Origin of the sequence: Flavobacterium sp. RSSB_23 (assembly GCF_051547145.1) — a bacterium.
Lineage (GTDB): Bacteria > Bacteroidota > Bacteroidia > Flavobacteriales > Flavobacteriaceae > Flavobacterium.
Genome location: NZ_JBPTTO010000010.1, coordinates 1 through 108,955, shown reverse-complemented (window position 1 = coordinate 108,955; position 108,955 = coordinate 1). Strand labels below are relative to the sequence as shown.

At 35.6% G+C, this 108,955-nt stretch carries 86 protein-coding genes and 2 tRNA genes; 63 read left to right on the top strand and 25 right to left on the bottom strand.

What is annotated here, in order from left to right:
• The first annotated feature begins 125 nt into the window (after positions 1–125).
• Positions 126–767: an endonuclease III domain-containing protein gene (locus ACSVH9_RS13955; protein ID WP_438064246.1), complete on the top strand. Its 642-nt coding sequence runs from the start codon at positions 126–128 to the stop codon at positions 765–767.
• A gap of 79 nt (positions 768–846) precedes the next feature.
• Here ACSVH9_RS13955 and ACSVH9_RS13950 read toward each other — a convergent pair whose 3' ends face one another.
• From ACSVH9_RS13950 to ACSVH9_RS13935, 4 genes are read right to left on the bottom strand one after another with little or no spacing between them, the layout of a single operon-like run.
• A complete protein-coding gene (locus ACSVH9_RS13950) occupies positions 847–1,680 on the bottom strand; it encodes an IS3 family transposase (RefSeq protein ID WP_438064249.1) in 834 nt (277 codons plus the stop codon).
• The gene (locus ACSVH9_RS13945; RefSeq protein ID WP_438064245.1) at positions 1,680–2,213 is read right to left on the bottom strand and encodes a transposase; all 534 of its coding nucleotides are present in this window, start codon (positions 2,211–2,213) and stop codon (positions 1,680–1,682) included. The genes ACSVH9_RS13950 and ACSVH9_RS13945 overlap by 1 nt, the downstream gene beginning before the upstream one ends.
• 60 nt (positions 2,214–2,273) lie before the next feature.
• A complete protein-coding gene (locus ACSVH9_RS13940; RefSeq protein ID WP_438064244.1) occupies positions 2,274–5,030 on the bottom strand; it encodes a hypothetical protein in 2,757 nt (918 codons plus the stop codon).
• A 21-nt stretch (positions 5,031–5,051) separates the two neighbouring features.
• Positions 5,052–5,633 carry a tRNA-(ms[2]io[6]A)-hydroxylase gene (locus ACSVH9_RS13935; protein ID WP_438064248.1) on the bottom strand — a complete coding sequence of 194 codons (582 nt, stop codon included), beginning with the start codon at positions 5,631–5,633 and terminating at the stop codon, positions 5,052–5,054.
• Positions 5,634–5,735: 102 nt separating this feature from the next.
• Between ACSVH9_RS13935 and ACSVH9_RS13930 the strand changes: the two genes are divergently transcribed.
• Positions 5,736–6,977: a glycosyltransferase gene (locus tag ACSVH9_RS13930; protein WP_438064247.1), complete on the top strand. Its 1,242-nt coding sequence runs from the start codon at positions 5,736–5,738 to the stop codon at positions 6,975–6,977.
• 56 nt (positions 6,978–7,033) lie between these two features.
• On the opposite strand, the gene ACSVH9_RS13925 is transcribed toward ACSVH9_RS13930, so the two are convergent.
• The 5 genes from ACSVH9_RS13925 to porU form a co-directional block, all read right to left on the bottom strand.
• Positions 7,034–8,671, bottom strand: a complete 1,638-nt coding sequence (locus tag ACSVH9_RS13925) for a 2-oxo acid dehydrogenase subunit E2 (protein WP_438064243.1) — start codon at positions 8,669–8,671, stop codon at positions 7,034–7,036.
• A 6-nt stretch (positions 8,672–8,677) separates the two neighbouring features.
• On the bottom strand, positions 8,678–9,676 hold the full coding sequence (pdhA, locus tag ACSVH9_RS13920; protein ID WP_438064242.1) for a pyruvate dehydrogenase (acetyl-transferring) E1 component subunit alpha: 999 nt from the start codon (positions 9,674–9,676) through the stop codon (positions 8,678–8,680).
• Positions 9,677–9,845: 169 nt separating this feature from the next.
• A complete protein-coding gene (gene cdd, locus ACSVH9_RS13915) occupies positions 9,846–10,328 on the bottom strand; it encodes a cytidine deaminase (protein ID WP_438064241.1) in 483 nt (160 codons plus the stop codon).
• Between the two features lie 145 nt (positions 10,329–10,473).
• Positions 10,474–11,619 (bottom strand): type IX secretion system outer membrane channel protein PorV, encoded by a 1,146-nt coding sequence (gene porV, locus ACSVH9_RS13910; protein WP_438064240.1) that lies wholly within the window; start codon positions 11,617–11,619, stop codon positions 10,474–10,476.
• Between the two features lie 35 nt (positions 11,620–11,654).
• Positions 11,655–15,488, bottom strand: coding sequence for a type IX secretion system sortase PorU (porU, locus tag ACSVH9_RS13905; RefSeq protein WP_438064239.1), 3,834 nt, complete (start codon positions 15,486–15,488; stop codon positions 11,655–11,657).
• Between the two features lie 208 nt (positions 15,489–15,696).
• Here porU and gldJ point away from each other — a divergent pair, with 208 nt between their 5' ends.
• Positions 15,697–17,382, top strand: a complete 1,686-nt coding sequence (gene gldJ, locus ACSVH9_RS13900) for a gliding motility lipoprotein GldJ (RefSeq protein ID WP_438064238.1) — start codon at positions 15,697–15,699, stop codon at positions 17,380–17,382.
• A gap of 67 nt (positions 17,383–17,449) precedes the next feature.
• Positions 17,450–18,733 carry a UDP-N-acetylmuramoyl-tripeptide--D-alanyl-D-alanine ligase gene (locus ACSVH9_RS13895; protein WP_438064237.1) on the top strand — a complete coding sequence of 428 codons (1,284 nt, stop codon included), beginning with the start codon at positions 17,450–17,452 and terminating at the stop codon, positions 18,731–18,733.
• Between the two features lie 38 nt (positions 18,734–18,771).
• Here ACSVH9_RS13895 and ACSVH9_RS13890 read toward each other — a convergent pair whose 3' ends face one another.
• Positions 18,772–21,645, bottom strand: a complete 2,874-nt coding sequence (locus tag ACSVH9_RS13890) for a ligand-binding sensor domain-containing protein (RefSeq protein WP_438064236.1) — start codon at positions 21,643–21,645, stop codon at positions 18,772–18,774.
• A 344-nt stretch (positions 21,646–21,989) separates the two neighbouring features.
• On the opposite strand from ACSVH9_RS13890, the gene ACSVH9_RS13885 reads away from it, so the two are divergent.
• The 12 genes from ACSVH9_RS13885 to ACSVH9_RS13830 all read left to right on the top strand — a co-directional run bounded on the left by ACSVH9_RS13885 (position 21,990) and on the right by ACSVH9_RS13830 (position 41,367).
• Complete coding sequence (locus ACSVH9_RS13885; protein WP_438064235.1) at positions 21,990–25,097, top strand: SusC/RagA family TonB-linked outer membrane protein; 3,108 nt, start codon at positions 21,990–21,992, stop codon at positions 25,095–25,097.
• Between the two features lie 14 nt (positions 25,098–25,111).
• Entirely contained in the window at positions 25,112–26,626 is a 1,515-nt protein-coding gene (locus tag ACSVH9_RS13880; RefSeq protein WP_438064234.1) for a RagB/SusD family nutrient uptake outer membrane protein, read from the top strand.
• A 16-nt stretch (positions 26,627–26,642) separates the two neighbouring features.
• Positions 26,643–27,524 carry a hypothetical protein gene (locus ACSVH9_RS13875; protein WP_438064233.1) on the top strand — a complete coding sequence of 294 codons (882 nt, stop codon included), beginning with the start codon at positions 26,643–26,645 and terminating at the stop codon, positions 27,522–27,524.
• A 138-nt stretch (positions 27,525–27,662) separates the two neighbouring features.
• On the top strand, positions 27,663–29,123 hold the full coding sequence (locus ACSVH9_RS13870) for a glycoside hydrolase family 30 protein (RefSeq protein WP_438064232.1): 1,461 nt from the start codon (positions 27,663–27,665) through the stop codon (positions 29,121–29,123).
• A 210-nt stretch (positions 29,124–29,333) separates the two neighbouring features.
• Positions 29,334–30,803 carry a glycoside hydrolase family 30 protein gene (locus ACSVH9_RS13865; RefSeq protein ID WP_438064231.1) on the top strand — a complete coding sequence of 490 codons (1,470 nt, stop codon included), beginning with the start codon at positions 29,334–29,336 and terminating at the stop codon, positions 30,801–30,803.
• 62 nt (positions 30,804–30,865) lie between these two features.
• Positions 30,866–32,599, top strand: coding sequence for a cellulase family glycosylhydrolase (locus ACSVH9_RS13860; protein ID WP_438064230.1), 1,734 nt, complete (start codon positions 30,866–30,868; stop codon positions 32,597–32,599).
• A 2-nt stretch (positions 32,600–32,601) separates the two neighbouring features.
• Complete coding sequence (locus ACSVH9_RS13855) at positions 32,602–33,672, top strand: glycoside hydrolase family 16 protein (RefSeq protein ID WP_438064229.1); 1,071 nt, start codon at positions 32,602–32,604, stop codon at positions 33,670–33,672.
• 22 nt (positions 33,673–33,694) lie between these two features.
• On the top strand, positions 33,695–34,549 hold the full coding sequence (locus tag ACSVH9_RS13850; protein ID WP_438064228.1) for an endonuclease/exonuclease/phosphatase family protein: 855 nt from the start codon (positions 33,695–33,697) through the stop codon (positions 34,547–34,549).
• Positions 34,550–34,551: 2 nt separating this feature from the next.
• Positions 34,552–35,910 (top strand): ADP-ribosylglycohydrolase family protein, encoded by a 1,359-nt coding sequence (locus ACSVH9_RS13845; RefSeq protein ID WP_438064227.1) that lies wholly within the window; start codon positions 34,552–34,554, stop codon positions 35,908–35,910.
• A gap of 5 nt (positions 35,911–35,915) precedes the next feature.
• The gene (locus tag ACSVH9_RS13840) at positions 35,916–38,141 is read left to right on the top strand and encodes a glycoside hydrolase family 3 N-terminal domain-containing protein (protein WP_438064226.1); all 2,226 of its coding nucleotides are present in this window, start codon (positions 35,916–35,918) and stop codon (positions 38,139–38,141) included.
• Positions 38,142–38,152: 11 nt separating this feature from the next.
• Entirely contained in the window at positions 38,153–39,085 is a 933-nt protein-coding gene (locus ACSVH9_RS13835; RefSeq protein WP_438064225.1) for a sialate O-acetylesterase, read from the top strand.
• Positions 39,086–39,207: 122 nt separating this feature from the next.
• Positions 39,208–41,367 carry a beta-glucosidase gene (locus ACSVH9_RS13830; RefSeq protein ID WP_438064224.1) on the top strand — a complete coding sequence of 720 codons (2,160 nt, stop codon included), beginning with the start codon at positions 39,208–39,210 and terminating at the stop codon, positions 41,365–41,367.
• Positions 41,368–41,705: 338 nt separating this feature from the next.
• Here the strand turns inward: ACSVH9_RS13830 and ACSVH9_RS13825 are convergent, their stop codons facing one another.
• Positions 41,706–42,818: an acyltransferase family protein gene (locus tag ACSVH9_RS13825; protein WP_438064223.1), complete on the bottom strand. Its 1,113-nt coding sequence runs from the start codon at positions 42,816–42,818 to the stop codon at positions 41,706–41,708.
• Between the two features lie 93 nt (positions 42,819–42,911).
• Positions 42,912–45,242, bottom strand: coding sequence for a glycoside hydrolase family 3 C-terminal domain-containing protein (locus ACSVH9_RS13820; RefSeq protein WP_438064222.1), 2,331 nt, complete (start codon positions 45,240–45,242; stop codon positions 42,912–42,914).
• 539 nt (positions 45,243–45,781) lie between these two features.
• On the opposite strand from ACSVH9_RS13820, the gene ACSVH9_RS13815 reads away from it, so the two are divergent.
• From ACSVH9_RS13815 to ACSVH9_RS13670, 30 genes are all read left to right on the top strand, one after another.
• Positions 45,782–46,537, top strand: a complete 756-nt coding sequence (locus ACSVH9_RS13815; protein ID WP_438064221.1) for an NUDIX hydrolase — start codon at positions 45,782–45,784, stop codon at positions 46,535–46,537.
• A 631-nt stretch (positions 46,538–47,168) separates the two neighbouring features.
• On the top strand, positions 47,169–48,731 hold the full coding sequence (locus tag ACSVH9_RS13810) for an ATP-dependent nuclease (RefSeq protein ID WP_438064220.1): 1,563 nt from the start codon (positions 47,169–47,171) through the stop codon (positions 48,729–48,731).
• The gene (locus ACSVH9_RS13805) at positions 48,713–49,735 is read left to right on the top strand and encodes a DNA helicase UvrD (RefSeq protein ID WP_438064219.1); all 1,023 of its coding nucleotides are present in this window, start codon (positions 48,713–48,715) and stop codon (positions 49,733–49,735) included. Before ACSVH9_RS13810 ends, ACSVH9_RS13805 begins: the two co-directional genes overlap by 19 nt.
• A 165-nt stretch (positions 49,736–49,900) precedes the next feature.
• Positions 49,901–50,407 (top strand): hypothetical protein, encoded by a 507-nt coding sequence (locus tag ACSVH9_RS13800; RefSeq protein ID WP_438064218.1) that lies wholly within the window; start codon positions 49,901–49,903, stop codon positions 50,405–50,407.
• Between the two features lie 84 nt (positions 50,408–50,491).
• Positions 50,492–50,962 carry a hypothetical protein gene (locus ACSVH9_RS13795; protein ID WP_438064217.1) on the top strand — a complete coding sequence of 157 codons (471 nt, stop codon included), beginning with the start codon at positions 50,492–50,494 and terminating at the stop codon, positions 50,960–50,962.
• Positions 50,963–51,115: 153 nt separating this feature from the next.
• Positions 51,116–51,526 carry a hypothetical protein gene (locus ACSVH9_RS13790; RefSeq protein WP_438064216.1) on the top strand — a complete coding sequence of 137 codons (411 nt, stop codon included), beginning with the start codon at positions 51,116–51,118 and terminating at the stop codon, positions 51,524–51,526.
• Positions 51,527–51,620: 94 nt separating this feature from the next.
• Entirely contained in the window at positions 51,621–52,016 is a 396-nt protein-coding gene (locus tag ACSVH9_RS13785; RefSeq protein ID WP_438064215.1) for a hypothetical protein, read from the top strand.
• 238 nt (positions 52,017–52,254) lie between these two features.
• Positions 52,255–53,214, top strand: a complete 960-nt coding sequence (locus ACSVH9_RS13780; RefSeq protein WP_438064214.1) for an OmpA family protein — start codon at positions 52,255–52,257, stop codon at positions 53,212–53,214.
• A gap of 250 nt (positions 53,215–53,464) precedes the next feature.
• Positions 53,465–54,532, top strand: coding sequence for a serine hydrolase domain-containing protein (locus ACSVH9_RS13775; protein WP_438064213.1), 1,068 nt, complete (start codon positions 53,465–53,467; stop codon positions 54,530–54,532).
• Positions 54,533–55,127: 595 nt separating this feature from the next.
• Complete coding sequence (locus ACSVH9_RS13770; RefSeq protein WP_438064212.1) at positions 55,128–56,453, top strand: UDP-glucose dehydrogenase family protein; 1,326 nt, start codon at positions 55,128–55,130, stop codon at positions 56,451–56,453.
• 49 nt (positions 56,454–56,502) lie between these two features.
• Positions 56,503–57,435: a UDP-glucuronic acid decarboxylase family protein gene (locus tag ACSVH9_RS13765; RefSeq protein WP_438064211.1), complete on the top strand. Its 933-nt coding sequence runs from the start codon at positions 56,503–56,505 to the stop codon at positions 57,433–57,435.
• A gap of 33 nt (positions 57,436–57,468) precedes the next feature.
• Positions 57,469–57,819 carry an Hpt domain-containing protein gene (locus tag ACSVH9_RS13760; RefSeq protein WP_438064210.1) on the top strand — a complete coding sequence of 117 codons (351 nt, stop codon included), beginning with the start codon at positions 57,469–57,471 and terminating at the stop codon, positions 57,817–57,819.
• A 4-nt stretch (positions 57,820–57,823) separates the two neighbouring features.
• Positions 57,824–58,210, top strand: coding sequence for a response regulator (locus ACSVH9_RS13755; RefSeq protein ID WP_438064209.1), 387 nt, complete (start codon positions 57,824–57,826; stop codon positions 58,208–58,210).
• Between the two features lie 37 nt (positions 58,211–58,247).
• Positions 58,248–59,450, top strand: coding sequence for a sugar transferase (locus ACSVH9_RS13750; RefSeq protein ID WP_438064208.1), 1,203 nt, complete (start codon positions 58,248–58,250; stop codon positions 59,448–59,450).
• Between the two features lie 27 nt (positions 59,451–59,477).
• Complete coding sequence (locus ACSVH9_RS13745) at positions 59,478–60,227, top strand: TolC family protein (RefSeq protein ID WP_438064207.1); 750 nt, start codon at positions 59,478–59,480, stop codon at positions 60,225–60,227.
• 4 nt (positions 60,228–60,231) lie between these two features.
• A complete protein-coding gene (locus ACSVH9_RS13740) occupies positions 60,232–62,613 on the top strand; it encodes a GumC family protein (protein WP_438064206.1) in 2,382 nt (793 codons plus the stop codon).
• A 9-nt stretch (positions 62,614–62,622) separates the two neighbouring features.
• The gene (locus tag ACSVH9_RS13735) at positions 62,623–63,987 is read left to right on the top strand and encodes a lipopolysaccharide biosynthesis protein (protein WP_438064205.1); all 1,365 of its coding nucleotides are present in this window, start codon (positions 62,623–62,625) and stop codon (positions 63,985–63,987) included.
• Positions 63,988–64,110: 123 nt separating this feature from the next.
• Positions 64,111–65,496 (top strand): O-antigen ligase family protein, encoded by a 1,386-nt coding sequence (locus ACSVH9_RS13730; RefSeq protein WP_438064204.1) that lies wholly within the window; start codon positions 64,111–64,113, stop codon positions 65,494–65,496.
• A gap of 53 nt (positions 65,497–65,549) precedes the next feature.
• Positions 65,550–66,488 (top strand): phosphoribosyltransferase family protein, encoded by a 939-nt coding sequence (locus ACSVH9_RS13725; RefSeq protein ID WP_438064203.1) that lies wholly within the window; start codon positions 65,550–65,552, stop codon positions 66,486–66,488.
• A 46-nt stretch (positions 66,489–66,534) separates the two neighbouring features.
• Positions 66,535–67,725 (top strand): glycosyltransferase, encoded by a 1,191-nt coding sequence (locus ACSVH9_RS13720; RefSeq protein WP_438064202.1) that lies wholly within the window; start codon positions 66,535–66,537, stop codon positions 67,723–67,725.
• Positions 67,726–67,761: 36 nt separating this feature from the next.
• Positions 67,762–68,865, top strand: a complete 1,104-nt coding sequence (locus ACSVH9_RS13715) for an acyltransferase family protein (protein WP_438064201.1) — start codon at positions 67,762–67,764, stop codon at positions 68,863–68,865.
• A complete protein-coding gene (locus ACSVH9_RS13710; RefSeq protein ID WP_438064200.1) occupies positions 68,862–70,031 on the top strand; it encodes a glycosyltransferase family 4 protein in 1,170 nt (389 codons plus the stop codon). The genes ACSVH9_RS13715 and ACSVH9_RS13710 overlap by 4 nt, the downstream gene beginning before the upstream one ends.
• The gene (locus tag ACSVH9_RS13705) at positions 70,028–71,242 is read left to right on the top strand and encodes a glycosyltransferase (protein ID WP_438064199.1); all 1,215 of its coding nucleotides are present in this window, start codon (positions 70,028–70,030) and stop codon (positions 71,240–71,242) included. Before ACSVH9_RS13710 ends, ACSVH9_RS13705 begins: the two co-directional genes overlap by 4 nt.
• Positions 71,233–71,847, top strand: coding sequence for an acyltransferase (locus ACSVH9_RS13700; protein ID WP_438064198.1), 615 nt, complete (start codon positions 71,233–71,235; stop codon positions 71,845–71,847). The genes ACSVH9_RS13705 and ACSVH9_RS13700 overlap by 10 nt, the downstream gene beginning before the upstream one ends.
• Positions 71,848–71,875: 28 nt before the next feature.
• On the top strand, positions 71,876–73,066 hold the full coding sequence (locus ACSVH9_RS13695; protein ID WP_438064197.1) for a glycosyltransferase family 2 protein: 1,191 nt from the start codon (positions 71,876–71,878) through the stop codon (positions 73,064–73,066).
• Positions 73,067–73,116: 50 nt separating this feature from the next.
• On the top strand, positions 73,117–73,683 hold the full coding sequence (locus ACSVH9_RS13690) for a gluconate 2-dehydrogenase subunit 3 family protein (protein ID WP_438064196.1): 567 nt from the start codon (positions 73,117–73,119) through the stop codon (positions 73,681–73,683).
• A 7-nt stretch (positions 73,684–73,690) separates the two neighbouring features.
• Complete coding sequence (locus tag ACSVH9_RS13685) at positions 73,691–75,376, top strand: GMC oxidoreductase (protein ID WP_438064195.1); 1,686 nt, start codon at positions 73,691–73,693, stop codon at positions 75,374–75,376.
• Positions 75,373–76,419, top strand: a complete 1,047-nt coding sequence (locus ACSVH9_RS13680; protein WP_438064194.1) for a hypothetical protein — start codon at positions 75,373–75,375, stop codon at positions 76,417–76,419. The genes ACSVH9_RS13685 and ACSVH9_RS13680 overlap by 4 nt, the downstream gene beginning before the upstream one ends.
• An 8-nt stretch (positions 76,420–76,427) precedes the next feature.
• On the top strand, positions 76,428–77,474 hold the full coding sequence (locus tag ACSVH9_RS13675) for a YncE family protein (protein WP_438064193.1): 1,047 nt from the start codon (positions 76,428–76,430) through the stop codon (positions 77,472–77,474).
• 240 nt (positions 77,475–77,714) lie between these two features.
• A complete protein-coding gene (locus ACSVH9_RS13670; protein WP_438064192.1) occupies positions 77,715–79,808 on the top strand; it encodes an LruC domain-containing protein in 2,094 nt (697 codons plus the stop codon).
• Between the two features lie 425 nt (positions 79,809–80,233).
• Here ACSVH9_RS13670 and ACSVH9_RS13665 read toward each other — a convergent pair.
• From ACSVH9_RS13665 to ACSVH9_RS13655, 3 genes are all read right to left on the bottom strand, one after another.
• Positions 80,234–80,303: transfer RNA gene (locus ACSVH9_RS13665), tRNA-Ala, on the bottom strand.
• A gap of 87 nt (positions 80,304–80,390) precedes the next feature.
• Positions 80,391–80,468 (bottom strand) — tRNA-Val (locus ACSVH9_RS13660).
• A gap of 85 nt (positions 80,469–80,553) precedes the next feature.
• Complete coding sequence (locus ACSVH9_RS13655) at positions 80,554–81,798, bottom strand: bifunctional folylpolyglutamate synthase/dihydrofolate synthase (RefSeq protein WP_438064191.1); 1,245 nt, start codon at positions 81,796–81,798, stop codon at positions 80,554–80,556.
• A 128-nt stretch (positions 81,799–81,926) separates the two neighbouring features.
• Here ACSVH9_RS13655 and ACSVH9_RS13650 point away from each other — a divergent pair, with 128 nt between their 5' ends.
• Together ACSVH9_RS13650 and ACSVH9_RS13645 are read left to right on the top strand one after the other, a co-directional pair.
• Positions 81,927–82,622: a MotA/TolQ/ExbB proton channel family protein gene (locus ACSVH9_RS13650; RefSeq protein ID WP_298297686.1), complete on the top strand. Its 696-nt coding sequence runs from the start codon at positions 81,927–81,929 to the stop codon at positions 82,620–82,622.
• Positions 82,623–82,624: 2 nt separating this feature from the next.
• On the top strand, positions 82,625–83,020 hold the full coding sequence (locus ACSVH9_RS13645; protein ID WP_298297689.1) for an ExbD/TolR family protein: 396 nt from the start codon (positions 82,625–82,627) through the stop codon (positions 83,018–83,020).
• Between the two features lie 457 nt (positions 83,021–83,477).
• Here the strand turns inward: ACSVH9_RS13645 and ACSVH9_RS13640 are convergent, their stop codons facing one another.
• Together ACSVH9_RS13640 and ACSVH9_RS13635 are read right to left on the bottom strand one after the other, a co-directional pair.
• Positions 83,478–84,371, bottom strand: a complete 894-nt coding sequence (locus ACSVH9_RS13640; RefSeq protein ID WP_438064190.1) for an energy transducer TonB — start codon at positions 84,369–84,371, stop codon at positions 83,478–83,480.
• 289 nt (positions 84,372–84,660) lie between these two features.
• Complete coding sequence (locus tag ACSVH9_RS13635) at positions 84,661–85,887, bottom strand: Glu/Leu/Phe/Val dehydrogenase dimerization domain-containing protein (protein ID WP_438064189.1); 1,227 nt, start codon at positions 85,885–85,887, stop codon at positions 84,661–84,663.
• Between the two features lie 104 nt (positions 85,888–85,991).
• On the opposite strand from ACSVH9_RS13635, the gene ACSVH9_RS13630 reads away from it, so the two are divergent.
• Both ACSVH9_RS13630 and ACSVH9_RS13625 read left to right on the top strand, forming a co-directional pair.
• Positions 85,992–86,585, top strand: a complete 594-nt coding sequence (locus tag ACSVH9_RS13630) for a TetR/AcrR family transcriptional regulator (protein WP_438064188.1) — start codon at positions 85,992–85,994, stop codon at positions 86,583–86,585.
• 50 nt (positions 86,586–86,635) lie between these two features.
• Positions 86,636–87,469 carry an alpha/beta hydrolase gene (locus tag ACSVH9_RS13625; protein ID WP_438064187.1) on the top strand — a complete coding sequence of 278 codons (834 nt, stop codon included), beginning with the start codon at positions 86,636–86,638 and terminating at the stop codon, positions 87,467–87,469.
• Positions 87,470–87,558: 89 nt separating this feature from the next.
• Here the strand turns inward: ACSVH9_RS13625 and ACSVH9_RS13620 are convergent, their stop codons facing one another.
• Positions 87,559–88,149, bottom strand: a complete 591-nt coding sequence (locus ACSVH9_RS13620) for a chalcone isomerase family protein (RefSeq protein ID WP_438064186.1) — start codon at positions 88,147–88,149, stop codon at positions 87,559–87,561.
• A gap of 484 nt (positions 88,150–88,633) precedes the next feature.
• On the opposite strand from ACSVH9_RS13620, the gene ACSVH9_RS13615 reads away from it, so the two are divergent.
• The 9 genes from ACSVH9_RS13615 (at position 88,634) to ACSVH9_RS13575 (ending at position 97,114) form a co-directional block, all read left to right on the top strand.
• Positions 88,634–89,773: an acyl-CoA dehydrogenase family protein gene (locus ACSVH9_RS13615; protein WP_159687255.1), complete on the top strand. Its 1,140-nt coding sequence runs from the start codon at positions 88,634–88,636 to the stop codon at positions 89,771–89,773.
• Positions 89,774–89,960: 187 nt separating this feature from the next.
• Positions 89,961–90,926: a sensor histidine kinase gene (locus ACSVH9_RS13610; protein WP_438064185.1), complete on the top strand. Its 966-nt coding sequence runs from the start codon at positions 89,961–89,963 to the stop codon at positions 90,924–90,926.
• 28 nt (positions 90,927–90,954) lie between these two features.
• On the top strand, positions 90,955–91,722 hold the full coding sequence (locus tag ACSVH9_RS13605; protein WP_438064184.1) for a LytR/AlgR family response regulator transcription factor: 768 nt from the start codon (positions 90,955–90,957) through the stop codon (positions 91,720–91,722).
• A 190-nt stretch (positions 91,723–91,912) separates the two neighbouring features.
• Complete coding sequence (locus ACSVH9_RS13600) at positions 91,913–92,299, top strand: hypothetical protein (RefSeq protein ID WP_438064183.1); 387 nt, start codon at positions 91,913–91,915, stop codon at positions 92,297–92,299.
• Between the two features lie 5 nt (positions 92,300–92,304).
• Complete coding sequence (locus tag ACSVH9_RS13595; RefSeq protein ID WP_438064182.1) at positions 92,305–93,591, top strand: TolC family protein; 1,287 nt, start codon at positions 92,305–92,307, stop codon at positions 93,589–93,591.
• Position 93,592: 1 nt separating this feature from the next.
• A complete protein-coding gene (locus ACSVH9_RS13590) occupies positions 93,593–94,735 on the top strand; it encodes an efflux RND transporter periplasmic adaptor subunit (RefSeq protein WP_438064181.1) in 1,143 nt (380 codons plus the stop codon).
• A gap of 4 nt (positions 94,736–94,739) precedes the next feature.
• On the top strand, positions 94,740–95,975 hold the full coding sequence (locus ACSVH9_RS13585) for an ABC transporter permease (RefSeq protein WP_438064180.1): 1,236 nt from the start codon (positions 94,740–94,742) through the stop codon (positions 95,973–95,975).
• Between the two features lie 2 nt (positions 95,976–95,977).
• On the top strand, positions 95,978–96,661 hold the full coding sequence (locus tag ACSVH9_RS13580) for an ABC transporter ATP-binding protein (protein WP_438064179.1): 684 nt from the start codon (positions 95,978–95,980) through the stop codon (positions 96,659–96,661).
• Between the two features lie 258 nt (positions 96,662–96,919).
• Positions 96,920–97,114, top strand: coding sequence for a hypothetical protein (locus tag ACSVH9_RS13575; protein ID WP_438064178.1), 195 nt, complete (start codon positions 96,920–96,922; stop codon positions 97,112–97,114).
• A gap of 94 nt (positions 97,115–97,208) precedes the next feature.
• Here the strand turns inward: ACSVH9_RS13575 and ACSVH9_RS13570 are convergent, their stop codons facing one another.
• Positions 97,209–97,775 (bottom strand): N-acetyltransferase family protein, encoded by a 567-nt coding sequence (locus ACSVH9_RS13570; protein ID WP_438064177.1) that lies wholly within the window; start codon positions 97,773–97,775, stop codon positions 97,209–97,211.
• A 112-nt stretch (positions 97,776–97,887) separates the two neighbouring features.
• Between ACSVH9_RS13570 and ACSVH9_RS13565 the strand changes: the two genes are divergently transcribed.
• Genes ACSVH9_RS13565 through ACSVH9_RS13555 form a run of 3 tightly spaced genes read left to right on the top strand, consistent with a single transcriptional unit; the run spans position 97,888 to position 100,300 of the window.
• Positions 97,888–98,565, top strand: a complete 678-nt coding sequence (locus ACSVH9_RS13565; RefSeq protein ID WP_438064176.1) for an SDR family NAD(P)-dependent oxidoreductase — start codon at positions 97,888–97,890, stop codon at positions 98,563–98,565.
• Between the two features lie 29 nt (positions 98,566–98,594).
• The gene (locus ACSVH9_RS13560) at positions 98,595–99,194 is read left to right on the top strand and encodes a SprT-like domain-containing protein (protein WP_438064175.1); all 600 of its coding nucleotides are present in this window, start codon (positions 98,595–98,597) and stop codon (positions 99,192–99,194) included.
• Between the two features lie 47 nt (positions 99,195–99,241).
• Entirely contained in the window at positions 99,242–100,300 is a 1,059-nt protein-coding gene (locus tag ACSVH9_RS13555) for a mannose-1-phosphate guanylyltransferase (RefSeq protein ID WP_438064174.1), read from the top strand.
• Between the two features lie 36 nt (positions 100,301–100,336).
• On the opposite strand, the gene ACSVH9_RS13550 is transcribed toward ACSVH9_RS13555, so the two are convergent.
• The 6 genes from ACSVH9_RS13550 to gcvP all read right to left on the bottom strand — a co-directional run bounded on the left by ACSVH9_RS13550 (position 100,337) and on the right by gcvP (position 107,836).
• Positions 100,337–101,098, bottom strand: a complete 762-nt coding sequence (locus ACSVH9_RS13550) for an ABC transporter ATP-binding protein (protein WP_438064173.1) — start codon at positions 101,096–101,098, stop codon at positions 100,337–100,339.
• Positions 101,095–101,844 (bottom strand): MlaE family ABC transporter permease, encoded by a 750-nt coding sequence (locus tag ACSVH9_RS13545; protein ID WP_438064172.1) that lies wholly within the window; start codon positions 101,842–101,844, stop codon positions 101,095–101,097. Before ACSVH9_RS13545 ends, ACSVH9_RS13550 begins: the two co-directional genes overlap by 4 nt.
• Positions 101,845–101,891: 47 nt before the next feature.
• The gene (locus tag ACSVH9_RS13540; RefSeq protein ID WP_438064171.1) at positions 101,892–102,740 is read right to left on the bottom strand and encodes a glycosyltransferase; all 849 of its coding nucleotides are present in this window, start codon (positions 102,738–102,740) and stop codon (positions 101,892–101,894) included.
• A 94-nt stretch (positions 102,741–102,834) separates the two neighbouring features.
• Entirely contained in the window at positions 102,835–103,356 is a 522-nt protein-coding gene (locus tag ACSVH9_RS13535) for a methyltransferase (RefSeq protein WP_438064170.1), read from the bottom strand.
• A gap of 300 nt (positions 103,357–103,656) precedes the next feature.
• On the bottom strand, positions 103,657–104,715 hold the full coding sequence (locus tag ACSVH9_RS13530; protein ID WP_438064169.1) for a 3-oxoacyl-ACP synthase III family protein: 1,059 nt from the start codon (positions 104,713–104,715) through the stop codon (positions 103,657–103,659).
• A gap of 271 nt (positions 104,716–104,986) precedes the next feature.
• Positions 104,987–107,836: an aminomethyl-transferring glycine dehydrogenase gene (gcvP, locus tag ACSVH9_RS13525; RefSeq protein ID WP_438064168.1), complete on the bottom strand. Its 2,850-nt coding sequence runs from the start codon at positions 107,834–107,836 to the stop codon at positions 104,987–104,989.
• Between the two features lie 236 nt (positions 107,837–108,072).
• Between gcvP and ACSVH9_RS13520 the strand changes: the two genes are divergently transcribed.
• A complete protein-coding gene (locus ACSVH9_RS13520; protein ID WP_438064167.1) occupies positions 108,073–108,876 on the top strand; it encodes a hypothetical protein in 804 nt (267 codons plus the stop codon).
• The last annotated feature ends 79 nt before the right edge of the window (positions 108,877–108,955 follow it).

Genomic DNA, 108,955 nt, shown 5'->3' with positions numbered 1-108,955 from the left:
AAAATGAAGGGTTTTTTTGTGCGTTCTTGTTTCTACCAGTAAGCTATTTTAAAGAAAATAGTGGATGTAAAAGATTTTAGTTTATCTTACTAATGTTTTTTATCATTGACTTAAAGAATGTGTTTATGGATTTATTTGACAATCGTAATTGGTCTATTCTTTTAGAACCATTACTTTTTAATTATAAAGGGAAACCACATCCTTTGCATTATAAGAATAGCTATCAACTTATTGTTATGGTTATTCTTGCTGCTCAGGATTCGGATGAAAATATTAATCGTTTAACTATCCCTTTTTTTGAAAAGTATCCTAATTGGTTCTCTTTAACGTCCATTAATGCAGCTGATTTGTATCCACTTTTGGATTCTATTACTAATTTTAAGAATAAAGCAAACTGGATTATTGATTTAGCAAAACAATTTTATGATAAAGAATTGCCAACAACACTATCGGGTTTTACAAGGTATAGAGGAATTGGAAGAAAATCGGCACATGTAATTCTAAAGGAATTAGGCTATAATCCTAATGGTATTATGGTTGATTTGCATGTTTTGAGGGTTACACCAAGATTGGGTATTGTATCTGATTTTAAAGATGCGGATAAAATGGAACAACAGTTACTTTCAAAATTAGATTCTTCAATTTGGTTAGAAATAGGAATGGCTATTTCTTTTCATGGGAGATTAATTTGTAGACCCATTCCTAATTGTAAGTCTTGTCAAATGAATACAATTTGTGATTATTTTATAAATGAGGGGAAAGTTTAAATGTCTTATTGGAGAATCCCATAAAATACAAAAGCCAATAGTATTTAGACTGCACCCAAAAGTTTAGACAAATTTATAATTAATTTTTATAATAGTGAGCTCGATATTTTATCGGGCTCATTTTGTTTAGATTTGATTTAATTCTTTCGTTATTGTAATAGATTATATACCTATTAATTTCTTTTTTTAATTGTTCTATTGATTTGAATTTTTGGGTATAAAACATTTCAGATTTTAATATTCCAAAGAAGTTTTCAATAATTGCATTATCTAAGCAGTTTCCTTTTCTTGACATGCTTTGTACAATACCTTTTTGTTTTAATAAATGTTGATAATGACTCATCTGGTATTGCCAACCTTGATCAGAATGAAGCATTAAATTTGTGTTATTTGGTATTTTCCTAAATGCTTTTTTTAGCATCATAACTACTTGATTAAACACTGGCTTCTCTGTGAGTTCATAGCTGATTATTTCTTGATTAAACAGGTCAATTATTGGTGATAGGTATAATTTGTTTCCAGCTACATTAAACTCTGTTATATCTGTTGCCCATTTTTGATTTGGACCTTCTGCTTTAAAATTTCGCTCTAGTATATTGGGAGCAATTTTACCATTTTCACCTTTATAAGATTTATACTTTTTTACTCTAATAATGCTTTTTAACCCTAATAGATTCATTAATCTAAGAACTGTTTTATGGTTGATAATTAGTCCTCTATTTTGCAGTTCATCGGTTATTCTTCTGTAACCATAACGTCCTTTATGTCTTTGATAAATGACTTTGATTAACTCTTTTGTTTCTTTATATTTATCAGGTAATTTACTTTGCTTTTGATGATAATAAAAGCTACTACGTGCCATATTTGTAAGATCTAGAAGCAGATCTAAATCAAATTTATGCCTTAACTCGATTATGGCTTGGGATTTCTCCTGGCTTGAATTAAGGCTTGTAACTTTTTTAGCAATTCATTCTCACAACGAAGTCTTTCGTTTTCTTTTAGTAGTTCTTCCTCTCTTGTTAGAGGCTTGTTTGATTTGCTTTTTTTGCCTTTCTGATCACTCATAGATACCGGTCTACCTCTTTGTTTTGGTTGCAATCCTTCTACTCCAAAATTAGCAAAATCTTTTTTCCATTTTAAAATTATGGCAATATTGGGAATATTAAATCTTATACCAGCTTGCATCAAGGAAAGAGATTCCTTTTCTATGTTTTTGAGTACTTTTAGCTTAAAGGCGGCCGAATAGCTTTGATTTATTTTTGGCAATAAACCAATTTCACCATATGTATTATAAAAACTGACCCACTTGCGAATATTCCATCTTGGAATCTGCTTCAATCTTGAAACATATCCATCTGAATAATGCTTCTTTAAAACCAATTCTACACATTCTAGTTTAAATGCATAGTCATACTTTTTTTTTTCTTTCCATAAAAAATGCCCCAAATAGTGTCTAACTTTTTGGGGCATGTTCAATTAGTACTATTGGCTTTTATTTTTAATTGTTTATTCAGTTTCCTTATCTTCAGTTTCTTCTAAATCTTGGGTTTCTCTTCCGACTTTAATTTTTGGATTATCTTTATTGCCAGTAACGGTTATTGGTATTCCAAATATTCCCAATGGAGGAAGTCCCAACCTCATTTTTAGATTTAGTCTACCATCCAAACTTGTGGTTCCTTCTATTCTCGGTCTAAAGCCTGCGAATTTGAATTTGAAACGTTCGATGGTCATTATGTTATTTTTAATCGAACTTTTAATATCAACTTTAGAAAGTTCAGGATTCTTCATTTTATCGTGATTGGTTTGGCTTCCAACTACATTAAACATCTTCATTCCATAGAGTTTAATGTCTTTTACGGATAAAACTCCGTTCCCTACTAATGATGGGAATACTGGCTCCATATTTGCGTTTAAACGGCCTTTAAGTTTGTAATCTAAAGAAACTATTCCTTGTGCTTTTTCTGCGGCACTTGCCATTTCTCGGAAAATTTTAACTTCTTTATAGGCTCTTTTAATATCAAAGTCTGTGGCTTTAATTTGATACTCAAATAGTGCTTTTTTAGCAGTTAAGCTTTCGTATAGAGCATTCATTCCTACTTGGCATCCAATAAGGTTGAAATTGGTGTTTTGAAGGTATAATTTACCATTTTTCATTTTCAAATTTCCATTGGCTTTAGTAAGATGTAATTCTTGAAAATCTACTTTTTGAGCAATTGCTTTGAATTGCAAATCAAGATTTTTAGGTATAATTATGACTCCGGTACTAGTTGTTGACTTAGTAGGGTTCTCTTTAGTTGAGTTTGCTGCAGCTGTGTTAGTTGTTTCTGAACTCATAAATTCATCCGCATTAATGTACTTTGATTGTAAAGTAAAAGCACCTTTAAGTGTCCCTTTTCTTGGGCTTAGAAAGTTAAACACATTTTTTAAATAACCTTTTAACTTAAAATCAGATTGACTGTAACTTCCTATGAAGGTATTGAAGGACATTTTGTCTTGATTGAATTTGAATATCCCTTCTTTGATTAATAGTTTTTTCGGAAGATAAGTAGAGGCTACTGCAATATTTCTGATTTCAAGTGTGCCTTTGCTGTTGAGTTTACTATAATTTCCTTTTTCAGCATCACTTTGTTTACCTTTAAGGGCTAAGTCCGTTTTAATGTAGCCATCGACATCTAATCCTTTTTGTGAAAAGACTTTGTATATTTTGCTGATATTTAAAACACCTTTTGCCTTTACATCGTAAGTCAAATCTTTGAAGTTTTCTAGATTAGCTTCAACTGTAAAGGGTTCTTGTTCAAAAGTAAAACTTGCGGGTTGTAGTTTTACTTTTAAATCATCAATAGTTCCTTTTTGATTTTTTATAGTAGCATTACAATTGATGTTGGTTATTGGATTTGGATAATATTCTGTTTGAATAAAACCATTTTTAAGCTCCAAAGCAATGTAAGCTATGGGGAAACTATTATTTTTTGCATTGTACGTTCCATTCATTGTGCCTTTTCCAGTTAAAAGCCCTTTTACGGTTAGATTCGGAATCCCTAATGCATTATTTAGTTTTTCTAAATCAATGAAACTGAATAATTCCCCATTTAATTCAATGTTTTCCACTCCTTTAGAGTGCCATTTTGCTTTTAAATATTCTTTCTCAATATTTAAAGAAATGCCATTTACATCCAATACTAATTGGTTTGGGTCAAGAGATTGTAATTTTGCGCTAAAATCTAAGTTTAAATTAGAAACAGGAAATTTACTTTTGTTGTAGTTTACAAAACCGTCTTTTATTTTTAAGTCTAAATGTAAGTCTGGTGCTATTTTTTGAGAAGCAATGTATTTTCCTTTTAGGGTTAAAAGCAGGTCGGTTTTTCCTTTAATTTCTGTTTTTTCTAGCCAAGTGATAAATTTAGGTGGAAAAGCATTAATCAAATCATAGAGTTCGCTATCATTTGATTTAATGTTAAAATCAATATTATATCCGTCTTTTAGGAAATCAAATTTACCTTTGAAATCCACTAATAATTTGTTTATGTTCAGATTATTTTCTTCAAAAACAAAAGACAAAGAGTTTACATTAACTTTCGTAATTAAATCACCTTCTACTTTTTTATCCATCAAATACGGTTCGTTTTCGTAGATGAAATTCATTTTGGAAATGTTAATGTTAGAATATAAATCAAATAAGTCTGAACTTAAATCTCCTTTTCCTGTATAATTGAAATCAAATAAATCAAGATGAATTGCCGTTGATTGGTCATCATAAACTACTTTGCTGTTTACGATTTCGATTTTCTCAAGTTGTAATGCAGTGCTGCTTTTATCATCATTTTCCTTGGTTGCTTCTTCACTTCCTTTATACACATTGTAATTGGCTTGACCATTTTTATCAACTTTTACGTTGATATTTCCTTCGGTTACAATAATTTGGTCAATGTCTACTGCCTTGCCAAAAAGTAAACTTGTTACATCGATACCAAAAGCGATTTCTTTGGCAGTTACAAATTTTTCTTTTTCAAAAGGAATGGAACCATTTAAATTGACATCGTTTAAAGTCAACGTCAATGATGGGAAATGTTTAAAAAACGATAGATTAGCGTCTCCGTAATTAAGGTCACCTTCTAGTTTGGTATTCGCATATTTTTTTACTTCTTCTTTTATTGTATCAGAAAAAATAATGGGTGTAAGAAATAGTACAACCAAAATACTACCGAATGCTATTCCTAAATATTTTACTGTTTTTAAGAAGATGTTTTTTTTATCTATCGTCATTTTAAGGAAAGTGTTTGTTATTTATCCGTGTACCGTTTCTGATTTTCCATAATTTCCAATGATGGAGCTTTCAAAATCTATCCATTCTTGCCAACGTTTGTCTACATCTGTTTTTTCTGTATATTGTCTAGCAAACTTCAAAAATGTTGTATAATGACCTGCTTCACTCACCATTAAATCATGATAGAATTTTGCTAATTCTAGGTCTTTTATGTTTTGTGAAAGCACTCTAAAGCGTTCACAGCTGCGTGCTTCAATCATAGCTGCAAAAAGTAATCTTTCTACCAAAGCATCGTTACGGCTACCGTCTTTTTTAGCAAACTTAACTAAGTCATTAACATAATTGTCTTTTCGTTCTCTGCCTAAGGTTAATCCTTTTTCTTTAATGATGTTATGAACCATTTGGAAATGTTCCATTTCTTCTAAAGCAATTCTGGTCATTTCGGTCACTAATTCTTCTTTTTCTGAATTATTAATGATAATATATATGGCATTAGAAGCCGCTTTTTGTTCGCACCAAGCATGATCGGTGAGAATCTCTTCAATATTTGATTCTACGATAGTAACCCATCGTGGGTCAGTAGCTAATTTTAATCCTAACATGATATTATTCAATTTATTGACTACAAATTTAGCTTTTTAGTTTTGATTTTTCTTTCAAAAAGCTAGAATCAGAATGAAATAGTATTATTTTGTACCCACAATATATTTGAAATGAAAAAACTATTGGTAATTGGTTTTGTTTGGCCAGAGCCTAATTCTTCGGCTGCAGGAAGTAGAATGATGCAACTCATTGATTTGTTTCAAAAGCAAGGATATGAAGTAACTTTTGCCAGTGCAGCTCTAGATAGTGAATTTATGATTGATTTATTAGAGTTTGGTATTCATAAAGTTGCTATAAAGCTAAATGATTCTAGTTTTGATGAGTTTGTAGGGTCTTTACAGCCCAATGTGGTTTTGTTTGATAGATTTATGATTGAAGAACAGTTTGGGTGGCGAGTTATTGAAAATTGTCCTAATGCGTTTAGAATTTTAGATACTGAAGATTTGCATTGTTTGCGATTGGCCAGACAAAAAGCTTTTAAACAAAACAGACCGTTTTCTCTGGAAGATTTATTGGTTGAAGAAGTAGCAAAGCGAGAGATTGCAAGCATTTTAAGATGTGATTTGACTTTAATGGTGTCCGAATTTGAAATAGATATTCTGCAGAATGTTTTTAAAATAGATGCTTCTTTATTGTTTTATTTACCCATTCTTTCGGATGCATTCGAAGCTTCTTTTGTAAATGAATTGCCTTCGTTTGAAGAACGAGATGGTTTCGTTTTTATCGGTAATTTTCTTCATGAGCCTAATTGCAATGCCGTTCAATATTTGAAAGAGACGATTTGGCCTAAAATTCTTCAAAAATTACCAAACGCAACTTTAAAAATTTACGGAGCCTATCCTTCTCAAAAAGTGCTACAATTGCATCATCCTAAAATGAACTTTTTTATTATGGGACGTGCTGAAGACGCTCAGAAAGTAGTTCAACAATCAAAAGTAGTTTTGGCTCCTTTGCGTTTTGGAGCGGGTATAAAAGGGAAATTATTAGAAGCGATGCAAACAGGTACGCCGAGTGTAACCACTACTATTGGTGCAGAATCTATGCAGGGAGATTTGCCGTGGAATGGTTTTGCTAATGATGCTGTAGAGGATTTTGTGGATGCAGCAGTGCAATTGTATACTGATAAATCCAGCTGGCTTACATCACAACAAAATGGGTTTGCTATCCTGAATCAAAGATATCAAAAAGGGCTTTTTGAAAATATTTTTGTAGAGCGATTGCAGTATTTGTTTTCTACCATTGAGGAGCATCGGTTGAATAATTTTTACGGTGCTCTTTTGCAACATCATACGCTCGCCAGCACAAAATATATGTCCAAGTGGATTGAAGCCAAGAATAAGTAAAAAAAAATCCCGTTTTGAAAGTTCAAAACGGGATTTTATGATAAAGAAAACTTTTGTTATGCTAACATAGTTACTGGGTTTTCTATGTATTGTTTTAATGTTTGTAAAAACTGAGCGCCTGTCGCTCCATCAATAGTTCTATGGTCACATGCTAACGATAACATCATAGTGTTACCAACTACAATTTGTCCATTTTTCACTACAGGTTTTTCAACAATTGCTCCTACAGAAAGAATAGCTGAATTTGGTTGATTGATGATAGAGTTGAATTCAGTAATTCCAAACATACCTAAGTTAGAAATGGTAAAAGTACTTCCTTCCATTTCAGTAGGTAATAATTTTTTGTTTTTTGCTCTTCCTGCTAAATCTCTTACACTTGCACCAATTTGTGATAAACTCATACCGTCAGTAAAAGGTAATACAGGAACAACTAAACCATCTTCAACAGCTACTGCTACACCAATATTTACGTGATAGTTTATAGTGATAGCATCCTCTTTCCACTGTGAATTGATTTTTGGATGTTTTTTTAATGCCAAAGCACTTGCTTTAATAACCATATCGTTAAAAGAAACTTTGGTATCTGGCACAGTATTGATTACGGCTCTTGATTTCATAGCTTCGTCCATACTCACTTCAATTACCAAATTGTAATGAGGTGCTGTGAACAAAGATTCTGATAAACGTTTTGCGATAATCTTTCGCATTTGCGAATTCTTAATTTCTTCTGTTGCTACTTGTCCAGCAGGAACATAAGGTTTTGGAGCTGCTACAGTTTCCGTCTTAGCGGCAGGAGCTTGTTGCGGAGCTGCTTGAGTAGTAGCACTTGCTTGTGGTGTAAAGTTTTCTATATCGCTTTTTGTGATACGACCATTTTCACCACTACCTTTTACTTGTGATAATTGGATTCCTTTCTCAGAAGCTAATTTTTTAGCTAAAGGGGAAGCCAATATTCTTTGTCCGTCAGCACTTGGCTCCTGAACGGTTTCAACACTTTTTTCTGTTGTTGCTGGTGCAGCTGCTGTTTCTGTTGCTACAGGTGCAGCAGTAGTTCCGCCAGCAGTAAAGCCAGCTGCTACTCCAGTAATATCAGTTCCTGCAGGTCCAATAATAGCTAAAAGACTGTCAACAGGTGCTGTATTTCCTTCTTGAATTCCGATGTAAAGTAATGTTCCAGCGTTGAACGACTCAAACTCCATTGTGGCTTTGTCTGTTTCTATTTCAGCTAGGATATCACCTTCGGCGATAGTATCTCCGACTTTTTTTAACCAAGTAGCTACTGTACCTTCGGTCATAGTATCGCTTAATCGAGGCATAGTTACTACGATTACTCCTTTTGGAAGTTCAGTAGCGGTAGTTGTTGCTGCTGGAGTAACAGTTGCTTCTTTTGGTGCTTCTGTTGCTGCTGGTGCAGGAGCAGCAGCTCCTCCAGCAATTAATGCAGTTACATCTTCACCTTCTGCTCCAATAATAGCAAGTAACGAGTCTACTGGTGCAGTTTCTCCTTCTGGTATTCCAATATATAAAAGTGTTCCTTCATTAAAGGATTCGAATTCCATTGTTGCTTTGTCTGTTTCGATTTCAGCTAGAATATCTCCTTCATTTATTTTGTCACCTACTTTTTTAAGCCAAGTTGCTACCGTTCCTTCCGTCATAGTGTCGCTCAAACGGGGCATTGTAATAATTGTTGCCATAATGGATTATAATTTGTGAGGGATGAATGGATAGTTTTCTTGTTCGTATACCACATCATAAAGTTGTTGTACTTCTGGATATGGAGATTCTTCAGAGAATTTCACACACTCTTCTACTAAATCTTTTACACGCTGGTCAATTACTTCGATTTCTTCCTCTGTTGCGTATTTTTGATCCATAATTACATCTAAAACTTGAGTAATTGGATCTATTTTTTTGTATTCTTCAATTTCTTCTTTAGAACGATACAATTGGGCATCAGACATAGAATGTCCTCTGTAACGGTATGTTTTCATTTCTAAGAATGTTGGTCCGTCACCACGTCTTGCTCTTTCGATAGCTTCTGTCATTGCTTCAGCTACTTTCACTGGATTCATTCCGTCAACAGGTCCGCAAGGCATTTCGTAACCTAATCCTAGTTTCCAAATGTCAGAGTGATTAGCAGTTCTTTCTACAGAAGTTCCCATCGCATAACCGTTGTTTTCTACGATAAAAACTACTGGTAATTTCCAAAGCATGGCCATATTGAATGCCTCGTGAAGTGAACCTTGGCGGGCAGCTCCGTCTCCAAAGTAAGTAAGAGTAACTCCTCCAGTATTGTTGTATTTGTCTCCAAAAGCTAAACCAGCTCCCAATGGGATTTGTCCCCCTACAATTCCATGTCCTCCGTAGAAACGGTGTTCTTTTGAGAAAATGTGCATAGAGCCTCCCATACCTTTTGAAGTACCTGTAGCTTTACCTAGAAGTTCAGCCATTACTCTTCTTGGGTCAACACCCATTCCGATTGGTTGTACGTGGTTTCTATAGGCGGTAATCATTTTGTCTTTTGTCAAATCCATAGCGTGGAGTGCTCCTGCTAAAACGGCTTCTTGACCATTGTACAAATGAAGAAAACCTCTTATTTTTTGTTGTATGTAAAGAGCAGCTAGTTTGTCTTCAAACTTTCTCCAAAGAAGCATGTCTTCATACCACTTTAAATATACTTCTTTCGTAACTTCTTTCATCTGAAATAATTCTTTTGTAAGTGTTAATACTATTCGAAATGGTGTAAAATTTATTATATCGAAGTGCAGTTTTTAAAATCCGAACTTCTAATCCAACACAAATTTGCGAAATGCAAAAATAAGACATTCCGAGTAAGCAATAAAATTTAACAACCAGTTTTTATTCTGATTAGAGGAATTTTTTGTTAAACATAAAGGGAAGCAGGTTTTTAAGTGAATCAGACTGGTAGATTACACCGGTTTCTCCCATAAAATAAATTTCAATAGGTTGTTCCTGTTTGATTTCATATTCGGCTATGGATTGTCTGCAAGCGCCGCACGGAGGGATAGGCTCAGTAGTAGGGTTGGTGTCCGAAGCTGCTGTAATAGCCATTTTATTTATTCTCACTCCAGGATAATTCGCTCCGGCGTAAAAAATAGCTACCCGTTCTGCACAAAGACCAGATGGATAGGCGGCATTTTCTTGATTGGAACCACAAACTACTTTGTTGTTTTCTAATAATAAAGCGGCTCCAACTCTAAAATTTGAATATGGTGCATAAGCATTCTTACGAATAGTAATGGCTTCTTGCATTAAGTCTTGAATTTCTTTAGGTAATTCAGTTATCGAGTCAAACTGCTTGAATGAAGTAGTGATATTAATTTCTTTCATGATTCTAAATTTTCTAGTGTAGAGACTATTTGTTTTTTGAAGAAGTTTTTAGTGAAATTTTATTTTTCATTGTTGAGGAAAAAAAATCCAAATTTCAAGGCTATAGCTTTTGAAATTTGGATTTATTATCAACTTAATGCGTTTTCTAATAATTTTCGTATTTGTCGCCAAAATTAAAGGTTAAAGAAAAGCGTAACGTATTTTCTAAAGGATTTTTAACTTTTGAAGCGGAAAATAAATAAGACACATCTACTTTGACTACATTATATTTGAAGCCTGCTCCTAGAGAGAAGAACTTTCTTGCTCCCTTTTGGTCACTTTCATGGAAATATCCAGAACGCAACGAGAAAGCATCCTGGTATTCGTATTCCGCTCCCAATGCGTAAGTAACTTCTTGCAGTTCTTCGCTAAAGCCTCCAGGTGCATCACCAAAGGATTTAAAAATGCCAGAAACCCATCCTATTTTACGATAGTCTTCTGTTTTTTGAGCAGTTTCAGTCGCGGTATCCGTACTTTCGAATTGAGGAGTTGGAACTAATAATTTATTGAACTCTAGATTTACACCAATTTTGTTGTATTCATCTAGAATAAAATCAAAACCTCCTCCGATTTTTAAGTTCGCAGGTAAGAAATTATTGTTGAACTCATCGTTGTCATAGCTGATTTTTGGCCCCAAATTTTGAATATTAAATCCACCTCTCCATCTACCGTTAAAGTCTGAATACGCTATCTCTTCTGATTGATAATATCCCGCAATATCTACCGCAAACGTACTAGCTGGTGAAGCGTCACCATTATCTGAGGCAACTTTTAAGTTAGAGTGTATGAATCTTCCGCCAACAGCCATAGAGAAATAATCACTTAAGTGAAGGGAATAGGAGCCATCAATAGCAAATTCGTTTGGAGAAACCAGTCTTGGAACGTCATTGGCATTTTCTCTTAGTTCGATTTCTCCAAGTCCAAAATACCTGATACTTCCTGCAAACGCACTTCTGTCATTAAAACGATTGTAGTAAGTTACTTGGCCAAGTGAGATGTCATTTACGATATCAGTAAGGTATGGTGTATAACTTACAGAGAATCCTTGTTTGTCGGTAGCAAACGCATATTTGGCAGGATTCCATTGTTGTGAATAAGTGTCTGGAGAAGTAGCTACTCCAATATCTCCCATACCTGCTGCTCTTGCATCGGCTGCTATTTGTAAAAAAGGGACTCCTGTTGTGATTGCCCTATCTTGTGCTATTGCATTGGTTGTTACAACGCCAATAAAAATCAAAATTAATTTCTTCATTATTTTTTTAATCATTAAACAAATATAGTATTAAATCAAAGTATTACCAATTTTTCTATTTTTTCAGCTTTTTTGTTATTCAATGATGATTTGACAGTCAGTCGGTAGACATATACTCCTTTTCCTAGTCGGTCTCCAAAATCATCTTTTCCGTCCCATTTAATTTCTCTTGACAAAAATCCCTCGGTAGTAATAATTTGGTTTTTTGACCAAACCACTTTTCCGGTAATTGTCATGACTTGCACTTGCACTTCTAAGGGTTCAAATGGTCTGTTGTGTGTGAACCAAAACTCGGTATAGTTTACAAATGGATTGGGATAATTCAAAACGTTTGTAAGTGTAATGGATTCATTTCCTACTACCAAAAACTGAATTTCACTAATGACAGGATTATTATACACGTCCCATGCTTTAATGGTTATTGTATGAAGTCCTATTGAAAGATTTCGAAAGGGGAATCTAATGGTTCCGGAGGTAAAATCATCCAATTTTGTTTCGTAATAATCATTTAAGACAAATGGATTGCTTTCGTCTCCGTCTAAAATAGCAACAATATCATGTCCAATTCCGCTGGCGGTATTAATTCCGTTTTCGTCTTCTAATAGTACTATTAATATAGGAGACTGATTGGTTGTTCCGCCAGAAACGAAATTTTCATCGTTCATATATAACTTCACTTTTGGACTAATATTGTCTGCGACAGCATTTTCGTTAATTCCTCCTATTCTAATGCTTGTGTTTTGTCCAGTTTGATTTTCAAGTGCATTGTCTTTTTTTGAATAAAAACTAATTTTTCCATTTCCAAGAGGGATACGAATGTCTCTTGGTACAACAAAACTAAATTCAAATTGACCGTTTTTTACGGTGGCGTTTCCTCTAAAGATTGCTTCGCCTAAAACAGAGAATGGTATGCTGGGACTGTTTCCGTCGTTATTAAGCGTATTTCTAGTGACTAATTTGTCAGTGATAATCGTTGCAATTTCTCCATTATAATTAGATAATACATTATTGTTTTCGTCTGTGACTTCACCAGAAAGTTTCATTTTTGATAATGACTTGAAGTCGTCTATTGGTTGTGAAATAGCAATGTCATTTACTTTTGTTAGGTTAATTTTAGGTTTGGCTATTGCGAGGTGTAAAGCAGGGTCGCCAATAAAAACTACAACGTTTGTAGATGAATTTGGATTTGTGTTTTTTGATATCCGGAGTGCTTCTGCCATCGAAACGTAGTTATTCGAACCAAATGATAGCAAATTTCTAGTCAATAATGGGTTGAAATTTTCTGCGCTGAATTGCCCAATCGAGCGTATTGTTGTAATCATTGCAATAGCGCCTCCTTTTGGGTTCCAGTAAGTATATTCGCCTGCTGTTGGACGTAACGGATTGTCAAATCTAGAAAACTCGCAAGTAATCGTTACAAAAAGCGGATATCTGAATGGATTGTTTAGATTTTGCCCGTCTGATTTTTCCCAAATGCGTTCTACAGCCAATCCGTCTTCACCACCATGTCCTAAATAATTGAAGACCAAAGCGCCTTTTTCAAAAGCATTAAATAAATCAGTTCTAGCTTTTGGATAGCGAAATCCTCCAGCCGATGCTTCTTGTATATAGGAGTCAAGGAGGATTTTGGACACATTTAAAAATGGTTTTTCAGTCGTGATTAAGTCTCCTAAATTATTTTGTTTTTCTTGTAGGGAAGCGTCTGAGGGAACATCTGAATCATCTCCAATAAGTACGAAGTTGTTCCTCCAATTTCCATAAGATTTTAAGTCGTGATAGTCGATTACTTTTTGCACCATTTCTTCGGCTTGTTTAGTGTCGTTTACTATCATTCTGCCTACAGCGATATCAATTCCTCCAAAACTAGACGTTATGTTTCCTTCATTGGTATCCATTAATCCAAAAAAATCATCAGAGGCAAAAGAAGATTCTCCTGTGGCATTACTTATTAAGGAGTGATAAATTGGAACTATGTTGCTGTTGTTATTGATTCTGTTCTTGTAATCATAGGATGCGTCTCCAAAAAGGTTGACGTATTTAATTCTTTTATTTGGGGCAGAAGCGTTGTCGTATATGTATTTGATGCAATTTCTAATGGCTCCAATATCTTGTTTTCCTGAGGCAAATTCGTGATAAATAGCTTCGGTTGAAATCACTTTTACATTTAGATTAGAATAATTTCTGTGGAAAGCAGCCAGTTTTTCGGCTTGATTAATCAAAAAATTGGGTGTAATAATCACATAATCGATGTCTTGAAACTGACCCTGATTGTTTTTGAAAATACTTCCTTTGATGTTTTGGTTGGCAATTTTTGTTTTTTTCGAAATGGATGGAGTTAAAAAGTCATTTGAATCTAAGGCGATGTATTTTCGGACTTCACCCAAATTGGCTTTAAAACTGAGCTGGTTTTGGTTGTTGTTTTCAATTTTTTGAATGACATTGAGTTCGGTTACATCCCATATCTGACTTATCGCTGCGGCATTAGATAGTGCGTACTCAACAATTCCGCTTGTAGAAAAAGCATTATCGTATTGAAAATGAAATTGTTTGCCGTATCCTACTAGTTTTCTTTTGGCTGTTACTTTTATGTAGTCTAAGTAGCCAATTGCATTTGGAACGCCTCCATTATTATAGGTGTATTTTATTTTGTTTTTTTCGGAGCCTAAAAAAGTGGCGTTGCTTGGAAGGTTTCCAGCATAAAAAGAAATTCCTGAATTATTTGCTAGAGCAGGAAAATTTATGGTTCCAATAGGGGTGTTATTTGCAGAAACGACGAACGATGTTGGTGTAAAGGCTGCGGATGCGGTTTCAGTACTGATTTTTATAGGTACTGTTGTGTCAATGTTGGGAAAGTCGAAATCAAATTCTTGCTCGTTGTTAATGTCGAATTTTTCTCCAAACCATTGCCGCCCTAATTGTCCGATATTGATTTGGTCCAATTCATGAAATTGGGTGTCGTCAAAAGTCGATAGGCTTAGAGTTGGGTTTCCTGAAGGTTGTGTAAGCGGTTGAATTCTTTTTCCAGTACCGCCATCAGCGGTGATATAATAATAGGATTGGTCTTCATATAGGTTATTGAAGGTCTTGCTTTCTGTATTCCAGGTGTCGGTTCCTTCTCCATAAAAAAGAATATAATCCTCGTTATTGAAGATTCCGTCATTTTCGCCAATTACTTCAATAGGGGTTTCTTCAATGTCTAGTGGATAAGAGTTGTTGTTGGTTAGCGGAATCATTTTTCCACCATTTCCATAGATTTTGATTCTTCTTGGGTCTATTGAATTGGTTGATAATCCTAATTGCTGTAGAAAGCTTCTTGATATTTTGTAAACTCCTGATTTTTTTATTTGAAATTGATACCAATTGCCAGAGGATAATACAGAATTACTTATGGTTTGTATTGCGTTGCTTTTATTTGTAATTGCAGTTCTGTTTGAATTTTGTGCTAATGTATAAGAGATTGAAGTGACTTTTTTTATTCCAAAATTATCTTTTACAAGTGGTGAAAAAGTTAAAAATACGGTGGGAACATCTCTTGAAATAGTTGTGGTGATTTTTTCGTTTAGGTTTGAAGGAATGTTTGCAATTGTTAAGTCACCTAATTCCTCGTTGGTGATGTTTTCGTATGTAACATTGTTGATTATTAAGGTTTCATAGGGTGAATTCGATTTTATAGGACTACTATAAATAATGGTTTTGTTGAGAGGGTCAAATTGAAAAGCATTATTGTTGAAAGTTGGAATTCTGATGGAATAATCTCCAATGTTGGTATTTTTTGTTGGAAGCCAGTTAATTACAATTGTCTCACTATACTGTGCGAAAATAAAAAAAGGCAGTACGAGTAGTGACAATGTAAATAATCTGTTTTTCATCTTGATTCTAACGAACTTTAGTTGCTAATATTTTAATGGGTAAAAATAATTTAATTACTCTAGGTTTTAATAATAAAAAATATATTTTTGCGTTGGTATTCAGGGATTGTATAAATTTAATTAGCCCCGTTAAAATTATTAAATATTGGTGTTGTAGGTAAAAGGTTAATTGTTATATTGCGGCACCAAATTATGACCTATTAATAGTATGAAAGTAAAGAAAATTTTGAACTTAAAATTGATCACATCAATTTTACTGATTGCAGGATTAGCTAGTTGTAGTAAAAAATCTAGCTCTAGTAATGCTTCAAGAGCAACGGGATGGAACTTAGATCGTCAGAAAAATGTTGCTGCTAAAAACAAAAATCAAGCTGGCCCTGGTTTGGTTTTCGTAGAAGGAGGAACTTTTACTATGGGTAGAGTTCAAGATGATGTAATGCACGATTGGAACAACTCTCCAACCCAACAACACGTTCAATCCTTTTATATGGATGAAACAGAAGTAACCAATTCTATGTACTTAGAGTATTTAGAGTGGTTGAAAAAAGTTTTCCCTCCAACTGAAGAGAATTATAAAAATATATATGAAGGAGCATCTCCAGATACTTTGGTTTGGAGAAATCGTTTGGGTTACAACGAGACGATGACTAATAACTATTTAAGACACCCATCTTATGCTGAATATCCAGTGGTAGGTGTAAATTGGATTCAAGCCAATGAGTTCGCTAAATGGAGAACGGATCGTGTTAATGAGGGTATGTTGGAAAAGACAGGTTACTTAAAGAAAAACGCAAAAGTTACTGACGTTTCTGCTGAAAGTCCTTTTAGTACCGAAACTTATTTGGCTTCTCCAACTTCTGTTTATGGAGGAAATGAAGAAATTGTACTTAAAGAAAGATCTAAAAGAAAAGCACCTAGAGCAGGTAAAGATGGAAAAGTAGCAGAGCAAAAAAATGTTTATGCTCAACGTTCATCAGGAATTTTATTACCTGAGTACCGTTTGCCAACAGAAGCTGAGTGGGAATACGCTGCAGCTGCTGATGTTGGACAAAGAGAATACAATATTTATAAAGGTCAAAAGAAATATCCTTGGTCTGGTAGTTACACTCGTTCAGGAAAACGTGTTTCTAAAGGAGATCAATTAGCTAACTTCAAACAAGGAAATGGTGATTATGGTGGAATTGCAGGTTGGTCTGATGACGGAGCTGACATTACTAACCAAGTTAAAAAATATCCAGCTAATGATTTTGGTTTGTATGATATGGCTGGAAACGTAGCCGAATGGGTTGCCGATGTGTATCGTCCTATTATTGATAATGAATGGAATGATTTTAACTACTTCAGAGGTAACTTGTATACCAAAAATAAAATTGGTAAAGACGGTAAAATCGAAATTGTTACAACTAAAACAATTGAATACGATACATTAAGTAATGGTAAATTAGTTGCTAGAGCGTATCCAGGTCAAATTGCACAAGTTCCTGTTGATGAAAATGAAACTTATTTAAGACAAAACTTTGATAAGAGTAACAATATCAACTATAGAGATGGTGACAAACAATCTACTCGTTTTTATGATTTCGGAAACACAGGTGAAGAAACTAAAGGTGAAAAAGATGCACGTAAAATGTACAACTCACCTAAACATAATGTAGCTGTAGATAGTTTAGGTAAAATGTCTAGAAAATATGATTCATCTAGTAAAAGAACAACTTTGATTAACGACGAAGTTCGTGTTTTCAAAGGAGGATCTTGGAGAGATAGAGCGTATTGGTTAGACCCAGCTCAAAGAAGATATTTGCCACAAGATATGGCAACAGATTATATTGGTTTTAGATGTGCAATGTCTAGTGTTGGACCAAAAGCACAAAAAAGAAAATCACCAAGAAATTAATTTACTTTAGTATACTTATAATAAAAGCCCTTTGATTAGGGCTTTTATTGTTTTAATTCTATTTATTATGGATATAGCTAGCATTCATAACCTATTTTTACAGTGTGATTCTGTTTCTATTGACACACGTAAAATTTTACCTAACTCATTATTTGTAGCTATTAAAGGCGAAAATTTTGATGCCAATACATTTGCAGAGGATGCTCTCTCTAAAGGAGCTAAATACGTTATAATTGACAATTCTGATTATTACATTGATGAGAGGACAGTTTTGGTAGCCGATAGCTTAAAAGCATTACAGCAATTGGCTCAATTTCATAGAAATTATCTCAAAATTCCAATTATAGCTTTGACAGGAAGCAACGGAAAAACTACTACAAAAGAATTGATTCACACTGTTCTTTCTAAGAAATTCAATACCAAGGCAACGGTAGGTAATTTGAACAATCATATTGGGGTTCCCTTGACTTTGCTATCCTTTACCAAGGAAACTGAAATAGGAGTAGTTGAAATGGGGGCGAATCATAAAAAAGAGATTGAGTTTCTTTGCCAATTGGCTACACCTGATTATGGTTATATTACCAATTTTGGGAAGGCGCACTTAGAGGGTTTTGGCGGAGTTGAAGGTGTGATTGAAGGTAAAAGTGAGATGTATGCTTATTTGTCTTTTGCTAATAAAACTACTTTTATTAATCTTGAGGATCCAATTCAGGTTGAAAAATCACAGTCACTAATTTGTTATTCTTTTGGTATTAATAAAAGTAATGCTGCTGTCAATATTACAGCAATAGAGGCGAATCCTTTTGTAACAATAAAATATGATGGATATTCTATAGTTACTCATTTGATAGGTTTGTATAATGCTAATAATATCAATGCAGCTCTTACTATAGGTAAGTATTTTGAAGTGCCAATGGACTCAATCAAAGAAGCTTTAGAAAATTATATTCCTGAAAATAATCGTTCTCAAATGGTTGTCAAAGGGTCGAATACTATTCTATTAGATGCATATAACGCTAATCCGAGTAGTATGGCGGTTGCTATAGATAATTTTATTCAATTGGAAAAACCTAACAAAATAATGGTTTTAGGGGATATGTTTGAACTAGGAGAAGAAAGTCTGTTCGAACACCAACAGTTGGTTCAACGCCTTTCTGGAGTTCTTGACGTGCGTTGTTTTTTTGTAGGGAAAGCTTTTTTTGATTGTGGAATAGTCCAAGATAATTTTCAATTTTATGCTACTTTCGATGCTTTTTCAGCTTATTTGACCGATCATCCTTTTTCAGATGCCACCTTGTTGATTAAAGGCTCAAGAGGTATGGCCTTGGAAAGAACACTAAATTACTTGTAAACAAAAAACGCAACATTAAGTTGCGTTTTTTTTTGGGGTTAGATTTTCATCAGGAAACCTATTAGGTTTTCTTTTTTGTTCAATTCTAGTTTTTTACGCAGTCTGTATCTTGCCAATTCCACCCCTCCATTAGAGATATTCATAATCTCTGCTATTTCTTTCGTAGACATATTCATTAGGAGATAGGTGGCTAAGTCTAATTCTCTTGGGGTTATCGTTGGATACTGTTCTTTCAGTCTTTTTAAGAAATCATAGTGTACGTTTTTGATGTGCTTTTCAAGATCTTTCCAACTTTTATCCGAGTTAACTTCTTTTACAATGCTTTTTTGAAGTTTTGTAAATTGTGCTTTTAAGGTATCATCTAAGTTTTCGTGATTGATTTCTTTAAGCTTATGGATGATTCCATTCAATATTTTATTCTTTTTTACCACTTGTAAGGAGTTACTTACTAGTTCTTTGTCTTTTGCTAGGATTTTTATTTTTAGTTTGTCGTTTTTTAATTTTTCAATTTCTTTTTCAAGTGAATATTGTTCTTGTCTGATTTTTGTCTCTTTTTCAAGATATAGTCTTCTTTGTTCTACGGTTTCGTAGTATTTGTTTTTTCTAATTTTTGCTTTAACTGTTCTTTGGATGTAAAGTATAATAACAACTACTAAAATTATGTAAATAATGTATGCGAAAAAGTGACGGTACCATGGTGGTAGTACTGTAAATTTTATTTCGGTCTCTTTAGATTGTACACCATAACTGTTTCTGACTTTCACCTTCATTTCATAAGTTCCTTCGCTCAAATTGGTGTATTCTTTGGTAAACATTCTAGACCAAGGGCTCCACTTTTCATCAAAACCTTCTAGTTTGTATGAAAATTCAACATTATCAAGGTTTTCGTAGGTAGGTGAAGAGAACGAAAATTGTACGTGATTTGAAGAATAAGGAAGCGTATATTTTGTTGTAATTTTTTGTCCATTTCCTAAAAGTAAAGTGTCTTTTTGAAAAGTAAAATTTCTTATGTACGCTTTAGGTATTGTTACAAATCTGTTCGCTTGTTCTGGATTGTAATGCGCTAACCCATTGGTTAAACCAATAAAAATATTTTTTTGATCAATAGTATTAATAGAAAGATAGTCGCTAACAAGTTCACCAGTTAGATTTGAAAAGGGTGCAGCACTATTTTGATAGCGATTATCTTTTTTTTGTAACATCCCCAATCCTTGACCATAAGTATACCATATATTTCCTAACTGATCTTCGTAAACTAAATTTACAATAGGGATTTTTTGGAAAAGAGCACTCATAGTTTTGTCTTCAAAGAACTGTTCTTGTTCCTTTGAATATTTGAAGAAGTGATTTTTTGTTTGAAAATATACTTTCCCATTTATTCGCTGGACGCCTCCAAATCCTGAATAACGCTTTGTAATTTCTTTATGCGTTTTAATTCTTACATACCGTTTTAAGTCTGTAGATAAAGTCATTTGATACAAAAGCCCATCTTTTTTTAGCCAAATTGATTCTTCGTCTACTTCGAAAGTACTGGATGAATTGTCAAAGCCTGAAATTTGATGTCGATACGTCCAATTAGTACCTTTTTTTTCGAAAAGTGCAAAGCCATTGTAATTGGAACCAATTAGAAAATTCTCTTTTCCAGGTATTTTTTTGAAGCCAAAGTATCCTTTGGAGTCCAAAGTTTGAATCAAATGATTTCCCTGAATTAGTAAAGCTCCATTATTATTACCGCAGAGTAATTGATTGTCGATAACTTGAATGTTCCAAGATTGTCCAGTGGTTCCTTCCACTAATTGGAAGACATCTTCTTTAAAATTTTGACTCCAACTGTGATAAAAGACCCCTCTATTCGTCGCTACATAAAGATTTTGATTGTGCACGATAGAAGCATACACAGTACTGATGTCATAACTAAAGCCAAAATAGGTGAAAGGAGAGTTCTCGTTGACAAAAGCGATTCCATTGTCTAGTCCTAGCCAAATATTGTTTTTGTTGTCTATAAAGGAGGTTAAAACGGTATTGTTTTGCAATCCCTTCTTGTGATTAATGTGTTGAATGATTTTTCCGTTGGTGTCACAAACAACGATTCCATTCAAAACGGTATTGATTATTATGAATTTATTCTTAATGGCTATACCTCCCAAAGAGCTATTCTTTTTTATGAATGCATTGGTTTCAGTGTTCCAAGGCTGTAGCGCAGCATTTGAATAAGTGAAAAGCCCTTTGTTTAGTGTTGCGATTAATAGTTTTTGATTGGGTAAAGGGACTATGCTCCAAACTTCGGTAGTATTAAGTTGTTTTGTTCCAGGTAGAGCATGAAGCGTGTTATTCTTATACTCCAAAAGGCCATTAGCGATATCTTGAAGATACAATCTTCCGTTGACTAAAAAAGAGAATTGAAAACGTTTTGGAGCTTTTATCGTTTGTATGGTATTGTTTTTAAGGTAAAAAGCTTTAGAAAAAGCTTGAAAAACTACTCCTTTATTAAATAAATGAATTTTCCAGATAAAATCGATGTTTTTGATTTTTGCTTTAGTAACCAAATGGGTAAGGGAATGGTAAATTAGTTTTCCTTTTTCGTTAGGCTCGAAATAGCCAAACTCATTATATCCTCCAACATAAATTTTGCCACTAGGATCTATTTTTACACATCTAATTGCGTCTGCATTACTCATTTTGTAACTACGCCAAGTAGTTCCGTCAAATTGAAATAGACCATTGTTGTTTGCAAAATAAAGATTTCCATTTTTATCTTGATCGATGGCCCAGTTTTGAGTGCCTCCTTTATAGTCAGATCGGGTATAATTTTTTATATCAGGAAGGCCTATGTTTTTTACTTGACCAAATACAGTTGTAATGAAGAATAGGAATGCAAAAGAAGTTATTTTTTTTTTGAAGTTGTTCATCATAAAGCAAAGGGGCTAAAAATTCGATAATTATACGCAAACGTTTTCTTTTTGTTTAAAAAATGATTCAAACAGGGCTTTTATTGTTTAAATTTTGTTAAAATCTCAAAAATGCTGTTTTCTACACAAATGTAGTGTTTCTTTTAGTTTTTGTAATTTTTTAAAATAACATTAATACGAATTCAAATTATTGATAATGAATATTTTGTGTTTTTTTTGATAAGTTTTTGTAAAGTTTATTTTTGGCTTTTGATGTGTTTTTGTAAGGATTTTTAAATGTGAATCACAAAAAAAAACCTGTAGTATTGCGAGAAATTACAAATTAATTAACCAAAATTTTTAGAAAAATGAAATTTACAAAAACACTTATTTTTTGTTTTTCGTCACTCTTATTTTCCTTCTATGGCTTTGCTCAAGAAGCTGTAGTAAAAGGGAAAGTAGTAGACGAAAATGGACTTTTAGTTCCTGGAGCAACCGTTGCTTTAAAAGGGACAAAAGCAGCAACAACTACAGATTTTGATGGTGGTTTTTCAATTAAAGCTCCTTCGAACGGTGTTCTTGTTGTTAGCTTTATTGGTTACAACACAATTCAAGAAGCAATTAATGGAAGAACAGAAATTGATTTTAAGTTAAAGTCTCAATCTCAAGAATTACAGGAAGTTGTTGTTGTTGGTTACGGTACTCAAAAGAAGAGTGTGGTAACAGGAGCTATTTCTAGTATTAGAGCTAAAGACTTAGAAAGTTTACCACTAACCCGAGTTGAACAAGCTTTACAAGGAAGAAGTTCTGGTATAACCATAGCCGCAAACTCTGGTCAACCAGGTTCCTCAGCAACTATTAGAGTTAGGGGTATTACTACTTTCGGTAATAATGAGCCACTTTGGGTTGTAGACGGTGTTATTGTCGATGCAGGAGGTATTGGTTACTTGAACCAATCTGATATTGCATCTATTGAGGTTCTTAAAGATGCGGCTTCTGCAGCTATTTATGGATCAAGAGCAGCTACTGGGGTAATTTTGGTAACCACCAAAAAAGGAAAATCTGGAAAAGTTAGTGTTAACTACACAGGTTACAGTGGTGTTTCTTCTCCATCAAGAAAATTAAGTTTATTAAATGCTACGCAATATGCGACATTGAATAACGAAGCACGCGCAGCGGCAAATCAGCCTATTCTTTTTCCAAATCCAAGTGCATTAGGTAGAGGTACAGATTGGCAAGATGTTATTTTTAGTAATAATGCTCAAAGAGTTGGTCACGAGATTAGCTTGTCAGGAGGTAATGAAGTATCTACTTTTTTTGTATCATTCGGTATATTGGATCAGGAAGGAATTGTTGCTAAAGACATTTCTAATTACATCCGTAAAAACATTCGTTTGAACTCTACTCATAAAATTGCTAAAGGAATCACTTTTGGTCAAACGTTAGGATATTCTAGAGAGAAAAACGTTGGAATTGGTAACACAAATAGTGAGTTTGGAGGGCCTTTAAGTTCCGCTATCAATTTAGACCCAATTACACCTGTTGTGGTTACAGATCCTATAGTAGCAGGTGGTGCACCCTATACTAACAATGGAGTGATTAGAGATAAAAATGGTAATCCTTATGGGATTTCTAATATTGTATTGCAAGAAATGACTAATCCTCTTGCTTACATTCAAACACGATTAGGAAACTACAGTTGGTCTGATAATTTTGTTGGGAATGCTTATTTAGAAGTTGAACCAATCAAAGGCTTAAAAGTTAGAAGTACTTTGGGAGGAAAATTGGCTTATTGGGGAGATGAGAGTTTTACACCTGTTTCTTATTTGAACTCTTCAACGATTAATTTAAAAAATAATATTTTCAGAAGTACTAATAAAGGTTTTGGATGGAATATTGAAAATACGGTTTCCTATTCTAATAAAATATCCAATCATAATTTTAATGTTTTGTTGGGTCAAGGGTCTTATGTTGATAATATTACAAGTGGCCATGGTGTAACTTATTTTAATATTCCAGTTACAAGTTACAAAGATGCCTCTTTCAATTTTAGTGTCCCCCAAGATCAAATAGATGCTTATGCCTATACAGGCAATGATCATATTGTTACTTCTATTTTTTCAAGGTTGAATTATGATTATAACGAAAAGTATCTACTTACAGGTATTATAAGAAGAGATGGTTCTACTCGTTTTGGAGCTAATAAAAAATACGGATATTTCCCTTCTTTCTCATTAGGTTGGGTAGTTACTAAAGAAGAGTTTTGGAAAGAAAATGATATCGTAAACTTGTTAAAAATTAGAGGAGGTTATGGAGTTACGGGTAATGATGCCATTGGAGATTTTGGATATTTAGCTACAATTGGAGGTGGTAGAAACTATACTTTTGGGAATTCAGGTTCTGTAACTGTAGGAAATAGCCCGAATGCGCCTTCTAACCCAGATTTACAGTGGGAGGAAACTAGCCAAGTCAATATAGGTTTTGAAACTCGTTTGTTCCATGATTTTAATCTAGGATTTGATTTATATACTAAAAAAACAACAGGAATTCTTCAAAATGTTACTCTTCCAGGTTATGTAGGATCTACAGGTAGCCCAGTTGGTAATGTGGCCGATATGACTAATAAAGGTTTTGATGTGGAGCTAGGTTATAAAAAGCAAATAGGAGAGTTGTCTATTTCTGCTAATGCAAATTTATCTTATGTTAAAAATGAAGTAACCTATTTAGGAAACGGTATTGATTTTTTATCAGGAGGAGTAGGATTCCAGTCTAGTACTTACCCAATTACAAGAACACAAGTAGGACAGCCAGTTAATTCCTTCTTTGGATTCAAAACAGATGGTATCTTTCAAAATCAAGCAGAGGTTAATGCCTATACTAACAGCTCTGGACAGTTGATTCAGCCAGGAGCAGTTCCTGGAGATTTTAGATGGAAAGATGTAAATGGTGACGGAACCATCACTGCCGATGACCGTACTTTTATCGGAAACCCATTACCAGATTTTACTTTTGGTTTTACCTTGAATTTAGAATACAAAAACTTCGACTTATTAGTTTTTGGTCAAGGAGCTGTAGGCAATCAAATTTTTCAAGGATTACGCAGATTAGATATTGCTAATGCCAATTATCAAACCGAAGCTTTGGGTCGTTGGACAGGAGAAGGATCTTCAAATACTTATCCAAGATTGACTACAAACGATACCAATAAAAACTTCAATAATCCTTCTGATTTTTATTTAGAAGATGGAGATTATTTCCGATTCAAAACCATTCAGTTCGGGTATTCTTTGCCGAGCAGTGTGATTAATAAAGTTAGTTTGGCAAAAGCTAGAGTTTATCTTACAGCTGAGAACTTGTTTACTATCACAAAATACTCTGGATTCGACCCTGAAATTGGTGGTGGTGTAATGGGAATTGATAGAGGGTATTATCCTCAAGCAAAAACATTTATGTTGGGAGTTAATTTACAATTATAATAAAACGTAAAATCATGAAACTTAAAAAATTAAAATATACTATCCATGCGTTTGCCCTATTATTTGTGGCAACTTCATGTAGTGATGCTTTTTTGGAAATAGAACCAAAAGGAACTCCTTTGGAAGCTAATTATTATAAAAATGAAGACGAAGCTTTTTCTGGACTTGTGGCTGTTTATGACATATTAGGGAAACAATCTGGAGGTTTTGAGAATATGGTATGTATGATGAATGCTGGTTCTGATGATCACTATGCAGGTGGTGGTGGAGCAACAGATGGAACAGGAATGCAATCATTTTCTGATTATTCCATTAGTTCATCAACAATTCCAGGAAGTTTTTGGAATAATTTTTATCAAGGAATATTTAGAGCCAATACGTTGTTAGTAAAATTGCCAAATGTTCCTATGGCGGATGCTCAAAAAGCTAGATTTACCGCTGAAACCAAAGCGTTACGAGCTTACTACTATTTTGAATTAGTACGTTTATTTAAAAACATTCCATTGATTACGGCCCCAATCCCTACCAGTGAAATTTACAATGTATTACAAGCAAAACCAGAAGATGTGTATGCTCAAATAGAAAAAGATTTGAAAGAAGCGATTCCTAATTTGCCTAATACCATAACTAACCCTACTACTGAAGCTGGACGTTTTACTAAAGGAGCTGTTAAAGCCTTACTTGGTAAAGTGTATTTGTACCAAGGTAAAAATGCTTTGGCTGCTACTGAATTAGCTGAAGTAAACGGTACACCTGGAGCAACAAGTCCTTTTGGGTATAAATTATTGGCTAACTATGCTGATTTATGGGTAATTAGTAACAAATTCAATTCAGAGGCGATTATCGAAGTATCTCATACCAACAAAAGTAATTCTGGTTGGGGTAACTGGGGCTCAGGTTCTGATGAAGGAAATTCTATTAACGTAATGGTTGGTCCAAGAGGCTATTCTAGACCAGCTAACTCTACTGCACCTGATTATGCTGCAGGTTGGAGTTTCAATCCAATCACTGTTGATTTGTACAATGCTTTGAAACCAGATCCACGTTTTAGTGCAACGGTTGTTGATATGAAAGATTTGAAAGCTCAAGGTCTTGCTGATTATTCTCCAGGATATAAAGACACAGGATACTTTATCAAAAAGTTCATGCCTACAACTGCCGATGTAACTACTGGTGGTGGAGATGCCGTTTTGAACTACAAACAAAACGTTTATGTAATACGTTTGGCTGACACTTACTTGATGGAAGCTGAAGCTTTGGGCGGAACTGGAGCTAGAGCTCAAGCGCTTCTTGATGCTGTTCGTGCTAGAGTTGGTTTACCATCTGTTCCAGTTTCAATAAATGCAATTATGGCTGAAAGAAGATTGGAATTGGCTTGCGAAGGTCACCGTTGGTTCGACTTAGTTCGTACAGGAAGAGCAGCAGCTGTTTTAGCAAGTAGAGGTTTTGTTGCTGGTAAAAACGAAATCTGGCCTATTCCGTTGAAAGAATTAGAAAATACCAAACTGGTTCAAAATCCAAATTATTAATCGTAAATCAAAAAATATGTTTGTAAATATAATTTCAAAAAGAGCCATTTACTTATTCTTTGCTTTTGCATCAGTAAGTACTTTGCTTAGCTGTCAGCCTGATGATGCGGTTGATGGAAACGGATTGACCGATGCTAATGTAGATGCTTCATTTACCATTACACCTGTAGAAGGTGCAGTGAATACTTATATACTAGAAGCACAAACCAAAAATGTTATCGCCTCAAAATGGGACATTGGTGATGGAGTGTATTCTGGAAAAATGACCGAAAAAATTTCACTTCCAGATGCAGGAACCTACAAAATCACACATATTGCTGTAGGAAGAGGTGGCTCAGAAAATGCCACTACCAAAGAAATTGTTGTTGCTACTTCAGATCCTTTAAAAGGGAATTTGGTAAAAGGGGGCAATTTCGCCACTGCTGCCGATCATGCACAATGGAGCAGTTGTAATTTGAGTCCATCAGGCGCTGCCAAATGGAACTTCAAAACCGGAAGCGCTACCATCAACTCTAATGGAGGTTGGGCTCAAGAAGCCATTTATCAAGCTATCGATGTGGTAAAAGATAAAGAATACACGATTGATATGAATGTTTCTTCAAACGATGGTTCGAACGAAACTTGGTTCGAAGTGTATGCTGGAACTACAGTACCAGCTTCAGGTGTAGAGTACAAAGACAATAAAGTGATGGGATTAAGTACTTGGGACGGTTGTGCAAAAGCCGCTTTCTCTGGGAAACTATCAGTTGTAGGCTGTGTAAAAAATGCCGCTGGAGTTATTTCGAACACTGTAAAATTTAGTCAAACCGGAAAAATATATCTAGTGATTCGCTGCGGCGGAAACACATTTACTCCAAGTGGAATTACCATTTCCAAAGTGGAGTTTAGAGGAAAATAAGATTGTTTAAGTTAGTTGAGTTAAGTTTTGAGTTTTGTTGTTAATAGCCCATTCTCATCTTGATTATGGGCTATTTTTTAACAAAAGAACGTAACTTAGATAATTAATTATCAGGCATTTAAAATTAAATTGAATAAAATGAAAAAATCGGCTATATCTCTATTCTGTTTGCTTCTTATGGGAACCCTTTTTGCACAACAAAAGGAAAGCAAAGGAAAACAAGCGTTTACAACAGCTGGAAAAAAAGTAACCGTTTACACCACAGCAGCCAATACCGACTTGCGATTAAGCCCGACAGCTCATTTGGTTTTTGCAAAAGCAGCGCAACCGCTAGAAACAGAAATATCCATTTTTGTAGAGCCCCAACGAAAATTCCAATCCTTGATGGGAATTGGTGGCGCCATAACGGATGCCAGTGCCGAAGTGTTTGCCAAGTTGTCAAAAGAAAAACAGCAAGAATTTTTAACCGCTTACTACGATACACAAAAAGGCATAGGCTATTCATTGCTAAGAACAACAATTCACAGCTCTGATTTTAGCAGTGGAAGCTATACTTATATCGAAGAAGGCGATAAGGATTTGAAAACATTTTCTATTGCGCATGACAAACAATTCCGAATCCCAATGATTAAGCAAGCTACTCAAGCTGCGGGCGGAAAAATAGTAACCTATGTTTCTCCTTGGAGTCCACCAGCCTTTATGAAAAGCAACAAGCAAATGCTAAAAGGCGGAACTCTCTTGCCAGACTATTACCAAGCTTGGGCGAATTATTACGCCAAGTTTATCAAAGCCTACGAAAAAGAAGGAATGCCTATTTGGGGATTGACCATTCAAAACGAACCTATGGCAGTACAAACTTGGGAATCTTGTGTTTTCTCTGCCGAAGCCGAAAGAGATTTCTTAAAAAACTACCTAGGACCAACCTTAAAAAAAGAAGGATTAGGTAACAAGAAAATCATTGTTTGGGACCACAACCGCGATTTGATGAACCAAAGAGCCAATGTGATTTTTACCGACCCCGAAGCCTCAAAGTACGCTTGGGGAATGGGATTTCACTGGTACGAAACTTGGGCAGGAGGCGCGCCAATGTATGATAACGTAGCCAAAGTGCACGAAGCTTTTCCAGATAAAAACCTCATTTTTACCGAAGGTTGTATAGAAAAATTCGACGCCCAAAAATACCAGTTTTGGCCCAATGCCGAACGATATGGAGCTTCAATGATACATGATTTTAACAACGGAACCGTAGCTTGGACCGATTGGAATATTCTCCTCGACGAAAACGGAGGACCTAATCACGTGGGCAATTTTTGCTTCGCGCCCATCCATGCCGACTCTCAATCGGGAGACTTAATCTACACGCCGTCTTATTATTATATTGGGCATTTTGCCAAATTCATTCGCCCTCAAGCGCGCAGAGTAGCCACCGCTTCTAGCCGCAGTAGTCTAATCAGCACTTCATTTCAAAATGCAGATGGCTCTATGGTCACCGTGGTCATGAACCAAAGCGACAAAGAAGTCACCTACAATTTGATGATTGCTTCCGATAAAACCGTAACCACAATACCACCACATAGTATTCAGACCTTGCTGTATTAAAACAGCAACAACAGGAATAGGAAGAAGGAGCGAAACATCAGGCAGTACTTGTAGGCAACGTTCCCGCCATCCTTCCTAAGCAGCCGAGCCGAACACCGGCTCAGCTGCTTATCCCTCCTGTCGGGGCTAGGCAGCTATCAAAAGTGATTTTTTGGAAGCAAAGCATTCCTATCAAAAACTAACACTAAAATTCTATAAACATTCCTACTTATGAAATTTGAAATAAGCAAAATAACACGATACTTACTTTATAGCTTGGCGATTGCCATGCAAATCAGTTGTTCGTCCCCAAGCGATGGAGGAGATACAAATCCCACACCGCCACCACCGCCTAATCCACCCGCAACCAAAAACGAGGTAGATTACTGGCTTACCAAAGGCGACCAATCCGTACTATTGACCAAACAAAATGCGATTCTTGCTTTTGGAACTTTGCCCAATGCTTATGCCTCTATCGAAGTAAACGAGGCCCAAACTTTTCAAACCATCGATGGATTTGGGTATACACTAACAGGCGGGAGTGCCGATGTCATCAACCAGCTCACTGCTACCAAGAAAAAGGAATTGTTACAAGAACTTTTTGGTTCTTCAGCAACTAGTATCGGCGTAAGCTACATTCGTATTAGTATTGGTGCTTCAGATTTGAATGCGGCTCCTTTCACTTACAATGACCTTCCTGCTGGCGACACCGATTTGACTTTGTCAAAATTCAGTTTGGCCCCAGATAAAAATGGCGTGATTGCAATTTTAAAAGAAATTTTAGCCATCAATCCAAACATTAAAGTTCTTGCAACGCCGTGGTCAGCGCCTCTTTGGATGAAAGACAAAGCCAGTTTCGTTGGAGGAAGTTTGCAAACGCAATATTATGGAGTATACGCAAACTATTTTGTAAAATACATCCAACTTATGAAAGCTGAGGGCATCACCATAGATGCGATTACACCGCAAAACGAACCTTTACACGGAGGGAATAATCCAAGTATGGTAATGACAGCAGAAGAACAAGCCAATTTTATCAAAAATAGTTTAGGTCCTGCTTTTAAAACAGCTGGAATAACGACTAAGATTATTGCTTATGACCACAACTGCGATAACATACAATATGCCACTACCATTTTTAATGATGCTGCAGCAGCAACATTTGTAGACGGGTCTGCTTATCATTTGTACGGTGGCAATATCAATGCACTTTCTTCAATCTACAATGCTTTTCCAACCAAGAATGTTTATTTCACAGAACAATACACAGGAGCTGACGGTGATTTTGGAGGGGATTTAAAATGGCATGTAAAAAATGTAATCATTGGCTCTATGCGTAATTGGAGTAAAAATGCATTAGAATGGAATTTGGCCAACAACAGTACTTTCGGGCCGCACACTAATGGTGGCTGTTCTACTTGCAAAGGTGCATTAACAGTAAATACTAGCGAATCTTTCAATCGTAATGTCGCCTATTATATCATTGCCCATGCTTCTAAATTCGTACCTGCAGGTTCCGTTCGAATTGGCAGTAACGTAGTAGGAAACTTAAACAATGTAGCTTTCAAAACACCAACAGGTAAAAAAGTTTTGATTGTTGAAAACGATGGCAATTCCAACGAAATTTTTAATATTAAAAACAACGGAAAATGGGTAACCACCTCACTTGATGCGGGTGCTGTTGCTACATTTATTTGGTAGTTTTTCTAAAGAACCCTTTTAGAGTGTTACACTTTAAAAGGGTTATTTAATACAGAATAAAAATGAAAAAAATAATTTTTATACTTCTCGTTTGGCTACCAACAGTTGGAGGTGCTCAAGGCTTTTTGCACAGAGACCATCAAAAAATTGTGGATGGAAAAGGACAAAATATAGTACTTCGAGGTTTGGGACTAGGAGGTTGGATGGTGCAAGAAGGGTACATGCTCAAAACGGGCAATTTTGCTGGACCTCAATACAAGATTAAGGAAAAAATTTTAGATGTAATTGGCGCTGAGGCCACCGAGAAATTTTACCAAACCTACAAAGACAATGGCATCACCAAAAAGGATATTGATTCCTTGGCTGCTTGGGGATTCAATTCGGTGCGATTGCCAATGCATTATAATTTGTACACACCCGCTATTGAAAACGAAAAAAATGGGGAAATCACCTGGCTAGAAGAAGGATTCAAACGCACCGATGCTTTGCTAAAATGGTGTGAAGCCAATAAAATATATTTGATTTTAGATTTGCATGCCGCTCCCGGAGGTCAAGGAAAAGATGCTGCAATATCAGACTATGATGGGTCAAAACCATCGCTCTGGGAGAGTGCTGCTAATCGTAATAAAATGATTGCTTTTTGGAAAAAAATAGCCGAACGCTACAAGGACAATCCTTGGGTGGGAGCCTATGATATTATCAATGAGCCCAATTGGAATTTTACTGGAACCAATTCCAATGGCTGCGACGAAGCTTCAAATGGGCCTTTGCGTTCTTTGCTAATGGAGACCACTCAGGCGATTAGAGCCATTGATAAAAACCATTTGATTTTTATTGAAGGCAATTGTTGGGGCAATAACTACAACGGAATTTTTCCGCTTTGGGATGATAACTTGGCTTTGAGTTTTCATAAATATTGGAATACCAACGACCAAGCTTCCATTCAAACGATGTTGGATTACAGAACCCAATACGACGTGCCGATTTGGTTAGGTGAAAGTGGTGAAAATTCCAACGTTTGGTTCAAAGAAGCCATTAGTCTGGTAGAGCAAAACAATATTGGTTGGGCTTTTTGGCCAATGAAAAAAATAGAAAGTATCGCTGGTGTAACTTCGGTAACTCAGCCGCAAGGCTATCAGCAATTACTGGAGTATTGGAAAGATGGAAAATCAAAACCAAGTCCAGCTTTTGCCAAAAAAGTCCTGATGGAATTGGCAGATAATTACAAGCTTGAGCACGTAACTATTAGGCCAGATGTGGTAGATGCAATGTTCAGACAAGTACAAAATTCTACTGCCAAAGCTTTCAAAAAAAACCTACTTCCAGCTCGAATTCCAGCCACGCATTATGATTTAGGTACACAAGGAGTAGCTTATTATGATACCGATTTTCAAAATATCGATGGGACAAAGTTTACACCGTACAACAAAGGTTTCATAGGAAGAAATGATGGCGTTGATATTGTTTCTTCAAACAATAAAGAAAGCAACGGTTTTCAAGTAGGATTTATTGAGGCGGGCGAATGGTTACAATACACCGTAACTTCCAAAAAGAAAGCTACGTATTCAGTTAGTATTACTTATGCGAGTGCCACAACAGAAGGGCAAGTGCATTTGGTTTTTGGAAACAACAAAAAAACAGAAAGTGTTCTGCTTCCCGCTACAGGAAACAATGACAAGTATAGTACTGTCACGATTTCCAACATTGCTTTAGAAAAAGGGGATACACCCGTACAAGTCGTTTTTGAAAAAGGAGGAATCCATTTTACGTATTTACAATTTAAAATAATGAACTAATTATGAAAATACACACTTTTAATGCAAAAATAGGTTTCGTTTTGGGCTTGTTTTTATTGGTTTTTCTTTCTTGTAGTGGCTCGGGTAGCGGTTCTGAAGAACCTGTTATTCCTACGCCTTCCAATCTTTCGGTTACCGCAACTATTGTGGGTGCCGATGCGCAAAACCCTGCTGGTGACGGAAGCGGAAAGGTCAATTTTAAAATTAATGCCACCAATGCTACTTCATACAAATTATTGATAGAAGGCAAAGTGATTGATGTAACCACTACCGATTATGCTTATGTTTTTAAAACTGTTGGCACGAATAGTTATACAATTTTAGCTTCGGCTTATAATGGTGCGCAATACATCAATACTACTATTTCGGTAACGGTAAAAGTTGAATCAAAATTGGTTTGGTCTGATGAGTTCAACGTAAACGGAGCTCCTGATCCTTCAAAATGGAATACTCAAGTTTGGGATCCAGGGCACGTAAACAATGAGTTGCAATCGTATACGAATCGTTCTAAAAATCTAATCGTTGAAAATGGTGTTTTAAAAGTTACGGCTTATAGAGAAGATTATGGTAAAGGTAAATTTACTTCAGGCAGAATCGAGAGCAATGGCAAGTTTGAATTTACCTATGGAACGATAGTCATTAGAGCTAAAGTACCTGTTGGTGTAGGCACTTGGCCAGCAGTTTGGATGCTTGGCGCCAATATTGGAACAGTAGGATGGCCAGCTTGTGGCGAAATAGACATTTTAGAATCGGTTGGAAAGAATTTGGATCAAAATCATTCGTCATTGCATTCGCCTGGACGTTCTGGAGCGACTCCTGATACTGGAATCATAAAAGTTCCAAACAGCAGCACTGAGTTTCATATTTACAAAGCCAATTGGTCTGCTTCCGAAATCAAATTTTATGTAGATGATGTGTTGTTTTACACGTTTCAAAATTCAGATAAATTTCCATTCAATAAAAATTTCTACTTGATTGTCAATTTGGCAATGGGAGGTGTTTGGGGTGGAGACGTAGATCCTAATTTTACTTCATCTACTTTCGAAATTGATTATATTAGAGTCTATAATTAATACAAACGAATTCTTTTATCTGATGAAAAGCAAAGCAAACATTATCCTTGGACTTTTAGTACTGCTGATTGGAACAACAGTTTCGGCACAATCTTTAAAAGTGATGACTTACAATATCCGTTTGGATATAGCCAGTGATGGGCTCAATGATTGGTCGCACCGAAAGGACTTTTGGATTGCGCAAATGCAGTTTTATGCCCCAGATATTTTTGGGGTACAAGAAGCAACGCCTAATCAGCTAACGGATTTGACACAAGCTTTTGCTAATTATGTCAAGGTAGGAATTGGTAGAGAATTGGAAGGAAAAGGAGAAGCCTCTTGTGTGTTTTTTAAAAAAGACCGATTTGATCTCCTACAATCCAATACCTTCTGGTTGTCCGAAACGCCTAATCAGGTTTCTATGGGATGGGATGCTGCGTGCAACCGAGTATGTACTTATGTTTTATTGAAAGACAAAAAAAGTAAGCAATTCCTTTTGGTATTCAACACGCATTTGGATCATATGGGTCAGGAAGCCCGTACCAAAGGAATTCAGCTTATTTCAAAAACCATAGCCGAACTAAATACTAAAAATTACCCCGTTATTTTTATGGGCGATTTCAATACGACTCCCAACGAGAGTAGAATTTTGGAATTGAAAAAAGTGATGGAAGATGCCAGAGAACTATCCCAAGAAAAACCTTTTGGACCCGAGGGAACTTTTAATGGATTTCGTTATGATGTGGCGGTAAAAGACCGAATTGATTATATCTTTTTGTCAAAAAATAGCGGGTTAACCGTTCAAAAATATGCGGTTTTGACTGATGCTAAAGACTTGCGCTATCCTTCAGATCATTTTCCAGTTTATGTAGAATTGGTAGTTAACAAGAAAAAATAGGGATGAAGTACCCCGTTGCCATAGCTGTTTTGCTTTTGTTTTGGAGTGTTTCCTTAAACAGTCAAAATCAAAAAAACACTAAAAAAAGGAAATCATTAGTTACAAGTACTCCGATTAAAACTACTGATTTGGTCATTTCCAGAAGGGATTATAAAGACAAACTTTATGGTTTTTGGTTAGGACAATGCATTGCCAATTGGACAGGTTTGGTTACTGAGATGGACAAAATAGGCAACATCGGGGAAATCAAAACGGGTAAATTTTATACTCGATTGGATTGGGTAAAACCAGATCAGCCAAGTATTTGGGGACAAGGTGTTCCGAGCGATTTGTCTAAAAACATCGATTTTGTTTTTGTAGGTCCTGAGGACATTTGGGGTTCCGATGATGATACCGACATAGAATACATCTACCAAGAACTTCTTTATACCAAGCAAAAATCAATTCTTTCAGGCGAAGATATAAGAGAGGGCTGGTTGCGGTATATTAAAAAAGAAGAGGAAAATTATTTGTGGGTTTCCAACCAAAAAGCATTTGATTTAATGCAACTTAGAATGATTCCTCCTGCTACTGGAGACCCGAAAAACAATCCTGAATACGAAATGATTGACGCACAATTGACCACCGAAATTTTTGGTTTTTTTGCGCCATCAAGACCAGACATTGCTCTAAAAATGGCCAAACTTCCCATTCAAAATACCGCTAGATACGACTCCGAATGGATTGCTAATTTTTATGTGTCGATGTATGCTTTGGCTTCTGTTGCTGATACCAAAAAATCAAACAAAGACAGTATTCTTTGGATGGCTGAGGTTGCTAAAAAGCAACTTCCTAAAGATTCGTATGCTAGCAAAATGTATGATTTTGTAAAAAGCAGGTATTTGGAAAACATACCTTGGGAACAAACCCGAGATGAGGTGTACCAACGCTATCAAGTCGAACAAAAAGACGGGTACGATATGACTTCAAAGAATCGGTATTGCAATGGCTGCTTTGCTTCTGGAATTAATTTTGCCTCGAGTTTAATCAGTCTTTTTTATGGAGAAGGCAATATCGTCGAAACGATTAAAATAGGAACATTAGCAGGTTGGGATTCTGATAATCCTACAGCTACTTGGGGAGGTTTATTGGGTTTTATGTTGGGTAAAGAAGGTACTGAAAAAGCCTTTAATCGAAAGTTTTCAAATCAATTTAATATTCACAGAACCCGAATGGGATTCCCAAACAACGGCATCGACACTTTTGAAAATATGGCTCAAAAAGGAATTGAAATTATCGATAGAGTCGTACAAGAAGAAAGTAAAGGAAGCGTCGATTATAAAAAGAATGTGTGGATTATTCCACAACTAAATAAGTACTAAAGAAAATGAAAAAGGTAATACTACTGCTATTTTTGGGGTGCAATGTGCTGGTTTTTGCACAATCCAAGAATATTGATCAAAAAGTCGAGGCGTTATTGCGACAAATGACTTTGGAAGAAAAAATAGGGCAACTCAATCAATATACAGGTGATAATGCAGCTACTGGTCCTATCACCATTAATCCCAACAAACAAGCCGAAATCAAACAAGGACTAATTGGTTCTATGTTGAATATTTTGGGTACCAAATATACGCGACAATACCAAGAATTGGCAATGCAATCGCGTTTGAAAATTCCGTTGTTATTTGGTCAAGACGTCATTCACGGATACAAAACCACTTTTCCAATTCCTTTAGCAGAAGCCGCTTCCTGGGATTTGGAGGCGATGGAACTTACAGCAAGAATAGCTGCTACTGAGGCTGCGGCTGCTGGAATTCACTGGACGTTTGCGCCTATGGTCGATATTTCTAGAGATCCAAGATGGGGTCGTGTGATGGAAGGTGCTGGAGAAGATACCTACTTGGGTTCTAAAATTGCTTATGCAAGAGTCAAAGGTTTTCAAGGAAATCTAGGAGACGTTACTTCGGTGATGGCTTGTGTCAAACACTTTGCGGCCTATGGTGCTGCGGTGGGCGGACGCGATTATAATTCGGTAGATATGAGTAATCGAATGTTATGGGAGACTTATTTACCTCCTTTCAAAGCGGCTTTAGATGCGGGTGCGGCAACATTTATGAATTCTTTCAATGACTTGAACGGAATTCCAGCCACTGGCAATGCCTATTTGCAACGCGATATTCTTAAAGGGAAGTGGAATTTTAAAGGTTTCGTAGTTTCAGACTGGGGCTCTATTGGCGAAATGGTCAATCACGGTTATGCAAAAGATAATAAAGAAGCAGCATTGGCAGCGATTACAGCGGGTAGCGATATGGATATGGAAAGCAATGCCTATCGTTATCATTTAGCACAATTGGTAAAAGAGAAAAAAGTGCCAATGGCTTTGATTGATGATGCGGTAAAACGGATACTGCGCAAGAAATTTGAGTTGGGATTGTTCGATGATCCGTTCAAATTCAATAATGAAGAACGGGAACAAAAAGCTTTAAACAATCCAGAACATCGAAAAGTGGCTAGAGTAATGGCGGCCAAAAGTATTGTTTTGTTGAAAAACGAAAAAGGAATTTTACCACTTTCAAAATCGACCAAAACCATTGCATTCATTGGTCCTTTGGTGAAAGAATACAAACAAAATATGGGCTTTTGGTCGGTAGAATTGCCCGAATTGGATTATACCAAAGAGATTGTTTCGCAGTGGGACGGATTGCAAAATAAAGTAGGGAAGAACACCCAACTTTTGTATGCTAAAGGTTGCGACATCGAAGGTGACAATACAGAAGGTTTTGCAGAAGCTGTTGCCGTTGCCAATCAAGCAGATGTAGTGATTTTGAGCATTGGTGAACGAAGAGATCAAAGTGGCGAGGCCAAAAGCCGTAGCAATTTGCGTCTGCCAGGAGTACAAGAAGAATTAGTAAAAGCCATTCAAGCTACGGGCAAACCAGTAGTCGTGTTGATCAATGCGGGAAGACCACTTATTTTTAATTGGACTGCAGATCAAGTGCCTGCTATTTTATATACTTGGTGGTTGGGTTCTGAAGCGGGGAATGCTATTGCCGATGTGTTGTTTGGGGATTACAATCCTTCAGGAAAATTGCCAATGTCTTTTCCAAGAGAAGAAGGACAAATTCCAATTTATTACAATCACTTCAATACCGGAAGACCAGCGCCGAACGAAACGGCTACGAATTATGTTTCGGCTTATATCGACTTAAAGAACAGCCCTAAGTTTCCTTTTGGTTACGGATTGAGTTATACTACTTTCAACTACTCCGATTTACAATTGTCTAAAAAAGTAATGAAGAAAAATGAAACCATAACCGTTTCGTTTACCCTTACCAACACTGGAAAATTCGATGGTGAAGAGGTGGTGCAATTGTATCTAAAAGATCAAGTGGGTAGCGTAGTGCGTCCGGTAAAAGAGTTGCGTGATTTTCAAAAAGTGTTTTTAAAAGCAGGAGCTTGGCAAAAGATTACGTTTACTATAGATAAAGAAAAACTAGCTTTTTATAATGCCAAATTGGAATGGGCACCTGAACCGGGTGCATTCGAAGTGCAGTTAGGAGCTTCATCCGCAGATATTCGCTTGAAAGACAGTTTTGAATTAGTATTTTAATATTTGAAAAAATGAAATTGAAAAATTTGACCTTTTTCCTTTTAATGCCTTTTATGCTTTTCGCTCAAACAAAAAAAGACACCATCAGAGTATATTATTTGGGAGGGCAATCTAATATGGAAGGCTTTGGCTATGTGAAAGAATTGCCTGAAGCCTTACGTAAAAAAAACAACAAGGCATTTATTTATCAAGGCAATCCAGTGGGTGATAATGATGCCAATGGCGGTTTAGGAAAGTGGGCCGTTTTGCAGCCTGGTCACGGAACGGGTTTTGTTTCGGATGGCAAAAACAATACGCTTTCTGACCGATTTGGGGTTGAGCTTTCGTTTGTTCAAAAATTGCAAGAGGCATATCCCAATCAAAAGATTGCCATTATAAAATATGCCCGAAACGGTTCAGCAATTGATAGTAGCGGAAATAATTTTTTTGGATCTTGGGAACCTGATTTTAGAAGAGTAAAAAATCAATACGATTATTTTTTAAAAACAGTACAAGCTGCGATGGCTGTGAAGGATATTAATGGCGATGGTCTTGAAGACGTGTTGGTGCCTAGCGGAATTCTTTGGATGCAAGGCGAAAGCGATGCCGACAAAACAGAACAAATCGCGAACCACTATTATGACAATTTGAAACGATTGATGCAACTCATACGTGCCGCTTTTAGAAACAATGATTTGCCTATCGTCATTGGAAAAATATCCGATTCAGGCGATAATGAGTTGGGGAAAATTTGGCGTTTTGGAGAATTAGTCCAATACGGACAAGAAAAATTTGCCCTTACGGAACCCAACGTGCGTATTGTACGAAGCACCTCCAAGTATCTTTATTCGGATAAATACCATTATAAAAGCGAGGGATATATAGATTTGGGAAAAGAATTTGCCAAAGCCATTGTAAATCTTAACAAGAAAGATAGCAATCACCCAGAAATGCAACACAATTAGTACAATCGAAATAGAGATTCATAATTAAATTTCATTATATTGTAATACAGAAAGTTACGGTGTTTTTTATTGGCGCTTGTGACCTTCAATTTTAACTAATGCTAAATTTTAACATCAATGCTATGAAGAAGATATTGCTATTATTTGTTTTATTAGTTGGGTTGCTTTCGTTTTCTCAAACTGACGCCACAACTGAAAAACGAATTCAGTCATTAGTAAAAAAAATGACGCTCCAAGAAAAAGTGAGTTTATTACACGGTAATTCTAAGTTTTATGTTTCCGATATTAAACGATTGGGCATTCCAGAATGGGCTTTGTCTGATGGACCCCACGGTGTGCGTGCCGAAATGAACCGACACAATTGGCAATATGCTGGTTGGAAAGATGATGCGGTTACTTGTTTCCCTCCCGGTACTGCTATGGCCGCCACTTGGAATTTAGATTTAACTGCCCAACGAGGTTATGTTTTGGGAGAAGAAGCCCGATTTAGAAAAAAAGACGTGCTCTTAGGACCTGGTATCAATATCATCAGAAGTCCTTTATGCGGAAGAAATTTTGAATATTTAAGTGAAGATCCTTTTTTAATTTCTCAATTGACGGTTAGTTACATTAAAGCTTTGCAAACCAAAGATGTGGCGGCTAGTGTAAAACATTTTGCGGCGAATAATCAAGAAGACAATCGATTTGTGATTGATGTAACAATGAGCGACAGGGCTTTGCACGAAATTTATTTGCCTGGTTTTAAAGCTGCAGTTATGGATGCAAAAGTGTTGACTGTAATGGGCGCTTACAATAAATTTAGAGGTGATTATTGCACGGAGAATATGTTGTTGGGACGAACTATTTTGCGTGATTTATACCAATTCAAAGGCGTTTATATGTCGGATTGGGATGCAACTCACAGTACAGTCAATGCGGCTTTGGCTGGATTGGATTTAGAAATGGGTACCAATAAAACCAATTATAACGAATGGTATTTTGCGGATCCTTTGATTAAAGCGGTGCAAGAGGGAAAAGTAAAAGAAAGCGTAGTAGATGAAAAAGTAGCCAATGTGTTGCGAGTGATGATTAAAACGAAAGTTTTAGATTCCAAAAACAGAATCAAAGGAAGTGTGAATACCAAGGAGCACCAAGCGCTAGCGTATCAATCGGCAGTGGAATCTATAGTTTTATTAAAGAACGAAAACCAATTGTTGCCTTTGCCAATGAATGCCTTGAAATCGGTGGCAGTTATTGGAGATAATGCTACCAGAAAGCACTGTAGCGGCGGGTTGAGTTCTGAAATCAAGCCTTTATACGAAATCACGCCATTGGAAGCGATTACCAATAAGTACGGAAACCAATTGCAAATCAATTATGCTCAAGGCTACAATAAGCAATCTTCACCAGGAGAAGGGAGCAACAAAGGACAATTGAATTCTGATTTTGTCGATTGGAAATTAATCGATGAAGCAGTGGCTCAAGCCAAAAAATCCGATGTGGCGATTGTTTTTGCAGGATTAAATCACGATTTCGATTCGGAGTCGTTTGATAGAATTCATATGCGTTTGCCTTATGGACAAGAAACCTTAATTCAAGAAGTAACCAAAGCCAATCCCAAAACTATTGTGGTAATTATTGCAGGTTCTCCTTTAGAATTATCAGGAATTCAGACACGTGTTCCTTCAATTGTTTGGGCGTGGTACGGCGGAATGGAAGCAGGAAATGCTGTGATGGATGTGTTGAGCGGAAAACAATATCCTTCTGGAAAATTACCCATCACTTTGCCAGTTAGTTTGCAACAATCACCTGATGTTGCTTTAGGAAATTATCCAGGAAGAGACCTAAAAGTGAATTATGAAGAAGATATTTTAGTTGGCTACAGATGGTATGACACCAAGAAAATTGAACCACTTTATCCTTTCGGTTTTGGATTGTCGTATACTTCATTTGCAATTTCCAATGTGGGAACAGATAAAAAAACCTTCGATATAAACGATACGGTTACGCTAAAATGTACCATCAAAAACACAGGACAACTTGAAGGAGCAGAAGTACTTCAGTTGTATGCTAGCCAACCCGTTTGTTCGGTGCTACGACCTCAAAAAGAATTAAAAGCTTTTGAAAAAGTAGTGTTGAAAGCAGGCGAACAAAAAGAAGTTTCGCTTAAAGTTAAAGTGAAAGATTTGGCTTTTTATGATGAAAAAAATGCCAATTGGAAAGTGGAACCAGGAGAATTCATCTTTCATTTAGGCACTTCTTCAAAAGCGATTTCAAATGCTGTAAGCGTCCAAGTTAAGTAAACCATTAAGAATTTTGATAAAAAAAAAGAGCGATACTTTCTGTGTGAGAGTATCGCTCTTTTGGTAAGTTAACCATTGGCTTTTAGTAATAAAATTTCGGAGGCCTTTCGTAGTGAAAGAATTTGGGGGGTGTGGTATTTATCCGATTTTTTTATTAGCCAATGGTCGATATGTCGTTGAGGTGTTCCTTTTATTTTTTAGGAATGTATCTTCTGATATACGCAATTTTCCCTTTGATGGTTTTATCGGCTCTACACTTTTCGATTTGATAATGTTTTCTATTTACCAATCACTAACAGCTAATCACCAATCACCAATCACTAATTACTAATCACTAATTACTTAAGAGCTTTCTTTTTAAGCCAATTCCTAACGGGTTCGTCATACCATTTCAAACAGGCATAGGCCAAAACAATGGCGCTTACCACGGTCAAAATACTCATCGGTAATGCTTCTTGAAACGGAATTTTACCATTGGCAACCCAAGCCGTGTACATATAAATTAAAGGATAATGCGTAATGTAAATAGGATAGGAGATGTCGCCTAAAAATTGGCAAACCCGTGAAGCATTTTTTCCTTCTATGGTTCCGCTGGCGCCAATGTAGACGATGAGTGGAAAAATAATAATAATACTCAACGAATCGTATAATCCGTTTTGCCAAACAGTCGTGCTATCACCAATTCTTGGCATTGCCAAAACAACTACAAGCAACAAACTCGACCACATAAAAGCGTTTTTGATAGTTGTAAGTGTAACGATTCGGTGCAATAACAACCCACCAAAAAACGGAAAAAGGAGTCGGGCAAAGCCAATGTGAAGTTGCTCAGGAACCAACGACCAACCACCGATTACATCTCCATTTGGACTGGTTAAGGTTAGATGAATCAAAAAGCAACCAGAAAGAAAAACGAGCACAGCCAAAGCGGTATTCGAAAATTTTCTCACGAACAAGGCGTATAGAATATTGCCAATATATTCAAAGAACAGTGACCAACCTGGACCATCTAGCGGATGCATTTCTTGCCATCCTCGAATATCCATTGAAGTGGGTACAGGAATCAAAGTAAAACCAATGACCATAATGAGCAGCATTTTCCAAAGTGGCACTTGGTGAATGTTGGGCCACAAAACCGAATCCTGAAAATAGAAACACAAGGCGCCAACAATCATTCCCATAACAACCATCGGTTGCAATCGAATGAGTCTGATTTTGAAAAAATCACCTAGGGACATTTTGCTCCAGCGGTCATCATAAGCATAACTAATGACAAAGCCAGAAAGCAAAAAGAAAAAATCAACCGCCAAATACCCGTGATTGATGACTTGGTCAAACCGACTCGTGGCGTGCGCTTCCATAATATGAAAAGCGACCACCATAATAGCAGCCACTCCTCGTAAACCATCTAAAATGGCGTAATGTTTTTTTGTAGGTAGGGTTGGGTTTTGCATCTGCAAAGATTTTAAAAAATGAGGCTGTTGCTCAAAACAGCCTCAATTGAAACAACATTTATAACAACCAAAATTTATAGAAAAACTCACTATTTATTTAGCATTAGCCGCTTGCAACAAGGCTTGTAACTGTTCCTCGGTAAATTTTCCGCCAGAGAGCAACAAAAATTTATTGATAGGCATATCGGCAAGCATTGCAATCATAAAGGCTTCGGCTTTTTTCTCTTCTTCTGTTTCCGCTTTTTTAGTGCTACCCGTAAAGCTTCGCGTTAAAGCCTCATAGATTACTGCACTGTTTTTGGTTTGTTTGAACTCTTTCAACAAGGAGTTACGGGTAAAAACAGGCGTTACAATTTTGGTAGACTGAATTTCCAATGTTTGTTGCAAAGGCAAATCTCTAGAAGAGCTTCCCACACGAATATCAAACTTACCCGATTTCACAATCCAGTCGTGAGCGGTGGTGCTGTAGTAGGCAAAGTCGCGTGAGGACAATTGAAACTGTACCGTTTTTTCTTCTCCAGGTGCCAAAGCTATTTTTTCGAAATGCTTCAATTCGTTTTCAGGACGACTGAGTGCTGTTTCTTGTTCGTGAACATACAATTGCACGACCTCTTTTCCAGCTACTTTCCCCGTGTTTTTTACTTTTACAGAGATAGTAATCGCATCTGTATCTTTGGCAGAAGTCGTATTGGCTTTGATATCCGAATAGCTAAAAGTGGTATAACTCAACCCAAATCCGAAAGGGAAATTAGGTTCGATTTTCTTTTTGTCGTAGTAACGGTAACCAATAAAAACACCTTCACCGTAATTCGCAACTCCATCTTTTGAGGGAAAATCGATAGCTGTTGGTGTATCTTCTAAACGCATCGGGAAGGTTTCAGATAATTTCCCAGAAGGGTTTACTTTACCTGTAAGTACATCGGCTATGGCGCCACCTCCAGCTTGTCCACCCAAATAGGCTTCTACAATGGCAGCGACTTCTTTTTTCCACGGAGTGCTTACCGCCGACCCATTCAACAGAATAACGACCACGTTTTTATTTACTTTCGCAACCGCCTCAATCAATTGATTGTGACCTGCGGGCAAATCCATATTGGCTCTGTCATAGCCTTCGGATTCGTACACGTCTGGAAGACCTGCAAACAATAGTACGGTTTCTGCGCCTTTGGCATTTTTTACGGCTTCGTTAAGCAAAGTAGCGTTAGTGTCTCCCGTTGAGGTATAGCCTTCGGCATAACTGAAAGCAGTGCCTTTGGCTAATTTTTGCAATTCATCAAAAGCATTTTCTATTTGAGTAGGTTTTACTTGCGAACTTCCAGCGCCTTGATAACGTGGTTTTTTGGCGAAAGCACCAATAATTGCTACTTTTTTGGCAGATGCTTTCAGGGGCAAAATGCCATTGCTATTTTTTAAAAGCACAATCGATTCTGCACTGGCTTCTCTAGCCAAAGTATGATGTTGCGCTTTGTCGACTACGATGCCTTGTTGGTGATTGTCTTTGGCTTTTAGCGTGATGGCTAGGGTTTCGGTGACAATTTCATCCAATTTCGATTCGGATAAAGTGCCTTTTTTAACAGCATCGACAATTTTTTTGTTGTTAAAACCTCCACTGGCAGGCATTTCTAAATTCAAACCTGCGGCTACGCCCATAGGTCGGTCGTTGACAGCGCCCCAATCCGACACTACAAAACCTTGAAAGCCCCATTTTTTCTTCAAAACTTCGGTCAGTAAGTATTCGTTTTCTGAGGCATACACCCCATTTAGTTTGTTGTACGAGCACATTACAGTCCAAGGTTGGGCTTCTTTTACTGCCATTTCAAAAGCAGGAAAATAAATTTCACTTAGCGTTCGTTCGTCCACTACAGAACTATTCGACATACGTTCAAATTCTTGGTTGTTGGCGGCAAAATGTTTTAACGAAGTTCCCACGCCTTTGCTTTGTACACCATTGATAAAGGCAACTGCAATTTTTCCAGACAATACAGGGTCTTCAGAGAAATATTCGAAGTTACGTCCACCAAGCGGAGAACGTTTCATATTGATACCAGGTCCCAACAAAATTTGTACATCATTCGCTTGTGATTCTAATGCCAAAGCTTCGCCCACTCGTTTCACTAATTCCTTATTCCAAGACGAAGCCAAACCTGAAGCTGTTGGAAAACAAGTCGCAGGAACACTATTCGTAAAATCAAAACCTTCTGCTTTACGCAAACCGTGTGGGCCATCGGTCATAAAAATCGACGGAACGCCCAATCTTGGAATCGCCTGCGTAGACCAAGCGGTTGCACCCGAGCACAACGAGGCCTTTTCTTCAAGCGTCATTTGTGCCACTATTTTCTTGGCTTTCTCACGATAATCGTTTGTTTGCGCACTCGCGGTGAGAACGGCAAAAAAGAAGCAACCCAAAACATATCTTTTTTTCATAACGGTAAAGGTTTGGTTTATAGTGAAATACTAATGTGTTATTTTGACGCAATGTACATTTATTTTTGATAAAAAAAACACTTCACTCAAAAAAAAGCCGCTTTTTTGGTGAAATTGGATTTTATGTACGTAAAATTTTAAGAATTAGGAAGTTATTTCAAAAATCTATATGAGAATTTATTAGGTTAAAGCACTGTCAATTAGTTGTTTTAATTTTTCACCACATAGGAGTTTCATAGAATTTATAGTTTTTGAAAGAAAGAAATAGACGTTTTACTATTCACATAGTCATTCCTATGTGAGAAATAGTGCTATTTCTATCATTTTCTTCTACAAAATTTTATCTATGATTCTATGTGGTTATTTTTTTATTTTGTTTCACTTTCACCCAACAGTTATGAATTAGCGTTCATTCGTGTAATTTGTGGCGGAAATTTTAAAAGCGAATACTTGGCTTGAACAAAAATTTACGGCTTTGTTTCTCAAAAAAAACTAAATTGCGCTCACAATAGCGGCGTATTAATTTAAAGAAGATGCAGATGTTAATGAAAATACTCGAGAATAAAGACCAATTCCAACCTGGACTATCCATAGATTGTGTCATTTTTGGTTTTCATAACAACCAACTCAAAGTGCTCTTGAACAAGACCAAATACAGCGACCAATGGGCGTTGCCTGGCGGTTTTGTTCCCGTCGACGAAGATTTGGACCAAGCTGCAGTCTCTATTTTATACGGACGAACGGGAGTCAAAGGCATCTTCCTGCGCCAGTTTGCCACCTTCGGAAAAGTGAAACGTAACCAGTCCGATTTTAGTCAAAAAGTCGTGCAATTTTATGGCCTTACCCCCGAGGCCGCACAATGGTATTTGAACCGATTTGTCACCGTGGGCTATTATGCCTTGGTCGATTTCTCGCAAACCGTGCCCCAATCCGAGGGCAACAAAGAAGTGGTAGAATGGATTGACCACAGCGCCGTACCCGAACTCATTTTGGACCACCGCGAAATCCTAGACACCGCCTTGGCCACACTCCGCACCGAGCTCAATTTGATGCCCGTAGGCTACAACCTGCTGCCCGAAAAATTCACCATACCCGAGTTGCAAAAACTCTACGAAACCATACTAGGACGCCAGCTCGACCGCCGCAATTTCCTCCGAAAAATCACGGCCATAGGCATCCTCATCAAACTCGACGAAAAGAAGAGCAACGTCGCACACAAGGCGCCCAACTTGTACCGTTTTGACAAAGAACGCTACGAAGAAGTCGTAAAAAACGGCCTCACCCAAGGCTGGTAATTCTACAAAAGGCAAAATCTAAAATGCTTCGCCAGTTCGCTAGCGCTCGGGTCAAGAATCGTTACTCTTCAATCTAAAATCTCTATGATTGCTGATTTTTGATCAACGATTTTTGATTTCGGATGTATAGGATGCTTAAAATCATTTAATTTTTTATTCACTCGCTCCAAAATCTAAAATCAGGAATCGTTACTCTACAATCTAAAATCTCTTAACTTACTGAAATTGACCCTGCTCCTCGGGGTCGGGCTATACATTATATCTTTGCTGGCTAAAAGAACCGCCAGCAAAGGATGCCATTCCTATCCCTTATGCGAAGTTAGAAGACGGGATTTAGGATTTAGAATTTGAGATTTAGGATTTGGGATTTTGAATTTGAATTTTGAATTTGAATTTAGAATTTTGAATTTGAATTTTGAATTTGAATTTGAATTTTGAATTTGAATTTGAGATTTTGCAGATTGCATTCTTACAGAAAAATTTTATATTTTTTGAAGAAAAAGGAATATATTTGGGAGAGGATAAAATCTATATTTTTACTAGACTCATAGCTATAAATTTTGGTGATTGATATGGTTTTGATAGATAGAAAGACTAAATTCATAGTATATTAAAAATGCAATTTTGACAAATGAATATTACTAAACTTCGAGCCTTTAATTTTAAGAAATTTCAATTTATCGAAATAGATTTTAAAGCAAAGACAAATGTTATCGTTGGTGACAACGAGTCAGGGAAAAGCTCAATTCTCCTAGCAATTGATTTACTTCTATCAGGTAGCAGAAGTAAAGTTGAGACATTGGGCTTGGACACTCTATTTAATAATAATGTAATTCAAGAATTTTTTAAATCAAACACATACGAAACTTTACCCTGTTTGATTATTGAAATTTATTTTGACGAAATGGATGATGACCAGTTTTATGGTCAGAACAATTCTCTGAAAACTGACTATTTTGGAATTAGTTTGGTTTGCTCTCCAATGGAAGAATCAAGCAAAGACATTGTAGAAATTCTAAACGAAAATAATTCAAATTTTCCTTTTGAATATTATTCTATTTCATTTATGAAGTTTGGTGGACATCCATATTTAGGATTTCGAAAAGAGTTCAAACATATCCTATTAGACAATACAGCAATAAACAATGAATATGCTACTAACTCTTATGTTAAGACACTTTACAATAGTTCAGTTTCAAGTTCTGAAAAAAACAAGCATCTTTTTGAATACAGAAACTATAAATTAGATTTTAGGGAAAATGTATTAAAGGAGCTAAACAGCAAGGCAGGAAAAGGTAAATATGAATTTTCTATAAAAAACAACACAAAATCAAATCTAGAATCAGACTTAACAATTACTGAGGAAAACATTGATATTCAAAATCGAGGTAAAGGAAGGCAGTGTTTTATTAAAACTGAATTTGCCTTACAAAAAAATGATGCTGAACTTGATTTCATTCTACTTGAAGAGCCTGAGAATCATTTAAGTCATATTCATATGCACAATTTGATTGAAAGGCTAAACGAATCTAAAAACAAACAGCTGTTCATAGCAACCCACAGTAATATGATAAGTTCAAGGCTTGATTTAAGAAATTCAATTTTACTTAATAGCAATAGTGTTGCTTCAATTAATTTAAGTCGCCTTACTGATGCAACGGCCAAATTCTTCATTAAATCACCTGATAATAATATTTTGGAATTTATTCTTTCTAAAAAAATAATACTAGTAGAAGGTGATGCTGAATATATCTTAACCGAAAAATTCTTTGAAATAATCACTGGTAAGAAACCAAACTTGATAGGGATTCATATTATTTCCGTAGGTGGAACAAGTTTCAAACGTTATATGGAGGTAGCTAATTTATTAAGTATTAAAACCGCAGTGATAAGGGACAATGATGGCAACTATGAAAATAATTGCATCGAAAACTACAAGGAATATGTAAGTGAATATGTTCAAGTATTTTTCGAACCCAATAATGAGATTAATACCTTTGAGATATCTTTATATCAATTAAACAATAAGATTTGCGATGAATTGTTTTCTCCTAGATTAAGAACAAGGTCTGTTCAGAAATATATGCTTGATGAAAAAACAGATTGTGCTTATGAATTACTCGATTTAAAAGGAGATGAATTAGTAATTCCCAATTACATAAAAGAAGCAATAATATGGTTGACAAAAGATTAATACTAGCTGTTGCGGGTTCTGGGAAGACTAGATATCTTATTGAACATTTAAATTCCGATGAGCGATTTCTTATTGTTACTTATACTAATACAAGTCTTAATCTTATAAAATCAAGGATTTTAAAAAAGTTCGGTTATTACCCAAAAAATATTAGAACACTAACATATTTTGAATTTATTTATGGCTTTTGCATTAAACCATTTACGCTTTTCAAATACAACTTGAATGGAATTTATTGGGATGCAACGCCTGAGTTTACAACTTATTTTGCATATAATAATTTAAAAAAATATTTGACAAAAGGAAGATATCTCTATTACAACAGACTCGGAAAATTTGTAGAATATGAAAACATTATTGGGGATATAAAAGTTAGGCTAGAAAAATTTTACGATCATTTTTATTTTGATGAATTTCAGGACTTAGGAGGGCACGACTTCAATTTTATAACTCAGATAGCGCAAGCCAATATTAGTTTTTTGTTTGTTGGAGACTTTTATCAAAATACATATGTTACTAGCTATGATGGAAAGGTTAATGGGACTTTGTATTCGGACCTGAAAGAATTTTGCAAAAAAATTGAAGCTAACAATATTTTAATCGATACAACTACTCTAAGTGATAGCTACAGATGTAGTCCTTCTATTTGTGAATTTGTAAGAGAGAATTTAGGAATCGGCATTCAATCACATAGAAGTGATTCGACCGATATAATTACAATTGAAGATAAAGAAACAGCTCAAAAAATAATTAATGATGATAGAATTATCAAATTAGTTTATGATAAAAGCAACATAAGACCGTATTTATCAAAAAACTGGGGGGACTGTAAAGGAGAAGATGATTATAATGATACTTGTATAATATTAAACAAGACAACGGCTAAAATATTTGCAAAGAAAAAATTTAATGAGCTTAAGCCTCGAACTAAAAATAAGCTATATGTTGCCTTTACTAGAACAAAGGGTAACTGTTATATAATTGATGAAGAAATTATCAAATAGAAGTACTTTGCAGCCTATCAAGACAATTGATTTAATATAATGTGACTGTTGTAATGTGTGATAATTCTGCAAATTCAAATAATGACTTATATTAGTTTCAAAACGACTAAAATGTCATATTCTACTGGTGATTTTTTTTAAAAACATCTAATAAATAGAAGAAATATGAACGGACTCCAGGATATGGTATTTTTAGGAGAAATTGTACTCCAAGTAAAAATTGCAAGAAAAGCTAATGAACGTTTAAAAGCGACTCATAACAATTTAGACAACGTTGAAGTATGGTGTTCAATTCAATCTATTCTTGTTGCTGCTGCTAACGTTTCTAAGATACTTTTGCCGCCTAATAAGAAATATAAATCTCGTGGAGAAAGATTGCAGAAAATCCTCGAAATAGAACAAGGAAATATTCTGTTTGATCGTAAATTTCGTAATCATTTTGAACATTATGATGAAAGGATTGAGGAATACTTTAATATAAACCAACAAGTTGTTTACGTTGACTTAGTGATGAATCCTATGTTTGGAGGAAGAATGCTTAGCAATACCCATAGAGGATATAATTCATTTGATAATACGGTGGTATTTCGCAATGAAACACTAGCTTTAAATGAAGTATTGAATGCACTTGAAGAAGTATTTGAAAAGTGTAAACCATATACATTGACCTAAATAATTTTAATTAAAAGCCATATATGCCAATTTAATTTTGTAATAAACTCACTTAATAAGACAAAAAAACAGTAGCATTAATCCGTGAAAAAACTAACATTCATATCCTTACTTCTTTTATTTAGTAGTTTATCCTTATTAGGACAAACAAATAAATTACCAGTTCCTACAAAGGCTTTTATCGAGAAAGCCAAATACTTTTCTGATTTCGAAGAAAAGTATTTCACAAAATACATTGGCAAAAAAACGGAGAAAATCTTAAAAAGATATACTGACTCAAAAGATATTTGTGCAAGCGAATATGAATTTAGAACGGGAATAAAAATGAAAAGTAATTCCTGTTCTGAGGCAGGCTCAGAAGTAGAAATCATTTTTCCGAATTATTCCAAAAGCGAGGTGGTTAAATTCGTTGAATGGTTTTTTAAAAACGATTTCAGTGAGTGGAATAAAACAAAAACAAATTATCAACCCAAAGAAGATGGCGATGCAGGTTGTTATCTTGAAATTAAAGAATTGAAAGGTAAAATAGTTTTAAGTTACTATTGCGGGTGCTAACAGAATAGACTTTTTAATACGCACCTCAACAAAGTCATTCAATTAACAAAGCATAAAATTCTAGCCTGGCAAATCCTATAAAAAGGTTAAGTTTAGTATCAAATCTGAATAGCACATAAATTTTGTAGTAATCTTAAGGTAACACTCTGAAAAATGACAACTATAAATAAAAAAGTTTTAATTCCTATTATTCTAGTAAGCATATTTTGTTTTGTTGTTTATCTAAATCATAAAAATTTCCAAGCTAAGTTTTTTAACAAAACAGGAGAAAATATTGATTCACTTATGATTGGAAATACATTAATTGGAAAGTTAAGAAAGGAGGGGCATACAGAATACATCAATTTTAAAGAATTTGCATTTGATAGTGGATTCCCTTATGAAAATGTTAGCGGAAAAATTAAAGGAAAAACAGCTGGGCCTTATTTTTGGAGTGATTGCGGAACTCAGAGATATTCTTTATCTGATGATACTTATCAATTTGACATCAAAAGTGAAATTGATTTAAATGGAGAAACTGTTTTGTATCTGGCTCCTCATAACAGAAAAATGTTTTGGGAGTAAAATACTACAACTGATGGTTGAGTTTTCATGTCGGCTTTCACTAACAATGAAGTCTAAATTTTCGACAAAATCAATAAAATGAAGTAAAAATATAATGTCTGAAAAAATTGAAAAAATAATACTTGAAAAGTACACTGGAAGTTTTATGAATAATTCCAAGTGGGTAAAGTTGATTCAAAAAATTGTTGAAAATTTCGAAGTTATTAAAAAGTGTACAGTTAAGCTTATATATGATGATGAAATTAGATTATTGACCATAACTGGAGATGAACAATACGATTTAGATTTTTATTCAAACTCAATGGAAGGAATGTTAACTAATCCAATCGTTCCCGGCTGGACAGTTTACAAAGAAATTGAATGGATAAGTTTTCCTTACGATGCTGAAGTATTACAGGATATATTGAGGATAAAGGAACAAATTCAAATGCTTGGTGAATTTAATGATGAATTAACAGATAACTATTATCGAATTTATGCCTATAAATAAAGATGTCATAATAACTAGCGAAACAAATTTGCTCTTGCGGTTTGCTAAAAACTGCATTTGTTTTTTGGAACAAAGCATAAGAATCAGGTTTAAACCATTTTAGATTAGAAAAGTCTATATAAAAAGCAAACCAGTAACTCTTGCTAAGTGTCAAACTTGTAATCGAAAAAGGAGTTTCAAGTATAAAAAGATACTAGTAGCAACAGTTAAAACCAATAATCACCTAACCTTAAAATGAATGAGAACAAGATTTTTATCAATTGTAATTTTACTAACGACCTTAGCAACCAATGCGCAACAAAAAAAAGTAGTTAGTGCACCAAAAGTAGCGAGTAATTCTGGGGTTTCCATCTCCAATGCCGACTTGGGGACTTTTCCTTATTTTAAAACGCTTCCTAGTTTTTCGCCTACAGACTCCATTACAATTGAACAAAACAGAACTTATTTCTTTGACGGAAAAACGATTTTTACGGTAGATGGGAAAGTGTCCTTCCAGAATCTTAATCTTAAAGATGAGGTTGAAAAAGTTCCTTCTGAATTTCAGTTGGTTCAGGAATTTGATAAACTAGTTGCTGCACTAGGAGGTAAAAAAGTATATGAAGGAAAGCTTCCAGAAGATGCACTAAAGAAACTTACGGATAAAGACCTTGTGACGCTCGCTTCTGAACATCAAGTTGCTCCGTATGCTTTTTATGGTGTGGTAGAATATGTTATCAAAACCCCAGAAAAGGAAGTTTGGCTTCAGTTAGTTCCAGGAACCATCGTTTCTAAATTTTACACACTTCTTGTTGTTGAAAAGAACAACCAATTAATTGCCACCAATACCAATAAAGAGAATTTGTTATTGCGAGATTTAGAAAAAGGCAGTGTATCTATTGTGAATTTAGAATTTGAATTAGATGATTCCGTGTTGCTTACTCAGTCAAAAGATGAATTGTTAAGTATCGTTGGGGTGTTTCAGTCGCATCCAGATTGGAAGTTAAAGATAGAAATTAACAATGCACCAGTTGGTAAACCTGATTATACATTGTCGCTTACAGAGAAAAGAGCTGTAGCTATAAAAGAAGAATTGTCTTCATTGGGAGTGAAACCCTCACTACTTTCAGTAGTTGGAAGGGGAGATTCGAAGCCATTGGTTTCCAATGACACCGAAAAAGGAAGGAAAACCAATACAAGAGTAGAAATTTCTAAACTGTAGTGCTACATTTTAAGAGAAATTAGAAAAAATAGAAAAATCTAAAACTTGTATTTGTTTCCGTGTTAGCGCTAACCTACCGCTTATGGCCGCAACAAATTCTTTCAATTAGTTTACCCACATAGCAGGTTGGACAAATTCGCTCAACAAGCCTATTAAAAATAGGATTCAAAGTTTTGGAATCTGGGATAAACCTTTTTAGATTTGAGAAGTCTAAATACAAAACAAACCAAATAACCCAAAATAACCTATTATGAAATACTTACCACTACTTGTACTCGCAATGTTGTTCATAGGATGTGAAAAAAGCGATGATATTCCTCAAAATCCAACTACGGAAGCTTTTTATTATCCGCCCACTACAGGAAGCACTTGGGAAACGAAATCCATAGCCAGTTTGGGATGGAACCAAAGCGCGGTTCAGCCCTTAAAAAATTACTTGGCTGATAAACATACCAAATCCTTTATGATTCTAGTCAATGGACGAATCGTAATGGAAGAATACTTCAACGGACACACAGCTGCGGCAACTTGGCAATGGAATAGCGCCGGAAAGACATTAGTAGCTACAACTACGGGAATAGCACAACAAGAAGGCTTGCTTAACATCAACAATAAAGCGTCTCAGTATTTAGGTACTGGATGGACAAGTGAAACATTGGATAAAGAAAATCTGATTACCTCGCGACATTTACTAACGATGAGTTCTGGTTTGAATGACGAAAAAGAACTTGTTATAAAATCAAATTTGACCTATTTGGCCGATGCAGGCACAAGATGGTCGTATCATAATGTGTTTCAGAAGTTGATGGATGTAGTGGCTGCGGCAAGTAAACAAGATTTTGAAGTGTATTTCAATAGCAAGTTGAAAAACAAAATAGGAATGGATGGTTTCTGGAACTATGGCCCTATTTTTACGATTTACAATAGTTCTACTAGAAGTATGGCTCGATTTGGACTTTTGGCACTTAAAAACGGCAAATGGAATAATGAGCAAATCATTAATGAAGCTTTTTTTAAAGAAAGTATCAGTACTTCTCAAACCATTAATCCTTCTTATGGTTATTTGTGGTGGTTGAATGGAAAATCGAAGTATATGGTTCCGGGTGGGCAAACGGTTTATCAAGGGGCTTTGGTACCTAATGCACCTGCCGATATGTATGCAGCGATGGGAGCAGAGGACCAACGTATTTATGTGATTCCGAGTAAGAATATGGTGGTGATTCGAATGGGTGACGCTTCGGATCCTACGAATCCTAATTTTGCACTTTCTGGTTTTGATACGGCACTTTGGGATAAAATAAATGCGGTCATAAAGTAATTTGTAATTTTATTCAAAAAGCGACAACAAATCTTGGTTTTGTTGTCGTTTTTTTTTGGTTGTATCCCAAAAGAAAACCCTGTCAATCTCTAGCCCCGATCGCAGCGGCATCCTTTTGTGTAGCGATAGCGGAACAAAAGATATAGCGGAGAGCGGGAACGTTGCTGGCTGAAAATGCCTATTCTTTCGCTCCTAATTGGGATTATGGTTGATTAAATCGGTTGCTGTTTTGATATTCCTTTTTTATGAAGAAAAGCTTCTGAGTAATCTTTGTTTTTTCAGAATTTACAATTACAAAAATTTCTAATCCTACAGCGAAAAGAAAATTAACAGTCGTTTATTAGGGTCAAGTTTTAGGTGATTTTATAAATTTTTTTATAAAAGACAAATTTTTGTAGTGTATTCCTTTGATTTTCAGGTTGTAAAATTAGCATTGTACTATTTATTTTATTATATTTGAGTTAAGAATAATATTATTGCCGTTTGCCTTGATTTTGCCAAATTTTTATTTTTTGCTCAAAAAGTCAATTCTAAATTAGTTTTGACTTAAACGAAGCTTAAAAAATTTTAAATAATCTAATAAAACCTATATATTATGAAAATCACTATTGTAGGAAGTGGCTATGTTGGTCTTGTAACAGGAGCCTGTTTTTCCGAAGTTGGTATTAATGTTACGTGTGTAGATATAGACCGTAATAAAATAGACAAGCTGAACGAGGGAATTATCCCTATTTATGAGCCTGGACTTGAGGATATGATTACCCGAAACATGAAAAAAGGGCGATTACTTTTCACCACAAACATACAAGAAGCCTTAATTGATTCCGAAGTTTTATTTATTTCTGTGGGTACGCCACCCGATGAAGACGGTAGCGCCGACTTAAAATATGTATTGGCAGTTGCGAGAGATTGCGGAAAATATATTAATGATTATTTATTAGTGGTAACCAAAAGTACTGTGCCTGTTGGAACTTCTCAGAAGGTAAAAATAGCGCTGCAAGAAGAGTTAGATAAGAGAAAGGTTTCCATAAATTTTGATGTTGCATCCAATCCTGAATTTTTAAAAGAGGGAGCAGCCATTGATGATTTCTTAAAACCCGATAGAATTGTAGTGGGGCTTGAAAGCGAAAGAGCTCAAGAGTTAATGAAGAGTTTGTACAAGCCTTTTACGCTGAATGGTCATCCAATCATTTTTATGGACATCGTTTCTGCTGAAATGACCAAATATGCTGCGAATTCTATGCTTGCCGCAAAAATTAGTTTTATCAACGACATCGCTAATCTGTGCGAAATTGTTGGAGCTGACATTAATAAAGTCCGCAAGGGAATTGGTTCTGACTCTCGAATTGGAAATAAATTTATATATCCAGGAATAGGTTATGGTGGGTCTTGTTTCCCAAAAGATGTACAAGCATTAATCAAAACTGCTGGCGAATACGATTATGAATTGCGTGTATTAAAAGCCGTAGAAGCCGTTAATAATGACCAAAAACTAGTGCTTTTTCATAAAATAATGAAGTATTTTAATGGAGATGTCAAAGGGAAAACCATTGCACTATGGGGGCTTTCTTTTAAACCTCAAACCGATGATATGCGCGAAGCGCCTTCGTTATACATTGTAAAAAATCTACTGAAAGCAGGGGCAATTGTAAAAGCCTACGATCCAATCGCTATCAATGAAGCGAAACATCATTTTGGCGACACCATTTCGTATTACGAAGATCAATATGAAACCCTTATTGATGCTGACTGCTTGGCAATTCTAACCGAATGGCCGGAATTCAAGTTTCCAAATTTGAAGATTGTTCAAAAATTACTGAATCGACCTGCAATTTTTGATGGACGTAACATTTACGATAAAGACGAAATGAAACACAACGGTTTTGATTATTTCTGTATTGGAGTGAATACTTCTAAATAGGTAATCTCTCGTAAATAGTAATTCGGTTCTAAAAATACAGGTTATGGCAATGAAAAAAATCTTAGTAACTGGTGGTGCCGGTTTTGTAGGCTCACATTTATGTGAGCGTTTATTAAACGAGGGCAATGAAGTGTATTGTTTGGATAATTTTTTTACGGGGCAAAAAAAGAATGTGGTTCATTTGTTAAACAACCCCTATTTTGAATTGATTCGTCACGATGTGACTACTCCATTCTTTATCGAAACGGATGAGATTTACAATCTCGCTTGTCCAGCTTCGCCAATACATTACCAACATAATCCTATAAAAACAATCAAGACCTCTGTAATGGGAGCCATTAATATGCTAGGACTTGCCAAACGAGTAAATGCTAAAATATTACAAGCATCGACAAGTGAAGTGTATGGAGATCCGTTGGTACACCCGCAGCCAGAATCGTATTGGGGTCACGTAAACCCAATCGGGGAGCGCTCTTGTTATGATGAAGGCAAACGCTGTGCTGAAACATTATTCATTGATTACCACAAACAGAATAATGTCAAAATTAAAATCATAAGAATATTCAATACCTATGGTCCAAGAATGGATCCTAATGACGGAAGGGTTGTTTCCAATTTTATTGTTCAGGCCTTACAAAACCAAGACATCACTATTTACGGAAAAGGGCAGCAAACCAGAAGTTTTCAGTATGTAGATGATTTAGTAGAAGGAATGATAAAATTGATGGCTACACCAGACCACTTTACGGGGCCCGTAAATGTGGGAAATCCAAATGAATTTACCATTCTTGAATTGGCAGAAAAAGTGATACAACTAACGGGTTCAAAATCAAAACTGATTTACCAACCCTTGCCTTCTGATGATCCTATGATGCGTCAGCCAGATATAACGATTGCCAAAAAAGAGTTAGACTGGTCTCCAAAAATTCAGTTGGATGAAGGTTTAATTGAAACGATAAAGTTTTTTGAATCAATTATTTAGTTGAGTTTTAAGTGCTATTAAAATGTTGCTGTTATGAAATTATACAATCTTCAATTGGTTGAAAAAATGTGTCGAGGCAATCAAGAACAGATTGCAAAGATGGCTGAAGTATTTGTAGAACAAATTATAGATGCTATAAACGAGATAGAAGCAGCCTACACAGAAAAGGATTTTATAAAAATCGTTAGACTATCACATAAGATAAAACCAACGTTAGCTTATTTTGGAACAGATCAATTAGCTGAGGAATTTCTTCTTACCGAAGATTTATTGTCCAATGAAATCACTGCACCAGAAGTAGATATGAAAATTGCATCTCTAAAGTTGATTGCACAAGAAGTGGTAGATCAAATGAAAAATGATTTTAATATAACGAATACCTAAAATTATGAAGAAAAAGATATTAGTAGTAGATGATGAAATAAGCATTTGCTTGTTATTGCAAAATTTTCTTTCTCAGGATTATGAAGTTATAACAATACACGACGCTGTGGAAGCCCTTCAATGGCTTGATGAGAGTCTGCCAGATTTAATAATAAGTGATATCCAAATGATAAATATGGATGGTTATGAGTTTTTGACCAAGGTCAGACAACGTGGATTTACCAAACATACGCCATTTATTATGTTATCGGGTAAGTCAGAAAGTAAAGAGCGAATAAAGTGTTATAGACTGGGGGCTCAGGATTACCTGACCAAACCCTTCAATCCAGAAGAATTGGAAGAATTGGTCAAGAAAAATATCTACCCCATTCATTTTGCCATAGAATGGTGAGAACTTTAGCAATGTTTGCAATTTAAATTAAGTCCTTATGAACTCAAATCTAACAATTTTATATATCGGTAGCACTGCAGATTATTTTAATCAAAAAGAATTTGAAAATTGGACTATAACTGTTTTAGAAAATAGTGTCAAGGCTACAAAATACCTACAGTCTACAAAAAAAATAGATGCTATTATTTGTGATTATAATTTGCCCGGTAACAATGGTTTTTTTCTATATGATTGGATTAGAGCACAAAGTGAATACGACACTATTCCCTTTGTATTGCTTGTTAAAGATTTTAATCCAGAGCTCTATAAAACAGCATTTAGAAAGCAAATAGATGATTTTTATGTGATTTCAAATACAGCAGCAACTGCTATTCTTAACAGAATTGAATTCTTATCCCAACATAGAAAACCAAAACGCAAAAAAGAAATAGTATTCGATTTCAGTGAGGAAATGTATAAAATGCCGCTGTCCAAACGCATATTCGACATTTTTGTAGCTTCATCGGTTCTAATTGTAGCTTCGCCATTTTTACTACTTGTTATCGCAGCCATTCGACTAGAATCCAAAGGGAAAGTATATTACATTTCAAAGCGAGTGGGCAGAAAGACCTTTGATTTTTATAAATTAAGATCAATGCGAACAGGATCTGACGAACTGCTCAAAAAATTAGCTGCTGAAAAAAATCAATACAAAAAAGAAACAACAAAGGCGTCAGATAACCCATTAGATATTCCTTGCCCAAAATGTAGTGAACTACCCGATGGAGAAACTTGTTCTCCTATTATGTATTTAGACTCCTATGCAATTTGTGATTATTGGTTCAATGTACAAAAAAAGGAAGCCGCCAAAAATAATTCAACTTTTGTAAAAATTGTAGACGATCCAAGGGTTACAAAAGTGGGTAAGTTTATAAGAAATACCAGTATAGATGAACTACCACAGCTTATTAATGTGTTAAAAGGCGATATGTCTATTGTAGGCAACAGGCCGCTACCCGTTTATGAAGCAGAAATGCTAACTGGTGATGAATTATCCAAACGGTTTTTGGCACCACCAGGAATTACAGGTTTATGGCAAGTTGAATTAAGAGGTAAAGGCGGAAAAATGTCCGAAGAAGAACGAATGCGACTCGATAATGAATATGCGGATCATTTTAAGGGAGATAACTATTCTTTTTGGTACGATATGAAACTCATTTTAAGAACGATTCCCGCATTACTTCAAAAAGGTTCTGTGTAATAAATAAGATTTGATTCTTGTATACTTATGAAAAAACAAATTAATATAATAGCCATTATTAGTGTTTTTGTTTTATGCTTACATAACACACAAGCTCAAACTGTTCAAAATAAAGACACTTTACTAACCGGTAACGAATTTCACTTTCCGCCGCTAAAAGTGGTTATAGATTCTGTATTGAAAAGAAATGCAATGGTCAAGTTTAGAAAGAACCACGTTGGTGTAAAAGAATCTACTCTAGCATCAGAGCGTATTTTTTGGACAAGAAATATTGGTGTACAAGTAGATGGTAGGTATGGTACCTTAAATAATTTTTCTAATAATGATGATGGGATTTCTAATACCGCCTTTTCAACATTGTCCACACAATACAACTATAGTGTGGGGATGTATCTAAAATTTCCGGTGTTTGATATGTTAAACAGAAAGAATCAACTCAAACTAGCGAGACTAGAAATTGAAGAAGCCAAAAATATGACCAAATTTCAAGAAGATGAGATACGGCAAACGGTTATTAGGATGTACCAAGACGTTATTTTGAAGCAACGTTTACTGCAAATACGATCTAAAAACTTTGGAAACGGAAAAGTAAATATGGAAATGGTTGAAAAAGAGTTTAGAAATGGTGTGGTACCCGTTGCAGAATATGTTCGAATAACCAGTATTACTGCTAATCTTGAGGCCGATTATGAATCCGCAAAGGCTGAGTTTATAACTGCAAAACAATTGCTCGAAGACATGTCAGGACTTGTATTCGATTTAACAAATTTATACTAGAAAGATGAAAATAATTGATTTTGTACGATTGATTTTAAAGCATCTACTGCTCTTGCTGCTGGTTCCAATTGTATTGGCTTTATTGGTTATATTGCTTACTAGAAATCCATCTTTTGAATATTCTTCTCAAACGGTTTTATACACGGGTATCGCGACAGGCTCTTCTATTGAAATGGATAAAACATTCAATTATCAAGCATCGAACGCTGCCTTTGATAACCTGATTAATATTATCAATTCACGTGAAACCCAAGAAGAAGTTGCCGTTAGGTTGTTAGCACAACATTTGATGCTCCCAGAAGCCAATCCGAGATACATATCCAAAACGTTTTATGACCAATTAAGAAGCAAAGTACCAGCTTCTTTGTATAAATATGTAGTGCACGAAAATAAAGCAGTGCCTTCTACAATGGAAACAAGTGATCCTGATAAGGCGCTATTCCCGCCAGAAATAAACAGAGCAGATTACGAAAAGACCGTTCAAAATTTAATGGCTTTAATGAAGAGTAGCAATACTAATTATGTCTATGAATTATTGAATTACGGTAAAGATGACCATTATTCTCTCAAGGCAATTTCGACTGTAACTGCTATGCGAATTTCAAATAGTGATTTGATTAAGTTGAGTTATACCGTTAATGATCCGGGGATTTGCCAACAAACACTTGCCATTTATAATCGAGTTTGTATTGTTAATTACAAGCACATTAAAGAAAATAGATCTGATGCAGTGGTAAAATACTTCGAAGCTCAGTTAGAAAATGCTAGACAAAAATTAGCCGCTGCTGAAGATATTCTTCTAGAGTTTAATAAATCTTCTAATATCATCAACTACTACGAACAGAGTAAGGCTGTTGCGGTAGTTAAAGAAGATATGGATGTGGATTACAATAAAAAAATAGCTGATTTAGCGGGGATTCAAGCATCGACTAAACGATTGGAAGAAAAGTTGAAAATTCAAGAAGCCATCCAACTTAAGACCAATGCAATTCTGGATAAAAAGAAACAAATTGGAGACCTTAACTACAAAATAGCTTTAATCAAGGCGAGATTCGAATCGACGAATAATGAAAGCGATTTGGCAAAAATAGAAGAGCTAAATAAAAAAGCCGAAGCCTTATCTAATGATATAAAAAGAAATGTTGCTGAGTTGTACTCCTATCAAAATTCTATAGATGGTTTGCCTGTTTCTAAAATTCTTCCAGATTGGATAAATAATGTAGTCGAAGCAGATAATATTAAAGCAAAACTCAATGTTATAAACGGACAGAATAAAGAATTTCAGAAAAAATATGCCAATTATGCTCCAGCTGGCGCGACGATTAAAAGAATTGAACGTGAGATTTCAGTATCTGAGCAAGGGTATTTAGAGATTCTACACGGATTAAATTTAGCCAAACTCAAACTTCAGGACAGTGAGCTAACCTCCAATTTGAAAGCCATTGACCCTCCTTATTATCCTTTATCACCAAACCCTACCAAACGAGCGCTATTAGTCATTGCAGCGGCGATTTTAGGAGGTCTAATTACTTTGGCCATTATTTTTGTGATGGAGTATTTTGATGATACTTTGAAGAATGCTAAAGTAGCCAGTAAAAAGTTAGGAATGAATTCTTTGGGGATGATGCCTAAATTAGTAGTAGACCCCGGAAGCATTAATTTACCCTACATTCAAAAAAGATTAATTGAAATCATTACACAAAATGTGTTGCAGTATTTTGTGACACATCCCTCAGATAATAAAACAAAAACCATCGTTGTTTTTAGCACTCAAAAACAAGAAGGAAAAACGGTAATGGCAGGAAACATTGCCAAAACATTGAAAAATGAAGGCAAAGAAGTCGTGATGCTTACGTATGAAGGTGCAAAAAAAACAGTAAAACAACACCCGAAGTTTTCTGGACTAAATAAATTTTTAGGCTATGCAGACCCTAGAATCGATTATGATAATCCATTTTTAGCCGATGTTTCTAGTTATCTAAATGAGACTGAGTATTATACTTATGCAGTAAACAATAGCTTTTATAACGCTCAAAACTATTCTGATATTTTAAATCAAAATGGCATTACGCTAAACGGTGCTCCCGATTTTGTAATTATTGAATTACCTCCCCTGATTGATTATATCTATCCAACGGAATTATTAAATCAAGCCGATTTGAATATCCTCGTATGCCGCTCTAATCGAGTGTGGTCAGATGCAGACCAATTGGCAATGAAAAATATAGTAGAAACAGCTGCTTCAAAAATTAATTTTATAATTAATGGAGTCCAAATCAATGAAATTGAATCCATTTTAGGGGAATTGCCTAAAAAACGAAGTGTATTGAGAAAGAAATTAAAAGCGATGTTCAAATTTCAATTTTTTTCTAAAGCCCAAATCTAAAATGAACTGATGAAAACGCTCAAAAAGATAGTGCGAGAAGATAATTTTCTGTCATTAGCAGGGAATCTTGTCATTGCCGTTTTAGGCATTGGTGGTTTTGCATTATTAGCGAGAAGTTTGTCTCTGGATGTTTTTGGGCAATGGGTTTTGTTTATTACCGGCGGGTCTTTTGTAGAAATGTTTCGCTTTGGCATTACCAATAATGGTTTAATACGTTTTTTATCGGGTGCAGACGCTTCGTCTAGAATGGAACTAATTGGTTCTAATGCCTTAATTGGTTTAGTGGCCACTTTTGCAATAGCATTTATTTTGGTTTTCTGCTATGTACTGTTCAATGACGTAATTAGTACTTCTGGATACCATCTATTTTTTAAATGGTATCCATTATTAGCCTTTCTAAATCTTCCATGGAATAATGCGTTGGTTGTCTTGCAAGCAGACAGAGCATACGGAAAAATACTGCTGTTAAAATCGGTGAATAGCGGCCTATTCTTCTTAGTGATTCTAACTAATTTTTTCCTAGAGCTGTTGACATTAGATGAATTAGTAATGGCAATGCTTATCATCAACGCCTTGACTTCCTTCATAAGTATAGTTTTGGGTTGGGACGGTACAAAAAACATTTTCAAAGCCAACAAAAAGACCAATAGCACATTATTAAATTTCGGAAAATATACAACCTTCACATTAATTGGTACCAACTTGCTGAGAAGTGCCGATACAATAATTATTAGTTTGAGTCCATTAGGGAGTGCCGCTGTTGCTTTGTATAGTATTCCATTAAAATTGACAGAATTACAGCAGATTCCACTTCGAAGTTTTGTGGCTACTGCTTTTCCTAAAATGTCTAAGGCAAGCGTTCAAGGAAAGGTTGAAGAAGTTAGAGATTTGTTCTACACCTACTCTGGAGCTTTAACGTATCTTTTTGCTGGACTAAGTGTAGTCACTTTTGTATTCGCTGAATTCTTTGTGTTAGTAATAAGCGGAAGACAATATTTAGAAACGGATGCTCAAACGGGATTTAATGTTGTCAATATTGTTCGAGTATTTTCCATTTATGGATTGTTATTGCCTATTGATAGAATGACAGGCATCGGTTTGGATAGCATCAATAAACCAAAAATTAATGCCATAAAAGTATTCGTGATGGTTCTGGCGAATATAATAGGAGATTGTATCGCCATTTTTATATTCCAATCGTTGTTGCTAGTGGCTGTGGCCTCTATACTTTTTACTTTAATTGGCATTTGGATGGGAATGTATTTTTTAGACAAAGAACTGTCTTTGAGTTATAAAGAAATTTTCTCAAGCGGAATCGATTTTTATAAAAGCCTTATTCATAAAGCAAAGAGAACAAATTTGAAGGAATCATAAACACCTAATAAAAATAAAGTGAACACGAACAGTAATAATATAAATCCCTTTGATAAAGCATCTGGTTCTGCTAGTTTATCTAGCCCGAAGGGACTTTTGTTATTGTTTTTGACATTGGTGTTAATGGCGTTACTAATAGCCAAATTAAAAATAGTTGGCATTGGCCTTTTGGTAGCATTATTGGTTGTAGTTTTCTATCTGTATAAATTGTTTACAAATCCTATTCTTGGATTTTATACAGCTATTGTGTTGAACTTTTTGATATTGGGAATGACACGCTATATCAAAGGCTTACCCTTAGCTTTTGCAATAGATGGCGTGATGATTTTAACTTTTTTAGCTTTAATTTTTTCCAAATTTAAAGAAAAGGTAGATTGGTCTCCTGCCAATAGAGACATTACTTATTTAGCAGGTATTTGGTTGTTGTATTGCATCTTTCAATTGGTAAATCCAGAAGCAAGAAGTGTCGAAGCTTGGATTGCAGGAAGAGGTCTTGGATTTTACTTCTTTTTCTTTGTTATTCTCACATTCTTATTCATTAATACCCATAAAAAGTTAGATATGCTGATGTATGTCTGGGGTATTTTCTCCATAATTGCCACTCTGCACGGAATGAAGCAGTTGTTCTTTGGGGTAGACGCCGCTGAACAAGCTTGGCTAGATGGTGGTGCAGCCCAAACTCACGTGCTTTTTGGTAAATTAAGGGTCTTTTCTTTTTTTAGTGATGCGGGTCAATTTGGAGGAAATCAAGGGTATACAGGAGTTGTGGCCATTATTTATTCGATGACCAAAAAAGGTTTTGCTAAAGCTTTTTTTATTATCGTTGGAATATTAGGATTCTACGGAATGGTAATCTCTGGAACTAGAGGCGCAATCGGTGTTCCTTTGGGTGGACTTATGACCTTTTTCTTCTTAAGGAAAAACATCAAAGTAATGGCGTTAGGCGTACTATTTCTGGCAATGGTTTTTGTCTTTTTCAAATACACCACTATCGCCAATGGAAATGACCAAATACGAAGAATGCGAACTGCATTTGACCCCAATGAACCCTCGTTGCAAGTACGATTGAACAATCAAAAAATACTGAAAGCTTATTTAGCATCAAGACCATTTGGAGGAGGTATAGGGCACGCAGGCGACAAAGCGCAACGGTTTTTGCCCAATGCGTTTCTTTCTCACGTGGCTACTGATAGTTGGTACGTTTTGATTTGGGCAGAGTTGGGTATTGTAGGCTTGCTATTTCATTTGTTTGTTTTGTTTTATGTAATAGGAAAAGCATCTTACAAAGTGATGTTTACCATTAGAGACCCCATAACGAAGCTGAAGATGAGTGCACTAATTTCTGGAATGGCGGGTGTTATGGCAGCTTCTTATGGCAATGCTGTTTTGGGACAAATGCCAACAGCCTTGCTCATATATGCAACTATGGCAATTATATCGAATCCAGAGATTTTTGAAGCCGACCAACAAAAAGAAGAACTTGAGTTGCGTACGGCACAAAATGTATAAAATTGAAATTACTATGTAAAGCTTAACTAATCAATCATTAAACCCAAAAAGCTATGTACTATAGAAATGTAAAAGATTTAAATAATATCATACTTCAGCGATTAAGTATCATTCCTCGTGATTTTGATTTGATTGTTGGTGTTCCGAGAAGTGGAATGCTACCAGCAAATTTATTGGCTTTGTATCTCAATAGGCCTTATACAGATATTCATTCTTTTTTGAATGGGCATATTTATAAAGCAGGTGCCAGAAGCCAGTTTTTTGATATTTCTGAATTTAAAAAAATACTTGTGGTCGATGACAGTATTGCCTCGGGTGCTGCTATGGTTGAGGTTAAAGAAAGTTTGAAACATCTCGAAACCGAATTTGATATAAAATATTGTGCGGTTTATGTCATTCCTGGAAAAGAAAAAATGGTCGATTATTTCTTTGAAGTGGTGCCTTTGCCAAGGTATTTTCAGTGGAATATTCTCAATCATACCACTCTAGAGAAAGCCTGCTTTGACATTGATGGGGTTTTGTGTGCAGACCCTTTGCCAGAACAAAATGACGATGGAGAAAAATACATAGATTTTATTTTGAATGCCCCACCCTTGTTTATTCCAGGAAGCAAGATTGGTACAATTGTTACCTCACGACTAGAGAAATACCGCAAAGAAACCGAAACTTGGTTAGCTGCCAACAATATCAAATATAATGAATTGGTCATGCTGGATTTGCCCAATATGGAAGCGAGACAGCGGGCCAACAGCCACGGCGACCATAAGGCAAAAGCTTATTTAGCAAAGCCTTACGTATTGTTTGTTGAAAGCGAATACCATCAGGCTGTAGAAATCAATAGGTTGTCCAAAAAGCCTGTTTTATGTACCGCTAACTTCGAAATGATATTCGAATCGGAGTCTTTTATGTACAATCTTAAAAGTGGTAAGCACCTTCCTTTCTTGAGAAAATATGCTTTAAAAGCGAGAGATGTACTGAGAAAGTTCAAATAAGAAAATGAATAAAGCACTAGCAATTTTTTAATTAAAAATTTAAATTATGCTTCTATTTAATATCATACAAATTGTTCTGCTACTCCTTCTAGGTTTGGCAACTTTATATATTTTACTGTTTTCAATAGCAAGCTTATTTTATAAACAAAAGCAATACGCTGATAACGGAAATATAAAGAAAATTGCAGTGCTTATTCCGGGTTACAAAGAAGATGAAGTAATTGTTGAAGTGGCCAATGCGGCTTTGCAACAAGAGTATCCGTCTACCCATTATGATGTGGTAATTATTGCAGATTCTTTTCAAGAAGAAACCATTTCGGCCTTAAAAACGTTACCCATAATTGTTATCGAGGTAAGTTTTGATAAGAGTACAAAATCTAAAGCGTTGAATAAAGCGATGGCAACTCTCGAAAGGGATTATGATATTGCTGTGGTATTAGATGCTGATAATGTGATGGCAAATGACTTTTTGAAGCAAATTAATGCAGCTTTTGAATATGGATTCACTGCTGTGCAAGGCCATCGAACTGCCAAAAACACCAACAATTCTTGGGCTATTCTTGACGCCATTAGCGAAGAAATCAACAACAATATTTTCAGAAAGGGGCATCGCGTTTTGGGACTATCTTCTGCAATAATTGGTTCTGGAATGGCTTTTCAATACCATTATTTTAAAACCCTTATGGCAAGCGCTACCGCCGTTGGTGGATTTGATAAAGAAATTGAACTCAAAATGCTAAAAGAAGGACATACCATTGTATACCTCAATGATGCCATAGTTTTTGATGAAAAAATTCAAAAAGCTGAAGTGTTTGGCAATCAACGTCGCCGATGGTTATCTGCACAATTGCATTACTTTAGAAAAGATATTTTTAATGCCACTAAACATTTATTACTCAAAGGCAATGTCGATTATTTTGACAAAGCCATTCAATTTATTCAGCCTCCTAGAATATTACTACTCGGAGCCGTTATACTGTGCAGCGTTAGTTTTGTTCTGCTGAACTATTGGTTAGACAACCCAAAAGCGTATTCGAATTATTGGGTGGTTTTACTAATTGCTTGTGTGCTGTCTTTTGTTTTTTCTGTGCCAAAATCCTTTTACAATCGCAAAACTTTAAAAGCATTAATGAGTTTGCCAAAAGGAATGTTGATGATGCTATTGTCTTTATTAAAAATAAAAGGAGCCAATAAAACATTTATACATACGCAACACACATCAAGCTCTTCAAAATGAAGTTGTTGTAATTCAATAAGTTGTTTCAAAATAGCTATGGAAACATCAAAAAAATATAATCGTTTAGAAAAACTCGAAGCCATTCGTGGTTTTAGCGCATTATATGTGATGCTTTTTCACGTGCTGCCGCAAAAGATACATCTATTTGGAATAAATGTGGGCTTTCTTTTTCGTTTTGGGTCAGAAGCGGTTATTTTATTTTTTGTTTTAAGTGGATTTGTAATCAAGTATTCTTGGGAAAAATCAGAAGATAAATCGTTTCTCAATTATTTTGGGCGTCGTTTTTTGCGAATTTATATACCTCTCTTTTTCATCTTTTTGATAGGCTATCTTTTAAAATGTTATGTCACTGCAAGTTTAGCCGACCCAGAATGGAGCACTTTGTGGGGTAATATTTTTATGCTACAAGATGTGATTTCTCTGAAGCCCAATGTAATTGTACCAACGTATATGGGTAACGGATTGCTTTGGTCATTATCCTATGAATGGTGGTTTTATATGCTCTTTTTTGCGCTTACAAAATACATTCGTCCCGAAAAAATATCGTTTTGGGTAAGCAGTAGTATTTTAATAGCAGCAGTTTCGTACGTTGTTTATCCATTTATTCTAAATAGAATTGTGATGTATTTTGGTATTTGGTGGATTGGAGTAGAATTTGCCTCAATTTATATAAAAGGCGGTTCCTTTAGTTTCAAAGGCCTAAGTTCTTATATTGGTGTTTTAGCAATTGTCATTGTAGTATTAATATTGAATGTATACTTGAATTTTTCATACACAAAAGTCTATAGCTACCCACTAGTGGCGTATCCTATCGTAGAATTACGGCATTTTGTTTTTGCGTTTTTAGTACTGCTTACTGCTCTGATTTGGAATGCATACAATTGGTTTGGTTTCATTACTTTTTTTGGTGTCTTCAAGTACTTCGCGCCTTTTTCTTATGTAATCTATATTTCTCATCATTACCTAGTTGTCGAAGCTACCTATTTGAAATTTATAAACGATAAAATAGTAGAATATTCACTTTATATTATGGTGATGTTCTTGTTCTCTTATGTCATAGAAGTGGTGGTGTATACCAAAATTAAAAATCAGCTCATAGGGTATTTTTCAGTTCAATCAATTAAAAAAGTAGCAATATGAAAATAGGTATAGAAGGGCAACGCCTTTTTCGTAAAAAGAAGCACGGAATGGATATGGTAGCTTTAGAATTAATCAAAAACCTTCAAGAGTTAGACCATATAAATGAGTATTTCATTTTTGTAAAACCAGATGAAGATTCCTCCGCTCTTAAAGCAACTTCGAACTTTACGATTGTTGAATTGAATGGTGGACCGTATCCTACTTGGGAACAAATTGCATTACCCAATGCTGCCAAAAAATATGGCTGTGATATCTTGCACTGCACTAGCAATACCGCTCCTTTTTTTACGTCTATTCCGCTGATAACGATTCTTCACGACATTATTTATATGGAAAGTAGTTATTTGAAAATACTTAGAAGTAGTGCTAGTACTTATCAAAAATTTGGAAATATATACAGAAAATTGGTAGTGCCTTGTATAGTGAAGAAAAGCAAAAAAGTGATTACTGTTTCTCACTTTGAAAAAAACAGAATTGGTGAGTTCTTTGGAATAAAAGACGATACAAAACTAGGGGCAATTTATAATGGGGTAAGCGAACATTTCAAACCCATTACCAATAAAGACGAGCTCAATCGGGTTAAAGAAAAATACAATTTACCCGATAAGTTTTTCTTTTTTCTAGGCAATACAGACCCAAAAAAGAACACAAAAGGAACGCTTAAAGCTTTTTCTGATTTTTTAAAACGTACAGCCTCTAATCATAAACTCGTAATGTTGGATTATGATAAAACGGAACTGAACAGTTTGTTGAATGAAATTAACGACCCCAATCTCATCCATCATATTGTTTTGACGGGCTATGTAGTGAATACCGATTTGCCAGCTATTTATGCGCAATGCGATATCTTTTTGTATCCATCTCTTCGTGAAAGCTTTGGGATTCCAATGCTAGAAGCGATGTCGTGTAATGTGCCTGTTATTACATCAAACACTTCATCAATGCCAGAAATTGCCGAAGATGCTGCTCATATTGTCAACCCGTTGCAACCAGAAGAAATTACGGAAGGACTCATTAAAATTCTAAATGATGAAGCGTATCACCAATCGCTTTGTGAGAAAGGCTTGAGGCGGAGTAAACAGTTTTCTTGGAATAATATGGCCAAAGAGTATTTGAAACTTTATGAAACCATCTATGTCGAACAATCAAAAAAAACGAGACTATGATAAAAGGTAAAGATATTATAGTGGTAGGCATACAAGCCTGGGATATTGAAATAGGTAGCAATTGCAAAAATATAGCCTTGGAGTTTGCGAAGCACAATCGCGTGTTGTATGTAAATCCGCCAATGGATAGAGCTACTATGGGAAAAGACAAGCACAAAGAGAAAATTCAAAAAAGAATCAGAATCAAAAAAGGTCTTGAACCTGATTTATACGAGATTGGAACCAATCTATGGAATTTATACCCAAAAAACAGTGTTGAATCCATTAATTGGTTGCCTATTCATAGCGTCTTTAAAATATTGAACAGGAGAAATGCCCGTTTGTTTTCAGAAGATATCAAATCGGCGGCCGAGCGATTGAATTTTAAAGATGTCATTTTGTTTAATGATAGTTCGATGTTTTTAGGAAGACATTTAAAGGAATTTTTACAGCCCAAAGTCTACGCGTATTATATGCGAGATTATTTGGTGAAAGTACCTTATTGGCAAAAACACGGAGAACAAATGGAACCCGAAGTCATACAACAAGCGGATGTTTTATTGACGAATTCAGACTTTTTTGCAGATTTCGGGTTACAATACACGGCTTATAGTTATATGGTTGGACAAGGTTGCGATGTCTCACACTTTAGTGACGATGAGGGTACGATACAAGTACCAGCAGAATTCAAAGATGTACCCTCGCCAATTATTGGCTATGTGGGGTCGCTTACCAGTTTAAGGTTAGATATCAGTTTACTCGAATATATGGCAGAACAGAGAAAAAACTGGAGCATTGTTCTCGTGGGTCCAGAAGACGACGATTTTAAAAAATCAAAATTGCATCAATTGCCAAATGTGTATTTTTTTGGGAGTAAAGATGGCTCAGAACTTCCAGCTTATGTAAAAGGTTTTGATGTAGCCATCAATCCGCAGTTGACCAACAACTTAACGATTGGAAATTATCCAAGAAAAATCGATGAATACCTTGCTATGGGAAAACCAGTAATTGCAACACAAACCAAAGCAATGGAAATGTTTCGCGACTATGTGTATTTGGCTTCTTCAAATGAAGAGTACATTACGTTAACCGAAAAAGCTTTGGAAGAAAACTCAAAAACTTTGGCTGAACAAAGAGCCAATTTTGCCAAAAGTCATACTTGGGAAAACAATGTTAGCGCCATCTATCAAGGAATAATTAAAGCAACCAAACACAGGATACAATGGGATTGAAAGAAAAAATAAAATCCAATGAAAAATTGAAAAAACTGGTTCATTGGTCCATACTTATTCCAAAGCAGACAAGACCCAGACTTTGGATAAAGTGGTTCGTAAATCCTTTTTATCATAAAAAAGGAAAAGGAGCTATAATAAGATATCGAACCAGATTGGACGTCGTTCCGTGGAATCAATTTGAACTTGGCGAAGATTCTACCATCGAAGATTTTTCAGCGATAAACAATGGCGTGGGTCCAGTAATCATTGGAGTCCGAACCAAAATAGGACTAAGCAACACGATTATTGGTCCTGTTACTATTGGGAATGATGTGCGATTGGCGCAAAACATTACCCTTTCTGGCTTGAACCATAATTATGAAGATGTCAATCGTCCCATTCATATTCAGGGAGTTTCTACAGCACCCATAACCATTGGAGATGGCACTTGGATTGGTGCCAACGTGGTGGTTTTGGCAGGAGTAACCATTGGTAAAAATTGTGTAGTCGCAGCAGGTAGCGTGGTCACAAAAGATATTCCAAATTATGCCGTTGCAGTGGGGAATCCAGCTAGAGTATTGAAACAATACAATCCTGAAAAACAAATATGGGAAAAGGTCTAGCACTAGTATAAATTTTAAGCAAATAAAAATGATAACACTAAAAATACTATTCTGGATTTTGCTATCGGTGATAGTCTATACCTATGTGGGGTACGGTATTTTGTTGTATGGAATTATAAAAATCAGAAGGTTTTTTAAGATGGGTGAAAAGCTAGAAATTGACCCTTCCTATGAACCCGAAGTGACCTTGTTTATTGCGGCTTACAATGAAAAGGATTATGTAGCTGCTAAAATGAAAAACACCTTAGAACTCGACTATCCTAAAGAAAAAATCAATATCGTTTGGGTTACCGATGGTTCCGATGATGGCACACCCGATGTGTTAAAAGGATATCCCAACACCACGGTTTATCATTTAGACGAGCGCAATGGTAAGATTGGAGCAATGAATCGAGGGATGGATTTTGTGAAAACTCCCATTGTTATTTTTAGTGATGCCAATACGAATCTTGGCAAAGAATCCATTAGACGAATTGTAAACTTGTTTAGTAATCCAAAGGTGGGTTGCGTTTCTGGAGAAAAACGAATTGTGGATAAGGAAAGCGATGTCGCCTCTGGTGCAGGCGAGGGCATTTATTGGAAATATGAATCGGCATTGAAAAAATGGGATGCCGAATTGTACTCAGTGGTAGGAGCAGCGGGCGAACTTTTTGCCATTCGAACAGCCTTATACCGCCACGTTGAAAAAGACACTTTATTGGATGATTTTATCATATCACTAAGAGTCGCTCAAGAAGGCTATACCATTCAATATGACCCTGAAGCCTATGCTATCGAAACTGCTTCGGCTAATGTTAAAGAAGAATTTAAACGCAAAGTCAGAATCTCTGCGGGAGGCATTCAATCTATTGTTCGCCTTCGTTCTTTGCTGAATGTTTTCAAATACGGAACGCTTTCCTTTCAATACATTTCGCATCGCGTTTTACGTTGGAGTTTAACCCCTTTATGTCTCATCCTCCTTATTCCTGTTTTGTCAATTTTAGCCATAAACGAAGGGATTTTCTCTTTTGGTTTGTATTCTACCCTGTTTTGGTTGCAGTTGCTTTTTTATGCCCTTGCCTTGTTGGGTTGGTTTTTAGAAAATAGAGAAACCAGAATCAAGATTTTGTTTGTGCCGTATTACTTTTTTATAATGAATGTATGCGTCGTTTTGGGCTTTTTTAGGTATATGAAAAAATCACAATCGGTAAACTGGGAAAGAGCACAACGAGCGAGTTAGCACCGAATGCAATTTGTAAGCCATTAGATTTCAATTTAAAAAATAAAATTATGAATAGAAGAAAAGCTATCGGCGGAATTTTAGCCCTCACTGGAATTGGGATTGCTACCTATACTGGATTTCATTTTTTTTATGCGAAATCCAATAGAGGGCAACTCCCTAATTACAAGAATCTAATTGCAGCCTTAGTCGATGTGATTATTCCTGCTACCAATACTCCAGGCGCCAAGGAAGCTAATGTTCAAGATTTTATAATTAGCTATATGGAATCGTGTTCCTCGAAAAAAGAGTATACTAATTTCTTTAACGGATTAAATGACCTCCAAGAAACGTGTTTGGATACCTACGGTTTCGGTTTTGAAAAATGCACACCGCAACAACAAATAGCAATCGTAAAAGATTTAGATAGCACTTACGAGGCTTCGGGTTTGTTTTCTAAAATCAGAAATAAAATATCGGGTCGTCCTTTTTATACCATTTTAAAAGCATTAACTGTAGAAGGATATTGCACTTCCGAATTGGGAGCGACAAAGCATTTAGTGTACGAACCTATTCCTGCTAGATACAAAGCAATCACCACCATACAACCCAATCAAAAAGCTTGGGCAACAAAATAGCTATAGTATGAAAAACCAAACAGAAACAAACACCTTTGATGCTATTGTTGTAGGGTCAGGAATCAGTGGCGGATGGGCAGCAAAAGAACTCACAGAGGGCGGCTTAAAAACCTTGGTGTTAGAAAGAGGCGGACAAGTTGAACACGTAACGGGCTACACAACCGCTTTTCTGAATCCTTGGGATTTTAAAAATGGAAAACATCTAACAAATGAAGAACTCGAGGAGCGACCTGTGCAAAGCAGTCATTGTAACGCCGCCGACAAGCATTTTTATGTCAATGACAAAGAGCATCCCTATATTCAGGTGAATCCATTTAAGTGGATTAGAGGCTATCAAGTTGGTGGTCGTTCCCTCACTTGGGGGCGACAAAGCTATCGTTTATCAGATTTAGATTTCGAAGCCAATAAAAAAGACGGTTATGGAGTCGATTGGCCCATACGCTATGCAGATTTGGCTCAATGGTACGATTATGTTGAAGATTATGTAGGTATTAGTGGAAGTTCAGAGTCCATAGCTCATTTGCCAGATGGCGTTTTTTTGCCACCAATACCGATGAATGCCATAGAACAGCATCTAAAAGAAAAAGTAAAAGAACATTATTCCGATAGAGTGATTATAAATGGTAGAGTAGCAAATTTAACGCAACCAAAAAAAGGAAGAGGCCCTTGTATGTATCGCAATTTATGTAGCCGAGGTTGTCCTTTTGCAGGCTATTTTAGCAGTAACTCGGCAACATTGATTGATGCACAAAACACAGGTAATTTGACTTTGAGAGCTAATTCTATTGTGAAAGAAGTGCTCTATGATGCCAATACTAAAAGAGCCATCGGGATAAAAATCATTGATGCGCTGTCAAAACAAGAACATACATTTTATGCCAAAATAATTTTCTTAAACGCCTCTGCAATTGCTACTGCTGCTATCTTATTGAATTCTGTTTCACCTTCGTTTCCAAATGGATTGGGAAATTCAAGTCAACAAGTCGGACACAATTTGATGGACCATATCGTCAATGAAGGCACCTACGGAACTTTTGATGGATTATTGGATAAATATTACGAAGGAAGGTCGCCTGGAACCATTTATATTCCAAGATTTCAAAACATAAATAAACAAACACAAATCCCTGATTTTGTCAGAGGATATGGAATTCAAGGAAAAGGTGAGCGAGAAAATTGGGAATCAAAACCCACACAAGGTTTTGGCGCTTCATTGAAAGCACAATTACAAACTCCTGGTAAATGGACGATTTCTCTTGGTGGTCGAGGAGAAGTTTTGCCGAATTATGAAAACAAAATTACGTTAGATACCCAAAATCTGGACCAATGGGGATTGCCGTTGGTTAAGGTCGATTTTAATTATGGTGCGAACGAATTAGCAATGATGGAGCATATGACCAAATCGAGTGAGGAAATTTTAACCAAAGCAGGTTTTAAAAACGTAGGAAGTTATAGAACAAGTCCGCCTCCAGGCTCAGCTGTACACGAAATGGGAACCGCAAGAATGGGGAACGACCCCAAGACTTCGGTTTTGAACAAGTACAATCAAATGCACGATGTGAAAAATGTATTCATTACAGATGGCAGTTGTATGACGTCATCGGCTTGCCAAAACCCCTCTTTAACTTATATGGCACTTACCGTACGAGCTTGTAGATATGCAATGGAGCAACTTAAATCCAATAAGTTATGAGTTTTTTCAAAAAAATAGTACTCCTGTTGGGCTTGATTTGTCTGGTATTTGGAATGGTATATATCATCAAACAGCCCAAATATTCCATAAAAACGGAAGGGAAATTATATGTTGTCAATAAAGCAAGCCGAAGCATTACTGTTTTTGATTTACAAAAAGGGGAGGAAATAAAGGAGTTGCCCATTGCAATAGAACCACACGAAGCAACAGCACTAACCAACCCGAACAGAATAGTAGTCACAAATTATGGCACTATTGACGCAAAGGGGAAGAGCATTACAGTCATTGATGCAGAGAAGAACACTATAACAAAAACAATTGATTTGGGGAATAAGAATACTAGTCCTCACGGTATTATTACTTTGCAAAACCCTAACAAAGTTGCTGTTGTGTCTGATGATGGCAATCATTTATCAGTAGTCAATATTGAATCAGGAAAAGTAGAAAAACAGATTGCCACCCAACAAAAAGTCAGTCATTTATTGGTTAAACATCCCTTTAAGCCCATTGTTTATGTGACCAATATCAATTCTGGTTCAGTGAGTGTTGTTGCTATTGAAAGCAATAAAGTTGTTCAAATTATCCCTTGTGGAAAAAGTGCAGAAGGTATTACTATTACAAAAGATGGTTCAGAAATATGGGTTTCAAATAACAAAGAGAATTACGTATCGGTTATCAATACTTTAACGTATAAAGAAACGACCCGATTGGCAACAGGAAAAGAGCCATTAAGAGTAAAGTTTTCAATTGACGGAAAATATGGTTTGGTTGCTAACGCTAGTGAGGGGACAATTTCAGTTTTTGATACCAAATCAAAAAAACTTTTTAAAACCATAGTTATTCCTGGTAATAAAAATGTCTTTGAAAAAATCATCTACCGCACGCCTCGACCTGTTGGAATACTAATGCATCCCAACGGACTATATGCCTTTGTGTCCAATTATACTGCGGGTAGAGTTGAGGTTATTGATATGCAAAATTTTACAATTAGTAGCAGTATCAAAGTTGGAAATATGCCAGACGGCTTAGCAATTATAATGTAGTTTTTGTTATGATAAGTAAGAAAGTAAAATATTGGATTTTATCGTTTGCAATTGTATTTATTTGCTTTCAAGCGGTACGTCTTATTGCTAGATTACCATCGTATACCATACAAACCACAGGGAAATTATACATTGTGAGTAAGGTCGGGGAGAGTGTTCACGTATTTGATTTATTTACGGGAAAAGAAATAAAGGAAATTCCAATTGACATCTTATCTCACGAAGCAGTTGTAACTTCGGATGAGAAAAGAGTGGTGCTTACAAATTACGGGGCTAGTGATGGCAACATTATTAAAATCATCGACACCAAAAAAAACGAAGTAGAAAAAACGATAGACTTAGATGACAATATAAAAGTTAATGGAATTGTAGCTTTTCCAGAACGCAATAAAGTTGGGGTGATTGATTATGTTACTAATACATTATTAGCAATTAATATTGATACCGATAGTATTGAAAGAAAAATACAAACCCAACAAAAAAAGAGTCATCTTGTAGTGTTGCACCCAAGTAAAGCCATTGCTTATGTTACGAACATAGGTTCAAGTTCAGTGAGCGTTATCGATTTGATTTTGAATAAAGTGATTAAGGTTATTCCTTGTGGGTTAGGAAGGAAAGGCATTGATATCACCCCAGATGGCTCTGAATTATGGGTTACCAATAATAAAGAGAATACTATTTCAGTAATAAATACCTCGACTTATAAAGTTACCCATACATTGAAAACAGGGGATGACCCATTAAAACTTAAATTCTCTACAGACGGGAAGTATTGTTTAGTAGCCAATGCGATAGAAGGTACTGTATATGTGTATAATCAAAAATTTAAAAAGAAGATAAAGACCATTGTATTTCACGGGAAAACAACATTAGTAGAGATACTATTATATCATACACCGCGTCCCGTGAATATTGTAATGCATCCTAACGGACTGTATGCTTTCGTATCTAACTCCAATGCTAATAAAATTGAAGTGATTGATATGAAAACTTTTGAAATTGTAAGCACTATAGGAACAGGAAGAGTTCCAGATGCTATTGCATTTGTAAATTAATTTATCCTCTGAATTCCTATTCAGTGGTGTGTTTTTTAGAATAAGTAGTTCCAAAAAATGGAAAGTATTTCTAATTTATGGATAAGAATGAATTTTTATATATGGGGTAAAGCGCCTAAATACCAGCGTTTTAGATGGATATTTTTTTTGGTGTCGTTTTTGGATACTCAAAAACATCAAAATAAAGCACATTGTAAATTGAGATAAAACTTAACCTAAAAACATTCTAATTTAAAGGATATGAATAATTTAAAAACTTTCATTAAAAATGCACAGCAAAATAGCAATTCAGTATGGATAGTGTTATTTGTTACTATGATTTTGTTAAACTCTTGTAGTAAAGACCCTGAAGATTTTACTACTGACCCTCCTCCAGTTTCTGGTGAAGTTACCATTGATAATCTAAAGGCTTCTTCAACTTTTACTTGGAAAAACACTCAAGATGCCAAAGTAACCCTTCGAACAAAGGATAATCAAGGAAATGCCGTTCCTGGTGTAAAAGTGAGCGTTTGGACTAATTTTGAAGATGAAAATGGAAAAGAGATTATCAACGGTATAACCAATGAGCAAGGAGAATTTATAGTCGATTACACTTTCGAAGCCGATATGAAAGAAGTTGTTTTGAAAACAGACTTTATTGGTTTTGTTCCAGAAACTAAAGTGCCATTAGAAAATGGAGCAGTTAATTTTACTTTTGGAGGTTCAAGAAATACCCAAAAAAGCCAAAAAACTAGCAGCAAACCCTTTTCTTCTAAACAAGCATCAGCATCTTCTAGCAAAACGAGTGCTGGTATAAAAATTAACTATATCGGGACTTATAACAACAACGGAGTGCCTAATTATTTAATGAGTAAACCAGATGTAATCAGTAAAGATTTTCTTATTGATGTCAACAATGCTTTGCCAGAAAATATGCCTGTTCCTACCTATCATCCAGAATATCTTTTAGGGAGTAGTCAGCACAATTTAGTGATTTTAGATAAAGCCGAAGTATGGATTACTTTTGTTTCTGAGGGAGCTGGATATAAAAATGCCTTGGCATACTATACTTATGACAGAGATTTTCCACCTAAAACTCCAGCTGATGTTAAAGAATGTAAGGTGATTTTTCCTAATGCCTCATTTGCAGGTTCAGGAGGAGGATTGTATTCTGGGGACAAGGTTTCTTTAGGTGTTTTCGAAAAAAATACGGTAATTGGTTGGATGTTGTTGCGTAATGGTTGGAGCGACAGTGCAAGACAAGCAACAGAAGGGTTGGGTTTATTGTATTCTAACTTAGAGTTAAACCCAGAAGCAGATATCAAATACCGTCAACATACGGTTATGTTGTATGATGAAAAAAGAAGTTTGTTCTTGCTAGGATTTGAAGACTTAATTCGACCAGGCGGAGACAATGATTTTAATGATGCTGTTTTCTATGCTACTGCAAATCCAATTAAAAATGTTGAAATATTTGATGTTCAAAAAATAAACCCTGACCGAATTGATACTGATAAAGATGGTATTATCGATAGTTCGGATGATTATCCAAATGACCCGAAACTAGCATTTAATAACTATTACCCAAGTAGTAATACTAACGGAACCCTTGCTTTTGAAGATTTATGGCCAGCAAAAGGAGATTATGATTTTAATGATTTAGTGGTTGATTACAACTTTAATAGAATCACAAATGCACAAAATAAAGTAGTTAGCTTAAAAGGAAAATTTACAGTAAAAGCTATTGGGGCAAGTTATCAAAATGGGTTTGGTTTTTCAATCCCTGGAGTAAGTCCTTCTCAAATCGCATCTGTAAAAGGTACGAAATACACCGAAGGATACATAAAAACAGATGGAAACGGAACAGAAGCTGGTCAAAAAAATGCGACCATAATTGTTTTTGACAATGCTTGGAAACACGGTGCGGGGAATACTAACCCTGGCCAACCATATGTAGCCTCAGAGCCTATTGAAGTCACTATAGATTTAGTCAACCCAATTGATGTTAGTGCCTTCGGAATGGCGCCTTTCAATCCATTTATTATTGTAAATAAAGAAAGAGGGAAAGAAGTTCATTTGCCAAATTATGCGCCAACAGATTTGGCTGACAAATCCTATTTCGGAACTTCTTTTGACAACACTCAGTCGTCTATAGGGAAATATTACAAAACCAAAGACAATTTACCTTGGGCTATAGATTTCCCTAGTAGTTTTGATTATCCAATTGAAAAAGCAAGAATCGATGCCAGTCACTTGAAATTTATAAATTGGGTTTTAAGCAATGGTGTAGAATACAAAAATTGGTATAAAAACGAAGCTGGACATAGAAACAGTTCCAATATTTTTAACAAATGATAAAGATTTGATGCAACACTTCATTGTATTGAAGTAAACAAAGAACTCCTTAAATTGCTTAAGGAGTTTTTTGTATACTATAGTTTCTTCCGATGCCATCGGAATGGTTTGAATCAGCTGAGTTAATATTTGTTTAAGTTCAAATCTCTTTGATGAGCTAGATTTTGGTAAATTATAAAAACAAAAAAAACTCCTTAATTGCTTAAGGAGTTTCTTGGTGGGCGATAGCTTGTTCCGATGCTTCGGAAAGGGGTTCGAACCCCCGACCACTTCCGATGCCATCGGAATGCTCTGAACCAGCTGACTTAATCTTTGTTTAAGTTCAAATCTCTTTGATGAACTAGATTTTGATAAATTATAAAAATAAAAAAAAACTCCTTAATTGCTTAAGGAGTTTCTTGGTGGGCGATAGCTTGTTCCGATGCTTCGGAAAGGGGTTCGAACCCCCGACCACTTCCGATGCCATCGGAATGCTCTGAACCAGCTGAGCTAATCTTTGTTTAAGTTCAAATCTCTTTGATGAGCTAGATTTTGGTAAATTATAAAAACAAAAAAAACTCCTTAATTGCTTAAGGAGTTTCTTGGTGGGCGATGAGGGGTTCGAACCCCCGACCCCCTCGGTGTAAACGAGGTGCTCTGAACCAGCTGAGCTAATCGCCCTATTTTACTAGGTTGCTATCATTTCGTGATTGCGAGTGCAAATATACAACCCTTTTTGGGATGTGCAAGCAAAAATGAAAAAAAATTATAAAATTTCTGCAACTACAAAAGTACTTCCGCCAACGTAGATAAAGTCAGTAGGGGCAGCATTTCTCAATGCTTTTTCGTAGGCTTCTGAAACAGAAGAATATACTTCTCCGTTCAGACCAAAAACCTGTGCTTCGGTTTGAAGTGTGGTTGCTTCTAAGCCACGTGGAATATTGGGCTTGCAGAAATAATAAATCGCATTTTTGGGAAACAAAGGCAATACTTCTTTCAAATCTTTGTCATTAACTACTCCCAAAACGAGATGCAATTGGTCAAATTTCTCTTTTTGAATTTGACGCATCACGATTTCAAGTCCATTTTTGTTGTGAGCCGTGTCGGCAATTACTTTGGGATGCTCTTTCAACTGTTGCCAACGGCCTTGGAGTCCTGTGTTTTTTATTACGTTGGCCATTCCCGTTTGGAGTTGTTTTGGCGAAACCACTATTGTTTTGTTTTCGTTCAAAACGGCTATGGTCTGCATAACGGTTTTCTTGTTGTGCACTTGGTAATCGCCTAATAAATCTGAGGGATAAGTACTCGAAATCAAATCCGAGGCCAAATGTATTTCTGCAAAACAACTTTTGGCTTTGCTAATAAAAACAGGCAAGGTTTCTGGAGTGTATTCGCCAATCACTACCGGAATGCTTGGTTTTATGATGCCGGCTTTTTCACCAGCAATTGCCGCTAGTGTATTTCCTAGAAATTGAGTGTGGTCCAATCCTATGTTGGTTATGATTGAAACTAAAGGCGTAATAATATTGGTAGCATCCAATCGGCCACCCATTCCAACTTCTATGATAGCGATGTCGACTTGTTCTTTTACAAAATAATCAAAAGCCAAACCTACTGTCATTTCGAAGAAACTCATATCCTGTGCTTCAAAAAACGAACGGTGTTGGTTCACAAAATCACAAACAAAGGCCTCTGGAATTTCTTTCCAAGCTTGTTCAGGATTGGCATTCGAGATAATTTTGATGCGCTCTCTAAAATCGGTGAGGTGAGGCGAGGTGTACAAACCTACTTTTAGCCCTGCTTCTTTGAGAACAGAGGCTAGGAGGTGCGAGGTAGAGCCTTTACCATTGGTGCCTGCCACGTGTATGCATCGTAATTTTTGCTCGGGATGTCCTAAGTATTCGGCTAACAAATGTACGTTGGTCAAATCTTTTTTATAAGCCGATGCGCCTTGCAATTGATACATTGGCAACTGATTGTATAGCCAGTGAAGGGTTTCTTGATAATTCATTTTTTGAGCAAAAAAGAGGGGTTTAAAATAATTTTCATTTTTTTTAGTTTAATACTAGAACGAAAAGTATCTTTAGTGCAAAATTGAAATATTTTTTAGAATTAATTCGTAAAAATCAAGAATAAAATATGTTTACTTTACTCTCTCTACAAGCCGACTCACTTACTGCTGCGACTTCTACTGCTGTTATTGAAAATGTTGCTCCAAATACTGAAATTTCGGTATTGGAATTTATTTTGAAAGGTGGGTTTTTCTTAATTCCGATTGCCATTTTGTTACTCTATACGTTTTATGTAATTGCCGAACGGTATTTGTACATAGACAAAGCCTCAAAAATAGACGATCGTTTGTTGCGGGATGTGGGAGAGCAATTGCAATCCGGAAATATAGAATTGGCTAGAGCCATCGTAGAACGTTCTACTAATGCTTCAAGCACAATTATAAAAGAAGGAATTTTGGTAATTGGTCGTCCAATCGCGGAGATTGAATCGAATATGGATCGCGCTGCTGATATCGAAATTGGCCAAATGGAAAAGCATTTAGGCCATTTAGGATTAATTGCAGGTATTGCTCCAACCTTAGGATTTATCGGAACCATTTCGGGGGTAATCAAGATTTTTTATAGCATTTCGGTTACAGAAAACATCAGTATCGGAAACATCTCTGGTGGATTGTACGAGAAAATGATAAGTAGTGGTGCTGGATTAATTGTTGGAATTATCGCCTACAGCGCCTACCATTTGCTGAACGGAAAGATTGATAATTTTGCGCTAAAAGTGCAAAAACAGATTTTAGAATTCGTTAATATTATTCAAAGAGCATAGTTATGGCGATAAAAAGAAAAAGAAGATTTCACGCCGAAGTAGCGACCTCTTCGCTCAGCGATATTATGTTTTTCTTATTGTTGTTTTTCCTAATCATCTCCACATTGGCCAATCCAAATGTGATTAAAATGACCTTGCCCAAAGCCAAGTCCAACGAAAAAACGAATAAGCAATACATTAGCCTTTCGGTTACCGAAGACAAAAAGTTCTATCTCGATAAACAACCCGTTGCTTTCGAAGACCTAGAAACCACTTTGATGGGAAAAATTAGCGGAGAAAAAGACCAAACGGTAATCGTCAGAATTCCATTCAACTTACAAGTACAAGACTTGGTTGACGTCCTTCAAATAGGCGTCAAAAACAATCTAAAGTTTGTCATAGCCACCAGTCCAAAATAAGTATAATTTGGGCGTGACCCCATAAAAGCAAAGGGGCGAATAGCATACGTGTTATTCGCCCCTTTACTTTTCTGCGGTCGGGCTATCCGCGCTACTTCGGTAGCTAGCTTCTATCCCTCACGCACAATGTCATTAAGCTAAAAAAAACGACTTTTGGTTTTGTCATTCCGACAGAGGAGGAATCGCATAGGTTGCTCACATTATGTGATTCTTCGTTCCTCAGAATGACACAAAAAACGCTTAATTTAATTACATTGCCCTCATTTATTTTAACTAGTCGATTAGTTGCATGCATTTTTTTTATAACAGAAAATTAAAAGAACTGCCTTCAGTTATTTTTTTTCTGTTGTTTGGATTTCCTGCAAGGTTTTTTTTAACCTTGTAGGTATATTATTGATTAAGAAATACCTACAAGGTCTGGAAAAAGACCTTGTAGGAACGAGTACTGCTCAACGGCTTAATTCAAATTGAAATTATAAACAATCTTGCCGACTTGTTTTTCAGGAGCATTGCTGCTAGCGTCCCATTTGGTGTTCATCGCTGCAATTTTGGCTTGGTCCAAAAGACATTTGGCGGTGTTGGTGGTTCCTTTGCTTCCGGCAATGGCTCTTATGGTGTTGCCGTTACGGTCTACGGCTACTTCTACGACGACTTTGCCTACTTCATTGCAAGTGTATTTTGGGACAGGTTTTGAAATGGCTCTACGGTTGCCTAGAGAATAGCCTGCGCCTCCACCAGAGCCGCCGCCGCTTCCTGCGCCATAACCACTTCCGGTGCCAATGCCATTTCCAGTTCCGTTGCCGCCGCCTGTTCCTCCGCCAGAACCTCCAGAGCCATAATAATCTTTGGCGCTCAAACTTCCGTTGGCTTTTCCTTTGTTGCCCGCTGCTTTATCGTCGCCATCGCCTCCTTTGTTGGAACCTTTTAGAATACTCGATAAGGCATCGTTGGTAGCATTGGAAACTTTTGGTTTTTCGACAACGGGTTTTGTCGTTTCTTTTGGGGTAGGTGTAGTATTTTTTACTTTCTCCTTTTTAGGAATGACTACGCTTTCTTCTGTAGCCGTTTCTTGTGATAAGATGGCCTCGTCTGGAGTTGCCGATGTGGGGGTAACTTTGGTTTGGTTTTTTACGTCCAAAACCTCGCTTTGGTAATCGGCACCCTGTCCCATTTCGCTATCGCCAAAGTTGACCGTAAGGCCACCGCCACCACCGCCAGCAAGTGCTGTAAAAGAATCGGGGTTGTAGGGAGGCCAAAAACGGATAAAAAATAAAATCAATAGCAGTATTCCGTAGATTATTAGGGAAAAGGCGATGGCTTTTTTCTTATCTGAGGTAACTGGAGAATGCATTATGGTTTTGAATTTTAAGTATGGGTTAAAAACGCTGAAAAGTACTAAAAATTGTCAAGAAATGCGTCGGGTTGTATTGAAAATGATAGCAAAAATTGACCTTGTTGCTCTCTAGCCCCGATGGCAGTGGCATCCTTTGCCTTTTTCCTTTAAAAAGGCAAAGATATAACGGACAGCGGGACGATGCTGCCTAGAAAGCCCTTTGTTGCTGCTCCTAAAAATTAAAAATGAATGTATAAAAAAAGGTGCGGTTGATGAGCCGCACCTTTGGGAAATTTGTATGTTGATTTTATACCAATTGTTTCAAAGCGATTTCGAAAGCCGTCGCGCTAATGTTGTTTTTTGCAGCGCTTAAAGCGTGTGCTTTTACGATAGCATTTTTGATGGTTTCGGACGTGTCTTGAAAGATGGCTTCGTCGGTCATTTGTACTTTTTTCTCCATAAAATAAGCAAAAACTCTTGCCATTCCACAGTTGGAAATAAAGTCTGGAATCAAGCTTACTTTGTGGTCAACGTCTTCCATAATTGGGCCAAAGAAGATTTCTTTGTCGGCAAAAGGTACGTTCGCGCCACAAGAAATAACTTCCAATCCGTTGGCAATTAAACTGTCGATTTGGGATTGGGTTACCAAACGTGAGGCAGCACAAGGAGTGAATATTTCTGCGCCAATAGTCCATATTTTTTGGTTGATTGCTTCAAATGGAATCATATTTTCGGAAACCAATTTGTTACCGTCTTTGTTCAAAAATAAGGTTCTGATTTCTTCGAATGAGAAACCATTTTCGTTGATTAATCCTCCGTCTCTATCAATGATTCCAACGATTTTAGCGCCCATTTCAGCTAAATAAAAAGCTGCAGCCGAACCTACGTTTCCAAAACCTTGAACAATCGCTTTTTTACCTTTGATATCGCCACCGTAAATGCTGTAATAGTGTCCAACAGCTTGAGCCACGCCATAACCGGTAATCATATCGGCAACGGTGTATTTTTTGGTTACATCTGGAGAGAATTTAGGGTTTTCGATTACTTTGATTACACCTTGGCGTAATTGTCCGATGCGATTGATTTTGTCTGCTTCGGTAGGTTTGAAATGTCCGTTAAAAACTCCTTCTTGTGGATGCCAAACGCCACATTCTTCGGTCATTGGGATAACTTCGTGGATTTCGTCAACATTCAAATCGCCACCGGTTCCATAATAACTTTTTAATAAAGGAGAAACTGCTTTGTACCAACGTTGTAAAACGCCTTTTTTTCTTGGGTCGTTAGGGTCAAAGTTGATACCCGATTTGGCACCACCAATCGCAGGTCCAGAAACAGAGAATTTTACTTCCATCGTTTTGGCTAGAGACAAAACTTCGTTCATATCCAATCCTTTTCTCATTCTTGTGCCGCCACCAGCAGCACCTCCACGTAAGGAATTGATTACGGTCCATCCTTCGGCCTCGGTTTCAGAATCTTTCCAATTGAAGATGATTTCAGGCTGTTTATTTTCGAATTTCTTTAATAAATCTTTCATTAAAAATGGGTGTTATTTTGTTAAGCAAATTTACTTTTTTCAGTATATGAAAAAAAAAATTTCACATTTTTTGAAATATTTGATACCAATCGGTATCTTTGCGTATGAAGTCGTCAGAAATTACAAAAAGCAAGGTGCTGCAAGAAGCAATTACTCTTTTTAATACAAAAGGGTATCGGGCTACTTCGTTGAGTGACATTACCAATGCGACTGGATTGACAAAAGGCGCCATTTATCGCCATTTTGAAAATAAAGAGCAATTAGAAATCGAAGCATTTCAAAAGATGATGCATTCGATTTTTGAGACTTTGCAAAAAAGAATCAAAGCTGAAAAGAACACAAGAGATAAGTTGTTTTGTGTTTTAGAGCTTTTTCAAGACTACATTAACAATCCTTTTTTTAGTGGTGGCTGTCCTTTGTTGAATGTGGCAATAGAAGTTGATGATACATCAATGGCTTTAAAAGACAAGGCTTTACAAACTTTGACCGTTTTTAGAAGCGCTATTGAGACGATTGTAATTAATGGTAAAACACATAAAGAAGTGAATGCAATTGTAAATGAAAAATTAGTTGCTATCGTTATGATTTCTTCGCTTGAAGGCGGTATTATGATGAGCAAATTGCAAGATTCAAATAGTGATATCGAGGCGGTTGTTAAGCATCTTAAAAATTGGATTGTTGCTGATGTATTATTATAAAAAAATTTACCCAAAACGATACCGATTGGTATCAAAAAATCAAAAATAAGATGAAATTAAAGAAGGTGATTCAAAAAAACATAGGATTTTACTTTAATATTTTAGCCTATGTTCACCCAAAAATGCTACAGCGAAAAGGTTTCGCACTTTTTTGTAACCCCTTTGCTCACAAAGTCAAGCCACACCAAATGCAATTTTTGCAAAAAGGTATTTCTGAGGTAATTGAGTACGAAAATTATAAAATTCAAACCTATAAATGGGGGAATGGTTCTAAAAAAATACTATTAGTTCACGGTTGGGCAAGTCATTCCTTTAGATGGAAAAAATATGTAGAGCAGTTGTTGCAAAATGACTTCACCGTTTATGCGCTAGATGCTCCTGCCCACGGATTGTCTACTGGTAAAATGATTCACGTTGTTTTGTACGCTAAAGTCATCGATTTGTTTCTACAAAGGAAGCCAGATGTTACCGCCATTGTGAGTCACTCCATTGGAGGATTTGCTACAACCTATTATTTAGACCATTATAAGTCACACAATATCGAAAAAGTAATTATAATGGGTGCTCCAGGTGAAGCCTCTGATTTTTTTGACTTTTACAAGAAAACGTTGGGTTTGAGTTCAAAAGCTTTAGAGATAATAATCAAGGAGTTTGAGCTACAATTGGGGCAATTGCCAAGCTATTTCTCTACTGCAAAATTTGCGGAGCATCTTACTATTTCAGCTTTAATCATTCACGATAGAGGAGATGTAGCAACCCATCATCATTATTCTATTCGATTAAACAAACATTGGAAAAACAGCCAACTGGTCTTAACCGAAGGATTGGGACACGATTTGAAAAGTAAGGAAGTTATTCAGATGGTAGTTAATTTTGTTAGCTAATGTACCTAAATAAAAAGTGCCGTTCCTGAAAAAAAATCAGTAACGGCATATCCTTTTTTGGGGGCAAAAAAGGCGGGTTTATGATGCTTTTATTTTACTTTTCCTAAGAGTGCATCTTTTAGTTCTGCATCTACAGGATTGTTTGACAACCAAATTCCGAAAAAGGCTTTTTTGAAATCAAAACCAGGAATCTTTCCTTCTAATTGGTTGTTTTTGTAAACTAAAATTGATTTTTCAGTAGAAGAATAAATCAAATTGAAAGCGTCATTTTCGACGGTAGCTTCTCGATTCAATAGTTTTTCTAATAAATCAAGTTGCGTTTTAAACTTTGGTAAATTTTCTTCACCAATTGATTTTACAATTCCTTTATGTAAAGATTTTGATAGCTTTTGTGAACTCACTAACGAAGAGGTGATTTGCAAACGAATTCCCATATTGGTATCGCTGTCTAAAATGTCTTTGGCATCTTCAGACAAAACAGTTAAGTATAATGCTTGTACGTAAACTTCTGTCCAAAATTTTGTTCGAGTTCCAAATCCGTTTAATTGTAATTTTTGATTTTCAAAATCGATGGTTCTTGGAACAGTTACACCATTGAGGGAAAATTTTTCTTGTGAGAATACGTTTGAAAATGAAAGGGTTAAAAATAAAACTACTGTTAATGTAATTGATTTTCTCATAAATTATTCTTAATTAAAAAATAGAGTGCAAATTTATATCAAAGGCAAGGTTTTTCAATACTGTTTTTTTGTGTTGAAAAAAGTATTGTGTATTCTTTAATAATTTTAAGTTCAATTTATTGTAACTACAATTCTTTGATTTAAAACAAAATGGATTTATTGGGTTTTGTGTTAAATGATTGTTATTTAAAGAATGAAAAAAATGGCTTTTTTTTCAATTATAGCTGTTTTTTTTCTAGAATTTTATTTTTTCCTCTTCTCTAAACGTCTAGTAACGAATGATTTTCTGTTTTTTTTGATACTTTTATTTGTTCAAATCAAAGTTGAAAAATCAAAATTGGAAGTAATTTTTTAGTGTTTTACAGAAATAATTGTCAAATGTTTTAGACAAAAGCTAAATTCACGAAATCGTTTGAATTTTTGATATTTAAATTCTACTTTTGGATTCAAAATTTCAATACTTACTAAACAAACTAAATACAATATGGATTTTAATCTTACTGAAGAGCATTTAATGATTCAGCAGGCGGCAAGAGATTTTGCTCAAACGGAATTGCTACCTGGAGTAATAGAAAGAGACGAACATTCTAAGTTCCCAACTGAGCAAGTAAAAAAAATGGCAGAACTAGGATTTTTGGGAATGATGGTAGACCCAAAATATGGTGGCGCTGGATTGGATAGCATTTCTTATGTTTTGGCGATGACTGAGATAGCAAAAGTAGATGCCTCTGCAGCAGTAATTATGTCTGTAAACAATTCATTAGTTTGTGCAGGATTAGAAAAGTATTGCAGCGAAGAGCAAAAAATGAAGTATTTGGTTCCTCTTGCAAAAGGAGACGTTATTGGTGCTTTTTGTTTGTCAGAGCCAGAAGCAGGTTCGGATGCTACTTCTCAAAAGACGACCGCAATTGATATGGGAGACCATTACTTATTAAATGGTACTAAAAACTGGATTACTAACGGAGGAACAGCTTCTACCTATTTAGTAATCGCTCAAACCGATATCGAAAAAGGACACAAAGGAATCAATGCTTTTATCGTAGAAAAAGGTTGGGCTGGATTTGAAATCGGTCCAAAAGAAAAGAAAATGGGAATTCGCGGAAGTGATACTCACTCCTTATTATTTACGGATGTAAAAGTTCCTAAAGAAAACAGAATTGGAGCTGATGGTTTCGGATTTGCTTTTGCTATGAACGTGTTGAACGGTGGTAGAATCGGAATTGCTTCTCAAGCCTTAGGAATTGCAACTGGAGCTTATGAGTTGGCTTTGAAATATTCACAAGAGCGTAAAGCATTTGGAAAAGAAATTTTCAAACACCAAGCCATTGCTTTTAAATTGGCCGATATGTACGTGAAAATTACAGCGGCTAAATTATTGATTATGAAAGCAGCTTGCGAAAAAGATGCTGGACAAGATATTGCACATTCTGGAGCTATGGCTAAATTATATGCTTCTGAAATTGCTCTTGAAGTAGCGAACGAAGCCGTTCAAATTCACGGTGGAAACGGATATGTGGCAGAATACCACGTAGAGCGTATGATGCGTGATTCTAAAATTACTCAAATTTATGAAGGAACATCCGAAATTCAACGTATTGTGATTTCGAGAGGTTTGGTTTCGTAAGCAAAGCATAAAATAGTTTTAAACCATTAAAGAGCTAAGACGGTAAGTTTCTATTTACCTAATCTTACTTCTTTAATGGTTTTTTCGTTTTTCAAATCAACTATATATTTGTCCTATTTAGCTTTTGATTCGTCCATCTTGAAATGGGTTTTGTATAACTATGAGGGGATTGTTTTACATTTGTCATATGGAAAAAAGACTCTATCGCACCGCTTTTATTTCTTCACCAATTATTGCTCTTATTGGTGCTACACCAATCTATATTGTAGAGAGAGTTCAAAATTCTAAAATTCTGCTTGCTTGGTCGATACTTACGATGACCATTTTTGCTTTTTGGGTAATCAATATTTTAATTATTCAAAAAATTAATACATATCAAAGCAATAAAAGATATCTTTTGAGTTATATGCTTGTGCTGCTGTTACAATCAATTGTTATTTTTTCCCTCTCTCATTTAAGGCCCTTACAGGTATATCCATTAATGCCTTTTTTTGCAGCCATAGGAATCAATACAATAATTATTATTTTATGTAATACAATACTTCTGCAGTTTAAAAATGAAAGTGCAGAGATAGAAATTCAGCAATTGAAAATTTCAAATCTTGAAGCCCAAAAACAAATGTTGTTGCAGCAATTGCAACCTCACTTTTTGTTTAATGCATTAAGTACATTGAAGTCTTTGATAAAAGAAAACCCAGTAATGGCAGAGAATTACACCTTACAATTGTCAGAGTTTTTGCGTTATTCTAGCCAAGCAAAAGACCGAGAAATTGTTACCTTAAAGGATGAGTTGCAGTTCACTCAAGATTATATCAATTTGCAGTCCGTAAGATTTGGCACTGCGTTTTCTTGTGAAATCGATATTCCATTTGATGTAGTAGAAAAGAAAGTTCCCGTTTATGCCCTACAATCATTAGTAGAAAATGCCATTAAACACAATTCTTTTAATGAGAAAAAGCCACTTATAATAAAGATAACTATCATAGATTCTTTTGTTGTAGTTATTAATAATAAAAGGACTAAAGTGCTACAGCAACCCTCTGGTACTGGCCTTCAAAATTTGATGTTGCGTTATAAAATAGTGGCTGAAAAAAGTATCAAAATTAATGATGGTGAAGATGAATTCACCGTAGAAATTCCATTACTAGAATAGTTTTGTTGGTTTAATACAAAGTAGTAATATGAAAGTAATCCTAATCGAAGACGAAAAATTAACGGCAAAAGATTTAGCAAATTCCTTGATGAGAATTGACGCTGATATCCAAATCATAGCCCAGTTGGCAAGTGTTGAGGAAGCCTTAGATTATTTTGCATTGCATAAGGAAGACGATGCTGATGTTATTTTTTCCGATATTGAGTTAGGTGATGGTTTGAGTTTTGAAATTTTTGAGAGAATTGAAAATAAAATACCAATTGTATTTTGTACAGCATATAATCAATATGCACTTGAGGCTTTTAATACGCTAGGTATTGATTATATTTTGAAACCTTTTAATACAAATGCTTTAGAAAATGCTTTAAATAAATTGAAGTTGCTAAAAGGTAGCGCTTTGATTGAAAACGATACGCTTTCTTCGTTACTGAAATTGCTAAAGCAACCTGAGCTACCACAGCGAAAGTCGATTTTGGCAAATGTTGGCGAAAAAATTATTCCTATAAAGAGCGAAGAAATTGCGTTATTCTTTATTGAAAACGAAATTGTTTATGCGGTTTGTTTTAATGGTAAAAAAATAGTGCTTTCTCAAAATATGGATACTTTAGAAAAAATGTTTATAGATATTTTTTTTAGAGCCAATAGGCAATATCTAATAAATAGGAATGCTGTCAAGGCTGCTTCACACTATTTTAATCGAAAATTATTAGTGCATTTGACGGTTCCGTTTGAAAATCAAATTATAATAGGCAAACTCAAAACGGGAGCATTTACTTCGTGGCTTGCCAGTACTTAATCAAAATATATCTTTTAAAAAAAGGAACTTTTACAGTTCCTTTTTTTTTGCGTTTACTTGAAAAACCTCTTTTGTCCATTTTAACCTAAGGTTTGTCCATTTAGCAATTTTTCTTCCATCCTCCTGTTGATTTTCAAAGCATCTTTGATTTGTAAATGAACATTAATTGTCTAAAAAACAAAAGAAAGAAATGGAAAGAATAAAGAAAGCAAAGATGGTACTGTTGGTCTGTTTTGTATCAACAATTGGCTGGACGCAATCTCAAATCGATTTAATTGGCAATTGGCAGAACGAAGAAAGATCAGATATGGTCACTGAGTTTTATCTCGCTAAGGACGGCTTGGTATATGGGAAGAGAAAAGAGTCGAAAAAAGATCTGAAAAATGAGGAACACATTTTTATCAAAAAACTAAAGTATAGTTCGGATACCAAAACCTTTATGGGGACTATGACGCCACCCGATAAAGATATTCTGCTCAATGTTGTGATTAGTTTTGAAAATAAAGATAGAATCAAGATGGTGGCAAGGAAGCTTTTGATGTCCAAAACAATCTATTTTAAACGAATTAAGCAATAAGCACTATGAGAAGTAATGTATTGAACAGATTATTAATCTTGTTTTTCAGTTGCTCATCTGCATTGGCTCAGACTGATTTTTCTTCCCTAGACGCTTTACTAGCACACGTACAATCAAAAAGTATTACCCTTCAATCAGGCGAAGTGAAAATGACAAAGGCCAAAAAAGCAAAGCTAGCAGCGATGATTGGTGTTCTTGATCCTTCAGGATCGCAATCATTCTCGTATACTAATAACACCAGAATTCCTGTTCAAATCATACAAGGACAAACAGTAGAAACGGGAGTGCCATATGTTACAAATTCGACCCGAAACGGAGAATTGAAATTGTTAAACTTGGCGGGCTGGGAAAAGCTAAAGCTTGCAAAGATTAACATTCAATTAACCGAATCTGATAATAAATTGACATTAAAATCTTTGTCTGAAAATATTGCGGTTACCTATTACAATATCGTTAACCTGCAAGAGCAAATTCTATCAACAGATGAAAATTTGAAAGGAGCAGAAATTGTTTTGAAAAGCGCTACTGAAAAGTACCAGCAAGGAATGGTAAAACAACAAGATGTCAATGATGCTAAAGCCAGTTACTTGAGCGTTAAGGAAAGTATGGTACAACTAAAACTTTTGTTAGAAACAAATTATCTATCACTCAAGATTTTAGCAGACATTCCTGAAGAAGAAAAGATTGTCATTAAGCAAAGTATCACTGCTACTTTTTTGAATGATATGCCAGAGATTAAATGGAATGAATTAAACATTCAGAACAGTATGCTTAAAGAAAAAGAGGCATTATCGAATTTTAAACAGACTTCAAAAGTTAATCTACCTACACTTAATTTCTTTTTTTCTAATTCCAATCAGCAATTTAATACACAATCAACTCTTTTTGATAAGAATGTAGATTGGATTAGGAGCTCCTATGTTGGTCTTAAATTGAGTTTTAACATTCCAACAGCCGAAAGTATTTCAAAGAAATACAATGCAAAATTTGACTTTGAATTAGCTCAAAAAAATACCGAACAAACCAAGATAAAGGCAGAAATTGAATTTAAGCAGCTTGGTATTGATTATAATAAAGCATTATCTCAAGCAAAAGCTAACAGAGAAATTTACGAGTTACGTAAAGATACCTATTATAAAAATCAAAAACTCTACAGCGAGGGTTTAATAGGTATTGATCAAACCATTAACAGCTATAATGCTATGGTTAATGATAATTATAGTATGATATCAGCTAAGGTAGATGTTATGCTGGCATTGTCAAAAATAGACATTAACAATAAAATACAATAATATGAAAACAGGTCTTATTAAATGTGTAATTCTGTCTCTATTTGTCCTAATTTCTTGTGGGAAAAAGACAGAAGAAACAACACCAATCCGTAAAGACGTCACTGAAACGGTTTTTGCATCGGGCGTTTTAGAAGCGAACAATACATATAGTTTAACCGCACAAACAGATGGTTATCTATCAAAAATAAATTTTGAAGAAGGTGATTTAATCATAACTGGAGAAGTACTTGCTGAAGTAGATAACAAAGAAAACAACTTTAATACAGAAAGTGCAGAAGGCTTGTATCAAATTGCTCAGAGTAATACTAGCAGCAATGCACCTTCATTAATGCAGGCTAAAAACAATATTACAATTACTAAATCAAAGCTTGATCAAGACCAAGTGCAATGGCAGAGGTACCAAAAGTTATGGAAAGAGAATAGTGTTGCTTTAATTGATTTTGAAAATGCCACATTACAGCTTAAAACTTCAAAAGCCAATTACGAAAGTGCCTTAGAAAATTACAAATTGATTCAACAGCAAGCCGATCAGCAGGTTATAACAAATAAAGCCCAAAAGGAGGTAAGTGAGTTAATGCTTACTCATAACCAGATAAAAGCACTGGCAAATGGTAAAGTTTACAAAAAGTATAAAGAGATAGGTGATTATGTCAAACGTGGCGATGTAATAGCATTGATTGGTGAGGCCAAAACAATTTATGCAAAAGTAAATATTGATGAAGCTAACATTGATAAAGTCAAATTGGGACAAGCAGCATTAATTAAATTAAATACCAATAAAAGTAAAATATACAACGGCGTTGTTGTAGAAATCTACCCCTCTTTTGATGAAGCCACACAGTCATTTATTTGCAAAATAAATTTTACTGAGGAATTAGATTTTAAAATTATCAACACACAATTACAGGCCAATATTATCATTGCCAAAACAAAAGCAGCTTTGCTAATTCCAAGAAATTATATTGATTTTGGAGGGTTTGTTCAAATAAAGGGACAAAATCAAAAAGTAAAAGTGGTTACGAAGTTTGTGAGTAATGAGTGGGTGCAAATTCTCAAAGGAATTGACCAGAATACGGTTTTGATAACCGATAATATTGCAGAAAACAAAATGAATACTTCTGAAGTAGGATCTCAAATGAAATAAGGATATGAGAACAAGTGTTAATGTTCAAATTGCCGTCACTCACGTAGTAACGCGCAAAAAACAAACAATGGTAGCAGCTCTAGGAGTCGCAATTGGAGTTGGGATCTATTTCTTTATGAATTCGCTTTCATCTGGATTTACAGATTTTTCAAGAGATGAAATTTTTAAAAATAGTGCTCATATTAAAATTTATAAAGACGACGAAATTAGCACTCCCATTAGTAAACCTTTAGAAAGTGATAAAATACACGTTATTATAAATCCTCAAATCACGACGCTTTCAACAAAAATAATTAACCCAGAGGCTTTGCTAAATAAAGTAAAAGAACAGCCTTTTGTTACTACTGCAATGGCACAAGTAAGTTTTGATGCAGTCTATAATAGGGGTAAGGCTCAAATGCGAGGAACAGGAAATGGGGTAAATATTTTGGAGCAAGATAAGATGTTTAATCTCCACAAATATATTGTAGCAGGTAGAATGGAGTCACTACAAGGAAATTTAAACGGTATAATCATAGGAAGCGGAATTGCAGAGAAATTAAATTTGAATGTTGGAGATAATATCACCGTTTCGTCTTCTTATAATGTGACGAAAGTTATGAAAATTGTAGCAATTTTTACCACAGGAAATAGGATGAACGATAATCAAAAATCATATGTTACTATCAATGCTGCCCAACAATTTATTAAAGAAGGGCCTTCTTATGTAAGCACATTATTTGTAAATACTCCTGATCCTGATAATTCTGAAAACTATAGAGACCAATTACAAAAACTCACACCCTACAAGGTCGAAGATTGGAAAACTACAAATGCAGATGTACTTAGTGGAGATAAAACAAGATCCACTATGATGGGGGCTATCTCCTTATCTATTTTGTTGGTGGCTGCTTTTGGTATTTATAATATTCTAAGTTCTACAATTGCTCAAAAAATAAATGACATCGCCATTCTCAAGGCAACTGGTTTTTCAGGTAATGACGTCATCAAAATATTTGTGCTTGAATCGTTGATTATGGGATTTGTGGGGACTATTGTAGGATTGCTTTTTGGAAGTGTATTAATCGCAATTATGTCTCAAATCTATATGGGAGGACCTGTAGGGTATTTCCCTATTGCTTTTGAATTTCAATTATTTGCAACCAGTTTGGTTTTAGGAATTTTTATAACATTTTGTGCAGGTTATTTCCCCGCTTTAAAAGCCTCAAAGGTTGATCCTGTAGAAATTTTAAGACGATAATTATGGAAAGAAAAGATATAATTTTAAGTGCCAAAAACATCAATAAATACTTTTTAGATCCTATACGATTTAAGGCGTTGGATGAAGTAAGTTTTGAAGCTTACAAAGGAGAATTTTTGACTTTAGTAGGCAAAAGTGGTTCAGGAAAGTCTACTTTGTTGTATTGCCTGAGTACTATGGATACCAACTATGAAGGAGAAATTCAAATTAACAATCAAATAGTAACTGGCAAAAGCATCAATGATTTAGCAGCTGTAAGAAATGCAAATATTGGTTTTGTTTTTCAATTTCATTATTTATTGCCGGAATTCAGTTGTTTAAAAAACGTGATGCTTCCTGCCTTAAAGTTGGGAAGGTATTCTTATGAGGAAGTTGAAGTAAGGGCTATGCAAAAATTAAAAATACTTGGCATACAGGAACAAGCTCTAAAACCTGCTTCAAAATTAAGTGGCGGTCAACAACAAAGAGTAGCTATTGCAAGAGCTTTGATTAATGATCCTGCAATAATTATGGGTGATGAGCCAACAGGTAATTTAGACACTAAGAACACACAAATTGTTTTTGATATTTTTAAAGAAATTTCAAGTGAATTTGGGCAAACCATTATTGCTGTAACGCACGATAATGATTTTGCCAAAGCAAGTGACAGAATTATTGAATTGGCTGATGGATGTATTGTTTCGTAATAGGTGTGATTATGGAGAACATTAAAACCTGTTGTAATTTTTCAAAGTTTATCGGTCATTTATGGATTGTTACCTTTGTCCTTATAATAGCTATTTTATGCAATTGGATTCAAGATAGCCTTATAGAAATTTGGAAGTACTATTAAAAATCAATAGCTAGTTGTTCAAGCAAATGTTTTTTTCAAAGCGAGGGTAAGTAGCAACAAAGAAATTGGTAAAGAGTTTTTTTATACATTTACCAAAAAAGGTACTAGTCTTATGTATGAAGAATTAAAATATTGGTATCTGCGTGATCATAAGTTGTTTTGGACCTTAAACGGAAGCCAATTGAAACAATTATGCATAATTACAGGTTTTAAAAAAGCCAAAAAGGGAGAGATTATTTATTTTTCTTCTTCTGAATTGCCTCGTGTTTTTTTGCTCAAAAAAGGAAATGTCAAATTGTTTTTGTAGACGAAGACGGTAATTTAAGCAGCATGCTAATGGAAATCACAACATAGGTTCAATGGTATGTAATCCCAGTGATAATTAAAAAAAGCTAAACTTATTAAGTAGGTTTATTCATATCGTAAGCCAAAACATAATAGCTATTATTGTTAAAATGGAATTCATCGATCACTTCCCAAGCAAGCTTTTCGGTATGTGCCTTATAAGAAGGAATATTCGTTTTGTTGATAAATGTTAAAGACAAAGGATATTTCTCCTTCATTTGAATTCTCATATATTCAAATAGTTCCGTGATAATACCTTGTCCTCTATAGTTTTTGTCAATACAAATCGGCCCATATTGAAAGCTATTAGTAGTGGTCACATCGAAATTTTTAAAAGAGAAACTAGGAAACAGTTGAATCATGTACTCAAAAATAGGCCATTGTGTGAAGAACTCCCAGTCGGCAGCAAAGATAAATCCTATGATGGCGTCTTCATTTTTTGCAATAAAAAGACCATGATGCTGGATTACTGTTTGGATTTGGGCAACGGTCAAAGCAGTGGTTACAAATCCTCCTTGTTTTTCTACTTCAGTTAAGTTTACTACCAAATTGGCTTTGTGAAGGGCTACAATTCCTGGAATATCTTCTTCAGTAGCTTTTTTTATTATGATGTTTGATGGCATGGTTTCGGATAATAGTTTTTAAAAATACAAAATTGAAGCTAAAATTAGCTTTGTATGATAAGCTTTTGCATTTTACAAAGTCAATTTGTTTCGGTTTTGTTATTTTTGCCCTATGAAAAAAATTATTATTACTGGAACTTCTAGAGGTATTGGTTATGAATTGGCGTTGCAATTCGCCAATGCCGGTCATCAAGTGTTGGCTATTTCAAGAAAAACACCTCAATCGCTAATCGAAAATGAAAACATCACTTGTTTGTCAATCGATTTATCTACCGAAGAGGATTTGTATCAAGTAACAGATTTTCTTGATAGCAGCTGGAAAAATGTAGATGCTATTATACACAACGCTGGTGCATTATTGAATAAGCCTTTTGCCACCATCACACAAGCTGATTTTGAAGCCATTTATAGAGTCAATGTTTTTGCAGTAGCAAATCTTACGCGAATCGTGTTGCCTTATTTGCAAAAAGGAAGCCACGTAGTAACTATAAGTTCTATGGGAGGCGTTCAGGGCAGTTTAAAATTTGCTGGTTTAGCGGCTTATAGCTCAAGCAAAGGAGCAGTGATTACTTTGTCAGAATTATTGGCTGAGGAATATAAAGAGCAAGGCATTGCTTTCAACGTATTAGCGCTTGGAGCAGTTCAAACCGAAATGCTAGAAGAAGCTTTTCCTGGGTACCAAGCTCCATTATCGGCTGCTGAAATGGCTCAATATATTTTCGATTTCACGCTTACAGGAAACAAATACTATAACGGAAAAGTGTTGCAAGTCACTACCAGTAATCCTTAGCCCCCTAGTCCCCAAAAGGGGGAATTAATATGAGCGATACCCTTTTAAAATATTTGCCCGAACACGCCGTAAAGCCAGTTTTCGAACTGATTGTTGCGAATCAAGTGCATTTAAAAATCGTTAATGAACGTGTCACTCGCCACGGAGATTATCGGAAGGGAATGAGTGGGAAGCATGAAATCACCGTAAATGCTAGTCTGAATAAATACCGATTTTTGATTACATTAATCCATGAGATTGCTCATTTGGTGGCTTTTGAAAAATTTGGTCGCAACATTAAGCCACATGGAGCCGAATGGAAATATACTTTTCAGCGATTGATGGTTCCTTTTATTAGGCCTGAGATTTTTCCCAATCATTTATTACCATTATTAGCGCGACATTTTAAGAATCCCGCTGCAAGTAGTGATACTGACGCTACTTTGGCCTTGGCTCTAAAACAGTTTGACCAACAAAACGATAAAAGCTATATCTTTGAAATTCCTTATGGAAGTGTTTTTAGAATTCATAACGGGAAAATTTTCAAAAAAGGTGCACTTAGAACAAAGCGTTACGAATGTGTTGAAATTAGTTCGAATCGGATGTATTTGTTTAATCCTAATGCCGAAGTTGAATTATTGCCTCATTAAAACAACTAAATAGCACATAGGAATCGTGCTAAAAGACATAAAATACCATGAATAAAAATTATTATGCCATCTTGATGGCTGGAGGAGTAGGGTCTCGTTTTTGGCCTGTAAGTACCACAGAGTTTCCAAAACAATTTCACGATATGTTGGGAACTGGAGAGACGCTGATTCAAAAGACGTTTAGTCGATTGTCACAGTTAATTCCGAAAGAAAACATACTGATTCTTACTAATGAAGCATACAATGCTATAGTGCTAGAACAGTTGCCTATGGTGAGTCAAGAACAAATTGTTCTAGAACCTGCAATGCGAAATACTGCACCTTGTATTCTTTTTGCTTCGCTAAAAATCAAAAAACTGAATCCTAACGCCGTTGTAGTTGTTGCTCCAAGTGACCATTGGATTGAAGACGAAGTGCAATTTGTAGCCAATTTGCAGCTTTCTTTTGATTTATGCGAAAGAGAAGAAACGCTTATGACTTTGGGGATTTTACCTACTTTTCCAAATACGGGTTATGGCTATATTGAATATGATAAATTGGATAGTAGACCTATTAAAAAAGTAGTGCAGTTTCGCGAAAAGCCAGATTATGCCACGGCTAGAAAGTTTATTCAAAGTCGTAATTTTCTATGGAATGCGGGAATATTTATTTGGAGTATTCCTTCTATTCTAAAAGCTTTTGAAGCTTTTCAACCAGCAATGTTAGCTCATTTTATGCAGGGGTACAGTAGTTATAATACTGCTTCTGAGAATGATTTTATAAAAGAATATTATCCATTGGCAGAAAACATTTCAATAGATTATGCCATCATGGAAAAAGCTAAAAATACTTTTGTTTTATCAGCTACTTTCGATTGGAATGATTTAGGAACTTGGGGGTCATTGTATGATAAATTACCCAAAGACAGACAAGATAACGCAGTGGTCAATGCAACGGTGATTTTAGAAAATGCTTCTAATAATATCATCCGTACCGCTGCTAAAAAACTTGTAGTGATTGATGGATTACATGATTTTATTATTGTAGATAAAGAAGATGTATTGTTGATTTATCCTAAGAGTAAAGAGCAAGACATAAAATTGATTGCTAATAAATTAAAGAAGTAAAAAAAAGGCTTGATTATTGAAAATCAAGCCTTTTTTTTAACCTTTTAAATAAGCCTCTCTTACTTTTTTGAATAAGTTAGAAGAGTAAACAAAGTCCACAATGGCTTCGTTGTCGGTTCTAAAAATTTCTTCTTTGGTACCTTGCCATTCTTTGATTCCGTTTTTCAGGAAGAGGATATTTTCTCCAATTTCCATCACAGAGTTCATATCGTGGGTATTAACAACGGTAGTAATATTATATTCCTCAGTAATTTCTTTAATCAAATTATCAATTACAGTAGAAGTATAAGGGTCTAATCCTGAATTGGGTTCATCACAAAATAAATACTTAGGGTTATTTACTATTGCACGAGCGATAGCGACTCTTTTTTGCATACCACCAGATATTTCTGAAGGTAGTTTTTTATGAGCATCAATCAAGTTAACTCTTTTTAAAACAAAATCTACACGGTCTCTTGTTTCTGAAGGAGTATTGTGTGTAAACATTTGTAAAGGGAAGGCTACGTTCTCAGCAACAGTCATAGAGTCGAATAAAGCACTGCCTTGAAAAACCATTCCGATTTCTGTTCGTAATTCCCTCTTTTCTTCTGGTAATAATTCTGAGTAAATTCTACCATCAAAAGAAATAGTTCCTTTTTCAGGATAATGAATTCCCAAAAGGCTTTTTAATAAAACAGTTTTTCCAGAACCACTTTGACCAATGATTAGGTTGGTCTTTCCAGCTTCAAAAAGACAAGAAACCCCCTTTAAAACTTTACTCTCACCAAAAGATTTTTCTATGTTTTTGATTTCAATCATGAGCCAAGTAATAATTGGGTTAAAATATAGTTAGATGTAATGATGCATACAGATGTCCAAACAAAGGATACCGTACTTGCTTTACCTACTTCAAGAGCTCCACCTTTCATATAGTAGCCGTGAAACGATGGAATTGTGGCCAAAAGCATCGCAAAAATGATAGTTTTGATAAAGGCATAAGTAATGTGAAAAGGAATAAAATCCAATTGTACTCCAGTAATAAAGCTTTCGCTTGAAGTAAACCCGCCATAAACTGCAGCCATCCAACCGCCAAAAACGCCTAAAAACATACTAATACCAATCAAAAAAGGATACATTAGCAAGGCGATTATTTTTGGGAAAACGAGATAGTTCAAAGAGTTAACTCCCATAACTTCTAAGGCATCAATTTGTTCTGTCACACGCATAGTACCAATACTCGATGTAATAAAGGAGCCCATTTTTCCAGCCATAATTACTGAAATAAATGTCGGTGCAAACTCTAATATTACCGATTGTCTTGTAGCAAAACCAATTAAATATGTAGGGATTAACGGATTGGTTAAGTTTAATGCGGTTTGAATGGAAACCACACCACCAACGAAAAACGAGATGAAACAAACGATTCCCAACGAGTTGATGATGAGGTCGTCGATTTCTTTAAAAATAAGATTCTTCATCACAGACCATTTGGTTTGTTTGATAAAGATTTCTTTAATCATCAGAAAGTATTTTCCGATTTGTGAGATGTAGCGAATTAGCATCATAGGTTGTAAAATAGTACCAAAAATAGTAATTAGTTTTCAACTGCTTGTTAAAACAGTTTTTCTTTCATTTTTTTCCAGCGATAGTTTCTAAAAAATTTAGCTTGCTCTGCTGTTACAAATAATTGTTTTCCGGATGATTTTGCTTTCCAAAAACCCATTATGTAATCAATAAATAAAAGGGGTTTCCCTTTTCGCATGGCCAATTTTAATGATGAAATTGCCGTGATGATAAATCCGTAACCCAAGCTGTAAAAAGCTTCTCCTTGTTTGTATCGAGCGGCTTTGTTGTAGCTAGCACCAGTTGGTTTTAGGTGCTTTACATGTAAACTTTCGTCGGTGACTACTTTCCAATTGTAAAACTTGCATAACAATTCGTCAACTGTATCCCAACCCATAGCAGGTTTTAGCCCCCCAATTTGTTGGAAAGTTTCTTTTCTGTAGGCTTTTAGTGCTCCACGAATATGGTCTTTGTCGGTTAAGTTTTCGAGTATCCACTCCCCATTTTTTTCGATGTAGCAAAAACCACCAACCATGCCAATGCGCTCATCGGATTGGAAATGTTTAATAATGGTTTCGAAATAATTGGAAGGAAAGATTAAATCGGCATCAATTTTTACAATCAAATCATAGTTGTCGTCCAAGGTTTCGAATCCTTTTTCAAAAGCTTGAATGACTTTACTACCCGGAAGATGTATGTTTTCTGATGATTTGTTGACCAAACTTATGTATGGATTGTTTTTAGCAAATTCCAATACAACTTCAGCAGTTCTATCTGTTGAATTGTCATTGACTACTACAATTTTTGAAGGCAAAACAGTTTGCGAAATCAGTGATTGCAGTGTCAAACCAATTAAAGCTTCTTCGTTATAAGACGGTATGACAATGTAGTATTTCATAAAAAATAAAATTCCAAAATTTTAAAATTCCAAATTCCAAATGATAGGATGAGTCCAAAATTGGAAATTGGAATTTCATTTTTGTGATTTGTTTTTAGGCTCGTTCAGCGTAAACAATGTAATATCTTGGTGTGAAAAAACGCAATAGCGGACGGAATCCTATTTTTTTTACGGGATGTGTAAATTTTTCTCTTGCGATAATTTTCCATCCTGTTTTTTCTAACAACCAATCCAATTGCCAATCTTCAAATTCGTGGTAATGTCTGTCCCACATATCAGTTTTGCTGCGATAAGCGGGTGAAAACCATAAACGAAGAGGGATTGAAATCAATAATTTGTCGCATTTTACATTTTGTAAAACAGTATAAGGATTCAATAAATGTTCAAATATTTCGAAGGCGGTAAAAACCGTATAGTCTTCAGATTGTAAGGAGTTCTGATTGTTATCTAAATCTTCGCCAGTGGTGTTTTTTACGGTATATCCATTTTCTTCCATAATTTTTGAGAAAGGGTTAGGAACTCCTAAATCAAAAATGGTTTCTTGGGTAGTGATGTGTTTTTGTAAAAATTCTAAAGTATGCTTGAATCGTTTATTGGGAAATGTTTTTTCGTACATAGTTATGGGTGTTGACCTTTTGGAAACAAGGCGCAAATATACAAATTATATGTGTTTTGAAGGCATTGTATAGCCCAGATAAAAGCGAAAAGCCCACAGCTCTGGGGTTTAATTTTTGCTGGTGCATCAAAGCGACTAAAAGAAGCTCTTGAGGCGCCTTGTAAAAATAAACTCCAGGGCGAGGACTTGTAGTGGATAGCTGGATTGGCTCCTTATTCTTTGGATAGTCCTTAGTTTTTAGTGGTTAGCATTTGTTAGGAAAACTTCAGCTAAGGACTTAGGACTAGTTACTAATCACTACTAATAGCGATATACAAAGGCGTTGACATTCATTCCGGCGCCTACTGAGGCAAACATGATGACGTCTCCTTTATGGATTTCGTGATTTTCGATTTGGCCTTTCGTCAATAAGTCGTATAAAGTTGGGACGGTGGCAACACTACTGTTTCCGAGTTCGTTGATGCTCATTGGCATAATGTCTTTAGGAGGAGTTTGTCCATAGAGTTTGTAGAAACGATGGATGATGGCTTCGTCCATTTTTTCATTGGCCTGATGAATCAATATTTTTTTGACTTGGTTGATTTCGATTCCGCTTTTGTCCAAACAACTTTTCATTGCGGCAGGGACTTTGCTTAGGGCAAATTCGTATATTTTTCTGCCATACATTTTGATATAGCGCGTGTTTGGATTCAAATCTTGGTTGTATGATTTTCCGAAAAACAGATAATTGGCTTCGTCTATTGCAAAAGTACCGCTTTCGTAGGACAGCATTCCTGTTTCAGAATCTGAGCCTTCGATAATAGCTGCTCCAGCACCATCGGCATAAATCATAGAATCTCTATCGTGCGCATCTACTACTCTTGATAAGGTTTCGGCTCCAATGACTAAGCAACGTTTTGCCATTCCGGAGGTGATAAAGGCATTGGCTTGTAACACGCCTTCAATCCATCCTGGACAACCAAAAAGAATGTCATAAGCCACACATTTTGGATTCTTGATTTGTAATTTGTTTTTGACTCTAGTGGCTAAGCTTGGAAGGGTGTCTGCCTGAATGGTTCCGTGATTGACATCACCAAAGTTGTGTGCATAGATAATGTAGTCAATGGTTTCGGGGTCTATTTTTGCGTCTTCAATAGCTTTTTCTGAGGCAAAAAAGGCTAAGTCAGAGGAATTCAAGTGGTCCTCCGCATAACGGCGTTGTTCTATGCCTGTAATTCCTTTGAATTTGCTAATCACTACATCATTAGGATACGCAAAGGCTGACCCGTCTTCGTTTAAAAAGACGTGTTTGTCAAAGTCGGTGTTGTGAATTTTTAGGGCTGGAATGTAGCTCCCAATTCCGGTTATTTTTATTTTCATCAGGGTATTTTTGGTATAATCTAAGCTAAATTAAGCATTAATAAATAATTCGAGCAATAAAATTTACTATGCACGCATATAATTATCAAATAACATTTTTTTTGTTGAATTATTGTTTATTTTTTAATGAATTTTGCCTTTTTTCAAAATTTCAATCGATTGAAATTGGAGGTTTCAAGTTTTTTTTGATTTTAGGTACAATTTTATTATTAAAAAGAAAAGCCCGACAAATAAAATGATGTCGGGCTTTATAGTTGTAAAATTGTAATTCTTAACTTTCCATATATGCTTCAATAGGAGCACAGCTACAAACTAGGTTTCTATCTCCGTAAGCGTCATCGGCTCTGCGAACAGTAGGCCAGAATTTATTTTCAGCAATATACTCTAATGGAAAAGCAGCTTGTTCTCTGCTGTATGGGAAATCCCAAGTTTCGGCAGTAAGCATTGCTAAAGTATGAGGTGAATTTTTCAATACATTATTACTGTCCTCGATAGTTGCTGCTTCGATTTCTTTTCGGATGGAAATCATAGCATCACAGAAACGATCCAATTCTTCTAAGTTTTCACTTTCGGTTGGTTCAATCATTAAGGTACCTGCTACTGGGAAAGAAACAGTTGGAGCATGGAAACCATAATCCATTAAACGTTTAGCGATATCAGTTACTTCGATTCCTTTTTGTTTGAAAGGACGGCACTCTAAAATCATTTCGTGTGCTGCACGACCCATTTCACCAGAATATAGCGTGTCATAGTGACCGTTCAATTTTTCTTTGATGTAGTTGGCATTTAAAATAGCGTGCTCAGTAGCTGATTTTAATCCCTCAGCGCCTAACATGGAAATGTATCCATAAGAAATTAGGCAAACTAAAGCAGATCCCCATGGGGCAGCAGAAATAGCAGTAATTGCATTTTCTCCTCCAGTTGGAATTACTGGGTTTGTTGGTAAAAATGGAACCAATTGAGGCGCCACACAAATTGGTCCAACACCTGGTCCACCACCACCGTGAGGAATCGCGAAGGTTTTGTGTAAGTTCAAGTGACAAACATCCGCTCCAATAGTAGCTGGATTGGTTAAGCCAACTTGAGCGTTCATATTTGCTCCGTCCATATATACTTGACCACCGTTATCGTGAATGATTTTGGTGATTTCTTGGATAGCACTTTCGAATACTCCGTGAGTAGATGGATAAGTTACCATCAAACATGAAAGGTTGTCTTTGTGAAGAATCGCTTTTTCACGTAAATCTTCTACGTCAATGTTCCCGTTTTCTAGAGTTTTGGTTACCACTACTTTCATACCTGCCATAGCAGCAGAAGCTGGGTTGGTTCCGTGAGCTGAAGATGGAATCAAAGCAATATTTCTGTGGTGATCTCCACGTGATTGGTGGTAGGCACGAATCACCATCAACCCTGCATATTCTCCTTGTGCTCCAGAGTTAGGTTGCAAAGTAGTACCAGCAAATCCAGTGATTACATTTAATTGTTGTTCTAATTTGCGCAACATTTCTTGGTATCCTTGTGCTTGATCTAGTGGAGCAAAAGGATGTATGTTGTTCCATTGTGGGTTGCTAAGTGGCAACATTTCAGAAGCTGCGTTCAATTTCATTGTACAAGAACCTAAGGAAATCATCGAATGGTTCAACGATAAATCTTTACGTTCAAGCATTTTGATGTAACGCATCATAGCTGATTCAGAATGGTATTTATTGAAAACATCGTGTTGTAAAAACGAAGACGTTCTGTTCAATTCTTCTGGGAAATGATTGGTTACTGTTAATTCAGTAATTTCAGGAGTTTGAGTTCCTTTTGCAGCAGCGAAAATGCTAACAATTCTGGCTACGTCTTCGATGCTAGTAGTTTCGTTGAATGCAATAGAAACTGTTGCTTCGTCGATGTAGAAAAAGTTGATTTGGTTTTGCTCTGCTACTACTTTAATTTTTTGAGAATCTGCTTTTACTACGATAGTGTCGAAGAATGCGCTATTGGTTTGCTCGTAGCCTAATTTAGTCAATTCGTTAGCAGTTGTTGCTGCCACGGCGTGCACTTTATTAGCGATGTAGCGTAAGCCTTTAGGTCCGTGGTAAACGGCATACATACCTGCCATTACAGACAATAATACTTGTGCTGTACAGATATTTGAGGTAGCTTTATCTCGTTTGATGTGCTGTTCACGTGTTTGTAACGCCATACGTAATGCACGGTTTCCATTGGTGTCAACGGTTACTCCAATGATTCTTCCTGGCATAGAACGTTTGTATTCTTCTTTTGTTGCGAAATACGCAGCGTGAGGTCCGCCATATCCTAATGGGATTCCGAAACGTTGTGTAGTACCAATCACTACAGCTGCTCCCATTTCACCTGGAGGAGTCAATTTTGTTAAGCTTAAAATATCAGCTGCCACGGCTACTTTGATTTCGTTTTCTGCAGCTTTTGAAATAAATTGTGAATAGTCATATACTTGACCGAATTTACCTGGATATTGCAACATCGCACCGAAAAACTCTTCTGAAAATTCAAAAGTTTCGTGGTTTCCTATTACCAATTCAATTCCGATTGGCGTAGAACGTGTTTGCAAAACCGATAACGTCTGTGGTAAAATTTCTTCAGAAACGAAGAATTTGTTGGTATTGTTTTTCTTTTGATCGCGAGTTCTTACATCAAAAAGTAAAGCCATAGCTTCAGCGGCTGCTGTACCTTCGTCAAGAAGTGAGGCATTGGCGATTTCCATTCCAGTTAATTCAATAACCATAGTTTGGAAGTTCAAAATCGCTTCTAAACGACCTTGTGCGATTTCGGCTTGGTAAGGAGTGTAAGCCGTGTACCATCCTGGGTTTTCAAAAATATTTCTTTGAATAACAGCAGGAACAATTGCTTGATGATATCCTAAGCCAATATAAGATTGGAAAACTTTATTTTTATTACCTAATTCTTGAATGTGATTCGCAAATTCATATTCTGTCATTGCGGGATCCAATTGCAGTGGTGCTTTTAGACGAATGTCATCTGGAAGGGTTTCATAAACGAGTCGTTCTATAGAATCAACTCCAATGGTTTTCAACATGTGTTGAAGGTCATTCTCTCTTGGACCAATGTGTCTTAAAGCAAAAGCATCTGTTCTCATTTGTACTAAATAGTGTTTTTTTTATATTCTAAAACAAATTGGTCTGTAGTGTAATGTTTTGGATTACTTTTGATTATAAAATCATTGAGACGTTTTTTGAATTAAAATAGTAGGTGTTGTTTTTTTGTGGTGCAAAAATAAGTATTATTAATAATTCAAGACGTATTTTGTTGGGTATTTTTTATTGATTTTTCAACTAAAGCCGTGATTTGTTTACAATTGATTAATTTTGTTTAATGAAGATTTTCAGACATTTATTTCGTTTTTACATCAATGGCAGTATTCACGTGGGCTTGTCTTGTTTGGCTTTGTTTTGTATTACTCAACAACAGTTATTTTTTTCTTCCCCTTTTTCTTTGGCATTATTTGTTTTTTTAGGGACTGTTTTTGCTTACAATTTTGTTAAGTATGAGTCTTTAATTAGGAGCAGAAAAAATACTGTCCGAAAAGAATTAAAAGCAATAGTTGGGTTTAGTGGATTCGTTTTTTTGGGATTGCTTTACTATTGCTTTCAGTTGCGATTCCAGACGCAATTAGGAGGTTTTTTTATTGTAGCACTCACTTTATTGTATGCTTTGCCTTTTTTTCCTAATCGAAGTAATGCCAGGAATTGGAAAGGCATTAAAATTTATATTGTGTCTTTGTGTTGGACTTTGGCTACTGTTTTTTTACCTGTTTTAGAATGGGATTTTACGTTAGATTTTATGGTGTTTGTTTATGGTTTGCAGCGGTTTCTTTTGGTGTTTGTTCTCATCCTAATTTTTGAAATCGTCGATTTAAAAACCGATGATTCCTTATTGCAAACCGTACCACAGCAAATAGGTGTGCAGCGAACTAAGAAACTAGGTTTTGGCTTGTTGGTTCTTTTTTTAGCTTTGGATTTTTGGAATGGGAATTTTAGTTTATTTTCCCTTTTTTTCATCCTAGTTACTGCCTTTTTTTTGGCTTTTGCAAATGAAAAACGTTCAAATTATTATACTTTGTTTTGGGTTGAGGCTATTCCAATTTTTTGGTGGATTTTTTTGATTCTTTATAAGTAAGATTTATTTTAAAAAACCTTTCATTAATTGATTAAATTTGGCTGTTTTTAAAATAAAAAGTGATTAAAATTAAAAAAAA

Bases quoted from the DNA above. Each gene is read 5' to 3' on its own strand.
- ACSVH9_RS13605 (WP_438064184.1), top strand. From the start codon at position 90,955: ATGAAAGTAATCCTAATCGAAGACGAAAAATTAACGGCAAAAGATTTA.
- ACSVH9_RS13850 (WP_438064228.1), top strand. From the start codon at position 33,695: ATGAAAAGCAAAGCAAACATTATCCTTGGACTTTTAGTACTGCTGATT.
- ACSVH9_RS13890 (WP_438064236.1), bottom strand. From the start codon at position 21,645: ATGATGAACAACTTCAAAAAAAAAATAACTTCTTTTGCATTCCTATTC.
- ACSVH9_RS13770 (WP_438064212.1), top strand. From the start codon at position 55,128: ATGAAAATCACTATTGTAGGAAGTGGCTATGTTGGTCTTGTAACAGGA.
- ACSVH9_RS13830 (WP_438064224.1), top strand. From the start codon at position 39,208: ATGAAGAAGATATTGCTATTATTTGTTTTATTAGTTGGGTTGCTTTCG.
- ACSVH9_RS13635 (WP_438064189.1), bottom strand. From the start codon at position 85,887: ATGAAAGATTTATTAAAGAAATTCGAAAATAAACAGCCTGAAATCATC.
- ACSVH9_RS13750 (WP_438064208.1), top strand. From the start codon at position 58,248: ATGAACTCAAATCTAACAATTTTATATATCGGTAGCACTGCAGATTAT.
- ACSVH9_RS13735 (WP_438064205.1), top strand. From the start codon at position 62,623: ATGAAAACGCTCAAAAAGATAGTGCGAGAAGATAATTTTCTGTCATTA.
- ACSVH9_RS13685 (WP_438064195.1), top strand. From the start codon at position 73,691: ATGAAAAACCAAACAGAAACAAACACCTTTGATGCTATTGTTGTAGGG.
- ACSVH9_RS13740 (WP_438064206.1), top strand. From the start codon at position 60,232: ATGAAAATAATTGATTTTGTACGATTGATTTTAAAGCATCTACTGCTC.
- ACSVH9_RS13695 (WP_438064197.1), top strand. From the start codon at position 71,876: ATGATAACACTAAAAATACTATTCTGGATTTTGCTATCGGTGATAGTC.
- ACSVH9_RS13785 (WP_438064215.1), top strand. From the start codon at position 51,621: ATGTCTGAAAAAATTGAAAAAATAATACTTGAAAAGTACACTGGAAGT.
- ACSVH9_RS13560 (WP_438064175.1), top strand. From the start codon at position 98,595: ATGAGCGATACCCTTTTAAAATATTTGCCCGAACACGCCGTAAAGCCA.
- ACSVH9_RS13620 (WP_438064186.1), bottom strand. From the start codon at position 88,149: ATGAGAAAATCAATTACATTAACAGTAGTTTTATTTTTAACCCTTTCA.
- ACSVH9_RS13815 (WP_438064221.1), top strand. From the start codon at position 45,782: ATGTTAATGAAAATACTCGAGAATAAAGACCAATTCCAACCTGGACTA.
- ACSVH9_RS13670 (WP_438064192.1), top strand. From the start codon at position 77,715: ATGAATAATTTAAAAACTTTCATTAAAAATGCACAGCAAAATAGCAAT.
- ACSVH9_RS13610 (WP_438064185.1), top strand. From the start codon at position 89,961: ATGGAAAAAAGACTCTATCGCACCGCTTTTATTTCTTCACCAATTATT.
- ACSVH9_RS13820 (WP_438064222.1), bottom strand. From the start codon at position 45,242: ATGAAAAAAAGATATGTTTTGGGTTGCTTCTTTTTTGCCGTTCTCACC.
- ACSVH9_RS13840 (WP_438064226.1), top strand. From the start codon at position 35,916: ATGAAAAAGGTAATACTACTGCTATTTTTGGGGTGCAATGTGCTGGTT.
- ACSVH9_RS13730 (WP_438064204.1), top strand. From the start codon at position 64,111: ATGGCGTTACTAATAGCCAAATTAAAAATAGTTGGCATTGGCCTTTTG.
- gcvP (WP_438064168.1), bottom strand. From the start codon at position 107,836: ATGAGAACAGATGCTTTTGCTTTAAGACACATTGGTCCAAGAGAGAAT.
- ACSVH9_RS13880 (WP_438064234.1), top strand. From the start codon at position 25,112: ATGAAACTTAAAAAATTAAAATATACTATCCATGCGTTTGCCCTATTA.
- ACSVH9_RS13535 (WP_438064170.1), bottom strand. From the start codon at position 103,356: ATGTACGAAAAAACATTTCCCAATAAACGATTCAAGCATACTTTAGAA.
- ACSVH9_RS13710 (WP_438064200.1), top strand. From the start codon at position 68,862: ATGAAAATAGGTATAGAAGGGCAACGCCTTTTTCGTAAAAAGAAGCAC.
- ACSVH9_RS13540 (WP_438064171.1), bottom strand. From the start codon at position 102,740: ATGAAATACTACATTGTCATACCGTCTTATAACGAAGAAGCTTTAATT.
- ACSVH9_RS13745 (WP_438064207.1), top strand. From the start codon at position 59,478: ATGAAAAAACAAATTAATATAATAGCCATTATTAGTGTTTTTGTTTTA.
- ACSVH9_RS13775 (WP_438064213.1), top strand. From the start codon at position 53,465: ATGAAATACTTACCACTACTTGTACTCGCAATGTTGTTCATAGGATGT.
- ACSVH9_RS13530 (WP_438064169.1), bottom strand. From the start codon at position 104,715: ATGAAAATAAAAATAACCGGAATTGGGAGCTACATTCCAGCCCTAAAA.
- ACSVH9_RS13575 (WP_438064178.1), top strand. From the start codon at position 96,920: ATGTATGAAGAATTAAAATATTGGTATCTGCGTGATCATAAGTTGTTT.
- ACSVH9_RS13580 (WP_438064179.1), top strand. From the start codon at position 95,978: ATGGAAAGAAAAGATATAATTTTAAGTGCCAAAAACATCAATAAATAC.
- ACSVH9_RS13570 (WP_438064177.1), bottom strand. From the start codon at position 97,775: ATGCCATCAAACATCATAATAAAAAAAGCTACTGAAGAAGATATTCCA.
- ACSVH9_RS13755 (WP_438064209.1), top strand. From the start codon at position 57,824: ATGAAGAAAAAGATATTAGTAGTAGATGATGAAATAAGCATTTGCTTG.
- ACSVH9_RS13545 (WP_438064172.1), bottom strand. From the start codon at position 101,844: ATGATGCTAATTCGCTACATCTCACAAATCGGAAAATACTTTCTGATG.
- ACSVH9_RS13640 (WP_438064190.1), bottom strand. From the start codon at position 84,371: ATGCATTCTCCAGTTACCTCAGATAAGAAAAAAGCCATCGCCTTTTCC.
- ACSVH9_RS13810 (WP_438064220.1), top strand. From the start codon at position 47,169: ATGAATATTACTAAACTTCGAGCCTTTAATTTTAAGAAATTTCAATTT.
- ACSVH9_RS13780 (WP_438064214.1), top strand. From the start codon at position 52,255: ATGAGAACAAGATTTTTATCAATTGTAATTTTACTAACGACCTTAGCA.
- ACSVH9_RS13600 (WP_438064183.1), top strand. From the start codon at position 91,913: ATGGAAAGAATAAAGAAAGCAAAGATGGTACTGTTGGTCTGTTTTGTA.
- ACSVH9_RS13555 (WP_438064174.1), top strand. From the start codon at position 99,242: ATGAATAAAAATTATTATGCCATCTTGATGGCTGGAGGAGTAGGGTCT.
- ACSVH9_RS13690 (WP_438064196.1), top strand. From the start codon at position 73,117: ATGAATAGAAGAAAAGCTATCGGCGGAATTTTAGCCCTCACTGGAATT.
- ACSVH9_RS13650 (WP_298297686.1), top strand. From the start codon at position 81,927: ATGTTTACTTTACTCTCTCTACAAGCCGACTCACTTACTGCTGCGACT.
- ACSVH9_RS13855 (WP_438064229.1), top strand. From the start codon at position 32,602: ATGAAAATACACACTTTTAATGCAAAAATAGGTTTCGTTTTGGGCTTG.
- ACSVH9_RS13565 (WP_438064176.1), top strand. From the start codon at position 97,888: ATGAAAAAAATTATTATTACTGGAACTTCTAGAGGTATTGGTTATGAA.
- ACSVH9_RS13590 (WP_438064181.1), top strand. From the start codon at position 93,593: ATGAAAACAGGTCTTATTAAATGTGTAATTCTGTCTCTATTTGTCCTA.
- ACSVH9_RS13885 (WP_438064235.1), top strand. From the start codon at position 21,990: ATGAAATTTACAAAAACACTTATTTTTTGTTTTTCGTCACTCTTATTT.
- ACSVH9_RS13715 (WP_438064201.1), top strand. From the start codon at position 67,762: ATGGAAACATCAAAAAAATATAATCGTTTAGAAAAACTCGAAGCCATT.
- ACSVH9_RS13720 (WP_438064202.1), top strand. From the start codon at position 66,535: ATGCTTCTATTTAATATCATACAAATTGTTCTGCTACTCCTTCTAGGT.
- pdhA (WP_438064242.1), bottom strand. From the start codon at position 9,676: ATGAAAGAAGTTACGAAAGAAGTATATTTAAAGTGGTATGAAGACATG.
- porU (WP_438064239.1), bottom strand. From the start codon at position 15,488: ATGAAAAACAGATTATTTACATTGTCACTACTCGTACTGCCTTTTTTT.
- ACSVH9_RS13765 (WP_438064211.1), top strand. From the start codon at position 56,503: ATGAAAAAAATCTTAGTAACTGGTGGTGCCGGTTTTGTAGGCTCACAT.
- ACSVH9_RS13655 (WP_438064191.1), bottom strand. From the start codon at position 81,798: ATGAATTATCAAGAAACCCTTCACTGGCTATACAATCAGTTGCCAATG.
- ACSVH9_RS13760 (WP_438064210.1), top strand. From the start codon at position 57,469: ATGAAATTATACAATCTTCAATTGGTTGAAAAAATGTGTCGAGGCAAT.
- ACSVH9_RS13865 (WP_438064231.1), top strand. From the start codon at position 29,334: ATGAAATTTGAAATAAGCAAAATAACACGATACTTACTTTATAGCTTG.
- ACSVH9_RS13595 (WP_438064182.1), top strand. From the start codon at position 92,305: ATGAGAAGTAATGTATTGAACAGATTATTAATCTTGTTTTTCAGTTGC.
- ACSVH9_RS13790 (WP_438064216.1), top strand. From the start codon at position 51,116: ATGACAACTATAAATAAAAAAGTTTTAATTCCTATTATTCTAGTAAGC.
- ACSVH9_RS13805 (WP_438064219.1), top strand. From the start codon at position 48,713: ATGGTTGACAAAAGATTAATACTAGCTGTTGCGGGTTCTGGGAAGACT.
- ACSVH9_RS13825 (WP_438064223.1), bottom strand. From the start codon at position 42,818: ATGCAAAACCCAACCCTACCTACAAAAAAACATTACGCCATTTTAGAT.
- ACSVH9_RS13725 (WP_438064203.1), top strand. From the start codon at position 65,550: ATGTACTATAGAAATGTAAAAGATTTAAATAATATCATACTTCAGCGA.
- gldJ (WP_438064238.1), top strand. From the start codon at position 15,697: ATGAAAGTAAAGAAAATTTTGAACTTAAAATTGATCACATCAATTTTA.
- ACSVH9_RS13895 (WP_438064237.1), top strand. From the start codon at position 17,450: ATGGATATAGCTAGCATTCATAACCTATTTTTACAGTGTGATTCTGTT.
- ACSVH9_RS13935 (WP_438064248.1), bottom strand. From the start codon at position 5,633: ATGTTAGGATTAAAATTAGCTACTGACCCACGATGGGTTACTATCGTA.
- ACSVH9_RS13800 (WP_438064218.1), top strand. From the start codon at position 49,901: ATGAACGGACTCCAGGATATGGTATTTTTAGGAGAAATTGTACTCCAA.
- ACSVH9_RS13955 (WP_438064246.1), top strand. From the start codon at position 126: ATGGATTTATTTGACAATCGTAATTGGTCTATTCTTTTAGAACCATTA.
- ACSVH9_RS13550 (WP_438064173.1), bottom strand. From the start codon at position 101,098: ATGATTGAAATCAAAAACATAGAAAAATCTTTTGGTGAGAGTAAAGTT.
- cdd (WP_438064241.1), bottom strand. From the start codon at position 10,328: ATGAAAGAAATTAATATCACTACTTCATTCAAGCAGTTTGACTCGATA.
- ACSVH9_RS13520 (WP_438064167.1), top strand. From the start codon at position 108,073: ATGAAGATTTTCAGACATTTATTTCGTTTTTACATCAATGGCAGTATT.
- ACSVH9_RS13645 (WP_298297689.1), top strand. From the start codon at position 82,625: ATGGCGATAAAAAGAAAAAGAAGATTTCACGCCGAAGTAGCGACCTCT.
- ACSVH9_RS13845 (WP_438064227.1), top strand. From the start codon at position 34,552: ATGAAGTACCCCGTTGCCATAGCTGTTTTGCTTTTGTTTTGGAGTGTT.
- ACSVH9_RS13675 (WP_438064193.1), top strand. From the start codon at position 76,428: ATGATAAGTAAGAAAGTAAAATATTGGATTTTATCGTTTGCAATTGTA.
- ACSVH9_RS13705 (WP_438064199.1), top strand. From the start codon at position 70,028: ATGATAAAAGGTAAAGATATTATAGTGGTAGGCATACAAGCCTGGGAT.
- ACSVH9_RS13625 (WP_438064187.1), top strand. From the start codon at position 86,636: ATGAAATTAAAGAAGGTGATTCAAAAAAACATAGGATTTTACTTTAAT.
- ACSVH9_RS13680 (WP_438064194.1), top strand. From the start codon at position 75,373: ATGAGTTTTTTCAAAAAAATAGTACTCCTGTTGGGCTTGATTTGTCTG.
- ACSVH9_RS13870 (WP_438064232.1), top strand. From the start codon at position 27,663: ATGAAAAAATCGGCTATATCTCTATTCTGTTTGCTTCTTATGGGAACC.
- ACSVH9_RS13940 (WP_438064244.1), bottom strand. From the start codon at position 5,030: ATGACGATAGATAAAAAAAACATCTTCTTAAAAACAGTAAAATATTTA.
- porV (WP_438064240.1), bottom strand. From the start codon at position 11,619: ATGAAGAAATTAATTTTGATTTTTATTGGCGTTGTAACAACCAATGCA.
- ACSVH9_RS13875 (WP_438064233.1), top strand. From the start codon at position 26,643: ATGTTTGTAAATATAATTTCAAAAAGAGCCATTTACTTATTCTTTGCT.
- ACSVH9_RS13630 (WP_438064188.1), top strand. From the start codon at position 85,992: ATGAAGTCGTCAGAAATTACAAAAAGCAAGGTGCTGCAAGAAGCAATT.
- ACSVH9_RS13860 (WP_438064230.1), top strand. From the start codon at position 30,866: ATGAAAAAAATAATTTTTATACTTCTCGTTTGGCTACCAACAGTTGGA.
- ACSVH9_RS13585 (WP_438064180.1), top strand. From the start codon at position 94,740: ATGAGAACAAGTGTTAATGTTCAAATTGCCGTCACTCACGTAGTAACG.
- ACSVH9_RS13925 (WP_438064243.1), bottom strand. From the start codon at position 8,671: ATGGCAACAATTATTACAATGCCCCGTTTGAGCGACACTATGACGGAA.
- ACSVH9_RS13615 (WP_159687255.1), top strand. From the start codon at position 88,634: ATGGATTTTAATCTTACTGAAGAGCATTTAATGATTCAGCAGGCGGCA.
- ACSVH9_RS13835 (WP_438064225.1), top strand. From the start codon at position 38,153: ATGAAATTGAAAAATTTGACCTTTTTCCTTTTAATGCCTTTTATGCTT.
- ACSVH9_RS13700 (WP_438064198.1), top strand. From the start codon at position 71,233: ATGGGATTGAAAGAAAAAATAAAATCCAATGAAAAATTGAAAAAACTG.